Annotated in this window: 107 protein-coding genes and 1 pseudogene (2 of these 108 cut by a window edge); 43 read left to right on the top strand and 65 right to left on the bottom strand. The window is 63.9% G+C overall.

The features are described 5' to 3' along the window. Both VSR68_RS25885 and VSR68_RS25880 read right to left on the bottom strand, forming a co-directional pair. On the bottom strand, positions 1-158 hold the 5' end (the start) of the coding sequence (locus VSR68_RS25885) for a nuclear transport factor 2 family protein (protein ID WP_087734154.1). The gene continues 226 nt to the left of window position 1, outside the view; the window shows 158 of its 384 coding nt (coding positions 1-158); the start codon lies at positions 156-158; its stop codon lies off the left edge, out of view. A 44-nt stretch (positions 159-202) separates the two neighbouring features. Beyond that, complete coding sequence (locus VSR68_RS25880) at positions 203-766, bottom strand: acyloxyacyl hydrolase (RefSeq protein WP_342942558.1); 564 nt, start codon at positions 764-766, stop codon at positions 203-205. Between the two features lie 353 nt (positions 767-1,119). Here VSR68_RS25880 and rpoH point away from each other — a divergent pair, with 353 nt between their 5' ends. The 5 genes and pseudogenes from rpoH to cydX all read left to right on the top strand — a co-directional run. After that, positions 1,120-2,055 (top strand): RNA polymerase sigma factor RpoH, encoded by a 936-nt coding sequence (gene rpoH, locus VSR68_RS25875; RefSeq protein ID WP_342942557.1) that lies wholly within the window; start codon positions 1,120-1,122, stop codon positions 2,053-2,055. A 316-nt stretch (positions 2,056-2,371) separates the two neighbouring features. After that, a complete protein-coding gene (gene cydP / locus VSR68_RS25870) occupies positions 2,372-2,632 on the top strand; it encodes a cytochrome oxidase putative small subunit CydP (RefSeq protein ID WP_342942556.1) in 261 nt (86 codons plus the stop codon). Further along, on the top strand, positions 2,622-4,211 hold the full coding sequence (locus VSR68_RS25865) for a cytochrome ubiquinol oxidase subunit I (RefSeq protein ID WP_342942555.1): 1,590 nt from the start codon (positions 2,622-2,624) through the stop codon (positions 4,209-4,211). Before cydP ends, VSR68_RS25865 begins: the two co-directional genes overlap by 11 nt. A gap of 37 nt (positions 4,212-4,248) precedes the next feature. Continuing rightward, a complete protein-coding gene (cydB, locus tag VSR68_RS25860) occupies positions 4,249-5,385 on the top strand; it encodes a cytochrome d ubiquinol oxidase subunit II (RefSeq protein ID WP_342942554.1) in 1,137 nt (378 codons plus the stop codon). 27 nt (positions 5,386-5,412) lie between these two features. Continuing rightward, positions 5,413-5,520: pseudogene (gene cydX, locus VSR68_RS25855) on the top strand (cytochrome bd-I oxidase subunit CydX); the annotation flags it as partial. A gap of 96 nt (positions 5,521-5,616) precedes the next feature. Here cydX and nagE read toward each other — a convergent pair. From nagE to VSR68_RS25830, 5 genes are all read right to left on the bottom strand, one after another. Then, on the bottom strand, positions 5,617-7,407 hold the full coding sequence (nagE, locus tag VSR68_RS25850) for an N-acetylglucosamine-specific PTS transporter subunit IIBC (RefSeq protein ID WP_342942552.1): 1,791 nt from the start codon (positions 7,405-7,407) through the stop codon (positions 5,617-5,619). 108 nt (positions 7,408-7,515) lie between these two features. Further along, positions 7,516-10,110 carry a phosphoenolpyruvate--protein phosphotransferase gene (ptsP, locus tag VSR68_RS25845; protein ID WP_342942551.1) on the bottom strand — a complete coding sequence of 865 codons (2,595 nt, stop codon included), beginning with the start codon at positions 10,108-10,110 and terminating at the stop codon, positions 7,516-7,518. Between the two features lie 13 nt (positions 10,111-10,123). Next, a complete protein-coding gene (locus VSR68_RS25840; RefSeq protein WP_342942613.1) occupies positions 10,124-11,131 on the bottom strand; it encodes an SIS domain-containing protein in 1,008 nt (335 codons plus the stop codon). Next, positions 11,124-12,227, bottom strand: coding sequence for an N-acetylglucosamine-6-phosphate deacetylase (nagA, locus tag VSR68_RS25835; RefSeq protein ID WP_342942550.1), 1,104 nt, complete (start codon positions 12,225-12,227; stop codon positions 11,124-11,126). The genes VSR68_RS25840 and nagA overlap by 8 nt, the downstream gene beginning before the upstream one ends. A gap of 114 nt (positions 12,228-12,341) precedes the next feature. Beyond that, the gene (locus VSR68_RS25830; protein ID WP_342942549.1) at positions 12,342-13,076 is read right to left on the bottom strand and encodes a GntR family transcriptional regulator; all 735 of its coding nucleotides are present in this window, start codon (positions 13,074-13,076) and stop codon (positions 12,342-12,344) included. 367 nt (positions 13,077-13,443) lie between these two features. Between VSR68_RS25830 and VSR68_RS25825 the strand changes: the two genes are divergently transcribed. Beyond that, positions 13,444-14,367, top strand: a complete 924-nt coding sequence (locus VSR68_RS25825) for a bifunctional helix-turn-helix transcriptional regulator/GNAT family N-acetyltransferase (RefSeq protein WP_342942548.1) — start codon at positions 13,444-13,446, stop codon at positions 14,365-14,367. A gap of 89 nt (positions 14,368-14,456) precedes the next feature. On the opposite strand, the gene VSR68_RS25820 is transcribed toward VSR68_RS25825, so the two are convergent. The 7 genes from VSR68_RS25820 to VSR68_RS25790 form a co-directional block, all read right to left on the bottom strand. After that, entirely contained in the window at positions 14,457-15,269 is an 813-nt protein-coding gene (locus VSR68_RS25820; protein ID WP_342942547.1) for a MetQ/NlpA family lipoprotein, read from the bottom strand. 291 nt (positions 15,270-15,560) lie between these two features. Next, positions 15,561-17,333, bottom strand: a complete 1,773-nt coding sequence (locus tag VSR68_RS25815) for a methyl-accepting chemotaxis protein (RefSeq protein WP_342942546.1) — start codon at positions 17,331-17,333, stop codon at positions 15,561-15,563. Positions 17,334-17,595: 262 nt separating this feature from the next. After that, complete coding sequence (locus VSR68_RS25810; RefSeq protein ID WP_342942545.1) at positions 17,596-18,213, bottom strand: SCO family protein; 618 nt, start codon at positions 18,211-18,213, stop codon at positions 17,596-17,598. A gap of 4 nt (positions 18,214-18,217) precedes the next feature. Then, positions 18,218-19,123 (bottom strand): heme o synthase, encoded by a 906-nt coding sequence (cyoE, locus tag VSR68_RS25805; protein ID WP_342942544.1) that lies wholly within the window; start codon positions 19,121-19,123, stop codon positions 18,218-18,220. A gap of 5 nt (positions 19,124-19,128) precedes the next feature. Continuing rightward, positions 19,129-20,238 (bottom strand): COX15/CtaA family protein, encoded by a 1,110-nt coding sequence (locus VSR68_RS25800; RefSeq protein WP_342942543.1) that lies wholly within the window; start codon positions 20,236-20,238, stop codon positions 19,129-19,131. 51 nt (positions 20,239-20,289) lie between these two features. Further along, on the bottom strand, positions 20,290-20,952 hold the full coding sequence (locus VSR68_RS25795) for a cytochrome C oxidase subunit I (RefSeq protein WP_342942542.1): 663 nt from the start codon (positions 20,950-20,952) through the stop codon (positions 20,290-20,292). A gap of 70 nt (positions 20,953-21,022) precedes the next feature. After that, positions 21,023-21,784, bottom strand: coding sequence for an SURF1 family protein (locus VSR68_RS25790; RefSeq protein WP_342942541.1), 762 nt, complete (start codon positions 21,782-21,784; stop codon positions 21,023-21,025). 87 nt (positions 21,785-21,871) lie between these two features. Between VSR68_RS25790 and VSR68_RS25785 the strand changes: the two genes are divergently transcribed. Then, positions 21,872-22,081 (top strand): twin transmembrane helix small protein, encoded by a 210-nt coding sequence (locus tag VSR68_RS25785; protein ID WP_087734172.1) that lies wholly within the window; start codon positions 21,872-21,874, stop codon positions 22,079-22,081. A gap of 364 nt (positions 22,082-22,445) precedes the next feature. Here VSR68_RS25785 and VSR68_RS25780 read toward each other — a convergent pair whose 3' ends face one another. The 8 genes from VSR68_RS25780 to VSR68_RS25745 all read right to left on the bottom strand — a co-directional run bounded on the left by VSR68_RS25780 (position 22,446) and on the right by VSR68_RS25745 (position 29,726). After that, positions 22,446-23,303 carry a cytochrome c oxidase subunit 3 gene (locus VSR68_RS25780; RefSeq protein WP_342942540.1) on the bottom strand — a complete coding sequence of 286 codons (858 nt, stop codon included), beginning with the start codon at positions 23,301-23,303 and terminating at the stop codon, positions 22,446-22,448. Positions 23,304-23,465: 162 nt separating this feature from the next. Further along, positions 23,466-23,675 carry a DUF2970 domain-containing protein gene (locus VSR68_RS25775; RefSeq protein ID WP_342942612.1) on the bottom strand — a complete coding sequence of 70 codons (210 nt, stop codon included), beginning with the start codon at positions 23,673-23,675 and terminating at the stop codon, positions 23,466-23,468. Positions 23,676-23,712: 37 nt separating this feature from the next. Next, entirely contained in the window at positions 23,713-24,324 is a 612-nt protein-coding gene (locus VSR68_RS25770) for a cytochrome c oxidase assembly protein (RefSeq protein ID WP_152761440.1), read from the bottom strand. A 51-nt stretch (positions 24,325-24,375) separates the two neighbouring features. After that, positions 24,376-24,510, bottom strand: a complete 135-nt coding sequence (locus tag VSR68_RS25765) for a cytochrome oxidase small assembly protein (RefSeq protein ID WP_342932346.1) — start codon at positions 24,508-24,510, stop codon at positions 24,376-24,378. Positions 24,511-24,611: 101 nt separating this feature from the next. Then, positions 24,612-26,225 carry a cytochrome c oxidase subunit I gene (ctaD, locus tag VSR68_RS25760; protein ID WP_087734176.1) on the bottom strand — a complete coding sequence of 538 codons (1,614 nt, stop codon included), beginning with the start codon at positions 26,223-26,225 and terminating at the stop codon, positions 24,612-24,614. Positions 26,226-26,270: 45 nt separating this feature from the next. After that, positions 26,271-27,944, bottom strand: coding sequence for a cytochrome c oxidase subunit II (gene coxB / locus VSR68_RS25755; protein WP_342942539.1), 1,674 nt, complete (start codon positions 27,942-27,944; stop codon positions 26,271-26,273). A 74-nt stretch (positions 27,945-28,018) separates the two neighbouring features. After that, on the bottom strand, positions 28,019-28,492 hold the full coding sequence (locus VSR68_RS25750; RefSeq protein ID WP_342942538.1) for a DUF2244 domain-containing protein: 474 nt from the start codon (positions 28,490-28,492) through the stop codon (positions 28,019-28,021). A 268-nt stretch (positions 28,493-28,760) separates the two neighbouring features. After that, positions 28,761-29,726, bottom strand: coding sequence for a methyltransferase domain-containing protein (locus VSR68_RS25745; RefSeq protein WP_342942537.1), 966 nt, complete (start codon positions 29,724-29,726; stop codon positions 28,761-28,763). Between the two features lie 83 nt (positions 29,727-29,809). On the opposite strand from VSR68_RS25745, the gene VSR68_RS25740 reads away from it, so the two are divergent. Together VSR68_RS25740 and trmL are read left to right on the top strand one after the other, a co-directional pair. Beyond that, the gene (locus VSR68_RS25740) at positions 29,810-30,616 is read left to right on the top strand and encodes a ComF family protein (RefSeq protein ID WP_342942536.1); all 807 of its coding nucleotides are present in this window, start codon (positions 29,810-29,812) and stop codon (positions 30,614-30,616) included. Between the two features lie 18 nt (positions 30,617-30,634). Then, complete coding sequence (trmL, locus tag VSR68_RS25735; protein ID WP_342942535.1) at positions 30,635-31,105, top strand: tRNA (uridine(34)/cytosine(34)/5-carboxymethylaminomethyluridine(34)-2'-O)-methyltransferase TrmL; 471 nt, start codon at positions 30,635-30,637, stop codon at positions 31,103-31,105. On the opposite strand, the gene VSR68_RS25730 is transcribed toward trmL, so the two are convergent. The 5 genes from VSR68_RS25730 to VSR68_RS25710 form a co-directional block, all read right to left on the bottom strand. Next, positions 31,078-31,629, bottom strand: a complete 552-nt coding sequence (locus VSR68_RS25730) for an O-acetyl-ADP-ribose deacetylase (protein ID WP_342942534.1) — start codon at positions 31,627-31,629, stop codon at positions 31,078-31,080. The two genes, trmL and VSR68_RS25730, sit on opposite strands and share 28 nt — an antisense overlap. Positions 31,630-31,790: 161 nt before the next feature. Beyond that, positions 31,791-32,789 (bottom strand): NAD(P)H-dependent glycerol-3-phosphate dehydrogenase, encoded by a 999-nt coding sequence (locus VSR68_RS25725; RefSeq protein ID WP_342942533.1) that lies wholly within the window; start codon positions 32,787-32,789, stop codon positions 31,791-31,793. Positions 32,790-32,810: 21 nt separating this feature from the next. Further along, positions 32,811-33,281, bottom strand: a complete 471-nt coding sequence (secB, locus tag VSR68_RS25720; protein WP_342932337.1) for a protein-export chaperone SecB — start codon at positions 33,279-33,281, stop codon at positions 32,811-32,813. A 212-nt stretch (positions 33,282-33,493) separates the two neighbouring features. Next, complete coding sequence (grxC, locus tag VSR68_RS25715) at positions 33,494-33,757, bottom strand: glutaredoxin 3 (protein ID WP_342942532.1); 264 nt, start codon at positions 33,755-33,757, stop codon at positions 33,494-33,496. Continuing rightward, positions 33,754-34,179, bottom strand: a complete 426-nt coding sequence (locus VSR68_RS25710; protein ID WP_342942531.1) for a rhodanese-like domain-containing protein — start codon at positions 34,177-34,179, stop codon at positions 33,754-33,756. The genes grxC and VSR68_RS25710 overlap by 4 nt, the downstream gene beginning before the upstream one ends. A gap of 151 nt (positions 34,180-34,330) precedes the next feature. Between VSR68_RS25710 and gpmA the strand changes: the two genes are divergently transcribed. The 3 genes from gpmA (at position 34,331) to VSR68_RS25695 (ending at position 38,020) form a co-directional block, all read left to right on the top strand. Next, positions 34,331-35,077, top strand: a complete 747-nt coding sequence (gene gpmA / locus VSR68_RS25705) for a 2,3-diphosphoglycerate-dependent phosphoglycerate mutase (RefSeq protein WP_342942530.1) — start codon at positions 34,331-34,333, stop codon at positions 35,075-35,077. A gap of 448 nt (positions 35,078-35,525) precedes the next feature. After that, a complete protein-coding gene (locus VSR68_RS25700) occupies positions 35,526-37,118 on the top strand; it encodes a S41 family peptidase (protein ID WP_342942529.1) in 1,593 nt (530 codons plus the stop codon). A gap of 134 nt (positions 37,119-37,252) precedes the next feature. After that, a complete protein-coding gene (locus VSR68_RS25695; RefSeq protein WP_342942528.1) occupies positions 37,253-38,020 on the top strand; it encodes a molybdopterin-synthase adenylyltransferase MoeB in 768 nt (255 codons plus the stop codon). Positions 38,021-38,098: 78 nt separating this feature from the next. On the opposite strand, the gene ptsP (VSR68_RS25690) is transcribed toward VSR68_RS25695, so the two are convergent. The 7 genes from ptsP (VSR68_RS25690) to VSR68_RS25660 all read right to left on the bottom strand — a co-directional run bounded on the left by ptsP (VSR68_RS25690) (position 38,099) and on the right by VSR68_RS25660 (position 45,943). Continuing rightward, complete coding sequence (ptsP, locus tag VSR68_RS25690) at positions 38,099-39,838, bottom strand: phosphoenolpyruvate--protein phosphotransferase (protein ID WP_342942527.1); 1,740 nt, start codon at positions 39,836-39,838, stop codon at positions 38,099-38,101. Between the two features lie 342 nt (positions 39,839-40,180). After that, positions 40,181-40,450, bottom strand: a complete 270-nt coding sequence (locus VSR68_RS25685; RefSeq protein WP_087734327.1) for an HPr family phosphocarrier protein — start codon at positions 40,448-40,450, stop codon at positions 40,181-40,183. A 93-nt stretch (positions 40,451-40,543) separates the two neighbouring features. After that, positions 40,544-41,056 carry a PTS sugar transporter subunit IIA gene (locus VSR68_RS25680; protein WP_342942526.1) on the bottom strand — a complete coding sequence of 171 codons (513 nt, stop codon included), beginning with the start codon at positions 41,054-41,056 and terminating at the stop codon, positions 40,544-40,546. Between the two features lie 285 nt (positions 41,057-41,341). Continuing rightward, positions 41,342-42,298, bottom strand: a complete 957-nt coding sequence (gshB, locus tag VSR68_RS25675) for a glutathione synthase (RefSeq protein WP_342942525.1) — start codon at positions 42,296-42,298, stop codon at positions 41,342-41,344. A 205-nt stretch (positions 42,299-42,503) separates the two neighbouring features. Continuing rightward, positions 42,504-43,793 carry a glutamate--cysteine ligase gene (gene gshA, locus VSR68_RS25670; protein ID WP_342942524.1) on the bottom strand — a complete coding sequence of 430 codons (1,290 nt, stop codon included), beginning with the start codon at positions 43,791-43,793 and terminating at the stop codon, positions 42,504-42,506. Between the two features lie 282 nt (positions 43,794-44,075). Further along, a complete protein-coding gene (locus tag VSR68_RS25665; protein WP_342942523.1) occupies positions 44,076-45,578 on the bottom strand; it encodes an ammonium transporter in 1,503 nt (500 codons plus the stop codon). A 26-nt stretch (positions 45,579-45,604) separates the two neighbouring features. Beyond that, entirely contained in the window at positions 45,605-45,943 is a 339-nt protein-coding gene (locus VSR68_RS25660) for a P-II family nitrogen regulator (RefSeq protein ID WP_020566534.1), read from the bottom strand. A 413-nt stretch (positions 45,944-46,356) separates the two neighbouring features. Between VSR68_RS25660 and VSR68_RS25655 the strand changes: the two genes are divergently transcribed. Then, on the top strand, positions 46,357-46,611 hold the full coding sequence (locus VSR68_RS25655; RefSeq protein ID WP_087734194.1) for an accessory factor UbiK family protein: 255 nt from the start codon (positions 46,357-46,359) through the stop codon (positions 46,609-46,611). A gap of 100 nt (positions 46,612-46,711) precedes the next feature. Continuing rightward, entirely contained in the window at positions 46,712-48,286 is a 1,575-nt protein-coding gene (locus VSR68_RS25650; protein WP_342942522.1) for a YifB family Mg chelatase-like AAA ATPase, read from the top strand. Between the two features lie 334 nt (positions 48,287-48,620). Here VSR68_RS25650 and VSR68_RS25645 read toward each other — a convergent pair whose 3' ends face one another. Then, a complete protein-coding gene (locus VSR68_RS25645) occupies positions 48,621-49,235 on the bottom strand; it encodes a hypothetical protein (RefSeq protein WP_342942521.1) in 615 nt (204 codons plus the stop codon). Between the two features lie 390 nt (positions 49,236-49,625). On the opposite strand from VSR68_RS25645, the gene VSR68_RS25640 reads away from it, so the two are divergent. Continuing rightward, on the top strand, positions 49,626-50,159 hold the full coding sequence (locus VSR68_RS25640; RefSeq protein ID WP_342942520.1) for a TlpA disulfide reductase family protein: 534 nt from the start codon (positions 49,626-49,628) through the stop codon (positions 50,157-50,159). An 81-nt stretch (positions 50,160-50,240) separates the two neighbouring features. On the opposite strand, the gene VSR68_RS25635 is transcribed toward VSR68_RS25640, so the two are convergent. The 8 genes from VSR68_RS25635 to ugpQ all read right to left on the bottom strand — a co-directional run bounded on the left by VSR68_RS25635 (position 50,241) and on the right by ugpQ (position 60,371). Continuing rightward, positions 50,241-51,596, bottom strand: coding sequence for a sigma-54 dependent transcriptional regulator (locus tag VSR68_RS25635; protein ID WP_342942611.1), 1,356 nt, complete (start codon positions 51,594-51,596; stop codon positions 50,241-50,243). A gap of 40 nt (positions 51,597-51,636) precedes the next feature. After that, positions 51,637-53,769, bottom strand: a complete 2,133-nt coding sequence (locus VSR68_RS25630; RefSeq protein ID WP_342942519.1) for a sensor histidine kinase — start codon at positions 53,767-53,769, stop codon at positions 51,637-51,639. Between the two features lie 3 nt (positions 53,770-53,772). Then, a complete protein-coding gene (locus VSR68_RS25625; protein WP_342942518.1) occupies positions 53,773-55,053 on the bottom strand; it encodes a dicarboxylate/amino acid:cation symporter in 1,281 nt (426 codons plus the stop codon). Positions 55,054-55,435: 382 nt separating this feature from the next. Beyond that, the gene (locus VSR68_RS25620; protein WP_342942517.1) at positions 55,436-56,509 is read right to left on the bottom strand and encodes an ABC transporter ATP-binding protein; all 1,074 of its coding nucleotides are present in this window, start codon (positions 56,507-56,509) and stop codon (positions 55,436-55,438) included. Positions 56,510-56,523: 14 nt separating this feature from the next. Then, positions 56,524-57,357, bottom strand: coding sequence for an ABC transporter permease (locus VSR68_RS25615; RefSeq protein ID WP_342942516.1), 834 nt, complete (start codon positions 57,355-57,357; stop codon positions 56,524-56,526). Continuing rightward, on the bottom strand, positions 57,354-58,295 hold the full coding sequence (locus tag VSR68_RS25610) for an ABC transporter permease subunit (protein WP_342942515.1): 942 nt from the start codon (positions 58,293-58,295) through the stop codon (positions 57,354-57,356). The genes VSR68_RS25615 and VSR68_RS25610 overlap by 4 nt, the downstream gene beginning before the upstream one ends. A 133-nt stretch (positions 58,296-58,428) precedes the next feature. Continuing rightward, complete coding sequence (locus tag VSR68_RS25605; protein WP_342942514.1) at positions 58,429-59,535, bottom strand: ABC transporter substrate-binding protein; 1,107 nt, start codon at positions 59,533-59,535, stop codon at positions 58,429-58,431. A gap of 71 nt (positions 59,536-59,606) precedes the next feature. Further along, positions 59,607-60,371: a glycerophosphodiester phosphodiesterase gene (gene ugpQ, locus VSR68_RS25600; RefSeq protein ID WP_342942513.1), complete on the bottom strand. Its 765-nt coding sequence runs from the start codon at positions 60,369-60,371 to the stop codon at positions 59,607-59,609. Between the two features lie 311 nt (positions 60,372-60,682). Between ugpQ and VSR68_RS25595 the strand changes: the two genes are divergently transcribed. After that, a complete protein-coding gene (locus VSR68_RS25595) occupies positions 60,683-61,456 on the top strand; it encodes a DeoR/GlpR family DNA-binding transcription regulator (protein WP_342942512.1) in 774 nt (257 codons plus the stop codon). A gap of 233 nt (positions 61,457-61,689) precedes the next feature. Next, complete coding sequence (locus tag VSR68_RS25590; protein ID WP_342942511.1) at positions 61,690-63,018, top strand: IS4 family transposase; 1,329 nt, start codon at positions 61,690-61,692, stop codon at positions 63,016-63,018. Positions 63,019-63,077: 59 nt separating this feature from the next. Here the strand turns inward: VSR68_RS25590 and lipA are convergent, their stop codons facing one another. The 3 genes from lipA to VSR68_RS25575 all read right to left on the bottom strand — a co-directional run bounded on the left by lipA (position 63,078) and on the right by VSR68_RS25575 (position 65,251). After that, positions 63,078-64,067 (bottom strand): lipoyl synthase, encoded by a 990-nt coding sequence (gene lipA, locus VSR68_RS25585; RefSeq protein ID WP_342942510.1) that lies wholly within the window; start codon positions 64,065-64,067, stop codon positions 63,078-63,080. A 13-nt stretch (positions 64,068-64,080) separates the two neighbouring features. Next, positions 64,081-64,848, bottom strand: coding sequence for a lipoyl(octanoyl) transferase LipB (lipB, locus tag VSR68_RS25580; protein ID WP_342942509.1), 768 nt, complete (start codon positions 64,846-64,848; stop codon positions 64,081-64,083). Positions 64,849-64,924: 76 nt separating this feature from the next. After that, entirely contained in the window at positions 64,925-65,251 is a 327-nt protein-coding gene (locus tag VSR68_RS25575; protein ID WP_342942508.1) for a DUF2917 domain-containing protein, read from the bottom strand. Between the two features lie 98 nt (positions 65,252-65,349). On the opposite strand from VSR68_RS25575, the gene VSR68_RS25570 reads away from it, so the two are divergent. Next, on the top strand, positions 65,350-66,372 hold the full coding sequence (locus VSR68_RS25570; RefSeq protein ID WP_342942507.1) for a transcriptional regulator GcvA: 1,023 nt from the start codon (positions 65,350-65,352) through the stop codon (positions 66,370-66,372). 28 nt (positions 66,373-66,400) lie between these two features. On the opposite strand, the gene VSR68_RS25565 is transcribed toward VSR68_RS25570, so the two are convergent. The 9 genes from VSR68_RS25565 to VSR68_RS25525 all read right to left on the bottom strand — a co-directional run bounded on the left by VSR68_RS25565 (position 66,401) and on the right by VSR68_RS25525 (position 74,471). Next, positions 66,401-66,670, bottom strand: a complete 270-nt coding sequence (locus tag VSR68_RS25565; protein WP_087734212.1) for a DUF493 family protein — start codon at positions 66,668-66,670, stop codon at positions 66,401-66,403. Positions 66,671-66,760: 90 nt separating this feature from the next. After that, positions 66,761-67,981 (bottom strand): D-alanyl-D-alanine carboxypeptidase family protein, encoded by a 1,221-nt coding sequence (locus tag VSR68_RS25560; protein WP_342942506.1) that lies wholly within the window; start codon positions 67,979-67,981, stop codon positions 66,761-66,763. A 389-nt stretch (positions 67,982-68,370) separates the two neighbouring features. Then, entirely contained in the window at positions 68,371-69,015 is a 645-nt protein-coding gene (locus tag VSR68_RS25555) for an alpha/beta hydrolase (protein WP_342942505.1), read from the bottom strand. Positions 69,016-69,065: 50 nt separating this feature from the next. Continuing rightward, positions 69,066-69,389 carry a ferredoxin gene (locus VSR68_RS25550; protein ID WP_342942504.1) on the bottom strand — a complete coding sequence of 108 codons (324 nt, stop codon included), beginning with the start codon at positions 69,387-69,389 and terminating at the stop codon, positions 69,066-69,068. A gap of 180 nt (positions 69,390-69,569) precedes the next feature. Next, a complete protein-coding gene (locus VSR68_RS25545) occupies positions 69,570-70,730 on the bottom strand; it encodes a VanZ family protein (RefSeq protein WP_342942503.1) in 1,161 nt (386 codons plus the stop codon). Positions 70,731-70,760: 30 nt separating this feature from the next. Continuing rightward, the gene (locus VSR68_RS25540) at positions 70,761-71,387 is read right to left on the bottom strand and encodes an ABC-type transport auxiliary lipoprotein family protein (protein ID WP_342942502.1); all 627 of its coding nucleotides are present in this window, start codon (positions 71,385-71,387) and stop codon (positions 70,761-70,763) included. Positions 71,388-71,405: 18 nt separating this feature from the next. Continuing rightward, entirely contained in the window at positions 71,406-72,368 is a 963-nt protein-coding gene (locus VSR68_RS25535; RefSeq protein ID WP_342942501.1) for an MlaD family protein, read from the bottom strand. A 76-nt stretch (positions 72,369-72,444) separates the two neighbouring features. Next, positions 72,445-73,335, bottom strand: a complete 891-nt coding sequence (locus VSR68_RS25530) for an ABC transporter ATP-binding protein (protein ID WP_342942500.1) — start codon at positions 73,333-73,335, stop codon at positions 72,445-72,447. Then, positions 73,332-74,471: an ABC transporter permease gene (locus tag VSR68_RS25525; RefSeq protein WP_342942499.1), complete on the bottom strand. Its 1,140-nt coding sequence runs from the start codon at positions 74,469-74,471 to the stop codon at positions 73,332-73,334. Before VSR68_RS25525 ends, VSR68_RS25530 begins: the two co-directional genes overlap by 4 nt. 170 nt (positions 74,472-74,641) lie before the next feature. Here VSR68_RS25525 and VSR68_RS25520 point away from each other — a divergent pair, with 170 nt between their 5' ends. The 3 genes from VSR68_RS25520 to VSR68_RS25510 are packed head-to-tail and all read left to right on the top strand — an operon-like array spanning position 74,642 to position 76,704. Then, on the top strand, positions 74,642-75,547 hold the full coding sequence (locus VSR68_RS25520; RefSeq protein WP_342942498.1) for a biotin--[acetyl-CoA-carboxylase] ligase: 906 nt from the start codon (positions 74,642-74,644) through the stop codon (positions 75,545-75,547). Continuing rightward, positions 75,544-76,425, top strand: a complete 882-nt coding sequence (locus VSR68_RS25515; protein WP_342942497.1) for a type III pantothenate kinase — start codon at positions 75,544-75,546, stop codon at positions 76,423-76,425. Before VSR68_RS25520 ends, VSR68_RS25515 begins: the two co-directional genes overlap by 4 nt. A 39-nt stretch (positions 76,426-76,464) precedes the next feature. Beyond that, a complete protein-coding gene (locus VSR68_RS25510) occupies positions 76,465-76,704 on the top strand; it encodes a hypothetical protein (RefSeq protein ID WP_342942496.1) in 240 nt (79 codons plus the stop codon). A 48-nt stretch (positions 76,705-76,752) separates the two neighbouring features. On the opposite strand, the gene rfaE2 is transcribed toward VSR68_RS25510, so the two are convergent. The 6 genes from rfaE2 to VSR68_RS25480 all read right to left on the bottom strand — a co-directional run bounded on the left by rfaE2 (position 76,753) and on the right by VSR68_RS25480 (position 83,537). Continuing rightward, positions 76,753-77,235, bottom strand: a complete 483-nt coding sequence (rfaE2, locus tag VSR68_RS25505) for a D-glycero-beta-D-manno-heptose 1-phosphate adenylyltransferase (protein ID WP_342942495.1) — start codon at positions 77,233-77,235, stop codon at positions 76,753-76,755. A 189-nt stretch (positions 77,236-77,424) separates the two neighbouring features. Then, positions 77,425-78,303, bottom strand: a complete 879-nt coding sequence (locus VSR68_RS25500; protein ID WP_342942494.1) for a ferritin-like domain-containing protein — start codon at positions 78,301-78,303, stop codon at positions 77,425-77,427. A gap of 557 nt (positions 78,304-78,860) precedes the next feature. Continuing rightward, complete coding sequence (locus VSR68_RS25495; protein ID WP_342942493.1) at positions 78,861-79,595, bottom strand: PhaM family polyhydroxyalkanoate granule multifunctional regulatory protein; 735 nt, start codon at positions 79,593-79,595, stop codon at positions 78,861-78,863. Between the two features lie 560 nt (positions 79,596-80,155). Beyond that, on the bottom strand, positions 80,156-81,007 hold the full coding sequence (locus VSR68_RS25490; RefSeq protein WP_342942492.1) for an enoyl-CoA hydratase/isomerase family protein: 852 nt from the start codon (positions 81,005-81,007) through the stop codon (positions 80,156-80,158). Positions 81,008-81,099: 92 nt separating this feature from the next. Next, a complete protein-coding gene (locus VSR68_RS25485) occupies positions 81,100-82,308 on the bottom strand; it encodes an ABC transporter substrate-binding protein (protein ID WP_342942491.1) in 1,209 nt (402 codons plus the stop codon). A gap of 236 nt (positions 82,309-82,544) precedes the next feature. Continuing rightward, positions 82,545-83,537 carry a fumarylacetoacetate hydrolase family protein gene (locus VSR68_RS25480; protein WP_342942490.1) on the bottom strand — a complete coding sequence of 331 codons (993 nt, stop codon included), beginning with the start codon at positions 83,535-83,537 and terminating at the stop codon, positions 82,545-82,547. Positions 83,538-83,700: 163 nt separating this feature from the next. Here VSR68_RS25480 and VSR68_RS25475 point away from each other — a divergent pair, with 163 nt between their 5' ends. The 7 genes from VSR68_RS25475 (at position 83,701) to VSR68_RS25445 (ending at position 91,876) form a co-directional block, all read left to right on the top strand. After that, positions 83,701-84,591 carry an IclR family transcriptional regulator gene (locus VSR68_RS25475; RefSeq protein ID WP_342942489.1) on the top strand — a complete coding sequence of 297 codons (891 nt, stop codon included), beginning with the start codon at positions 83,701-83,703 and terminating at the stop codon, positions 84,589-84,591. 97 nt (positions 84,592-84,688) lie between these two features. Next, complete coding sequence (locus VSR68_RS25470; RefSeq protein ID WP_342942488.1) at positions 84,689-85,915, top strand: DUF3108 domain-containing protein; 1,227 nt, start codon at positions 84,689-84,691, stop codon at positions 85,913-85,915. Positions 85,916-86,137: 222 nt separating this feature from the next. After that, positions 86,138-86,926 carry a 3-oxoadipate enol-lactonase gene (pcaD, locus tag VSR68_RS25465; RefSeq protein WP_342942487.1) on the top strand — a complete coding sequence of 263 codons (789 nt, stop codon included), beginning with the start codon at positions 86,138-86,140 and terminating at the stop codon, positions 86,924-86,926. Between the two features lie 117 nt (positions 86,927-87,043). Next, complete coding sequence (locus VSR68_RS25460) at positions 87,044-87,301, top strand: BTH_I0359 family protein (RefSeq protein WP_087734231.1); 258 nt, start codon at positions 87,044-87,046, stop codon at positions 87,299-87,301. Between the two features lie 326 nt (positions 87,302-87,627). Continuing rightward, a complete protein-coding gene (locus VSR68_RS25455; RefSeq protein WP_342942486.1) occupies positions 87,628-88,701 on the top strand; it encodes a homocysteine S-methyltransferase family protein in 1,074 nt (357 codons plus the stop codon). Between the two features lie 39 nt (positions 88,702-88,740). Further along, positions 88,741-91,488, top strand: coding sequence for a methionine synthase (gene metH, locus VSR68_RS25450; protein WP_342942610.1), 2,748 nt, complete (start codon positions 88,741-88,743; stop codon positions 91,486-91,488). 181 nt (positions 91,489-91,669) lie between these two features. Further along, the gene (locus VSR68_RS25445; protein ID WP_342942485.1) at positions 91,670-91,876 is read left to right on the top strand and encodes an acid-shock protein; all 207 of its coding nucleotides are present in this window, start codon (positions 91,670-91,672) and stop codon (positions 91,874-91,876) included. A gap of 225 nt (positions 91,877-92,101) precedes the next feature. Here the strand turns inward: VSR68_RS25445 and VSR68_RS25440 are convergent, their stop codons facing one another. After that, complete coding sequence (locus VSR68_RS25440) at positions 92,102-92,428, bottom strand: DUF1840 domain-containing protein (RefSeq protein WP_342942609.1); 327 nt, start codon at positions 92,426-92,428, stop codon at positions 92,102-92,104. A gap of 420 nt (positions 92,429-92,848) precedes the next feature. Here VSR68_RS25440 and argS point away from each other — a divergent pair, with 420 nt between their 5' ends. The 6 genes from argS to VSR68_RS25410 all read left to right on the top strand — a co-directional run bounded on the left by argS (position 92,849) and on the right by VSR68_RS25410 (position 99,717). Next, entirely contained in the window at positions 92,849-94,633 is a 1,785-nt protein-coding gene (argS, locus tag VSR68_RS25435; RefSeq protein WP_342942608.1) for an arginine--tRNA ligase, read from the top strand. 90 nt (positions 94,634-94,723) lie between these two features. Beyond that, a complete protein-coding gene (locus VSR68_RS25430; protein ID WP_342942484.1) occupies positions 94,724-95,503 on the top strand; it encodes an SPOR domain-containing protein in 780 nt (259 codons plus the stop codon). A 152-nt stretch (positions 95,504-95,655) separates the two neighbouring features. Beyond that, entirely contained in the window at positions 95,656-96,294 is a 639-nt protein-coding gene (locus VSR68_RS25425) for a thiol:disulfide interchange protein DsbA/DsbL (protein ID WP_342942483.1), read from the top strand. Positions 96,295-96,318: 24 nt separating this feature from the next. Further along, complete coding sequence (locus VSR68_RS25420; protein ID WP_342942482.1) at positions 96,319-97,089, top strand: SDR family oxidoreductase; 771 nt, start codon at positions 96,319-96,321, stop codon at positions 97,087-97,089. 3 nt (positions 97,090-97,092) lie between these two features. Beyond that, the gene (locus tag VSR68_RS25415) at positions 97,093-97,902 is read left to right on the top strand and encodes a helical backbone metal receptor (RefSeq protein WP_342942481.1); all 810 of its coding nucleotides are present in this window, start codon (positions 97,093-97,095) and stop codon (positions 97,900-97,902) included. A gap of 219 nt (positions 97,903-98,121) precedes the next feature. Continuing rightward, positions 98,122-99,717, top strand: a complete 1,596-nt coding sequence (locus VSR68_RS25410; protein ID WP_342942480.1) for an ABC transporter substrate-binding protein — start codon at positions 98,122-98,124, stop codon at positions 99,715-99,717. 145 nt (positions 99,718-99,862) lie between these two features. Here the strand turns inward: VSR68_RS25410 and VSR68_RS25405 are convergent, their stop codons facing one another. Then, complete coding sequence (locus VSR68_RS25405; RefSeq protein ID WP_342942479.1) at positions 99,863-100,936, bottom strand: MBL fold metallo-hydrolase; 1,074 nt, start codon at positions 100,934-100,936, stop codon at positions 99,863-99,865. A 203-nt stretch (positions 100,937-101,139) separates the two neighbouring features. Between VSR68_RS25405 and VSR68_RS25400 the strand changes: the two genes are divergently transcribed. The 8 genes from VSR68_RS25400 (at position 101,140) to VSR68_RS25365 (ending at position 109,812) form a co-directional block, all read left to right on the top strand. After that, the gene (locus tag VSR68_RS25400) at positions 101,140-101,601 is read left to right on the top strand and encodes a MerR family DNA-binding transcriptional regulator (protein ID WP_342942607.1); all 462 of its coding nucleotides are present in this window, start codon (positions 101,140-101,142) and stop codon (positions 101,599-101,601) included. Positions 101,602-101,798: 197 nt separating this feature from the next. Then, entirely contained in the window at positions 101,799-103,622 is a 1,824-nt protein-coding gene (aceK, locus tag VSR68_RS25395) for a bifunctional isocitrate dehydrogenase kinase/phosphatase (RefSeq protein ID WP_342942478.1), read from the top strand. A 58-nt stretch (positions 103,623-103,680) separates the two neighbouring features. Further along, positions 103,681-104,457 carry a carbonate dehydratase gene (gene can, locus VSR68_RS25390; protein WP_342942477.1) on the top strand — a complete coding sequence of 259 codons (777 nt, stop codon included), beginning with the start codon at positions 103,681-103,683 and terminating at the stop codon, positions 104,455-104,457. Continuing rightward, positions 104,450-105,643: an acetyl-CoA C-acetyltransferase gene (locus VSR68_RS25385; protein ID WP_342942476.1), complete on the top strand. Its 1,194-nt coding sequence runs from the start codon at positions 104,450-104,452 to the stop codon at positions 105,641-105,643. Before can ends, VSR68_RS25385 begins: the two co-directional genes overlap by 8 nt. A gap of 50 nt (positions 105,644-105,693) precedes the next feature. Further along, positions 105,694-106,371 carry an SDR family oxidoreductase gene (locus tag VSR68_RS25380; RefSeq protein WP_342942475.1) on the top strand — a complete coding sequence of 226 codons (678 nt, stop codon included), beginning with the start codon at positions 105,694-105,696 and terminating at the stop codon, positions 106,369-106,371. Positions 106,372-106,399: 28 nt separating this feature from the next. Next, on the top strand, positions 106,400-107,530 hold the full coding sequence (locus VSR68_RS25375) for an acyl-CoA dehydrogenase family protein (protein WP_342942474.1): 1,131 nt from the start codon (positions 106,400-106,402) through the stop codon (positions 107,528-107,530). 13 nt (positions 107,531-107,543) lie between these two features. Further along, positions 107,544-107,990, top strand: a complete 447-nt coding sequence (locus VSR68_RS25370; RefSeq protein WP_342942473.1) for a YchJ family protein — start codon at positions 107,544-107,546, stop codon at positions 107,988-107,990. Positions 107,991-108,531: 541 nt separating this feature from the next. Next, on the top strand, positions 108,532-109,812 hold the full coding sequence (locus VSR68_RS25365) for a dienelactone hydrolase family protein (protein ID WP_342942472.1): 1,281 nt from the start codon (positions 108,532-108,534) through the stop codon (positions 109,810-109,812). Positions 109,813-109,871: 59 nt separating this feature from the next. Here VSR68_RS25365 and VSR68_RS25360 read toward each other — a convergent pair whose 3' ends face one another. Continuing rightward, positions 109,872-111,734, bottom strand: a complete 1,863-nt coding sequence (locus VSR68_RS25360; protein ID WP_342942471.1) for an alpha/beta hydrolase family protein — start codon at positions 111,732-111,734, stop codon at positions 109,872-109,874. Between the two features lie 45 nt (positions 111,735-111,779). After that, complete coding sequence (locus tag VSR68_RS25355; protein ID WP_342942470.1) at positions 111,780-112,052, bottom strand: acyl carrier protein; 273 nt, start codon at positions 112,050-112,052, stop codon at positions 111,780-111,782. Positions 112,053-112,994: 942 nt separating this feature from the next. Between VSR68_RS25355 and bioA the strand changes: the two genes are divergently transcribed. Next, on the top strand, positions 112,995-113,447 hold the beginning of the coding sequence (gene bioA, locus VSR68_RS25350) for an adenosylmethionine--8-amino-7-oxononanoate transaminase (RefSeq protein ID WP_342942469.1). Its footprint extends 894 nt past the window's final position; only the first 453 of its 1,347 coding nucleotides appear in the window; it begins with the start codon at positions 112,995-112,997; its stop codon lies beyond the right edge, outside the window.

Raw genomic sequence — 113,447 nt, 5'->3', positions numbered from 1 at the left:
TCGATGAACTGCTGCTTCGACTCGCGCTTGCCGTTCGTGTGGACGTAAATGACGTTGTCGGAGAGCAGCGCGTCGAGCTGCTGCCCGTTGCCTTCGACCATCGCGCGAAAGCGATCGCGCTCCAGCCCGCGAATCGCCTCGATCACTTTTGCCGCCATTGCATTCGCCCCCAGGACGACAGTGCCTGCAACGGCGACCGTCGTCAGAAGTTGTACTGCACGTAAACCTGGTGGAAATTTATACCAGGATTCGGCTCTTTGATACCGCCGTTCGAGACATGCTGAAAACGGTAGCCCAGCTGATACTGCTGATGCGAGCCGAATTGCGCGCCCGCGCCCACCATGTCGGCGAACTGGAACGCGGAGCCCAACGTGAAGGTCGAAGAGATTCGCGGACTGGTCAGCACGCGCACGCCGACGCCCGCCTCGACGAACGGCCGGAACGCTCCCGAGCCCTTGATGAACCGCACGACGGGTGTGACGCCGAATTCGCCGATGTTGTTGTGGACGTTGCCTTCGTCCGTGTGCCACCACGCGGCGTGCGCTTCGCCGATCAACGCGAAGTGCCAGCCGCCGATTTCCCACCACGTCAGATTCGGGTCCCAGACGAAGCCCAGATCGAGCTTGCGCACGTGATGATCGGCGAGGGCGCCCGTGATCTGCACGCCAAACTGGTCCGCCAGAACCGGACCGCACACGCCCAAAAACGCCGCCGCCGCAGCGCACCTAAGTACAAGACCACACCAAGCATTGTTCTTTTCTTCCATCGTGTGTCCACTGAGATTTCAGGATCGAGCGGCAAAAATCGCGCAGCAACATTTTAGAGACAGGAGCAAGTATCGGACCCTTTAAAAACAACCGAAAAGCCGCAAATAAGTGGTTCTGTTTCTGAAAAAATCTTACTGATGGTTGCGATTTTCTGCATCAGGCGATGGATGCTACGCGTTCGGTAGAGAACTAGCAGACGAGGTACAATACTATTGAGATGCGGATTTCGATAGATAGTTGGAACTCCGATGCCCCTATGGGCTCTAAGTATTAGCACTCTGCATACGAGAGTGCTAACATCCATCGTGGTCTGGCTTTGCCGGACTTTTGTCTGAATAAAGGAGTTTGCTACGTGAGCAACACATTGACCCTTCCGAGTACTCTGAGCCCGTCGTCGGCCAAGGCCGGTTCGGCAGGTGCACTGACGCTCTCGCATGCTTCTCTTCTGCCCGGCCATCTGGGCAATATCGACGCCTACATCCAGGCCGTGAACCGGATTCCGATGCTGACGCCGGCAGAAGAGCGCCAGTTCGCCACCGAATACCGCGAGCACAACAACCTCGACTCCGCTCGCCGGCTCGTCCTGTCGCATTTGCGGCTGGTCGTGTCGATCGCGCGCAATTATCTCGGGTATGGTCTGCCGCACTCCGACCTGATCCAGGAAGGCAACATCGGCCTGATGAAGGCCGTGAAGCGCTTCGACCCGGAGCAGAACGTGCGCCTCGTGTCGTATGCGATGCACTGGATCAAGGCTGAGATCCACGAATACATCCTGCGCAACTGGCGCACTGTGAAAGTGGCGACGACCAAGGCGCAACGCAAGCTGTTCTTCAACCTGCGCAGCCACAAGCAAGGGTTGCAGTCGTTCACGCCGGACGAGATCGACGGTCTCGCGAAAGAGCTGAACGTGAAGCGCGAGGAAGTGGCCGAGATGGAAACGCGTCTGTCGGGCGGCGATGTCGCGCTCGAAGGACAGGTCGAGGACGGCGAAGAAGCATTCGCGCCGATCGCATACCTGGCGGATTCACACAACGAGCCGACGGCGGTGCTGGCTGCGCGCCAGCGCGATCGCCTGCAAAGCGACGGGATTGCGAGCGCGCTGGAGTCGCTCGATCCGCGCAGCCGCCGCATCATCGAGGCGCGCTGGCTGCAGGTGGAAGACGACGGCTCGGGCGGCTCGACGCTGCACGAGCTCGCCGACGAATTCGGCGTGTCGGCTGAGCGCATCCGTCAGATCGAAGCAAGCGCGATGAAGAAGATGCGCGCCGCGCTAGCCGAGTACGCGTAACGCCAGCGAATAGTCTGAGAAGCATCGGGCGGCCGAAAGCCGCCTCGAACCCGCACCGAGCCCCGCCTTTCGAAAGAAGGCGGGGCTTTTTCTTTGCATCGTCGAAAGCTGCGTCGCCGCGAACCGTCGGCGAGCGCTCGCCTTGACCTGATGCGGAAGGTGGCCTATTAGTGGTGAAGCACTGCCGGGCTCGCGACGCGATGACGCGCCTCCCGCCGACAGACTATTCCTACAATCGTTATGCATGCGCCAGTGCGGCTGTGTCGGGCGCTGGGTCCTGCCGGAGCATCCGGCGCGATGTCGTTGCCAATCGATCATGGCCATAACGCTCAATCATAGGAATCCTTCACGCCGCGCGCTCAGCAGCCGCATCGTCGCGTGGGCTCGCGGCCCGACCTTCGCACGCGATATCGCTATCGTCCTCGCCATCAAATTCGCGCTTCTGCTCGCGCTCAAGCTCGCGTTCTTCGATCATCCGCAGGCGGAGCACATGTCGCTGCCGCCCGCACAGGTCGCCCAGGCACTGCTTTCCGTGCCCGTCTCGCCTCCGTCACAAGGTGACAGCCATGCCCGCTAGCGATGTCGTCGACCTTTCGCGTTTGCAGTTCGCCGTTACGGCCCTGTATCACTTTCTCTTCGTACCGTTGACGCTCGGACTGTCGTGGCTGCTCGTCATCATGGAGAGCGTCTACGTGATGACGGCCAAGCCGATCTACAAGGACATGACGCAGTTCTGGGGCAAGCTGTTCGGCATCAACTTCGCGATGGGCGTCACGACGGGACTCACGCTCGAATTCCAGTTCGGCACCAACTGGTCGTACTACTCGCACTATGTCGGCGACATCTTCGGCGTGCCGCTTGCCGTCGAAGGACTGATGGCGTTCTTTCTCGAATCGACCTTCGTCGGACTGTTCTTCTTCGGCTGGAACCGGCTGTCCCGCGTCCAGCATCTGATGGTCACGTTTCTCGTCGCGCTCGGATCGAATCTGTCCGCGCTGTGGATTCTCATCGCGAACGGCTGGATGAACAATCCCGTCGGAGCCGAGTTCAACTACGAGACGATGCGCATGGAGCTGTCGAGCTTATTCGCGGTGATCTTCAACCCGGTCGCGCAGGTGAAGTTCGTGCACACGGTATCGGCGGGTTATGTGACGGCGTCGATGTTCGTGCTCGGCCTGTCGTCGTGGTATCTGCTCAAGCGCCGCGACGCCGAATTCGCGTTGCGCTCGTTCGCGATCGCGGCGGGCTTCGGCCTCGCGTCGACGCTATGCGTGATCGTGCTCGGCGACGAATCGGGCTACACGACGGGCGAAGTCCAGCAGATGAAACTCGCCGCGATCGAATCGGAATGGGAAACCGCGCCGCCGCCCGCGCCGTTCACGATTTTCGGCATCCCGAATCAGCAGGAAGAGCGCACCGACTACGCACTGCGTGTGCCCTACGCGCTCGGCATCATCGCGACGCGTTCGCTCGATGAACCCGTCGTCGGGCTCAAGGAGCTGATGGCGCGCAACGAAGCGCACATCAGGAACGGCATGATCGCGTACGGCGCGCTGCAAAAGATCAAGCAGGGCGACACGAGCGACGAAACGCGCGCATCGTTCGACGCGCACAAGCAGGACCTCGGCTACGGCCTGATGCTCAAGCAGTTCACGCGGAACGTCACCGACGCCTCCGCCGATCAGATCAGGCAGGCCGCGAAGAAAACGGTCCCGCCCGTTCTGCCCGTGTTCTGGTCGTTCCGGCTGATGGTCGGCCTCGGCCTGCTGTTCCTCGCGACATTCGTGCTCGCGTTCTTCTTCTGCGCGCAGCGCACGCTGCTGCGCGACAACCGCCGCTGGTTCCTGCGCTGGGCCGTGTGGGCGATTCCGCTGCCGTGGCTGGCGGCGGAATTCGGCTGGATCGTCGCGGAACTGGGACGCCAGCCGTGGACCATCGCGGGCATTCTGCCGACGTCGCTGTCCGCGTCAAGTCTGACGGCGAGCGATCTGTATCTGAGCCTCGCCGGCTTCGTCGTGTTCTACACCGCGCTCTTCATCATCGAGATCACGCTGATGTTCAAGTATGCGCGGCTCGGTCCGTCGTCGTTGCACACGGGCCGCTATCACCACGAGCGGACCGAGACGGCCACGGTCGGCGCGAACACGGCCGCATGAGCGGCATCGAGACACTTGCATCAAGGGATACCACGCCATGGATTACGCAACGCTCAAACTGATCTGGTGGGCGCTCATCGGCGTACTGCTGATCGGCTTCGCGCTCACCGATGGCTTCGACATGGGCGCCGGCATGCTGCTGCCGTTCATCGGCAAGACGGACGCGGAACGGCGCATCGTCGTGAACACCGTCGGCGCGACGTGGGAAGGCAACCAGGTCTGGCTCATCACGGCTGGCGGCGCGATGTTCGCCGCGTGGCCGCTCGTCTACGCGGCGTCGTTCTCGGGCTTCTACTTCGCGATGCTGCTCGTGCTGTTCGCGCTGTTCTTCCGCCCTGTCGGCTTCGACTACCGTGGCAAGCGCGACGATCCGCGCTGGCGCAGCGCGTGGGACTGGGCGTTGTTCGCGGGCGGGTTCGTGCCCGCGCTGGTGTTCGGCGTCGCGTTCGGCAACCTGCTGCAAGGCGTGCCGTTCGCCTTCGATCAGGAACTGCGCGTCACCTATCACGGCAGTTTCTTCGAACTGCTCAACCCGTTCGCGCTGCTGTGCGGACTGTTGAGCGCGTCGATGCTCGCGGCGCACGGCGCGGCGTTCGTGAAGATGAAAGCGGATGACATCGTCGCGCGACGCGCGTCCGTCGCGTTGCGCATCGCGTCGCTCACTGCTGTCGCGCTGTTCCTGATCGCGGGCGTGCTGGTCGCGACGCTGATCGGCGGCTATCAGATCATCGATCCCGCCCCGCTCGATACCGTCGCGAATCCGCTGCTGAAAAACGTGATCGGCGCGCCGGGCCTGTGGCTCACGAACTACTCGCTGTATCCGTGGATGACCGCCGCGCCTTTGGCCGGCATTATCGGCGGCGTGCTCGCGCTGGTGCTCGCGAACTCGCGCTTCGAGCGCATGGCGTTTCTGTCGACGTCGCTGATGGTGATCGGCGTGATCCTGACGGCGGGCTTCTCGATGTTTCCGTTCATCATGCCGTCGTCGCTGGATGGCCGCAGCAGCCTCACCGTCTGGGATTCGACATCGAGCCAGATGACGCTGCAGATCATGCTCATCGCCGTCATCGTGTTCCTGCCCGTCGTGCTCATCTACACGAGCTGGGTGTATCGCGTGATGCGCGGCAAAGTGACAGCCGAAGCAATCGAGCAAAACCATCACTCGATGTACTGACGCACGACTCGCCAGGAGGCGCAGACCATGTGGTACTTCAGCTGGATTCTCGGGATTGGCCTCGCGCTCGCATTCGGGATCATCAACGTGATGTGGCTCGAAGCGAATCATGCTGTCGATGGTGACGCGAATGGGCGTTGATTCGGCGGGAGAGGCCTGCAGTAAACGCAAATCGGCGCCCCAAGGGGCGCCGATTTTTTGCCGCGAGACGCGCTCAGACTGCGATGAGCCTCAAGCCGTAGCCGTCAAACGCGTCGACAGTTGCTGCGCGTAACGCTGCGCCGAATCGCCGACGACGATATGGAACGTGTCCGTCGACACCCACGCGACGTTCAGCGTATCGAGGCGCTGGCGATCGACAGCCGACGGATCGCGCACGACGATGCGCAGGCGCGTCGCCGCCACTGCTTCGAGCGAGACGATATTCGTCGCGCCGCCGAACACAGCGAGCCAGCGCAGCGGGTCCGGATCGAGCGGACCGTTGCCCGCCGCAGAGGAAGCATTGCCACCCGCCGCAGCCGTAGCCATGTTGCCCACCGAAGGCGCCGACGATGCAACCGACGAAGCAGCCGAAATGACAGCCGCCGTCGCATCGCCGCTCGCAATCGTCGCGCGGATTTCATCGGCGATGATGTCCGCTTCCGGCCCGATGATGACCTGCACCGCGCCCGCGCCGCGCTTCAACACACCGCGCGCGCCGATCGACTTCAGCTCGCTCTCCGACACCTTGTCCGAATCGACGACCGACAGACGCAGACGTGTCGTGCACGCGTCGACCACCGACAGATTCGCCGCGCCGCCCAGCGCAGCGATATAGCGCTGCGCGCGCGTCGACGACTTTGCCGCTGCGCCTTCGACAGGCGCCACATAACCACCCGACGCGTACGACTCGGTGGCGGCATCGGCCGTTTCCGGCTCGCGGCCCGGCGTCGCCATGTTGAACTTGCGGATGAAGAAGCGGAACAGACCGTAGTAGACGACGGCATAGGCAAGGCCGATGGGAATCGCTTCCCAGCCCTTCGTAGACAGGCCGTAGTTCAGCACGTAGTCGATCGCGCCCGCCGAGAACGTGAAGCCCAGCTTGATGCCGAGCGCCGAGCAGACCGCGAGCGACAGGCCCGTCAGCACCGCGTGGATCGCATAGAGCACGGGCGCGAGGAACATGAAGCTGAATTCGATCGGCTCGGTCACGCCCGTCAGGAACGACGTCAGCGCCATCGAGAACAGCAGGCCGCCGACCACCGCGCGGCGCTCCTTCGGCGCTTCGTGGAACATCGCGAGACACGCAGCCGGCAGACCGAACATCATGATCGGGAAGAAGCCCGTCATGAACGTGCCCGCCGTCGGGTCGCCCGCGAAGAAGCGGTGCAGGTCGCCCGTCACGGCCGCGCCGCCCGGCGGCGTGAACGTGCCGAACACAAACCATGCGAGCGAGTTCAGGATGTGATGCAAGCCCGTGACGAGCAGCAGACGGTTCAGCAGACCGAACACGAATGCGCCGATTGCGCCTGCCGTCGTCAGCCAGTGGCCGGCGGCGTCGATTGCGCCCTGCACGGGCGCCCACGCGTATCCGAAGACGATGCCTAGCACCAGACACGCGACCCCGGTGACGATCGGCACGAAGCGCTTGCCGCCGAAGAACGCGAGGTAGTCGGGCAGCTTGATGTCCTTGTACCGGTTGTACAGCATCCCCGCGACGATGCCGGCGATGATCCCCGACAGCACGCCCATGTTGAGCTTGTCGTTGATGTCCTTCATCACGGCGACTTCGATCAGATAGCCGATCGCGCCCGCCAGCGCCGCAACGCCGTTATTGTCCTTCGCGAAGCCGACAGCGACGCCGATCGCGAACAGAAGCGGCAGGTTGTCGAAGATCGCGCCGCCGGCGTCGGCGATCATCTTGATGTTGAACACATCGGGCTGACCGAGGCGCAACAGCAGGCCGGCCACGGGCAGTACCGCGATCGGCAGCATCAGTGCGCGGCCAAGGCGCTGAATCTTCAGAAACGGATTCCCATCCATTGATACCTCCACTCCTTTGTCTCGTGTAATAGAGTCGTTGCTTTATTTGCAGGTTGAAATGTCGAGCCGACGGGCTCTGTCCGAAGTCGAATGGCGCTTGCCGCGCGATCAGTCTTGCGGCCAGAGTTCGCGGCTCAGGGCTCTTACCGCTTGTGCCGATTCGAGCGCCAGAGCGTCCTGGGCGCGCTGACGGCACAGCTGATAATCGAGTTTGCGCACACGCGCCTTGATGCCCGGCACGGACACGGGATCGACGGACAGCTCGGTCACGCCGAGGCCGACGAGCAGCGGCACCGCGAGCGGATCGCCGGCAAGCGCGCCGCACACGCCGACCCACTTGCCATGCTTCTCCGCGCCCTGCACGGCCGCCGAAACGAGCCGCAGCACAGCCGGGTGCAGCCCGTCCGCCTGCGCGGCGAGATCGGCCTGGCAGCGGTCCATCGCGAGCGTGTATTGCGTGAGATCGTTCGTGCCGATCGACAGAAAATCCGCGTGCTTCGACAGCTGGTCGGACAGCAACGCGGCCGACGGCACTTCGATCATCACGCCGACTTCGATCTTGTCGGTGCGGCCGCTTTCGGCGGCGAGCTCGTCGATCCGCTTGCGCAGACGCACGAGCTCACCGACGTCCGTCACCATCGGAAACATGATGCGCACCTTGCCCGCCGGCTGAACGGCGAGCAGGCCGCGCAGCTGGTCTTCGAGCAGATCGGGGCGCACCTGCGCGAGACGGATGCCGCGCAGGCCGAGCGCCGGATTCGGCTCGGGCGGCAGCGTCAGATAATCGACTTCCTTGTCCGCGCCGACGTCGAGCGTGCGAATGATGGCCGTGCGGCCTTGCAGCGCATCGACAATCGACTGATAGCTCTGACGATGCTCGTCGACGGTCGGCGCCGCCTGACGATGGATGAACAGCAGTTCCGTGCGCAGCAGGCCGACGGCATCCGCGCCGTTTTCGACAGCGGCCGTCGCGTCGTCGAGCGTCGCGATGTTGGCGGCCACTTCGATCGCGCGGCCGTCGCTCGTCGCGGCCGCTTGCTGCGACGTCCGGCGATTCGCTTCGCGCACGCCGGCAAGACGCTGGCGCTCGGTGCGCGCGCGTTCGATATCGAGCGCGCTCGGCGCGTACTCGAGACGGCCCGCCGTCGCATCGACCACGACCTGCGTGCCGTCGGCGATCGAATGCAGCGCGTCGCCCAGCGCGACGATCGCGGGAATGCCAGCCTGACGCGCGATGATCGCCGCGTGCGACGTCGCGCCGCCGCGCGCCATCACGAGCGCCGTGACGCGCGTGCGATCCAGCGACGACAGGTCCGACGGCGTGAATTCATCCGCGCTCAGCACGGCCTCGTCGGGCAGCGAGCGCGCAGCCGCGTTCGAGTAGCCGAGCGCGCGCAGCACGCGCTTTTCGATGTCGCGCAAGTCGGCGGCACGTTCGGCGAGCAGCGCATCGTCGACTTTCGACAGCACGTCGATCTGCGCGCGAATGGTCTCGCGCCAAGCGAAGCCCGCGCTCTTGCCGAGGCTGATCAGATCGCGCGCCGCGTCGATCAACGTCGGGTCTTCGAGCAGCACGCGATGCACCGCGAAAATGCCCGCCTCGCCATGCGCGCCGCGTTGCGAAGCGTCGCGCACGGTCGTGTTCAGTTCGGCATCGACGGCGGCGAGCGCCCTGTCGAGCAGACGGCTTTCGGCGGCGGGCGTGTTGCCCGTTGTCTCGGGCGGATCGATGTCGGCGTCGTCCCAGCGCACCAGCTTGCCCACGGCGATGCCGGGCGCCGCACACACGCCCGCGAGCGTGTTCGGCATAAGCGGCGCGCCGCTTGCAGCAGGCACGGGCGCGGCCGCGACGGGCACGGGCGACATCTCGCGCGCCGGTTTTTCTTCCGCTTCGCCGTGCGCCTCGCGCGTCAGTTCGCGTACGACGGCCTCGACGGCCGTCGCAGCCTGCGCGCCGATGCCGACGATCTCGACCGTCGCGCCCTGCCCCGCGCCCAGCCCCAGCAAACCGACGACGCTTTCGATCGCCGCCTTCTTGCCCTCGAAGCGCACTTCGACGCGCGCGTCGAGACCGCGTGCCGCTTCACGCGCACGCGCCGCCGGACGCGCATGCAGGCCACCCGCATGCGTGAGCACGATCGATTGACGCGCTTCTTCGCTGACGCTCGACGCCTCGCGCGATGCCGCGACGGCATGGCCGTCTCGCGCACGCAGCGTCAGCAGCGGCGATTCGCCGGCCTTCAGCGTGCCGCTTTCGGCGCGCTCGACGATTTCGAACGCATCGGAATTGGCAATCGCAATCACCGACACGAGGCTCGGCGCATTGCGCGCGACCGTATCCTGGTCGAACTCGATCAGCACGTCGCCCTTGCGCACTTTCGCGCCCTGTTCGACCATCGGCGCGAAACCCTTGCCGTTCAGCTCGACGGTGTCGATGCCGATATGCAGCAGCACTTCGGCGCCTTCTTCCGTCGTGATCGTGACGGCATGACCCGTGCGCGCCAGGTGCATCACGACGCCGTCGCACGGCGCGACCAGCTTGCCTTCGAGTGGATCAATGCCGATTCCATCGCCGAACATGCCGCCTGAAAACACAGGATCGGGCACGCTCGCGAGCGGGACGACGGGCCCCGTCATCGGCGCTAGCAGCACAATTGGGCCTTCGGAATGGCTCTTCAAAACGGACTCCTCAGCACGTCGCATCTGCATCTCTCGATCAGTGAGTTTCGGTGACTTTCATCAGATGGCGCGGCGCATCGGGATTGCGTCCGCGAGCGGCGGCAAGGCCGGCAGCCATCACGTAGAAAGAAAGGATTGCGGCAATCGGATCGAGCGCGGCATGCTCCGTCGATACGAGCGGCAATGCGGCTTCGGGCACGTCGCCGGGCGCGGCGAGCAGCACGCGCGCGCCGCGCGCCTGCATGTCGCGCGCGAGTTGCAGCAGACCCGCCTGTTCAGGTCCGCGCGGCGCGAACACGAGCAGCGGATAGTCGCGGTCGATCAGTTCCATCGGACCGTGACGCACTTCGGCGCTCGAAAACGCCTCGGCCTGAATGCCCGACGTTTCCTTCAGCTTCAGCGCCGCTTCCTGCGCAATCGCGAGGCCGAGGCCGCGGCCGATCACGATCATCCGTTCGACGTCGCGCAGTTCTTCGACAGCCTTCGACCAGTCGAGCGCGCCCGCCCGCGCGAGCGCATCGGGCAGCGACTTCAGCGCGCCGAGCAGCGCTTCGTCCTTTTGCCAGTGCGCGACGAGTTGCGCGGAGACGGACAGCATCGCGATATAGCTCTTCGTGGCCGCGACGCTCAGTTCGGGACCGGCGACGAGGGGCAGATAGAACTCGCATGCCGCTTCGAGCGGCGAGCCGGGCACATTGACGGCGGCCACGGTCAGCGCGCCCGCGTCGCGCAACGCCTGCATCGTGCCGACCAGATCGGGGCTCTTGCCCGATTGCGAAAAGCCGAGCGCAAGCTGACCGCGCACTTTCAGCGGCGCCTGCTGGAGCGTCGCGACCGACATCGGCAGCGACGCGACGGGCAGTCCGATGCGGCTCATCGTCAGCGATGCGAAGTAACTCGCCGCGTGATCCGAGCTGCCGCGCGCGACCGTCAGCGCGACATGGCGCGGCTCTTGCGCGAGCCGTGCAGCGAGCGCTTCGACGCGCGACGTATCGTTGAGTTGCGCGGCGACCACGTCGGCGGACGCCAGCGCTTCCTTAAGCATATTCGACAATCGATTCTCCTTCGACGTAGGTCGCCGTCAGCGTCAGTTCACGGTCGAACACGACGACATCGGCCCACGCGCCACGCGTGAGACGGCCGCGGTCTTCGAGGCCGAGGTAGTCGGCGGCGTAACGCGACATGCGGTTTGAAACGTCGGCCATCGGCAGGCCGAGCGATACGAGGTTGCGCAGCGCCTGATCCATCGTCAGCGTGCTGCCTGCGAGCGTGCCGTCGGCGAGGCGTACGCCGCCGAGACACTTCGTGACGTGCTGGCTGCCGAGGCGGTACTCGCCGTCGGGCATGCCCGTCGCCGACGTGCTGTCCGTCACCACGTAGAGGCGCGGAATCGCGCGCATCGCGGCGCGGATCGCGCCCGGATGAACGTGCAGCAGATCGGGGATGATTTCCGCGTACTCGGCGTGCGCCAGCGCCGCGCCGACCATGCCCGGATTGCGGTGATGCAGCGGCGACATCGCGTTGAACAGGTGCGTGAAGCTGCGCGCGCCGTGCTTCATCGCGGCGACGGCGTCGTCGTAGGTGCCGAGCGAGTGGCCGAGCTGCACGCGCACGCCGCGCGCGGCGATCTCCGAGATGATGTCCATGTGGCCGGAAATTTCCGGCGCGATCGTGACAACGCGGATCGGCGCGATCGACAGATACTTCAGCACTTCGTCGAGCACCGCCGACACGGCCGCGTCAGGCTGCGCGCCGAGCTTGCCAGGATTGATGTACGGGCCTTCGAGATGCACGCCGAGCACGCGCGAGCCGCCCGGCACGCGGTTGCGCGCGACGTCGCCGAGGTCCGCCACGACGCTCATCAGCTCGTCGCGCGGCGCGGTCATCGTCGTCGCGAGCAGGCTCGTTGTGCCGTAGCGCGCGTGCGTGCGGGTGATCGCCTCGATCGCGTTGCCCGCTTCCATCACGTCGGCGCCGCCGCCGCCATGCACGTGCAGATCGATGAAGCCGGGCAGGATGTACGGCGCGTCGTTCGTCGACGGATCGACGGCGTCGCCCTTGATCGCCGTGATGCGGCCGTTCTCGAATTCGATCGTGCCGTGGATCCAGCCTTCGGGAGTGAGTATGTTTCCGGTCAGCATGAGTCTCTCTGATGTTGCGTTATCCAGTGCGTGACTGATTCGTGCCGCGTGGGTTTCGTGCGTCCTGCTGTTTTGCATGTCGTGCATCAAGCCCGCTTCCTTTGCATGCGCAGATCACAACCGCAGTTCGGCGACGAAGTCGTAGTAGTCGTCCAGGCAATAGGTGTCCGTGAGTTCGATTGCGCGCTGGTCGGCGCTGTAGCCGACGCGCGTAATCAGCAGAAGCGCGCAGCCTGGATCGATATTCATCAACGACGCGATTTCGCTCGACGCGTTGACGGCGCGAAAGTGCTGCAGCGCGCGGACGACGGGCGCGCCGCGCTGCTCGAGATAGCTGTAGAGCGAGCCGCCGATCGCCTGCGGCTCGGGCACGATCGAAATGGGCAGCGACGAATGCTCGACGGCCATCACGATGCCGTCGGCGCGCCGCAGACGGCGCAGGCTCGCGACGGAAGCGCCCGGCGACAGGCCCAGATGCACGATCTCTTCGCGAGTCGCCGTGCGGATCTCGCGCTCGAGCCAGACGGAGTCCGGCCGGAAGCCGCGCTGCTCCATCTTCTTCGTGAAGCCCGTGAGGCGCGACAGCGGATCTTCGACGCGCGGCGTGATGAAGCTGCCGGCGCCGCGCGCCCGCCGGATCAGCCCCTGCTCGACCAGCAGCGCAATCGCCTTGCGCGCGGTGATGCGCGACACGCCGATCGCGTCGGACAACGTGCGCTCCGATGGCAGCGCTTCACCCGCCGACCATACGCCGCAATGGATCGCCGTCGCCAGATTGCGGGCGAGTTGCAGGTACAGCGGGGTGACGTTGTGGACGTCGGGTGTCAGGGCGGACCAGCGGGTTTCCATAGGGCTCGGTCGGGATCGTGAGGAAGGTGGCCTACGAAGTCGGAGCCCATTATATAACCACAATAATACCAGTCAACGAGCTGGTATCTAGCTGGTCTATCTCGACCAAGCCCTTGTCGCAAAAGGCGATCAGCGAATTAAGCGGATTTCCACTGACACCGATCTGGCATTAGGGCATACCCGTATTTGAGACCAGTTGTCGGATTGGTCTCCGTGAATCGTCTGTCAACTTGCGTGCGCTAAGCCGCAAATGTCATACCTCTTAATTAACAATCTGGTGCAAACTTCGGAATTCGGGCGCTATCACCCGATCGACAGACACACAGCGCGGTGAACGAATGACAGCCAAATACGGGGAACGGACACGGTGAACGATCCCGCTACAGCCCGGGCGCAAGCCGTCCGCCATTTCAATCGCTTTTACACGCAGCATATCGGCGTGTTGCACGAGCATTTGCAGAAAAGCCCGTTTTCGCTGACGGAAGTGCGCGTGATGCACGAGCTTTCGCGCGGCCCGCATCAGACGGCTGCCGCGCTCGCGCGCAATCTCGGCATCGACAGCGGCTATCTGAGCCGTCTGCTTGCGAGCTTCGAACGGCGCAACCTGATTTCGCGCCGCCCGTCAGAGGTCGACGCGCGCCAGTCGCTGGTCTCGCTCACCGAAGAAGGCCTCGCCGCCTGGCGTCCACTCGATGCCGCCGCCGTCGACGAAGTCTCCGCCGTGCTGGCCCGGATCGCGCCGCAATCGCAGGATCAACTGGTCGGCGCGATGAAGCTGATCGAGCGGCTGCTCGACGAGCGGCCACGGCGCAGCATCGTCACGCTGCGCGCGCCGCGAGCGGGCGATTACGGCTTGCTGATCTCGCGACAGGCGCAGCTGTTCGCGGCCAGCCACGGCTGGGATCACACGTTCGAGGCGCTGATCGCGCAGCAGATCGGACAATTCGCGCAGCGCCACGATGCACGGCGCGAGAACTGCTGGGTCGCCGAACAGGACGGCCTGATCGTCGGGTCGGCGCTGGTCGCGGCTGCGTCGGATGCGCACGCACAGGTGTGCATGCTGTATGTCGAGCCCGACGTGCGGCGGCTCGGCATCGGCACGCAGCTGATCGACGAATCTTTGCGCTTTGCGAAGCGCACCGGTTATCGCGCGCTATGCATCGAAAGCGAAAGCACGCTCGACGATGCGCGCCGCCTCTTCATTCAGACTGGCTTCTCGCTCGCATCGGCGACGCCTGAGCGGCGCTTCGGGCGCGATCTCGTGATCGAACGATGGGAGCGCGCGCTGTAAGTTCACGCGTGCCGGCCTTTTCCTGGAGCAAAAAAAAGCGCCGCGGTTGCCCGTGGCGCTTTGCACATCGACAGGTCGATCGACGCCGCTTAGAACGACGGCACGACTGATCCCTTGAACTCGGTCTTGATGAACTGGCGCACGTCTTCCGACTGGTAAGCGGCGACCAGCTTCTTCACCCACGGCTGATCCTTGTCCTTCGTGCGCACGGCGATGAGGTTCGCGTACGGGCTGTGCACGTCTTCGAGCGCGATCGCGTCCTTCGTCGGCTGCAGGCCCGCAGCCAGCGCGAAGTTCGTGTTGATGGCGGCAGCGTCGACGTCGGCGAGCGAGCGCGGCAATTGCGCGGCATCGAGTTCGACGAGCTTCACCTTCTTCGGATTGTCGGCGACGTCGAGCGGCGTCGCGTTGTTGCCGTTCGTGCCCGCGCCCGCCTTCAGCTTGAGCACGCCTTGCGTTTGCAACAGCAGCAGCGCGCGGTTTTCATTCGACGGATCGTTCGGCACTGCGACCTTCGCGCCCTGCGGCAGATCCTTCACAGACTTCAGCTTCTTCGAATAGATGCCGAGCGGCGAGATGTACGTCAGGCCGACGTTGACGATCTTGTAGCCGCGCTGCTTGATCTGGCTGTCGAGATACGGCTGGTGCTGGAAGCTGTTCGCGTCGAGATCGCCGGCGTCGAGCGCGGCGTTCGGCCGCACGTAATCGTTGAACTCGATGACCTTGACGTTCAGGCCTTCGCGCTTCGCGACCTTCTGCACAACCGACCAGATTTGCGCGTCGGGACCGCTGATCGTGCCGACCTTGATGACCTTGTCGTCGGCGCGCGCGCCGAAGCTGGTGACGAGTGCCGCCGAAGCGAGCGCTGCGGAAAAAACCTTGATGAGTGTTCTGCGCTGCATGTGATTCTCTCTTGACTGCTTGTTTCAGATTCGTGTCCGACGGCGGGCGAACGGGTGTTGCCCACGGTCCGTCGAGCCTGAAATGGTCTCACAGGCGTGCAGCGATGTGAAATACAGGGATCGCATATGGGTATGCGCATGAAGCGGGCCGGGCCGCGCGCGGAGATTCCGCTTCGTGACCGGAGCGCGCGAAGGCATATTCGCGAAGAACCGCAGTAGCGCGATCGTCGATCGCAAGCACTGCCGCCACAGTTCGGCAACGATGATTGCGATCGACGGATGCGCAACTGGTCAGAACGTCGTCCAGTCGTCGTCGGAGGACTGGACCTTCGCCGGACGCGGCGGCTCGGCGGACTTTGCAGCGGGCTTCGCAACGGGCTTCGTCGCGACGCGGGCCGCCGCGTCCGGCGTCGCTTTCGCCGCGGGAGCCGCCGGCGCGGACGGCGCCTTCGCGACGGCAGGCGCAGCCTTCTTTGCCACCGATGCAACCGTGTTCGATGCAACGGCTGCTTCGCCGCCGTTCACGCGGAACATGCCGATCGCCTGTCGCAAGCGCGCCGCCTGATCCTGCAACGACGAGGCGGCGGCGGCAGCCTGCTCGACGAGCGCGGCGTTCTGCTGCGTCACTTCGTCCATCTGCGTGACCGCGCGGCCCACTTGCGAAATGCCGCTGCTCTGCTCTTCGGATGCCGCTGCGATTTCGCCCATGATGTCGGTCACGCGACGCACGGCCTGCACGATGTCGCCCATCGTCGTGCCCGCCTGTTCGACGAGCGTATAGCCGTTGTTGACGCGCTCGACGGATGCGCCGATCAGTTGCTTGATCTCCTTCGCGGCCGTCGCCGAACGTTGCGCGAGGCTGCGCACTTCGCCCGCGACGACTGCGAAGCCGCGCCCCTGCTCGCCCGCGCGCGCCGCTTCGACGGCCGCGTTCAGCGCGAGAATGTTCGTCTGGAACGCGATCCCTTCGATCACGCCGATGATTTCCGAAATCTGACGCGAGCTGTCGTTGATCTCCGTCATCGTGCTGATCACGCGATTGACGACCTCGTTGCCCTTCGTCGCGATCTCCGATGCGTTATTCGCGAGCCCGCTCGCCTGGCGCGCGTTGTCGGCGTTCTGCTTGACGGTCGCCGTCAGCTCTTCCATGCTCGCCGCCGTTTCCTGCAGCGAGGCCGCCTGCTGCTCGGTGCGCTGCGACAGGTCGCCGTTGCCCGCCGCGATCTGCTGCGTCGCCGTCGCGATCGATTCCGCCGACTGCCGGATCTCGCCGATCGCGCGCTGCAAGCGGCTTTGCATCTCGTTCATCGCGGCCATCATGCTGGACGAATCGTCGGTACGCACGGGCACGAGGTGCGTGAGGTCGCCTGTCGCGATACGCGACGCGAGCCGCGCCGCGTCCTGCGGCTCGCCGCCGAGGCTGGCGCGCACGTTGCGGATGATGAGCAGCATCGCGAGCGAAATCACCGCGCCGATCACCAGCACGACGATGAAGTGCTCGACGAGGTTCGCGTAGTAGGCAGTGTCGATGTCGCGCACGAACACGCCGCTCGTGATGTTCCAGTCCCACGGCGCGAAATGCACGACATAGCTGATCTTCGGCACGGCCTCTTCGCTGTGCGGCAGGCGTCCGCGATAGGCGGCGAAGCCGTTGCCCGTCGCCTTCGCCGCATCGACGATCGTCACGTACAGCAGCTTGCCGTCCGGGTCCTTGAAGTCGCCGACCTGCTTGCCGACCATCTGCGGCAATGTCGGATGCATCAGCACGACGGGCTTCGAATCCATCACGAAGAGGTAGCCGGACTCGCCGTAGCGCATCGTCGAGAGCCGCGCGAGCGCGTCGCGCTGCGCGTCGGCCTCGCTCATCTTGCCGGCCTGCGCGAGCGCGTAATAACCGCTGACGACGCCTTGCGCCGCTTCGACGAGATTCACCATGCCGGCCTTGCGCTCGGCGAGCATCGTCGAGCGCGTTTCGACCGCGCTCCACAAGCTGACGCCCAGCAAACCCAGCCATACGAGCGCAAGCGACAGCAACAGCTTGCGGTTCAGACTCATCCTGCTCATTTGTGTTGGTCTCTTTGGTGTGGTCACTACTTCGGCATATCGTTCGCGCGCGGTTTTGGATGCGCCGCAATCGCAAACGATTGCCTTTCTGGATAACGGCAGCCTGGTGCACCGACTTGAGATGGCTTGTGAAGGACATAACGCGCCGCGTCAACGGACGAGACCGGCGCAGAATGAAAAAAGGCCGCACGTCACCGTGCAGCCTTTCATTGTCGAAACCCGAAATGCGGTTTGCGCCGCTGGTCGGTCCGGTCCAGTAGCCTCAGCCTAGCAGCAGCTTGAGATCGTGAACCCACGGCGAGGCGCCCTGACCGTCCCGCGCGAAGAGGCGTAGCTTGCCATCGGTATCGAATACGTAGCTGGCGGCCGTGTGGTCCATCGTGTAGCTGTCGGGCGTCTTGCCCGGCACTTTCGCGTAATAGACGCGGAAATCCTTCGTCACCTTCTCAAGTTGCTGCTGATTGGCAGGGCGCAGGCCGACGAACGTCGGATTGAACGCGGGCACGTATTGCGCCATCAGGTCAGGCGTGTCGCGCTCGGGATCGACGGTGACGAACAGCACCTGCACGCGCTTCGCGTCTTCGGGGCCCAACTGCTGAAGCGCCTGCGAGAGCTCGGCCATCGTCGTCGGGCAGACGTCCGGGCAGTGCGTATAACCGAAGAACAGCACGACGACCTTGCCCTTGTAGTCGGCAAGCGAGTGCATCTTGCCGCTCGCGTCGGGCAGCGAAAAGTCGGCGCCGAACTGCTTGTTACCCGTGATGTCGACGTTCGTGAACGCGGGCTGTTCTTTCCCGCATCCCGAGATCAGCGCCGCGCCGCCGAGCGCGCACGCGACGAGTGCAACGCGCGCCACGCGCGCGAACCGTTTGGTGAGCATGGTGTTACGCGCCGATCAAGGCACGCGCATAGTGGTCGATCAACAGCGCCGCGAAGAGCAGCGACAGATAAACGATCGAATAACGGAAGGTCTTACGCGCGAGGGCGTCGGAATATTCCCGATAGATCTTCCACGCATACGCGAGGAACACCGCGCCCAACAGAACCGCTGATGCGAGATACACGATTCCGCTCATGCCCGAAATAAACGGCATCAGCGTGACGGCGAACAGAATGACCGTGTACAGGAAGATATGCAGACGCGTGTACTTTTCGCCGTGGGTGTTCGGCAGCATCGGCAGGCCGGCGTTCTCGTAGTCCTTGCGGCGATACAGCGCAAGCGACCAGAAATGCGGCGGCGTCCACACGAAGATGATCAGCACCAGAATCCATGCGTCGCCGGGCACGTGGCCCGTCACGGCTGCCCAGCCGAGCGCCGGCGGCATCGCACCCGACGCGCCGCCGATCACGATGTTTTGCGGCGTGGCGGGCTTCAGCAGCAGCGTGTAGATGATTGCATAGCCGACGAAGGTGGCGATGGTCAGCCACATCGTGAGCGCATTGGTGAAGGTGTAGAGCGTCCACATGCCGAGGCCGCCGAGAATCGCGGAGAACAGCAGAATTTGCGTGGTGGTGATTTCGCCGCGCGCCGACGGACGCCACGCGGTGCGGCGCATCTTGGCGTCGACTTTCTGTTCGACGAGACAGTTGATCGCAAATGCGGCGCCCGCCAGCAACCAGATGCCGACGGCCCCGCCGATCAGCACCGTCCACGGCACCATGCCGGGCGTCGCCAGGAACATGCCGATGACCGCGCAGAAAACGGCGAGCTGCGTCACGCGCGGCTTCGTCAGCGCAATGTATTGGGAAATCCGGCTACCGGGCGAATGGGGGAGAGTTGTGCTGTCCATGAAGATCACGCTGGCGCGGCATCGCGCGCGGGAAAGACGGCGCGGCCGGGACGGCTATAAGCGATTCGAAAGTTTAGCATAACGAGCAGGAGCAGCAGGATTGCGGCTCCGCCGTTATGGGCGACGGCAACGGGCAACGGCCATTGCAAAACGATGTTCGACAGGCCCGTGACGAACTGAATTGCGATCACGAGCAGCACGCCGTTTGCGGGCCGCCGCAGCGACTCGAAACGGCGCATTTTCAGCGCGAACCAGAGCAGATACGCGACGACGACGAATGCAAACGTGCGGTGCGTCCAGTGGATCGCGACGAGCGCATCCTGCGTGATCACGTCGCCGTCGCCCGTCATGCCGAGCGCGCGCCACAGATGGAAGCCGTGTCCGAAGTCCATCGGCGGAATCCATTGGCCGTTGCAGGTCGGGAAGTCGGTGCAGGCGAGCACCGCGTAATTCGTGCTGACCCAGCCGCCGAGCGCGATCTGCACGATCAGCAGCGCAAGGCCGAACAGCGCCGCGGTGCGCCAGCGCGCGGTTTCAGGCTCGTATGCGGGCAGCGGCGTCTGACGCGCGGCGAACCAGCCAAGCGTGCCGAGCAGCGCGAGTCCGAGAAGCAGGTGCGTCGTCACGATCACAGGTTGCAGCTTCATCGTCACGGTCCACGCGCCGAACGCGCCTTGCACGCAGATCAGCAGCAGCAGCGACGTCGGCCACCACGGCGACACATGCAGCGGACGGCGCCGGATACGCGCAACCCAGGCGATGATCGTCTGCGCGACGATCAACACGCCGATCGCCATCGCGAAGTAGCGGTGGATCATCTCGATCCACGCTTTGGTCATGCTGACGGGGCCCGACGGCATGGCCTGAAACGCAGCGCTGATGGCCGCGTGCGCGATGAACGGCGACGATGTGCCGTAGCAGCCCGGCCAGTCGGGACACCCGAGGCCCGAATCGGTCAGGCGCGTGAAGCCGCCGAACATCACGAGGTCGAGCGTCAGGAACGTCGTGACCCAGACCAGCTTGCGGAACTTGTTGTCGTCGACTTTCACCCACACGTACGACAAGGGCAGCAGCGCTATGCACAGCCCGATCAGTCCCAGTTGCAATACGAACATCTATCTTTCCTTCTTCCGCCACACAACGCGATTCAATGTGCCCGGGGCACTTTAGCCGATACCCGAATACTTCAGCAGTTTCGTGACGTCGCCCTTGATCTTGCTCGGGTCGGGGTCTTTCGGGAAACGCATCATCAGATTGCCGTTCGGATCGACCATGTAGATGTGGTCGTTGATCCGCGTGCCGTCGTCGACGGGCAGCCAGGCAGTCACGTCCTTCGGATCGGCGATCAGCATCTCGGTGTCCTTGTATGCGTTATCGACGACGTCGGGCACCTTTCCGGCATCCGTGCGCAGAAACACGTTGACGATGCGCTCGCGCTCGGCCCCCTGCGTCGCGCGCACCTGGCGCATGAAATACAGCTTCGTCACGCAAGCCTTGTCGCACGCACTGCTGTCGACGGAAACCATCAGCCAGTGGCCGCGCAGCGACGCGAGTTTCATCGGCTTGCCGTCTTCGCCCGTCACGACCAGCGATTCGGGGATGGGACGCTGCGGCTCGACCAGCTTGCCGTAGCTCGTCGTGCCGCCCGTGGGCTTGATGACGTAGTACGCAAAGTAGGCGCCGATCGCCGGCGCCGCGCAGACGAACGCGATCAGCAGCATCATCCAGCGGCCGCGCTGCCATGAGCCCTTGCCGGCCGGCTGGCGACGCGGCGCGCCCTGCGATGGCTTCTGTCTTGCTTGCTGGGAGCGGGGGTTCTGCGTCGACACTACTGATCCTCTTTCAATGATGGTGCTGTTGGCGGCGCCTTTGGATGTCGCCCGAAACGCCCGTCAAGCGTCATGCGTGCGGCGCCTTTTCGTTGTTGGCGTTGCCCTCGGGGTTCGCGTTCTGCGCGAGCTTTTCGTGTTTCGCGGCGCGTCGGGCCGCATACAGCCCGAATGCGACGGCGGCTGCGGCCATGGTCCACCACTGGAACATATAGCCGTAGTTGCGATCGACGCCCGACGTCGGCGCGGGCCAGTTGCGCACGAGCCCGTCGCCATCGTCGCTGATCTGCTGGATCACGAAAGGCTGGAGCGCCAAGCCCGTTTCGGAGGCATACGACGCGACGTCGAGGTTCTGACGAATCGTCTGACGCGCGGCCGAACCGCCCTCGCCGAGCTCGAATGCGCGCGTCGCGTCGGCGCGCGCGATCCCTTCGATTTCGACCTCGCCCTTCGGCGTGCCGTACGGCGCGATCGTCGTGCGCTCGTTCATGTTGCGCGGCAGCCAGCCGCGATTGACGAGCACATAGCCACCGTCGCGCAGTTTAAAAGGCATCACGACGTAAAAGCCCGGCTGATCGTTATACGGGCGATTATCGAGGTACACCACTTGCTGCGGCATGAACTGTCCGACGGCCCGCACGCGATGGAACTCGATCTGCTTCAACGCAATCGGCGCGGCGCCGATGTTCTGCGCGGGCGCGTTCTCGAACTGCGTGATTTGCGCCTCCAGCGCTTCCTTCTGATGCGCGCGATCACGCTGCCAGAAGCCGAGCCGCACGGTCACGGCGACGACGATCAGAATCAGCAGCGTGGGGATCAGACGAATCTTCATCGTGCAATTTCGGCGGACAGACGAACCATTGCTCGCGGTGCGATAATGAGTTTGTTGCCTTCGCTTTCCTGAATTTCAGTTGCTTCCATGCACATTCTCGTTCCCATCGCTTTCGCTCTGATCATCGCCAGCATGGTGTCTGCGCTGTATTTCATGATGCACGACCGCGGCAGGACGAAGCGCATGGTGTGGTCGCTGGCGACGCGTGTCGGTCTGTCGATTTCGCTGTTCCTGTTCATCCTGTTCGCGCACTGGATGGGCTGGATTCAATCGACTGGCATTCCATACGGCCGCTGACGCCCCCTGTCGCTCATCGACGACGCGCTTTTCGTGAACGCCGCAACGCGTCCATGACACGCGGGTCACATCGCTCGCGCTACGCGCGTGTCGACGTGTGCCGTCTCAATTTGACGGCGAAGTATGCCACTTATTTTCGCGACGATCCGGCAACACAGCCTTTCGCGATCCGCGAAATTCTCACTCTAGCAAACAAAACGCCGCCCCGACGGAGTCGAGGGCGGCGCTTCTGATACCTTCGTATGACTGCTTTCACTGCCGCGCGCTCGACACGCGAGCCGCGTCAGCTGAGCGATGCTTGCGGTGCTTTCTTGCGTCGATATGACGCACGGCGCGCAGGCCTCCGAAGCTCGGAAAACAACGCTTACAGCCAGTACACGACGACGTACAGACCCAGCCATACGACGTCGACGAAGTGCCAGTACCACGCCGCGCCTTCGAATGCGAAGTGATGGTCCGCCGTGAAATGGCCGCGGATCAACCGGATCATCACCACCGTCAGCATCGTGCCGCCGAGGAACACGTGGAAGCCGTGGAAGCCCGTCAGCAGGAAGAACGTCGAGCCGTACACGCCCGACGCGAGCGTCAGGTTCAGTTCGTTGTACGCGTGGAAGTACTCGAAGCCCTGCATGAACAGGAACGTGACACCCAGCACGACCGTCGCGGCGAGCCATGCGATGGCCTTCGAGCGATGGTTCTCGCGCAGCGCGTGGTGCGAGACCGTCAGCGTCGCGCCCGATGACAGCAGCAGCGCCGTGTTGATGGTCGGCACGGGCCACGGCGTCATCGACTTGAAGTGCGACACCAGATCAGCCGGGCCGATGTTCGGCCACACCGCTGAGAAATCCGGCCAGATCAGCTTGTAGTCGAGGCTGCCGAGCTGATGCATCGCGATCGCGCGCGCGTAGAACAGCGCACCGAAGAACGCGCCGAAGAACATGACTTCCGAGAAGATGAACCAGCTCATGCTCCATCGGAACGACGTGTCGACGCGCTTGCCGTACATGCCGCCTTCCGATTCGGAGATGGCGTCGCCGAACCAGTGATACAGCACGAAGAGCAGCCACAGCAGACCAATCAGCGCCGTGATGGGCGCCCACGGCTCGCCGTTCACCCACGACGCAAACGATCCGAGCAGGATCAGCAGCCCAATCGCCGCGCTGATCGGATGCCGCGACGGATGCGGTATGAAATAGTACGGGCTATCGTTTTGACCGCTCATTCTTGATTCTCCACTTCAGTCCAGTTGTTCCGCTTGGTCCGGTTGGCTCCGCAGCCGCCCGCGCCGCTCTCCGGCTCTCTCTGCAACATCCAGCGGCGCGCTGCGCCACCCTCTCCATTCCGTCCGGGCGTCGAAACGACCGCCCTTGTTCCACCGCCTCGCCTAGCCGACCACCGCGCGCACGATCAGGATCAACACCCCGATAAAGACCGCCGCGCCGATCAGCGCCGCGATGATCACATGCAGCGGGTTGAGCTGCGCTGCGTCCGCTTCCAGATCGCGCCGTTTGCGCACGCCCAAAAACGACCACATCACGGCTTTCATCGACTGGCCAAAACTGCTCTTCCTGCCGCCGCCACCGCTATCGTTCATATCCTCGCCTTCTTTGGGCAAGCGCTTCTGTTACGTGTCATGCGGGGTTCGACGCCTTCGCGTTGTCAGCCGCCTGACCTTCCGTGCCGCGCGGCGCCGCCGCCGGCGTGTTCAATTCGAAGAACGTGTACGACAGCGTGATCGTCTTCACGTCCTTCGGCAATTTCGGATCGACGAGGAACACCACCGGCATCCGCTTCGATTCGTTCGCCTTCAAGGTCTGCTGCGTAAAGCAAAAGCACTCGATCTTCCTGAAGTACTCGGTGGCCTGCTTCGGCGCGTAGCTCGGGATGGCCTGAGCCTGAATCGTGCGCCCCTGCTGGTTCGTCACGTCGTACATCACCGTCGTCACTTCGCCCGGATGCACGTCGATGCTGTTCTGCTCCGGCTTGAAACCGAGCGGGCCGCGCGCGTTCGCATCGAACTCGATCGAAATCGTGCGGCTCATGTCGACCTGCGTGTTCTTCGCCTCGCGCGCCGTTGCATCCCGCTGCACGAGATTGTTGATGCCCGTGACTTCGCAGATCGCGCGATACATCGGTATCAGCGCAAACCCGAAGCCGAACATCAGAAACGCGACGACGACGAGCTTGAACAGCATCGAACGGTTAAAAGAACGATCGGCCCCAGCGGGCGGTTGCGTCGACATCGAACTTCCTCAACAGATCGCTTGCACGGGTGATCGACTCGTCACGACAGGTCAGGAGAACCAGACCTGCTTGACGATGGCACCCAGAAAAAAGACGGCGACGATAACAAGCAGAATCAGACCGAGTCGCAGATTGCCAGCGCGAATTTCTTCGGGCGTACGTCTTTTTTGTGGATTCCGGGTCATGCTGAACTTCTCGAACCTTCGTTGCTGCGCAGTGTTTCGGTTCAGTGTTCCGCTCCGGCGCTGCGTTTGCCGGAGCGGAGCTTCGAAGACTGCCCGATCGATTATTCGACCGTCGGCGGGTTTTCGAACGTGTGGAACGGTGCCGGGCTCGGCACGGTCCATTCGAGACCCGTTGCGCCGTCCCACGGCTTGTCCGATGCTTTTTCGAGTTCGCCGCCGCCGCGATAAGCGGGCAGCGCGACCGCGAACAGGAAGTACACCTGTGCGAGGCCGAAGCCGAACGCGCCGATCGTGATGACCTGGTTCCAGTCGGCGAACTGCGCCGGATAGTCGGCGTAGCGACGCGGCATGCCGGCGAGACCGACGAAGTGCATCGGCAGGAACGCGAGGTTGAAGAAGATCAGCGATGCCCAGAAGTGGATCTTGCCGCGCGTCTCGTTGTACATCCAGCCTGTCCACTTCGGCGACCAGTAGTACCAGCCGGCAAAGAGCCCGAACAGCGACCCCGCCACCAGCACGTAGTGGAAGTGCGCGACCACGAAGTACGTGCCGTGATACTGGATGTCGAGCGGCGCCATCGCGAGCATCAGCCCCGTCAGGCCGCCGAACGTGAACACGAACAGGAAGCCGACCGCGAACAGCATCGGCGTTTCGAACGTCAGCGAACCGCGCCACATCGTCGCGACCCAGTTGAACACCTTCACGCCCGTCGGCACTGCGATCAGCATCGTCGCGTACATGAAGAACAGCTGGCCCGTGACGGGCATGCCCGTCGCGAACATGTGGTGCGCCCAGACCATGAACGACAGGATCGCGATCGAAGCCGTCGCGTACACCATCGAGCTATAGCCGAACAGCGGCTTGCGCGCGAACGCCGGGATCACCTGCGACACGATCCCGAACGCCGGCAAGATCATGATGTACACCTCGGGGTGCCCGAAGAACCAGAAGATGTGCTGGTACATCACCGGGTCGCCGCCGCCTGCCGCGTTGAAGAACGACGTGCCGAAGTGGCGGTCGAACAGCACCATCGTGATCGCGCCCGCGAGCACCGGCATCACGGCGATCAGCAGGTACGCGGTGATCAGCCACGTCCACACGAACATCGGCATCTTCATCAGCGTGAGGCCGGGTGCGCGCATGTTCAGGATCGTGACGACGATGTTGATGCCGCCCATGATCGACGACGCGCCCATGATGTGGACCGCGAAGATCGCGAAGTCCATGCCCGGGCCCATCTGCGTGGACAGCGGCGCGTACAGCGTCCAGCCGGCGGCCGTCGCGCCGCCAGGCGTGAAGAACGAACCGACCAGCAGCACGGCAGCGACGGGCAGCAGCCAGAAGCTGAAGTTGTTCATCCGCGCGAAGGCCATGTCCGATGCGCCGATCTGCAGCGGAACCATCCAGTTTGCGAAGCCGACGAAGGCCGGCATGATTGCGCCGAACACCATGATGAGGCCGTGCATGGTGGTCAGCTGGTTGAAGAACTCGGGACGCATGATCTGCAGACCCGGCTCGAACAGTTCGGCACGGATTGCCAGCGCCATCACGCCCCCTGACAGGAACATGATGAACGAGAAAATCAGATACAGCGTACCGATGTCCTTGTGGTTGGTCGCGAACAACCAGCGACGCCAGCCGTGCGGCGTCGCATGCGCGTGATCGCCGTGGACGTGCTCGTGCCCCGCGGTTACATCGTGTCCGATGCTAGACATGACAATCTCCTAAATCGAATGCTGCTTTTCTCTGACTGTGACACGTCAGGCCGCTGGGCTGATCTCGACCCGGCGCGCTTCCTTCGCGTCCGCACCGCCCGTGATCGTCTCCGGCTTCTTCAAAATAATATGGTCTTCGGCGATGCCTGCTGCCTTGAGCGCATCGCGCACGGCTTCGGCGCGCGCCTTCGCGAGCTGCGCGTTCTTGTCGGCGGAACCCGTTGCGTCCGTGTAGCCCGACAGCGTGAACTTCGCATCGGGATGCGCCTTCGCATACGCGGCGGCTGCATCGACAGCGGCCTTCGCGTCGGCGGGCAGCGTGCTCTTGTTCGTTTCGAAGTAGATCGTGGCGGGCAGTGACGCTTGCGGTGCCGATGCCGCTGCATTGTCCGAAGCGCCCGATGCCGCCGCGGGAGCCGATGCGCCCGCTTCGCCGCTTGCCGCTGCCGCGCCGCTTGCGCCTTCCGCGCCGCTCGCAGCCGTTGCATCCGACGCGGCGGCCGCCGCTGCGCCCGCCAGGTGATCGCCGCCCGACGGCAGACGTCCGTTGCGCGCATCCGCGACCTGCTTCGGCTGCAGGATATCGCCCGTGTGGTTGCCCCACGAATTGCGCTCGAACGTGATGACCGAGGCGATCTCGACGTCGTTCAGCGTCGGCGCCCAGGACGGCATCGCGTTCTTGCCCTTCAGCACGATGCTCACGTGTTCGGCGAGCGGGCCGTTCGCGACCTTGCTGCCGTCAAGCGCCGGGAACGCGCCGCCGCCCTTGCCCGTCGGCTGGTGGCAAACCGCGCAGTTCGACGCGTACACTTTGGCGCCGCGCTCCGTCAGTTCGGCGAGCGTATAGGTCTTGTTCGGATCGTCCTGGCCCGCGGCCATTTTCTTCTTCTCGTCGTCGACCCACTTCGCGTAGTCGTCATCGGACAGCACGTTCACGACGACGGGCATGTACGCGTGCTCCTTGCCGCAGAGTTCCGTACAGAAGCCGCGATATGTGCCGACCTTCTCCGCCTTGAACCACGTGTCGCGCACGAAGCCGGGAATCGCGTCCTGCTTCACGCCGAACGCCGGCACATACCACGAGTGAACGACGTCGTTCGCGGTGGTGATGATGCGGATCTTCTTGTTGACAGGCACGACGAGCGGGTGATCGACTTCCTGCAGATAGGTATCCGTGATCGGCTGCTGGCCGTTGACTTCGCTACGCGGCGTGGTCAGCGTCGACAGGAAGCTGATGCCTTCGCCGGGACCCTTCACGTAGTCGTAGCCCCACTTCCACTGGTAGCCCGTGACCTTGACGGTCAGGTCGGCATTGGAAGTGTCCTTCATCGCGACGACGGTCCGCGTGGCAGGCAGCGCCATCAGGACGACGATGATGAACGGGACGACCGTCCAGATGATTTCGACGGTGGTGCTTTCGTGGAAATTGGCGGCCGTGTGACCCTTCGACTTGCGGTGCGCGAAGATCGAATAGAACATCACGCCGAACACGCCGACGAAGATGATCGTACAGAGGATCAGCATCAGCGTATGGAGGCTGTAGAGCTCCTCAGCGATTCTGGTCACTGGCGGCTGGAGATTGATCTCGTTGACGCTGGGGCCGCCTGGACTGTCACCGACTGCAAGGGCGGCGCCGGCGAAGAGCAGCCCGCTACACGCCAGCACGCCCGTGAGGGCTCGCTTGATTGTTTTCATAGCTTCCTTACCCAAAATTTCCATTCAAACCCTCGACCCCGCTGGAAGGCTGCCCCTCGTCTGGAATGGCGCGTGATTCAGTGCGCAACTTTTGACGCCTAACACTGCCTGAGCCACAGACGCAGTTCGTCGGCGAATTGCGCGCGCCGATATTGCGCAAGATGCTGCCCGATCGTGACCGTCTCGCCCCGCGACACCAGCTTGATGTAATCGCGCGGCGTCGCTGCCGGTTCGACCCGCACCCAGCGCGGATTGAATTCGAACTGCGTGAGATGCTCGGCGCTGACCTGTTCGATCACGAGCCGGTTGGGAAACAGCCGGATGCGTTCGTAATCGACGGCATGGCGCGCATAGACCGCAAATGCAGCGCCGACAGCGAGCAACTCGATACCCGTGAACGGCAACACCAGCCACACGCCGCACAGGACCAGCAGGAATGCTATCAACAGCGAGAATGCCGCGAGCGAGACATAGAAGAACACGAATTGCCGCGGCGACACCGAACAATTGCGCTTCATCGTCCAGTCCTTGAGGACGGGTTCCGACTCAGCAAGCAGATCGGTTGCATTCATCGCTGCCTCCCGCGAACCGCCAGTCATCGCATACCGCCAATGCCATTCACGCCCAGCAACTACGGCTACCCGAACCGCAAACGCCCCGGGCCTGTCGCTCCAATTGTGGGAACATTGAGCGACAAACTGACGCATTATAGGGCCGATCTATAGCATCCACAAGCAACGCTCTATCGGCCGCCAAGCCATGCTGCACAAGCCTCTGCGCCGTTTTGACGCAGTTTTTGAGGTGGTAATCCCAGACATAACAGATGTCGTCTTTACCGCCTCAACGATTCTTCTGCCGACCTCGCCCTATGTCTTCGATTCGCACGATTCCATGCCCTTCGGGAGTTGTCCGGGGCACGGCCTTCCATGCGTGTCCGTAGATCACCTCGAAGGTCAGGGGGATCGTGCCATCGGCGCGACGGCGCGCTTCGAGCGCGGCGAGCAGCGCCTTGTGCATGCGCCTCGACGCGACGCCCGGCAACCCTTCGCGCTGCAACGGATAAGCGCCCCAACGGCGCACATCGGCGAGCAGCGACTCAGGTGACTTGTAGGTGATGGTCAGCGTCTCCTGGTCCATCACGGGAATTTCAAAGCCACTTTCGACAAGCATATCGCCCAGATCGTGCATGTCTACGAAGTCGATTACATGTTTGTGCGTATTGACGCCGTGCGCGGCTTCGATCTCTGCATAGGCGCCGCGCAGTTCTTTCAGCGTGTCGGGTCCGAGCGTGCTGAACATCAACAGGCCGTTGACCTTCAGCACGCGCTGCCATTCAGGGAATACGAGATCGGGCCGCGAATGCCAATGCAGCGCGAGGTTCGACCAGATGAATTCGAATGCGCCCGATACGAAAGGCAGCGCGGAGAAATCGGCTTGAGCGAAGCGCGGACCGCGTGAGCCAAGCGCCTTGCCGAGCGACGCGGGCAAAAAGCGCCGCCAGCTGGTGTCGGTGGCGTCGTGCGTGACGGCGCGCGCGAGCATCGCTTGCGAGAGATCGGCGCCGAACACGGGCGCTTCGGGAAAGCGCTGGCGCAGCGCAGGAAGATCGTCGCCGGCGCCGCAGCCCGCATCGAGCACCTGTGCCGGCTTCACCTTGATGTAATCGAGCCGTTCGCGCATGCGCTGCGCGATCTCGCGCGGCAGGAACGCGACGTCGTCGAACGTGGCGGCCCGGCGGTCGAAAATCTTTCGAATGCGGCGCGAATCATAGGCCGGACGGCCAGTTTCGGTGACAGACACGGTCATTGAAGTCGTACGGACGAAGAGTGCGAAGTATACTCGCTCGATTCCGTCCCTTCAGTGTCAGCGGCCTTCGGAGGCGTGTCGATATGCCGAATCGGGCTTTCCGGTGGTCGCGCCCGGGCGCTTTGCATGACAGGTTTCGCGAACGGTTCGTCCGCGTCGCGCAACGTTCGATCTCGACACTGCCCGCGCTCGCGCGACTCGCGTTGCCGAATCTCTGCGCGTTATGCGGCAATATGTCGCATCGAACGCTGTGCAGTTTTTGCGACGAATCATGGTGGAACGAAGCGCGGCTGCGCTGCACGATCTGCGCGGTTCCGCTGAGCGGCTTTCGGCGCGCGAGCATCACTCGATATCGCTGCGGCAACTGCATCGCGACACCGCCTGCATTCGACGCGACGCTGACGGTCGCCGACTATCGCGCGCCGCTGGACGCGCTCGCAGTCGGGCTGAAGTTTCGCGCGCGGCTCGCGCTCGCGCATGAGTTCGCGCGGCGCCTTGCGTGGTCCGCGGCCGACGCGCTCGACGAACGCGACCGCCCCGACGTCGTTGCGCCCGTTCCGCTTTCGGCGCGGCGGCTCATCGAGCGCGGCTACAACCAGGCGTGGGAAATCGCGCGGCCCTGTGCGAAATCGATGGGCGTTCGCAGCGATGTGGCGCTCGTGCGGCGCGTGATCGACACCGCGCCGCAATCGAAGCTCGATCGTGAGGCGCGCAGGCAGAATGTCGGCCGGGCGTTCGAGGTCGTGAAGCCGGTCGAGGACCTGCACGTCGCCATCGTCGACGATGTGATGACGACGGGCGCCACGCTCGATGCGCTGGCTCGCACACTGAAGGCAGCAGGCGCGCGCCGCGTGACCAATCTGGTCGCGCTTCGGACGCCGAAAAACTAGTTTCCAGTTCACCCGCTTATGTTCAACGTCGTTCTCGTCGAGCCTGAAATTCCGCCGAACACCGGCAACGTGATCCGCCTGTGCGCGAACACGGGCGCGCGCCTGCATCTGATCGAGCCGCTCGGCTTTCCGCTCGATGACGCGAAGATGCGCCGCGCCGGTCTCGACTATCACGAATACGCGCAGATGCATGTGCATCGCAATTGGGATGCGCTGATCGAAAGCGAGTCGCCTGACCTTGCGCGCATGTTCGCCTTCACGACGCGCGGCTCGAGTCCCTTTCATTCGCGCGCGTTCAAGCCAGGAGACTGGTTCGTGTTCGGCGCGGAAACGCGCGGCCTGCCGGACTCCGTACTGAACCGCTTTCCGAACCAGCAGCGCGTGCGTCTGCCGATGCGCCCCGGCAATCGCAGCCTGAATCTGTCGAATACCGTGGCCGTGGTCGTGTTCGAGGCGTGGCGTCAGGCGGGATTCGAGGGCGGCGCCTGAAGGCGTCGTTCGAATTCGGTCCGGTACCGCGAGAACATCGTTTCGTCGAAACATGCAAAGACGATGCATTCGACGAGCGGCGCCTGGGGCAACATGTCGATCGTTGCTTGAACGGCGATGCGCACGGCGTCGTCGGCGGGAAAGCGATAGACGCCGCAGCTGATCGCGGGAAACGCGATGCTCTTCGCGCTCGCGTCGCGCGCGAGTTCGAGCGAGCGCCGGTAGCACGAAGCCAGCAGCTCTGCTTCGCCGCGCTCGCCGCCGTGCCACACGGGGCCGACCGCGTGAATCACATGACGCGCCTTCAACCGGTAGCCGCCCGTTATCTTCGCGTCGCCCGTCACGCAGCCGCCTAGCCGCTCGCATTCGCGCAGCAGATCGGGGCCCGCCGCGCGGTGAATCGCGCCATCCACGCCACCGCCGCCCAGCAGTGACGTGTTCGCCGCGTTGACGATCGCGTCGACGTCGAGCGTCGTGATATCGACGACGCGTGTCTCGAGCGTGCAACTGCCAATGGTGAGCATGGGAAGACCTCCAGATCCGATACAGCATCGATAGGAGGTGGACAGCAAAAGAAGCGAGCCGTTCGGCGCGAAGCCTTACCGGCTGCGTAAAACACTTTCAGGCGATTTGCAGAGATGAGGCTTCCGCACGCCGACCAGCAGGCAGTGGACGCGCCGCGTTCCTACTCGGCCTTGGCGTCGCGACGCAGCAGCGCGCTGACGGCATCGCGCGGCGCCACGCCGTTGAAGAGAACATCGCAGACGGCCGACGTGATCGGCATGTCGATACCGTTGGCCTGCGCGATCCCGAGCACGCTGCGGGCGCAGCGCACGCCTTCGGCGACATGCCCGAGCGCGTTGAGAATATCGTCGAGCGAGCGGCCGCTTGCGAGCTGCATGCCGACCGTGCGGTTGCGCGACAGATCGCCCGTCGCCGTCAGGATCAGGTCGCCGACGCCGGTGAGGCCCGTGAACGTCTCAGCGCGGCCACCGAGCGCCGTGCCCAGCCGCGACATTTCGGCGAGCCCGCGCGTGATGAGTGCCGCGCGCGCATTCAGACCGAGCCCGAGGCCATCGCCGATGCCGGTCGCGATCGCGAGCACGTTCTTCACCGCGCCGCCGACTTCGACGCCGATCACGTCGTCGCCGCTATAGATGCGCATCGCGCCGTGATGGAACGCCGCGACGGTCCGCTCTCGGCACGCCGCCGACGCGCTCGCCACCGTCAATGCGACGGGCAGCCCCTTCCCGACCTCGCGTGCGAAGCTCGGCCCGGACAGCGTGCCATTGCTCGTGTGCCCGCTCAACTCCTGCGCGACGACCTGATTCGGCAGCAGTTGCGTATCCGCTTCGAAGCCCTTGCAGAGCCACACGATATGCGCCGGCACCTTGCCGGAGTCGCGCATCGTGCGCAGCATCGCGCGCAAGCCCGCGACGGGCGTCGCGATCACGCACAGTGCGTCATCGGCGAGCGCGTGATCCAGTGCGCGATCGAGATTCGCTTCGAAGCGAAGCGTGGGCGGCAGCTTGACGCCCGCCAGATAGCGAGCGTTTTCGTGCGACGTGGAGAGTTCGGCGATGAGCGCGGCATCGCGCGCCCAGAGCACCGTATCGTGGCGCGCGGCCAGGTGGCCGGCGAGTGCGGTGCCCCATGCACCGGCGCCGAGAACGGCGACCTTCATACCCGGCACCGGCTGCATGCGTCAGTGCTTGGCGGTGCTCTGCGCGCCGCCTTCCTGCGCAGCGATCTGCGCGATGCGCTGCTCGTACAGCGCCTGGAAGTTGATTTCGGCGAGATGGATCGGCGGGAAGCCTGCGCGGGTGATCGCATCGGCGATGTTCGAGCGCAGATACGGGAACAGGATGGTCGGGCATGCAATGCCGACGAGGGGATCGATCTGCTCGGTCGGGATGTTGCGAATGTCGAAAATGCCAGCCTGCTTCGCTTCGATCAGGAACGCGACCTTGTCGCTGACCTTCGCTGTCACCGTGCCCGTGACGAGAATTTCGAACACCGTGTCCGCGAGACGCTCGGCCTTCACGTCGACTTCGACTTCGACCGACGGCATTTCCTGCTCGAGGAAAATAGCCGGCGAGTTCGGCTGTTCGAGCGACATGTCTTTCAGGTAGATGCGCTGGATATTGAAGAACGGCTGGTTGTTCTCGTCGGACATGGTTCTCTACTCCCTAAATTTCGTTGCGGCGGACGGTTGCCGCCAGATCTCGTTGTGCTGCGGGCCGCCCCGAGGGACGGCCTCAAACCAGCCGGTGCAGACGTTGCAGCCGTATGCCCGGCCTTCTGTTGTTCGCGACCGCGTGCCGCGATGGACGCGGCGCGCGAGACGCGCAATTGGCGCCTCGAAGCTGCCTCGTTGCAGCTGCCTGGTTACGCGGCAGCTTCGAGCAGCGACGTCAGACCGCCCGCGCGATCGAGCGCGGACAGATCGTCATAACCGCCGACGTGCGTCTCGCCGATGTACACCTGCGGCACCGTGCGACGGCCCGTGCGCGTCATCATTTCCTGACGGCGCGCCGGGTCCTTGTCGATCAGCACCTTCTCGATGTGATCGACGCCGCGCGACTTTAGTAGACGTTCGGCCATCTGGCAATACGGGCACACCTGCGTGCTGTACATGATCACTTTGTTCACTTCGCAACTCCTTGTTTGACGACCGGCATGCCCGCTTGCTGCCAGGCGTCGACGCCGCCTTCCAGCACGTGCACCTCAGCGTAGCCTGCGTCGCGCACGATGCGTGCCGCCTTGTTCGACTGCTGTCCGTTCTGGCAAACGAGCAGCACCGGGTTGCTCTTATTCTTCACGAGTTGGCCGACTTTCGCTTGCAGCTCGCCAAACTCGACGTGACGCGCCGACGGCAGGTGTCCCTTCGCGTAATCCGCCGCGGGACGCAGGTCGACGACGACGGCATTACGCCGGTTGATCAGCTGCGTGGCGGCAGCCGCCGAGAGGCCGCCGCGTCCACGGCGCGAGATCGTCGGCCACAGGAGCAACGCCCCGGAGATGAGGGCGACTGCGATCAGTACAAGGTTCGTGTAATCGGTGAAAAACTTCACGGAAGATCCGCCGGAAAAAAGGAAGAAATCGGGTTAAATCGGAAAGGGCAATCCGACCATTATAAAATAACCGTTTGACGCGATGGCGACCGCCAGCCGCTGGCTGCGGTACCGCCCCGATTACCGCTTCCTTACTACCGACCGGCACGACATGTACAAACTCGTTCTCATCCGCCACGGCGAATCGACGTGGAACAAGGAAAACCGCTTCACCGGCTGGGTCGACGTCGACCTGACCGAACAGGGCAACCTCGAAGCGCAGCAGGCAGGCGCGCTGCTCAAAGACTCGGGCTACACGTTCGACATTGCGTACACCTCGGTGCTCAAGCGCGCAATCCGCACGCTGTGGCACGTCCAGGACAAGATGGACCTGATGTACCTGCCCGTCGTGCACTCGTGGCGCCTCAATGAACGCCACTATGGCGCGCTGTCGGGCCTGAACAAGGCCGAAACGGCGGCGAAGTTCGGCGATGACCAGGTGCTGGTCTGGCGCCGCAGCTACGACACGCCGCCTCCCGCGCTCGAGCCGACCGACGAGCGCACGTCGTACGATGATCCGCGCTACGCGAAGGTGCCGCGCGAGGAACTGCCGCTCACCGAGTGCCTGAAGGACACGGTGGCGCGCGTGATGCCCATCTGGAACGAATCGATCGCGCCCGCGATCAAATCGGGTCGCAAGGTGCTGATCGCCGCGCACGGTAACTCGATCCGCGCGCTGGTCAAGTATCTGGACAAGATTTCCGACTCGGACATCGTCGGCCTGAACATTCCGAACGGCGTGCCCCTCGTCTATGAACTGGACGAAGACCTGAAGCCGATCAAGCACTACTACCTCGGCGATCAGGAAGCGATCGCGAAGGCGCAAGCCGCTGTCGCCAAACAGGGTAAGGCGGGCTGATACGGCCGTCGCCACGGCTCGCCGCGACTCACGGCGAGCCGTGTTTTTCATGGTTTTCAGCGCTTTCGCGTGATTTCCGCTCTTTCCCGCGTTCGCGCGCTTTGTGATTCGCGGCGGCTCTTTCCTGACGGCAATGCCATGTGCTGGCCATGTTCCTGCCATCTCGATGCCGCATGATGAAGCCGTCGCAGACAGCGCTCCGGCAATCGATACCGGTGCGCACGCAACGGTATCGGCAAAATATGGCGCGCGTCAGGCCGCTTTTGGCCCCGCGGACGTCCGCCAGCGCACATTGCATCCCGCCCGTGCCAGCGATCCTTAGAACCTGGCTGAGCAATCGCTGTCGAATCCCCATCAACCCTCAGGTACAGGCCGTGCGAGCGTCACGTTATACTTGTCCGTCCTTTTCCTTTGACGCTGCCACCCGCATCCGACCGCAACATACTCTATGCGAAAGAACCTGAAAAACATCGGCCTTATCGCCGCGGGCCTCGCTACCGGCGTTTTTGCAACCCTGCAACTGAGCGCCTCGGCCCAGCAACCCGCGTCCGCGCCGTTGCCGCTCGACCAGTTGAGGCTCTTCGCCGAAGTCTTTGGGCAGATCAAGCATGAGTACGTGGAGCCGGTCGACGACAAGAAGCTGCTGACATCCGCGATCAAAGGCATGGTGTCGAGCCTCGATCCGCACTCGTCGTATCTCGACAAGACCGATTACGAAGAACTGCAGGAGCAGACCAAGGGCCGCTTCGCGGGCCTCGGCATCGAGATCTCGCAGGAAGACGGCCTGATCAAGGTCATCTCGCCGATCGAGGACACGCCCGCGTTCCGCGCCGGCATCCGTCCGGGCGACCTGATCACCCGCATCAACGACAAGCCCGTGCGCGGCATGACGCTGGATAAAGCCGTCAAGCAGATGCGCGGCGACCCCGGCACCAAGGTCACGCTCACCATCTTCCGCAAGACCGACGACCGCACGTTCCCGCTTACGGTCACGCGCGCGGTCATCCGGGTCCAGAGCGTGAAGTCGAAGATTCTCGCGCCGGGCTACGCATACGTGCGCATCACGAGCTTCCAGGAACGCACGACGCCTGACCTCGCCGCGAAGCTGCAGGACATCGCGCGCCAGCAGCCGAACCTCAAGGGCCTGATCCTCGATCTGCGCAACAACGGCGGCGGCCTGCTGCAAAGTGCCGTCGGCGTTGCGGGCGCATTCCTGCCGCCGGATTCCGTCGTCGTGTCGACGAACGGCCAGATTCCGGATTCGAAGCAGATCTACCGCGACACGTTCGACAACTATCGCCTGCCTTCCTTCGACGGCGATCCGCTGAAGAATCTGCCGCCCGTCTTCAAGACCGTGCCGATGATCGTGCTGACCAACGCCTACTCGGCGTCGGCGTCGGAAATCGTCGCGGGCGCGCTGCAGGATCAGCATCGCGCGCTGATCGTCGGCAAGACGACGTTCGGCAAGGGCTCGGTGCAGACCGTTCGCCCGATGACGGCAGACACGGCACTGCGTCTGACCACGGCGTACTACTACACGCCGAGCGGCCGCTCGATCCAGAACAAGGGCATCCGGCCCGACATCGCCGTCGACCAGTACGCGGACGGCGATCCCGATGACGCACTCGTCACGCGCGAAGTCGACTACTCGAATCACCTTGCGAACACGCAAGACCCGAACGAGAAGAAGGAACAGGAACAGCGCGAGCAGGAGCGCATGGACCAGCTGCGTCAGCTCGAAGAGCAGAACGACAAGAAGACGCCGGAACAGCGCGCGAAGGATCGCGATCGCAAGCCGATCGAGTTCGGTTCCACTGACGACTTCATGCTGCAGCAAGGCCTGAACAAGCTCGAAGGCAAGCAGGTGGTCGAATCGAAGTCGCTGATGGAGCGGCGCCTCGCGCAGAACAAGCCGGCGCAATCGGCTTCGGCGCCCGTCGCCGTGAAGCCCGCGCTGCCCGCCACGCCGACGGCGACGACCCCGGCAGCGCCCGGTTCGGCTACAGCGCCGGCTTCGCAACCTGCTACGCCGAGCAAGTAAGCGCTACGGCATCCCCGGTGTCTTCGCGGCCCGCGCCGCGAAGACACCTTCCTCCGCGCGATTAAAATAACGAGAACCGCGCCGCCTCCCGTCTCGAGCCAGCGCGACACATACGACACACGCCGCGCCCCGCCATGAACGACGATCAACTTCTGCGCTATTCCCGTCACATCCTCGTCGACGAACTCGGCATCGAGGCTCAGCAGCGCTTTCTCGACGCGCATGCGATCGTGGTCGGCGCAGGTGGCCTCGGCTCGCCGGCGGCGATGTACCTGGCGGCGTCGGGCGTCGGCAAGCTGACGCTCGTCGATGCCGATACCGTCGATCTCACCAATCTGCAGCGGCAGATCCTGCACGTCACGAAGTCGGTGGGACGGCTAAAGGTCGAATCGGGACGCGACACGATTGCGCAACTGAATCCGGATGTCGAAGTGAACGCGGTGGCCGAACGCGTCGACGATGCGTGGCTCGATCGCACCGTGCCGCAAGCGACTGTCGTGCTCGACTGCACGGACAACTTCGCGACGCGCCACGCGATCAACCGCGCGTGCGTCGCGCACGGCGTGCCGCTCGTATCGGGCGCGGCGCTGCGTTTCGACGGCCAGATCAGCACATTCGATTTCCGCAACGACGACTCGCCGTGCTACGCGTGCGTGTTTCCCGAGGATCAACCGTTCGAGGAAGTCGCGTGCTCGACGATGGGCGTGTTTGCGCCGACAGTCGGCATCATCGGCGCGATGCAGGCGGCGGAAGCGCTGCGCGTGATTGCGAGTGTCGGCGAGCCGCTGGTCGGGCGCCTGATGATGCTCGATTCGCTGCGGATGGAGTGGAACACGATGCGCATCGCACGCCAGCCGGATTGCCCCGTGTGCGGCGAGCACCATCGATCCCATCAATCATAAGAAAGAGCCGCTTCAACGACTCGTTTCATTCCGGGCGCTCGACGATGCCGAAGCGCCCGAACGAACAAACACTACACGTCAGGCCCGCGCGACCCGCTCCAGCGCCGACTGCACCTCTTCCGGCTCGAACGCCGCGAGCACATCGGCGACGGGCTTTTCCAGCGTTTTCAGATGCGCGCGCAGGATCTCCTGCTTCACGAGCAGCAACTGGCTCGGATGCATCGAAAATTCCGTCAGCCCCATGCCGAGCAGCAGACGTGTCAGCGACGGATCGCCAGCCATTTCCCCGCAGATCGACACCGGCACGCCCACCCGCTTCGCCTCGCGCAGCGTGAACGCGATCAGATGCAGCACGGCGGGATGCAGCGGATCGTACAGATGCGCGACCGCGTTGTCGGCGCGATCGATTGCGAGCGTGTACTGGATCAGATCGTTCGTCCCGATCGACAGGAAATCGAGCCGCTTCAGGAACAGCGGCAACGCGATCGCCGCAGCGGGAATCTCGATCATCGCGCCGACGCGCACGTTCGGGTCGTAGGCGAGGCCTGCATCGTCGAGCTGGCGCTTGGCTTCCTGGATCAGATCGAGCGTCTGATCGATCTCGCGCGCGTGCGCGAGCATCGGAATCAGAATCTTCACCGAGCCATACGCCGACGCGCGCAGGATCGCGCGCAACTGCGTCAGGAACATATGCGGCTCGGACAGGCTCCAGCGGATCGCGCGAAGGCCGAGCGCCGGGTTGGGCGCGGTTTCGTACTCGTCGCCGATCGAATCGAGCGGCTTGTCCGCGCCGACGTCGATTGTGCGGATCGTCACGGGCATGCCGTTCATCAGCTCGACCGCGCGCCGGTACGCGGTGAACTGCTCTTCCTCTTCCGGCATCCCGTGCTTCTGGTTCATGAAGAGGAACTCGGTACGGAACAGGCCGATGCCCGTCGCGCCCGCGTCGAGCGCCGACTGCGCGTCCTCCGGCAACTCGATGTTCGCGCACAGCTCGATGCGCGTGCCGCACACCGTCTGCGTCGGCGAGAACTTCAGCCGTTGCAGCTTGCGCGCCTCGAGCGCCTTCTCGCTTTGCCGGTACGAATATTCTTCGAGCACGATCGGCGCCGGATCGACGATCACGATGCCATGGTCGCCGTCGACGATGATCAGATCGTCCTGGCGGATCAGCGCGCTCGCGTGCTGCACGCCGACCGTCGCGGGAATGCCGAGGCTGCGCGCGACGATCGCCGTATGCGACGTGCGGCCGCCCAGGTCCGTGACGAAGCCCTGGAAGGTCTGCGTCTTGAACTGCATCATGTCGGCGGGCGCGATGTCGTGCGCGACCACGATCATTTCGTCGCAGCGGCCGTGGATGCTGACGAGCGAGACCGTCGCACCGGCGAGCGCCTTCAGCACGCGCTCGACCACCTGTTCGATATCGGCTTTGCGCTCGCGCAGATACTCGTCTTCCACTTCGTCGAAGTGGCGCGTCAGACGTTCGAGCTGTTCCGTCAACGCCCATTCGACGTTGTAGCGGCGCGTGCGGATGAGGTCGATGGTTTCCTGAACGAGCATCGCATCGTTCAGGATCATTGAATGTACGTCGAGAAACGCGCCCATTTCGGTGGGCGCGTCGGCGGCCAGATCGGCGCGCAGTTCGTCGAGCTCCTGATGCACGACCTGCTGGGCCGCGCGAAAGCGCTCCACCTCGTCCTCGATCTGGGTGGGCTCGATCAGATAGTGGTCGACGTCCAGCGCAGCCGGGGCGATCAGATACGCCCGCCCGATGGCGATACCGCGTGACACGGGAATTCCATGCAGCGTGAATGACACGCGCACCTCCTCTAGTTGTGTAATGCCGCGGCAGACCGCTGCAGTGCTCTCAGACCCCGTGGATCATTATAAATTCCGCAGCGCGCGACAGTGCTGTGCAGCGCAGCATCTTGAGGCGCGCGCCTTCGAGCGATTTGCTGTCGCGCGGCTTGTCGTGCGCTTACGCCCGACATACGTCGGCGGAACATCGGTATTCGGAGAACGCGCGGCGGCGAGAAGATCCAGCAAGCAAGCTAGCAGCGAGCCGCATTCGACGGACAAACGCGACCGTCAAAAAGAAAACGCCGCGACATCGCGCGGCGTCTCTTCCAGAACGAAAGCGGGAGCGGATTTTTAAGTTTCTTATTGGCCTTCGCCGAATTTATCGGCGATCAGTTTAAGCAGCGCATCCATCGCTTCTTTCTCGTCCTCGCCTTCCGTCTCGATCAACACCGTACTGCCGATGCCCGCTGCCAACATCATCACGCCCATGATGCTCTTCGCGTTGATGCGCCGGCCGTTGCGGCTCATCCAGATTTCCGCCTGGAAGTTGGCGGCAAGTTGCGTCAGCTTCGCCGACGCGCGAGCGTGCAGCCCCAGCTTGTTCACGATGGTCGTTTCTTGTTGCAGCATGTGTTGATCCAATGCGCTGGTGTTGAAGTTATCGAGGTAAGCGGCAAACACGCCGCACGCGGCGCGCTTGCCGTGTCGCAGATTATGCGGCGCTCACGCGTCGTTTGAATCGCAGCCGGACCCGTTGCCGGCCTTGCAGGTTTCGGCCAGCGCCTTGTCCGGCGGCAGTGCGGGAATGCAATCAGCGGTGCTCGCGACGGGAACGGCAGGCGGCGGCGTCGCCGGTCCGACGGCTTGAATGCCTTTGGTCGCGCCCGCCAGTGCCTTGTCGACGAGCACGTCGAGCGGCGTCGCGCGATAGCAGACGGCGCGCACCAGCATCGGCAGATTCACGCCGGCCAGCACGCGCACGTCGGGAAGGGACGCGAGCCGGCCTGCAATGTTCGCCGGCGTCGCGCCGAACATGTCGGTCAACACAAGCGTGCCGTTTTCTTCCTTGAGTCTGTCGATCTCCGCATAAGCGGATGAAACGACCTGTACGGGATCGCAATCCGGCGACACGTCGATGACGCCGATGCGGGCGGGCAAGCCGCCGTAAATGTGCGCGACACACTCGCGTAGCGCCGTGGCGAAGGGAGCGTGCGCAATGATCAGAATGCCTGCCATGTCAGCCTTGCTGCAGAAAACCGCCCGGAAATCGCTGCCCTGCTTCCCGTGCGCTGCGCGTCAGATGAAAAGCCGGACGCGGCAAGCGGGAAACGAGGCCCATCGAACTCGCCCGAGATCGGCCGCCAAGGGGCCGGATCACGCTGCCCCTCACGGGCCGCTATCAGGCGAGCGGGCATTGTAACAGCCTCATTTTCGCGCTTTCGGCCATTTCACGCCTGGCTGGCCGACAGCGCGAACCTTCATTGCCTTCATGGCAAAACATGGCGGCGCACGCGCGCCGCTTCAACCGACGGCCTTCTCTAGCGCATCGATGAACATTGCCGCGACGTCGAACCCCGTCTGATCCATGATCTCGCGGAAGCACGTCGGACTCGTGACATTCACTTCCGTCAGCCAGTCGCCGATCGCATCCAGCCCGACCAGCAACAGCCCGCGCGCCTCCAGCACCGGCCCGAGCGCTTCGGCGATCTCCCGATCGCGCGCCGTCAGCGGCTGCGCGACGCCCAGACCGCCCGCCGCGAGATTGCCGCGCACCTCGCTGCCCTGCGGAATGCGCGCAAGCGAATACGGCACCGGCTCGCCGCCGATCAGCAGAATGCGCTTGTCGCCTGTCCTGATCTCGGGGATGAACTTCTGCGCCATCACGGAACGCGCGCCGTCGTGGCTCAGCATCTCGACGATCGAGCCGAGGTTCATGCCGTCCGCCTTCACGCGAAACACGCCCATGCCGCCCATCCCGTCGAGCGGCTTCAGGATCACGTCGCCGTGCTCCGCATGGAACGCGCGCAAACGGGCCGGATCACGCGTAACGAGCGTCGGCGCAACGAACTGCGGAAACTCGCCGATCGCCATCTTTTCCGAATGGTCGCGAATTGCCTGCGGCTTGTTGAAGATGCGCGCGCCCGCGCGTTCCGCGAGTTCGAGCAGCCACGTCGACGTCACGTATTCCATGTCGAACGGCGGGTCCTTGCGCATCAGCACGGCGCCGAAGCCCGCCAGCGCGCGCGCCTCGACGGGCTGCGCCTCGTACCAGACGTCGCGATGGCCGTCCGACTGATCGCCGACGATCTCAAAGCGGTACACGTTCGCCTCGACGCCGGAGCCCGTCCACGCCAGATGCTGCGGCTCGCATGCGTAGAGCGTGTGGCCGCGCTTTGCGGCCTCGGCCATCATCGCGTAGGTCGAGTCCTTGTAGATCTTGAAGCGGGAAAGCGGGTCGGCGATGAAGAGAATATCCATGGAGTTCCTGATGCGCCCTCGCGGGCCGCGCGTTGTTTGCTATAGCGTACGGCAAACGCGCCGATGCCGTGCGTCTGCGTGCCCGTCCGGCGGAATTCGATTCCGCGGGGGCAACAGCCTACCGTGAGTACGCGTGACGTGCTTGCCGCGCGCCCGTTCGCGTCACGTTCGCGCGCCTTGCGGAAAGCAACGGGCGCGCCCGCCGTCAGACCTGGATCGCCTCGGGATCGGTCTTTTCCAGCTCCACCGATGCCGCCAGCAGCCCCAGCCGCCCGACCACGCCATACATGTAGAAGCGGTTCGGCGGCGCGGCGCCCGGCTTCGCATGCGCATCAGGAAGCGCCGTGTGCTCGAAGCCGAGCGGCACGAAGTGCATGCCCGGTGCGTTCAGGTTCTGGTCGCGGTCGCGGCTGCCGTGCACGCGATAGAAGCCGCCCACCACGTACCGGTCGATCATGTACACGACGGGCTCGGCCACTTCCTCGCCGATGCGCTCGAACGTATAGACGCCTTCCTGCACGATCATGTCGTGTACTTCGAGCCCTTCCTTCGTGGTCGCCATCTTGGTGCGCTCGCGCTTCGTGAGCGCAGCCACTTCCGACGCGTCGTGCACCGTCATCACGCCCATGCCGTAGGTGCCCGCGTCCGACTTGATGACGACATACGGCTTTTCCGAAATACCGTACTCGCGGTACTTCTTCGCGATCTTCTTCAGCACGCCGTCGATCGCGTCGGTGAGCGCTTCCTCACCCGTGCGCGCCTCGAAATCGACGCCTTCGACATGCGCGAAGTACGGATTGATCATCCACGGATCGATCTCGACCATCTTCGCGAACTTCTTCGCGACGTCGTCGTAGCAGGAGAAGTGCGTCGACTTGCGGCGCACGGCCCAGCCGGCGTGCAAAGGCGGCAGCACATACTGCTCGTGCAGGTTTTCGAGAACCGGCGGAATGCCGCCCGACAGGTCGTTGTTCAGCAGGATCGAGCACGGATCGAAATTCTTCAGCCCGATGCGGCGCGCCGAGCGCTCCAGCGGCTCCAGCACGATCTTCTGGCCGTCCGACAGCGAAATGGTGACGGGACCGACGATGTTTTCGTCCAGCGTGCCGAAGCGGACGTTCAAGCCGGCCTGACGCATGATCGTCGCGAGCCGCGCGACGTTTTCCAGGTAAAACGCATTGCGCGTGTGACGCTCGGGGATGACGAGCAGATTCTTCGCGTCCGGGCAGATCTTTTCGATCGACGCCATCGCCGCCTGCACGGCAAGCGGCAGCGTTTCCTGCGGCAGGTTGTTGAACGCGCCCGGAAAGAGGTTCGTGTCGACGGGCGCGAGCTTGAAGCCGGCGTTACGCAGATCGACCGAGCAATAGAACGGCGGCGTGTGCTCCTGCCATTCGAGGCGGAACCAGCGTTCGATGGCGGGCGTCGCGTCGAGGATCTTCCGCTCGAGATCGAGCAGCGGACCGTTTAACGCCGTAACTAAATGCGGAACCATTGATCACTCGCAAACTGGAGAAAAAAGATTGTAGAGCAATTGCCCTGCCCATTTGGGGACGCTTTCTCCATTCGCAAGTTGTGGGTGGATGCATTCTCCCTATATCAACGATAGCCGGAAAATCTGCTGTTTGTGAGACAAGATTGCGGCGCCGTCTGCCGGGCTGGTTGGCGCCCGTCGCGCGGCTGCCGTGCGACCGGGACGAACTGCCGCAGCATGAAAAAAGCCCGCCGTGAAGGCGGGCCCAACTTTCGCAAATTCCGTTGCCGGAAGACGCTTGCCTTACTCGACGTGTTCGCCGTGCAGGATCACGTCCAGACCTTCGCGCTCTTCTTCTTCCGTCACGCGCAGGCCGATCGTCACGTCGATGATCTTCAGCAGAATGAAGCTGATCACGCCGCTGTAGACGAGCGTCGTCAGAACGCCCTTCAGCTGGAGGATGACGCTGCCGTCGAAGCCGCCGATGTCCTTGACGGCGAACACGCCCGTCAGGATCGCGCCGACGATACCGCCGATGCAGTGCACGCCGAATGCGTCGAGCGAGTCGTCGTAGCCCATCTTGTGCTTGAGCCACGTGGCCGACCAGAAGCAGACCACGCCCGCGATCAGGCCGATGGCGAGCGCGCCGCCCACGCCGACGAAGCCCGACGCCGGCGTGATCGCCACCAGACCCGCCACCGCGCCCGACACGATGCCGAGCACCGACGGCTTACCCTTCGCGATCCACTCGGCGAACATCCAGCCGAGCGCTGCCATCGCCGTTGCAACCTGCGTCGTCAGCATCGCGAAACCGGCACGGCCGTCCGCCGCCACTGCCGAACCCGCGTTGAAGCCGAACCAGCCCACCCACAGCATCGAGCCGCCGATCATCGTCAGCACGAGGTTGTGCGGCGCCATCGAGTCCTTGCCGTAGCCCGTGCGCTTGCCGAGCACGAGACAGCAGATCAGGCCCGCGACACCCGCGTTGATGTGCACCACCGTGCCGCCCGCGAAGTCGAGGATGCCCGCGCTCGCCAGCCAGCCCGTCGGTTCCCAGACCATGTGAGCGATCGGCGAGTAGACGATGATCGACCACAGCGTCATGAAGATCAGCATCGCGGAAAACTTCATGCGGTCCGCGAATGCGCCCGTGATCAGCGCCGGCGTGATGATCGCGAACGTCATCTGGTAGACGAAATAGACGGATTCCGGAATGGTCGGCGCGAGGTGGCTGACGGTGAGCGTCGTCGCCTTGTCGCCCTTGATGTACGCCATGCCGTGCAGCATCACGCGCGAGAAGCCGCCGAGGAACGAGCCGCCCGGCGTGAACGCGAGGCTGTAGCCGAGGACCGTCCAGATCACCGTCACGAGACAGGTGATCGCGAAGCTCTGCATGACGGTCGCGAGCACATTCTTCTTGCGGACCATGCCGGCGTAGAAGAGCGCGAGACCGGGGATCGTCATGAACAGCACGAGTGCCGTCGAGGTCAGCATCCAGGCGGTATCGCCGGAATTGAGCTTCGACGAATCGACCGAGAACGGTGCCGTCGGCGCAGCGGGCGCTGCTTCCGAAGCCGCAGCCGCTGCCGATGCGTCAGCGGGAGCGCTGGCGGCAGGCGCCGCTGAGGCGTCCGCTGCGGGCGCGCTCGCGGCGGGTGCCGCAGCATCCGACGAAGCCGGCGCGCTCGCCGTCGTGTCCGGGGCGGAAGCCGCGGCAGGCGCCGACGCGTCGTCCGCGAGGGCAGCGCCGATGCCGACCGACAGCAGCGAGCCGGCCATCAGCAGGGACATCAATAATTTACGCATCTTCAGTTTCCTCTTGTCGCTGTTTTTTACAGTGCGTCCGCGCCGGTCTCGCCGGTACGAATACGAATCACCTGTTCGATCGGCGTGACGAAGATCTTCCCGTCGCCGATCTTGCCCGTCCGCGCCGCCCGCTCGATGGCTTCGATCGCCTGGTCGACGATGTCGTCCGACACGGCCGCTTCGATCTTCACCTTCGGCAGAAAGTCGACGACGTATTCCGCTCCCCGATACAACTCCGTGTGGCCCTTCTGACGTCCGAACCCTTTCACTTCTGTCACCGTGATGCCCGAGACGCCGATGGCCGACAGGGCTTCGCGCGCCTCATCGAGCTTGAACGGCTTGATGATTGCGGTAATGAGTTTCATGAAATCCTCGCTGTAGTGACTCAACCCGTTGCGTGACTTGCATTCGCCTTGCGCCGTGCTTTCGGTCTCGGCCCCCGGAACCGCAGCATCGGCGCATCTCCAGACGGCGTCCCGCCGGTGCGCGGGGCAGTAACAGCAACGTCCATGCCATGTTTGTGGCAAACTCCCGCCGGGCCTTATGGCACAAGGGTTTGCGCGTTTACTTGTCCGGATGGCCAGTTCCGCTCGCGACCGGTAGCGCGCCCTCGGGATCGTTGCTAGAGTGTTTGCAGGCTTGGGCCACGGGCGTGCGCACCAAAGCCGTCCACGCCGGAACGTGGCGGCTGTGTGCCTGCACCAGAAACGGTCATTCAGTGTTACGAGGCACGCACGTAACGACACATGCACATTTTTTGTGCAATAAGGGGAATGAAATGAAGCAACCAAACGACGTCTTCAACGACTTTCAGGCACGCGTGAGCGAGCTGTTCAAGAACTCGCCGGCCAAAGATGTCGAACGCAATGTGCGCGCGATGCTGTCTCAGGGCTTCTCGAAGCTCGATCTGGTGACGCGCGAAGAATTCGATACGCAGACGCAGGTGCTCGTGCGCACCCGCGCGCGTCTGGAAGAGCTAGAGCGGCGCGTCGCCGAACTCGAGCAGAAGCTGCCCGTGACGCAATCTTCCTGAGCACGCCCATCTGATCTGCACATCACAGGCAAGCGGCCCGTGACGTCGTCAGCGCTTTAAGGTGAACGCGCCCGCGAGGCGCGTCTGGACGGGAGAAAACATGTCGCTTGCCGTGGTGCGCAGTCGCGCGCCGGCCGCTGGCCGTGCGCCTGAAGTTACCGTCGAGGTTCATCTCGCCAACGGACTTCCTTCTTTTTCCATTGTCGGCCTGCCCGATGTCGAAGTACGCGAGAGCCGCGAACGCGTGCGCGCGGCGCTGCTCAATTGCGGGCTGGATTTTCCCGTCCGACGCATCACCGTCAATCTCGCGCCCGCTGATCTTCCAAAGGAATCCGGACGTTTCGACCTGCCGATTGCGCTCGGCATCCTGGCGGCGAGCGGGCAGATTCCCGCTGAATCGCTCGCGCATCGGGAGTTTGCGGGCGAATTGTCGCTGACAGGCGCGCTTCGGCCGATGCGCGGCGCGTTCGCGATGGCCTGCGGCACGGCGCGCGGTCATCTGTCGTCGGCCGACGCTTCCGCCGACGCGCAATTCGAGCGGGACGACGACCGCACGCCCGAGCTGTATCTCCCGCTTGCCAGCGCGAAGGAGGCGGCGCTCGTGCCTGGCGTGGCTGTCTATGGCGCGGCGGATTTGCCGTCGCTTTGCGCGCACCTCGCTGGTGAAGCCGATGCGCGCCTGTCGCCCGTCGCAGCGCCCACGCTGCTCAGCGACACAGCCGCAACGCCAGCCGACATGGCCGACGTCATCGGCCAGCGCGGCGCCCGGCGCGCGCTCGAAGTGGCGGCAGCAGGCGGACATCACATGCTGATGATCGGTCCGCCCGGCGCCGGCAAGTCGATGCTCGCCGCGCGCCTGCCGAGCCTGTTGCCGCCCATGACCGACGACGAAGCGCTCACGTCCGCCGCCCTGCTCTCCGCCAGCGCCGCCGGGTTCACGCCCGCGCAGTGGCGTCAGCGGCCGTTTCGTGCGCCACATCATTCGTCGAGCGCGGCGGCGCTGGTCGGTGGACGCAATCCGCCGCAACCGGGCGAAATCACGCTCGCGCATCTGGGGGTGCTCTTCCTCGACGAGCTGCCCGAATTCGACAGACATGTGCTCGAAACCCTGCGCGAGCCGCTCGAAAACGGCCGCATCACGATTTCCCGCGCGGCGCTCCAAGCAGACTTTCCCGCAGCGTGCCAGTTGATCGCCGCGATGAATCCCTGTCCGTGTGGCTGGCGCGGCGATCCGGGCGGCCGCTGCCGATGCACCCACGAGGTCGCCGCGCGCTATTTGCGCAAGCTGTCGGGGCCGCTGCTTGATCGCATCGATATCCAGATCGAGATTCCGGCGCTCTCGCCCGCCGAACTGTCCGCGCGCTCGATGACGCAAGGCGAGGTGAGCGCATCGATTGCGCAACGAGTGGAGGCGGCGCGCGAACGACAGCTTCGGCGGCAAGCGAAGATGAACCGCGAGTTGACCGGCCGCGAAGTGGATGAGGTCTGCCGGCCCGACAGCGACGGCGAGCGGCTCTTGCGTGAAGCGGGCGAGCGTTTCGGCTGGTCAGCGCGCGCTTACTACCGCGTGCTCAAGGTCGCGAGAACGATCGCGGATCTCGCGGGCAACGACGTCCCGAATGCCGCGCAGATATCCGAAGCGGTGCAATATCGCCGGGCGTTCAGCACTCAGTAAAAGCTGCGGAAGACAAAAAAGCGCATGTCAAGACTTGACTTATGCACATTTTCCGCCCTCTGATAGATTTGGATACATCTGAAAGGCTGTTGTGAGGCACGACGATGATGTCGTTGATTTTATTGGATTTTTCAAAATGCCAAGATTCAGGGCAAACTGACAACCTGCCCGTCCGATGGGCATTTGCGGCCTACCGCACAGAGTTACCAACAAAGTTATCCACAGATCCTGTGAGTAACCGAAAAAGTCCCATGTAAACGCGAGATTAGCGGTCTTTTCTGCGAAGGAACTTTCACTTGATCGGGTGTTCGTCGGCCATCTATCCGGCCCCAAATCAGTAAAGTTTGAACGATTCGAAGAATTGTTCGACCTGTTCCGGCGGCGGTTCCTTGCTCGCGATCACGGCCGCCTGATACACATGTCGCCCCTTGGCGACGAGCCGCGCGTGCATCGTCCGCGTTTCCTGTTTCGGGCCCGCCTTCCCGCTGAACGTCATTTCGAGCCCTTGCACCTGCCCGCCCGCGGCAAGCGGAATCGTTGCCACGTGCGCATTCGGCGCGGTTCCGAGGTTGCGTGCGAGTCCCGAGCGCAGATAGTCGAGCGCCATGCGCTGCACCTGCGGATCGTCGCTGGGCAGCATCACCGTGCCGACGGCGAACACGGCGTCGCCGGCCTCGGCGATTTGCATCGCCATTTTCATCGGCGTGCCGTCGATGTCGATCTGCCGTTCGTCCGACGTCGGTTTGGCGGGCAAATCGACCGTGTAGCCGTTGTCGTTGTTCATGATCGTGCGCCAGTCGTAGGTCGGCGAGCAGGCGGCAAGCAGCCAGCCGGCCGCCAGCACGGCGGCAACCGCCGCCAGCGGCGAACCGAATGCAGATGACGTATCGGACGGATGGGCGGAACGAACGAAGTGGCGGGCAGATGCGCGGAGAATGGAACGGAGCATGACGCGGCAAACGGCGATTACATGACGGAAAGCACCATTATCCGCTGTCGACCAGAGTTAGCGCTTTAGCGCTTACTCTGGTCCCATGCAACGCGGTCGACCAGAGTTAGCGCTTTAGCGCTTACTCTGGTCCCATGCAACGCGGTCGACCAGAGTTAGCGCTTTAGCGCTTACTCTGCTCCCATGCAAGGCGGTCGACCAGAGTTGACGCCTCAGCGCCCTACTCCGCCTGATACAACCCCGTTATCCCCCCATTAACTACGCCGCGTCAGCCGCACCACAGGATTGCCGCTACAATATGAGACAAAATCCCGCCACCCGTATCCGCACCGTACCGGCGCCATCAGGTGTTATCCGGCGTGCCTTCCGCGCGTTTCCGAGGTCCCGTTCATGAGCCAAACCATCCAAAGCAACGTCTCCCGGCGCTCGAGCCCGGTTCGGTATATCGCCGCGGCTGTCGTTGCAGGCGCGATCGCCGTCGCGGGCTATTTCGCGTTCGGCAGCCAGCAGCATGTGCCCGACGCGACGTTCACGTTGCTGTCCGGCCAGAAAGTGTCGACCGCCGATCTCAAAGGCAAGGTCTATCTCGTCAACTTCTGGGCGACGAGCTGCGACACCTGCATGAAGGAAATGCCGCAGATGATCCAGACGTATAACCGCTTCAAGGACAAGGGCCTCGAATTCGTCGCCGTCGCGATGAGCTACGACGCGCCGATGTACGTGACCAACTACACGGAAACGCGCCGCCTGCCGTTCAAGGTCGCGATGGACGACGGCTCGGCTGCGAAGCAGTTCGGCAACGTGCAACTGACGCCGACCACGTTCGTCATCGACCGCAACGGCAAGGTGCTGAAGCGCTACGTCGGCGAGCCGCAGTTCGCGGAACTCGATCAACTGCTGCAAAAGGCGCTGGGCACGACCTGATCGCCCGAATCCTTCTCCTCTCGACGGCGGACGTCGCGCTGAATCATCGCAGCGCACCCGCCGTCAGCAGCACCTCCCGCTTCACCGCTCCCCTTCGCCACGCACAGTCAGGCCGTAACGCTTGATCTTCTCGTAGAGCGTCGCCTTGCCGACCTGCAGCCTGTCCGCCGCCACCGCAACGGCGCCGCCCGTCTGCTCCAGCGCCTCGGCGATGACCGCGCGCTCGAACTGCTCGACGCGCTCCTTCAACGGCTGCGTAACCGACGTCAGGGCATCGTCGTCGGCCGTCGCCGTATCGTCGCCGACGCCCAGCACGAAGCGATCCGCCGCATTGCGCAATTCGCGCACGTTGCCCGGCCATTCGCGCTGCATCAGGTTCGTGCGCTGCCGGTCGGTGAGAATCGGCGCGGGCCGTTGATAACGCACGGCGGCGTCGAGCAGAAAATGCTCGAAGAGCGGCACGATGTCCTCGCGCCGCTCCGACAGCGGCGGCAGCGCAATCGTCACCACGTTGAGCCGATACAGCAGATCGCGCCGGAACGTGCCCGCCGCGACGTGCCCGGTCATGTCGCCCTTCGCGGCCGCGACGATGCGGCAATCGACACGTATCGGCTGGTTCGAGCCGAGCCGTTCCAGCACGCCGTCCTGCAGCACGCGCAGCAGCTTGACCTGCAACGCGAGCGGCATGCTTTCGATTTCGTCGAGAAACAGCGTGCCGCCCGACGCGTGCTCCAGCTTGCCGATGCGCCGCTTCGCCGCGCCCGTGAACGCGCCCGGCTCGTAGCCGAACATCTCCGATTCGAACATCGGCTCGGGCAGCGCGCCGCAGTTCACCGCGAGAAACGGCTTGTCGCGACGCGGCGACAACTCGTGCAGACTGCGCGCGATCAGCTCCTTGCCCGCGCCCGTATCGCCGTTGATCAGCACGGAGGCGTCCGTCGGCGCGACGTTCGCGATCAGCTTGCGCACCTGCTCGATGGCGGGACTGCGTCCGATGATGCGCGGCGCCAGCGTGCCCTGCTCCGCCAGTTCGCGGCGCAGCGCGAGATTTTCGAGCACCAGCGTGCGGCGCTCCAGCGCGCGGCGCACGGTTTCGATGAGCCGCTCCGACGCGAACGGCTTTTCGATGAAGTCATACGCGCCGTCGCGCATCGCCTGCACTGCCATCGAAATATCGCCGTGCCCTGTGACGAGAATCACGGGCACATCGGGCGCGCGCTCGCGGCATTGCGCGAGCAGGTCGAGGCCGCTTGCGCCAGGCAAGCGGATATCGCTGACGATCACGCCCAAAAACTCCGCGTTGATCAGCCGCGCCGCCGATTCCACCGACGCATGCCCCACCACCTCGAATCCCGCCAGTTGCAGGCTTTGCACGCTCGCACGCCGCACGAGTTCGTCGTCTTCGATATAGAGGACCTGCACGCCCTTGTTCACCATGTTCCCTGCCAATCTAACCATGCGTTGAGTCTGCGCCGAATCACGAGCCCGTCGTGACGGAGTCCGCGATGTCCGTTGCCTGCGCGCCCGCGCGGCGCAACGTCAGCACGAACGCGGCGCCGCCTTGTGCGTTGTTGCGCGCGACGAGCGAGCCGCCGCAATCGCGCGCGATCGACGAGCAGATCGCAAGCCCCAGTCCCAGCCCCTGACCCATTTCCTTCGTTGTGAAGAAAGGCTCGAAGAGCTGCGGCAGCACGTCGTCGGGAATACCGGGACCATTGTCGCTCACGGTGATCGTGAGCACTGCCTGAGCCGTTTCGACGTCGATCGCAATGCGCGGCGCAGGCGTGCCCGCCACGGCGTCGAGCGCATTGCCGAGCAGATTGATCAGCACCTGTTCGAGCCGCAAGTCGTCGCAATGCGCGACCAGTTTCGGATCGTCGCTCCCGACATCGAGCCGCACGGGCGCCGCGCCCTCGTCGATCAACGATATGTCGACCGTCACGCCCTGCAAGCGTTTCTGCAACAGCGTCAGCACGTTGCGCAGCGCCCGCGCGACGCCCGCGCGCGCGTTGCGCGGCCGCGCGCGCCCGACGAAGAGCTTCAGCTGATTCGTGATCTTGCCCATGCGCTCGGTGAGCGCGGCGATCGCTTCGAGGTTGTCTTTCGCCGATGCATGATCGCCGCGTTCGAGAAACACGCGCGTGTTGTCGGAGAAGCCGCGCAACGCGGCGAGCGGCTGATTCAGCTCATGCGTGATACCCGCCGCCATCTGGCCGAGCGCCGCGAGCTTGCTCGCCTGAATCAGCTCGTCGTGCGCGGCGCGCAACTCCTGTTCCGCGCGTGTGCGCTCGCTCACTTCCTTCTTCAATTGCTCGTTCGCCTGCGACAGATCGGCGGTGCGCTCGGCCACGCGCTGATTCAGCTCGGCGTAGGCCTTCTGCAACAGCGCGCGGCTGCGCATCACTTCGCGCACGCGCGCGCGGCGCATGCGCCAGTAGAACAGCAACAGGCACAGTGACACATAGCCGAAGCCCGTCACGATCGTCGCGTAACGCGCGTCTGCATTGACGGGATCGACGGGCGCCATCGTGATGAGCCGCCAGTCCGGCTCGCCGAGCGCGCGCGTCGACGCGAGAAAACGCGGCGCGTAGCGTCCGCCGCCGATGCGCACGATCTGCGCGCCGCCTTCGAGCGTGCGCACGACCGTCATCGGCAGCGGCGCGATCGGCTGGCGCGCGTACTGGCGCGTGTCGTAGATCGACGCGATCACATCGCTCGAAAGCGGCTTGACGGTGTGATACTTCCACGCCGGCACCGACGACAGAAAGATCACGCCGTGATCGTCGGTGACGATCAACGGCTCGGACGCGTCCGCACCCTGAAACCATTCGAGATTCAGCTTGACGACCGCCACGCCGACGATCTTGTTATCGCGCCGCACCGGTTGCGAAATGTAGTAGCCCGGATCGAGCGACGTCGTGCCGATGCCGAAGAAGCGCCCGACTTTGCCCTTCTCGGCCTCGACGAAATACGGCCTGAACAGATACTCCTGGCCGATGAAGCTGTCGCGCTCATTCCAGTTGCTCGCCGCGACACAGCGGCCGGTCGCCGTGATGATGTACGCGACGTTCGCGCGGGCGCGGCGATTGAGGTCTTCGAGATATTGATTGGCGCGCGCGACGTTGTCCGCGTCGGGAGTCACGAGCACGTCTTGAACAAGGGGATGCTCGCCGAGCAGATAAGGAAGCGATTCGTAGCGCTCGAGCGTGCTTCTGAGCGCGTTCGTCGTGCGATCGGCGCGCACGGCGGCGTTGCGCCGCAGCGTATCGATGCCGCGCTGCCACGTGACGGTCCACGTGAGCCCGCAGGCTGCCACGAGCCCGGCGACGAGCGCGAACAGGATCAGCAGGCGGCGCGTCACGATGGCGGAAGTCGTTCGATGGGGATCGCCTATTGTGGCATATCGCGCCGCATCGTCGTGTAGGTCGCGTAGGTCGCGTGCATCGCGTTCGTCGGGCTGGTCGAGCGCGTCGAGCCCATCGCACGCATCGAAGCCGTCGGGCGCCTCGGCGCCCGCAAGACCATCGGATGCATCAGGCGGCGATCCATCGGACGCCGCCGCATCCGTTGCGAGCGGCGCCGCGCCATGCTGCCGCGGCGCCGCCTTCATGGCTCAGACCTCGGCCGTTTCGTTGACCGACACATCCCGGCGCAACGCGGCGCGCAGCTTCGAGCGGTCCAGTTCCTTTTCCCATGCCGACACCACAACCGTCGCCACGCCGTTGCCGACGATGTTCGTCAGCGCGCGGCATTCGCTCATGAAGCGGTCGATGCCGAGAATCAGCACCATGCCCGACAGCGGAATCGTCGGCACGACGGCGAGCGTTGCGGCGAGCGTGATGAAGCCTGCGCCCGTCACGCCGCTTGCGCCCTTCGACGTCAGCATCGTCACCGCGAGCAGCGTCAGTTGCTGGCCCCACGTGAGGTCGGTGTTGGTCGCCTGCGCGATGAACAGCACCGCCATCGTCATGTAGATGTTGGTGCCATCGAGGTTGAACGAATAGCCCGTCGGCACGACGAGACCCACCACCGAGCGCGAGCAGCCGAGCTTTTCGAGCTTCAGCATCAGTTGCGGCAGTGCCGCTTCCGATGAGCTCGTGCCCAGCACGATCAGCATTTCTTCCTTGATGTACGCGACGAAGCGCAGGATGTTGAAGCCCACCATCCGCGCGATGATGCCGAGCACGACGACCACGAACACGATCGACGTCAGATAGAACGTGCCGATCAGCTTCAGCATCGGCAGCAGCGAGCCGATGCCGTACTTGCCGATCGTGAACGCCATCGCGCCGAACGCACCGATCGGCGCGAGCTTCGTGATGATGCCGACCATGCCGAACAGGATGCTCGACAGGCTTTCGATGAAACTCGTCACCGGTTTGCCGCGCTCGCCGATGTGCGCGAGCACCGCGCCGAACAGCAGCGCGACCAGCAGGATCTGCAGGATTTCACCTTGCGAGAACGCCGACACGAGCGTGTCCGGAATGATGTGCATCAGGAAGTCGACCGTCGTCTGGCCGTGCGCCTTCGCTGCATACGACGCGACTTCCTTGCCGTTGAGCGAAGCGGGATCGACGTTGAAGCCGACGCCCGGCCGCAGCAGGTGCGTCGCGGCCAGGCCGAGAATCAGCGCGAACGTCGAGACGATTTCGAAGTACAGCAGCGCCTTGCCGCCCACGCGCCCGACCTTCTTCATGTCTTCCATGCCGGCGATACCCGTCACGACGGTACAGAAGATGATCGGCCCGATCACCATCTTGATCAGCTTGATGAAGCCATCGCCGAGCGGCTTCATGTCGGTGGCGAGCGACGGATAGAAGTGCCCCAGCGCAATGCCGATGATGATCGCGACGATCACCTGCACGTAGAGGACTTTATAAAAAGGTTTCTTCACGATGTGTTCCTGCAATGGAGTAAAGCCGGGGTGGACCGAAGGCCCGTCACGTAGCGCATGAGGTACGTCAGACGTGCGTCATGCGCGGTGAACAAGCCCGCGACAAGACGACGAAATCAGAGGGACCAGTACAGGAACTCAGGCATCGTTGTCTCCTATCGACCAGAGTTGGCGCGGTGGCGCCTTTGCTCTGCTTTGTAGTGGTGGGGCCATTGCGGCCGCACGTTTTCTTCGCAAGGTCGATGCCAGCGTTTGTTTGCCGCCTATCCCATTGATTTAAAACGTAATTTCAAGACGAACATGCGACGGACCTTCCGGGTTTCCGGAAATCCGGAATGCGGTCGTCCGGATTCCCGAACGCTCTTGTCCCGCAAGCCCAGGGCTAACCCTGAACCCCTTCTTCGAGCACGAGCAGGTTCTCGTGCGAGAAACCGAGCGCAACAGGCTGGCCGCGTTCGGGCAAACGGCGGTTCGGATCGTTGAAGATGTCGAGCGAGATCACCTCGTCCTTCACGCGCGTCCGGATGCGCACGATCGCGCCGAGAAAGCTCACTTCTTCGACCGTCGCCGTCAGCGTATTGCGGCCTGCGGCAGGCGCTTCGAGCACGATCGCCTCGGGACGCAGCGCGAGCATGCGCTTCTTGCCGGCATCGTCGGCGGGCAGTGTTTGCGTCGTGCGCAGCTCCTGGCCGTCGACGGCCATGCGCCCCGTCGACGGATCGATCACATGCCCAGACAGAATGTTCAACGTGCCGACGAACGACGCGACGAAACGCGTGCGCGGATAGTTGTAGATCTCGAGCGGCGTGCCGATCTGCTCGACGCGCCCTTCGTTCATCACGACGATGCGGTCGGAAATCGACAGCGCCTCTTCTTGGTCGTGCGTGACGAAGATCGACGTGATGCCGAGCTCGCGTTGCAGCGCGCGAATGTCCTGCCGTAGCGAAATGCGGATCTTCGCGTCGAGCGCCGAGAGCGGCTCGTCGAGCAACAGCACTTGCGGCTTGCCTGCGAGCGCGCGCGCCAGCGCGACGCGTTGCTGCTGCCCGCCCGACAGTTGCCACGGATAACGCTCGCCGAGATGCGGCAGCTTGATCAGTTGCAGCATCTCGTCGACGCGCTGTTTGATTTCGCTCTGCGGACGATGCGCGACCTTGAGCCCGAAGCCGATGTTCTCGGCGACCGTCATGTTCGGAAAGAGCGCATACGCCTGAAACACCATGCCGACCTTGCGCTGCCGTGTGCGCAGATGCGTGACGTCGCGGCCGTCGAGGCGGATCGTGCCGCGCGTCGGCGACTCGAAGCCGGCGATCATGCGCAGCACCGTCGTCTTGCCGCAGCCCGACGGCCCGAGAAACGTGATGAATTCGCCGCGCTCGATCTGCATGTCGAAGTGATGCAGCGCCGTGTTTGCGCCGAATGTCTTGTGCAGACTGTCGATTTCAAGAAACGCCATGACGGTGCCTCGATTTAGGGCTTGTGCGCAGCGAGCGTGCGCACGGAGCCGAACACCTGGATCAGCCCCATCGACGCCCACGTGACGGCAAACGCGATGATTGCGAGCGCGGACGGCTCGTAGGCGCGGTTTGCGCCGATCAGTTGCAGATACGGACCGAACGCCGGACGGTCCAGCAAACTCGCAATCGTGAACTCGCCGATCACCACCGCAAAGGTGAGAAACGCGCCGGACAGAATGCCCGAGCGGATGTTCGGAAAGATCACCTTGAAGAGAATGGTCGGCCAGTTCGCGCCGAGGCATTCGGCAGCTTCCGTCAGCGAACGGATGTCGACGGCGCGCAGCCCGGCATCGACCGCGCGATACATGTACGGCAGCGACAGCGTCACGTAGCCGAACACGAGCAGCAGATCGGTCGCGCGTTCGTTCGACGTCAGCGGCAGAATCGAGCTGCTGTTGTAGATGCGGAGATAGCCGAACACGATCACGATCGCGGGCACGACGAGCGGCAGCAGCGTGATGAACTCGACGATGCCGCGTAGCTTCGGCAGACGCAACTGCACCCAATAGGCCGTCGGCACGACGAGCAGCACGCCGACGACGATCGTCAGCAACGCCATCAGAATCGAATAGCCGAACGACGCCTGAAAATGCGAATCGGAAAGCACAACTTGGTAAGCATCGAAGCTGTATGTGCCGCGCCGCATGCGCAAACTGAATTCGAAAGTCGCGAGCAGCGGAATCAGAAAGTACAGCGACCCGACGATCATCGCGGTCCACGCGCCCACGCGCGATTGCGTGTTCGGTTGCGCGTGCGACTGCGCGTTCGATTGAGATTGCGTGCTCATCTGCGCCCCCTTTCGACGCGCGAGCGCAGCCAGATATAGCCGCCGTTCGACAGCCCCGTCACGAGGATCATGCCGAGCGCGAGCGCATAGCCGAGGTTCTGGTTGTGCAGCACGTCGCCGCGAATCTGCGCGTAGAGCAAGATCGTCACGATGTTCAGCGAACTGCCCGTCAACGCATACGCCGTCGCAACCGCGCCGAACGAGTTCGCGAACAGCAGCAGCGTCGCGCCCAGCACGCTCGGCCACAGCACGGGCAACGCCACGTAGCGCCAGTACTGATACGCGGTGCCGCCGAGGCAATCGCACGCTTCGCGCCACTCGCGCTTGAGGCCGTCGAGCGCGGGCGTGATGATCAGAACCATCAACGGGATCTGGAAATACAGGTAAGTGATCGTCAGGCCCCAGAAGCTGAGAATGCTGAAGCCCGTCGAGTAGAGATTGATGCCCGTGTATTTCTTCAGCAGCACCGTGACGAGGCCGACGCGCCCCAAAGTGCAGATGAACGCGAACGCGAGCGGCACGCCCGCGAAATTCGATGCGACGCCCGAGAACGTGAGCAGCGTCGGACGAATCCAGCCCGGCAGCCGGCCATGCACGGCTGCCCATGCGAGCAGCGAGCCGAGCACCGCGCCGCCGAACGCCGATGCCGCGCTCACCTTGAAGCTGATCCAGTACGCGTCGAGCGTGCCCTCCTGGAACAGATCGCGCATGTTGGCGAGCGTGAAGTGGCCTTGCGCGTCCTGAAACGCGCCGACCATCAGGAAGCCCGTCGGCAGGATCAGGAACAGCAATGCGAAGACGAAGAACGGCATCACGCCGATCCACGTCCATAGCGGCGACGACCGGCCCGGGCCGTCGACCTTCGGCGCGGGCGCCGGCACGGACGGAACCATCAGGTCCGCCCGGCCGCCTGGCCCGGCTTCCGATGAAGCGCTCATCAACTCACCCTCGCTCACCCTCGAACAGACACGCGTGCCCTGCGTCGCGTGACATCATCTCTGACCGGGCAGGCGATGCGGGCGGCGCAGCGCGGCCCGCATCGCAACTCGCATTCCAACATCACGCCGGCGCTTACTTGACGTTCGCGCCGACGACCTGGTCCCACTGCTTCGTCACGACGTCCTTCGTTGCGTCCTGTTGCTGCAAGGTCGGGAACACCGCGCCCTTGTACGCAGAGGCGGGCGGCAGCTTGTCGAGCAGCGCCTGCGGCACCTTCTTCTGCGAGACCAGTTCGTTGTAGCGGATGGGATGGCAGTAGCCCGTCAGCCAGCCGATCTGGCCTTCGTCCGAATACAGGTATTCCATCCACAGCTTGGCCGCGTTCGGATGCGGTGCGTATGCGCTGATCGCCTGCACGTAGACGCCGGCGACGACACCCGTCTTCGGCACGACCACGTGTACCTTCGGGTTGCCCTTCAGCGTGTCGCGGTCGGCGAGCGCGTTGTAGTCCCAGCGCACGATGATGGGCGTCGTGCCTTGCGCGAGCGAAGCCGCCTTGCCGATCACGGGCACGAAGTTGCCGCTCTTGTTGAGATCGGCGAAGTACTTGAGGCCCGCCTGCCCCGCCTTGCTCGCGTCGCCCTTCGCGACGGAGAGGCCCGCTGCGTACACGCCCTGGATCGCCTGGTTCGCCGAGCGCGGATCGCCCGCGAGCGACACGGCGTTCTTGTAGTCGGCCTTTTGCAGATCGCTCCAGTCGGCCGGAACCTTGTCGATCATGTCCGCGTTCACTTCGAACGCGAGCACGCCGTAGTAGTCGCCGTACCAGTAGCCTTCGGCATCTTTCGAATCGTCCGGAATCGACTTCCACGTCGACACCTTGTACGGCTGCAACAGGCCTTGCGCCTTCGCGGCAGGACCGAACGAAAGGCCGACGTCGATCACGTCGGGCGCCTGCGGGCCCTTGTTGCCCTTGTTCGCCTTGATGGCTTCGATCTCGTCGCCGGAGCCCGCATCCGGATTCAGCTCGTTGATCTTGATGCCGTACTTCTTCTGGAATGCCGCGATCATCGGGCCGTAGCCGCACCAGTCGTGCGGCAGCGCGATCACCGTGAGTTGCCCTTCCTGCTTTGCGGCGGCAACGAGCGCATCGGAAGGTGCCGCTACCGCATTGCTCGCGGCCGTCACGCCGGCCAGCGCGGACATCGAGAGCAAACAACGTAACGTGGTCGGTTTCATGGTCTTCTCATCCTCTGCCGAAAATTGCTACGTTAGGAAAACGGGTTATCGACGTCTGTGTCTCTGCACACTTAGCTGACGACGTCCTCGCCGATCATATCGAGGCGATCGGTACAAATCATGTCGACGCCCCACTTCGCGAGTTCGCGTGCGCGCGCCGGATCGTTCACCGTGTACGCGAGCACGCGCAGCCCGGCATCGCGCATCGCGCGGACGTTCTGTTGAGTGAGATGCCGGTGATTCGCATGCAGCGATACGCACGCGAGTTCGCGCACGATGCGCAGCCAGTCGCGGGGCAGTGCGTCGAACAGCATGCCGCGCGGCAGCGATGGCGTCGCATCGCGCGCGGCTTTGAGCGCGTCGAAGGAAAACGAAGAGAGAAGCGGCTTTCGTGCGCGCCACAAGTCCTTCGCGGCGAGCGCGACGAGACGCCCCGTGATCTCGTCGCGGCCTGGACACGGTTTGATTTCGATGTTGGCAGCGATCGCTTCGCGCTCGCAGCGCGCCGCCACTTGCGCGAGCGTGGGCAAACGCTCGTCCTTGAAGCGCGCATCGAACCACGCGCCCGCATCGAGCGATGCGAGCTGTTGCCACGTGTGTTGCGCGGCGGGACCGCGACCATTGGTCGTGCGGTTGAGATCGTCGTCGTGCAGCAGAAAGACCTGGTTGTCGGACGAGAGCTTCGCGTCGAACTCGATCATCCTGTAGCCGAAACGGATGCATGCGTCAAAGCCTGCAAGGGTGTTCTCCGGCGCCAGCTTGCCGCCGATTCGATGTGCGACGAGCCGTGGATAAGGCCAGTCTGCGGATAGTGCCTGATCGATCCCGTTGCTCATCGTGCGTGCCTTCACAATGATCTGATGGAACTGCGGCCTGCGTGGTGTGCCCGTCGACTGTGACGGTGTATCTTATTCTGAGGATCGCGAATGTTTGGCTTGTTTCAAGTCGGCCGCAAAGGCCTCAGAATGCGAAGGCTAAATTCAAATACCCAAACTTGCAAGCTCCCAAAAAAGTACAACTCAAAAGTACACACGTATTGCGTCGTCACGCGCTTTGACATCGCTCCGACACAATGAATTGATAGTCATCCCGTGCATACAAACGCGACGGCCGCACAACGTTGAACAACAGGCGAGGAAGATCACGCATGTGGCAGGAAGATCGTCATCAGAGAATACGCGCGCTGCTGTCCACACTCAATCGCGTATCGACGGAGCGCATCATGGCGGACCTCGGCGTATCGCGAGAAACGGTGCGGCGCGACCTGCTCGATCTCGAAGCGCTCGGTGAACTTCGGCGCGTGCACGGCGGCGCGATCAAGCCCGCCGACGAAGCGCCCATCGCCGAGCGCGCGCAGACGCACGTGAAATCGAAGAAAGCCATCGCGAAGGCCGCGACGAGTGTCGTTGCAAGCGGACAGACGCTCTTCATCGACGCAGGCACGACGACCGCAGCGCTCGCCGATGAACTGGCGAAGCTCGCGAACCTTACCGTCATCACCAATTCGATCGATGTCGCGATGAAGATGCGCGGCGCGCCCGAGCAGCGCGAATCGTGGGCGAACGAGGTCATTCTGCTGGGCGGTTCGATCAGCGACCGCGCGTTGTCCACAGCAGGCGATACGACCATTCTCGACATCCAGCGTTATCGCGCGGACATTGCGTTGCTGTCACCCGTCGGCGTGGACCCGAAGCATGGCGCAAGCAACTACGACCGAGCGGAAACGGAAGTCGCGCGCGCGATGGTCGGCAACGCGGACAGCGTCGTGATACTCGCGGACTACAGCAAGATCGGTCAGCGCAGCCGCATCGCGTATTGCGCACCTGAAAAAATCGATCTGCTGATTACCAATCGGAAAGCGGCAGACGTCGCGGCATTCGCACAACTCAAACGCAAAGTGGGCAAGGTGATTCTTGCGTGACTTTGCAGTTGGTCCGGTCCGGTCTCGTCTTGCGTAACTTTGCGTTGTTGTATTTTTGTGCGTTTTAAAGATCGCACATTTTCATGGGTTGGTGCGCGCAGCGTTATGAACCAAACCAAACAAAAAGCCCGCATTCGCGGTAATGCCGTTCAGTTAAGCACTGAACGGCATTTTTGTTTTTGTTCCGGGAAGATGTTGTAAACGAGGCGCCGAGCTGTTAACTTTTCGGCGCGATGCTCTCCAGTCACCTGACCTTCCTGCTCGATGCGCAACAGCCGGCCGACCTCAGCCGGCTGGCTGAGCATCTGCCCTACGAATGGATCGAACGGGCGGTGCAGGCTACGGGGGCGGCGAGTATTCGGCGCCGGCGCTTGCCTGCTGAGCAGGTGGTGTGGTTAGTCATCGCGCTGGCGATGTACCGGCACTGGTCGATTAGCGAGGTGCTCGATAGTCTCGATCTGGCCTTGCCCAACGAGGCCGCGCCATTTGTCAGCAAGAGTGCGGTGGTGCAGGCACGCCAACGCATCGGCGAGGCACCGATGGCCTGGCTGTTTGAGCAGACGGCGCGGGCGTGGACGACTCAGGACGCGGCTCACCATGCGTTCAAGGGGTTAAGTCTGTGGGCGATGGACGGCACCACGCTGCGCACGCCCGACAGTGCGGCCAACCGTGAGCACTTTGGCGCGCAGGGCTATGCGAGTGGCAAGGTGGCCAGCTATCCACAGGTGCGTGCGGTAACGCTGACTGCGATCCCGACGCATCTGGTGGCCGACATCAACTTTGGCTGCTACGACACCAACGAAATGGTGTACGCCAAGAGCCTGCTGCCGCAGATACCAGACGATTCGCTGACGGTGTTCGACAAGGGCTTTCTGGCCACCGAGATCCTGTGCGGCCTGACGATGAACGGACGTAATCGCCACTTTCTGATTCCCGCCAAGTCCAATACCTGCTGGGAAGTGATCGCCGGTACGGCAGACGATGCAATGGTGCGCATGCGCGTCTCGCAGCAGGCGCGCAAGAAGTGTCCGGCCTTGCCCGAATTCTGGAATGCGCGAGCGATCCGGGCCATCGACGCGCGCGGACGCGAACGCGTGCTGTTGACTTCGCTCGGGGATCGCCGACGCTTTAAACCCGCCGATATCGTTGCTTGCTACGAGCGCCGCTGGCGAATCGAAACCAGTTACGGGGAGCTCAAGCAATCGATGCTGGGTTCAGAGTTGACCTTGCGCAGTCGTACCGTCGAAGGGGTTTATCAGGAGATCTGGGGCGCGTTGATCGCCTACAACCTGATCCGCCGTGAGATCGCCAGCGCCGCATGGGAAGCGAAACTCGCGCCGACCGATATCAGCTTCGTGCGAGCGCTCCATACGATCCAGCACGAAATGATGTGGGCCGCCCTCACGCCGGCCTACGCAAAATTGCCTGCATGCCTTCAGCGTCTGCGGGACCGGCTCAAGTCTCTTCCCAATGAAAAGCGACCCGGCCGCGCATGCGACCGGGTCGTCAAATCCCGCCCCAAACGTTACACCGTCCGATACCTTAACAAGGACATTAACTGAACGGCATTACCGCATTCGCGGGCTTTTTTGCTTCAACCGACTGCTACTACAGCATGCGCTCAAACCACGCCAGCATCGTGCGCCTGCACATCGGCGTGATAGCTCGAGCGCACCATCGCGCCGACAGCCGCATGCGTGAAGCCCATCTTGTACGCTTCTTCCTCGTACATCTTGAACGTGTCGGGATGCACATACGCGCGCACGGGCAGATGATGCTCCGACGGCTGCAGATATTGGCCGATCGTCAGCATGTCGACGTTGTGCTCGCGCAGATCGCGCATCACCTGCAGGATTTCTTCTTCCGTTTCGCCGAGACCGACCATCAGGCCCGACTTGGTTGCGACGTCCGGATGCAGCGCCTTGAAGTCCTTCAGCAGTTTCAGCGAATGCGCGTAGTCCGAACCCGGACGCGCTTCCTTGTACAGACGCGGCACCGTTTCGAGGTTGTGGTTCATCACATCGGGCGGTGCGGCGTTCAGGATGCCGATAGCGCGATCGAGACGGCCGCGGAAATCCGGCGTCAGGATTTCAATGCGCGTTTCCGGCGACAGCTCGCGCGTCTTCTGGATGCATTCGACGAAGTGCGCCGCGCCGCCGTCACGCAGATCGTCGCGGTCCACGCTCGTGATCACCACGTACTTCAGCTTCAGCGCGGCGATCGTGCGCGCGAGGTTGCCCGGCTCTTCGTGATCGAGCGGATCCGGACGGCCGTGGCCGACGTCGCAGAACGGGCAACGGCGCGTGCACTTGTCGCCCATGATCATGAACGTCGCAGTGCCCTTGCCGAAGCATTCGCCGATGTTCGGACAGCTCGCTTCCTCGCACACCGTGTGCAGATTGTGCTCGCGCAGAATCTGCTTGATCTCGTAGAAACGCGAATTGCCCGTCGCCGCCTTTACGCGGATCCAGTCGGGCTTCTTGAGTTTTTCGATCGGAACGATCTTGATCGGAATGCGCGCAGTCTTGGCTTGTGCCTTCTGCTTCGCGGTAGCGTCGTAAGGCGCCGGAGCGGCGTTCGAAGCTGCGGGATTCGCGGTAACGTCAGTCATTCGTTCGTTCCAGTCAGGCGGCGATGGCGCCCGCCTGCGGTTGGTCGACGGCTGCGGGACGGCCGTCGATGTTGGCGATGAGGCTTGCTGCCAGAGTCCGGGCTACGTCGTCCCAGCCGGCTGCGACGCCGAGCGTCGCCATGTCGACTGTTTCCAGCCCCGCGTAACCGCACGGATTGATGGCGAGAAACGGCTGCAGGTCCATTTTCACGTTGAGACTCACGCCGTGATAGCTGCAACCGTTGCGGATCTTCAGGCCCAGCGCGGCGATCTTCGCGCCGACGTGCAGCCCTGCTTCCGGCTGCTCTGGCGCAACGTAGATACCCGGCGCGCCGGCCTTGCGTTCCCCCGCGAGATTATACGCCGCGAGGGTGTCGATCACGCCCTGCTCGATCCGCGTCACCAGTTCGCGCACCATCAGCTTGCGGCGGCGCAAATCCAGCAGCAGATACGCGACCACCTGGCCGGGACCGTGATACGTGATCTGCCCGCCGCGATCGACCTTGACGAGCGGAATGCCGCTGTCGGCAGCGAGCAGATGCGCGGGGTCGCCGGCCTGGCCGAGCGTGAAAACGGGAGGATGTTCGACGAGCCAGATTTCGTCTGAGGTTTCGGGCGTGCGGGCGTCGGTGAACGCGCGCATTGCGTCGAAGCTGGCCTGATAGTCCTCCGAGCCGCGCCAGCGCACCGTCACCGGCTGCGCGCAACGGGCTTGCGCAGCGGCGTCAGGCTGATTGGAACTCGGAGAGACGGGGGACGATGAAACCGGCGTGGCACACATGATTTCGGGAGTTTACCGAAAACCTGCGCGCCTCGCCGGCCCGGAGGACAATGAGCGGTATCGCAGAGCGGCGCGCTCAGACGGTACGCCATCCCGAACGAAGCCACGCGCCGAAGCGTTCGCTGACGCGTGCAAACCAGTTGAGCGCCTTCTCGTCGGGACGCGTCGGCACGAGGAAGGCCACGCGCGCCTGCGTGCCCCGCTCGACCGACAGCCACAGCCGCTCGCCGCGCCGCAGACGCAGCGTCTTGCCCGGTTCGAGCCAGTAATCTTCGACATCGTCGCTGCGCGTCACCCATACCGCGGCGCCCGAGACGGCCAGCCGCGTGCTGCGCGTGACTTTCATCGGAACGGTTTCGCCGGCTACGATTTCAAACGTGATGCTAGAGGAAATTTCTCGCATGATGGCCTCGCCAAAAATCGCTTCATGGCTACAATCGTAGGCGTGGCAAGGGTTTACGCCAAACGATCATTTTTCACGGCTTTGTGAGAAAAATTGCGATGGATCTTCGTCAATTGCCGGCACTGAACGCGGTCAAGGCCTTCGAGGCCGCCGCCCGTCACGAGAGCTTCTCGCGCGCCGCCGACGAGCTTTTCGTCACGCACGGCGCGGTGAGCCATCAGATCCGCGCACTCGAGGAAGAACTGGGCGTGAAGCTCTTCGTTCGCGACGGCAAGCGCGTGCGGCTCACCGATGTCGGCCGCCGCTATGCCGCGCAGGTGCGCACCGCGCTGGTGTCGCTCGCGGAAGCCACGCGCGAGATTCGCGCCGGAGACCGCGACCGCCGGCTCGTCGTGTCGATGCTGTCGTCGTTCGCGGCGCGCTGGGTGACGCCGCGCATCGGCAGCTTCATCGAGGCGAATCCGCAATGGGATCTCGAACTGCTGTCGACCAACGCGCTCACCGATTTCGGCCGCGACGACGTCGATGCGGCGATCCGCTTCGGCTACGGCAACTATCCTGGGCTGCACACGGAACTGCTGCTCGAAGAGGTGTTTTTCCCCGCCTGCTCACCGACTTTCAACGGCGGCAATCTGCCGAAAACGCCCGCCGATCTCGCCAACGTGACGCTGCTGCGCTCGGACGACGAGCTCTGGCGTCCGTGGTTCGACGCGGCCGGGCTCACCGACTGGCCCGAGCCGAAGCGCGGCGTGCTGTATCAGGATTCGTCGAATCTGCTGCAGGCGGCCATCGACGGCCAGGGCGTCGCGCTGACGCGCCGGTCGCTCGCGATGCACGAAGTCGCGGCGGGGCGGCTCGTGCGGCTTTTCGACATCGTCGCTCCGAGCCCGTGGCAGTACTTCTTCATCTGTCCGCCGCAGATGTTGCAGACGACGCGCGTCAAGGCGTTCCACGACTGGGTGTTCGACGAAGTGGCGCGCTTCAGGAAGCTCTTCGAAAAGGTGTGCACCGAAAACGCGATGCGCTCGGCAATACAGGGGACACCGGGAAACAAAGGGACGCAGACCGCACCGGACGCATTGCACGTCCAGCTTCCAGCAGCGGCGCAGACGGAGCGCTAGCGCGCTGCCGCCTGTGCTTCAAGACGCTTTACAGCACGACCTTCACCATCGGATGCCCGGTCAGCGCCCGATAGATGTCGTCGAGATGCTCGCGGTTCAGCGCGCGCACCGTCACCGTCAGACCGGTATAGTTACCGCCGCTCGACGGCCGCACTTCGATACGCGTCGCGTCGAAACCGCCGTCGAACTGGCGGATCACCTCGACGATCGTCGTCTGGAAATCCGGGTGCGACTTGCCCATCACCTTGATGGGGAAATCGCAGGGAAAATCTATCAATGATTCGTTCACGGGACTCATCCTCGACTCCTTCACTCACCGCACGCAATCACTCACATATGATTGCGCGCGGAAAAAAAGCAAGCCGCAGATCCTGTTCTTGTTGCCGGCTTACTTCTTCTTGTTGAACATCAGCATCATCGAATCCCACACGCGTCCGACGATGCCCGCCTGCGGCACAGCCTGCAGCGCGACCAGCGGAACCTGCGCGAGCGTCTTGCCGTCGGCGACGAACTTCACGCTGCCCACCTGCTGGCCTTCCGTGATCGGCGCGATCAGCGGATCGGCGTGCTCGACCTGCGGCTTGACCTTGTCGCCCATGCCCTTCGGCAGCGTGATGTACTGATCGGACTTCACGCCGAGCTTCACCGTATCCTGCGAGCCCTTGTAGACACGCGGCGTCTCGATGACCTGGCTGGCCTTGTACAGACGCACCGCGTCGTACGCGGAGTAGCCGTAGTTCAGCATCTTCAGGCTGTCCTGCACGCGGTCGTGCTCCTTCTGCTCACCCATCATCACCGTGACGAGACGGCGCGACGCATCGGGCACGCCCGCCAGCGGACGCTTCGCGGTCGCGATCAGGCAGTAGCCGGCCGCCTGCGTGTGGCCCGTCTTCAGGCCGTCGACGGTCGGGTCGATCCAAAGCAGACGGTTGCGGTTCGGCTGCTTGATCTTGTTATACGTGAATTCCTTGACCGAGAAGATGTTGTAGTAATCCGGGTAATCGCGGATCAGGCGCGCGGACAGGATCGCGAGGTCGCCCGCCGTCGTGTAGTGCTGCGCATCGGGCATGCCGTTCACGTCCGAGAAGTGCGTGTGCGTCATGCCGAGCTTCTGCGCTTCCGCGTTCATCATGTTGACGAACTGCGATTCGCTGCCGCCCACCAGTTCCGCCAGCGCGATCGCCGCGTCGTTGCCCGACTGCACGATCATCCCGTAGACGAGGTCGTGAACGGTGACGGGCTTGTTCGCCTCGATGAACATGCGCGATTCATCCGTCTTCACGCGGCGCACCGCTTCGCTCGGATTGATCGTCTGATCCATCGTGATCTTCTTCGAGCCCAGCGCCTCGAACACCAGATACGCGGTCATCAGCTTGGTCAGCGACGCCGGCTCGACGCGCTCATCCGGATTGCCCGACGCGAGCACCTGGTTGCTGGTTGCATCGACGAGCACCCACGAGCGCGCGTTTACGCCCGGCGGCGGCACCTGAGCGAACGCGCTGCTCGCGACGAGCGCAGCGGGCAGAACGAGCCCCAAAGCCAGCTTGCTGGCGACGGTTTGCGGAATGAAGGAAGCGAGGCTGGAATGGCCGGGGTTCGAAAAGCGCATAGGATCGGTTCGGGCAGAAGTATGTTCTGGGTGCGCAAGGACGCGCAGTTCGGATGTTCGCGTGATGCCGGATTCGCAGGCGCCGCCGCGCGCAAACGGTGCGGCGTCGATTTGACTGCTCGTCAGACTATCGGTTCGCGGTCGGTTCGCGCAGCGCGCCTCGCATCTCGCGCCGAATCCGCCGTCCAGACTCACGGAGAGGCGATTCGATCCACCAGACGGGCAACGCTGCGCCCAAAAAAAGAGCGCTCATTATACAAGCGGCTGCCTGACAATTAGCCTTGAGTTTGTGGCGTCGCAACGAGTTTTTCCCGCAATTGCGCGGGCTTTATGACGACGAAGGGCGGCACGCGGCCGCCCTTGTTTTGTCATGCGCGAGCGCGCGCGAATCAGCGCCACGCGTCGACGATGATGCGCTTGAGGATATGCAGCTTGCGATGCAGGAAATGCTCGGCGCCCGGAATCACGATGACGGGCAGTTCCTGCGGACGCGCCCAGTCGAAAACGGACTGGATCGGCACGGTATCGTCGGTTTCGCCATGGATGACGATCGTGTTTTCCGGCACGGGCGCGACGTCCCAGCGGCTCGCCGCCGTGCCGACGAACACCATCCGCTCGATTTCCTTGCCCTCTTCGCGCAGCCGCGCGGCGACGTGCGACAACACGAACGTGCCGAACGAAAAGCCCGCGAGCACGAGCGGCAGATCGGCCTGGCCTGGCTGCGCGCGCATATGGTCGAGCACGGCGAGCAGATCGTCGCGTTCGCCGATGCCGGCGTCATGCGTGCCTTGCGTTTCACCTACGCCGCGAAAATTCGAGCGGTACGTCACGTAGTTCAGCTGGACCAGCGTGCGCGCGATCGTCTGCGCGACCTTGTTGTCCATCGAGCCGCCGAAGAGCGGATGCGGATGCGCGACGAGCGCGATGCCGCGCGGCGCGGCGTTCGCATCGCGCGTTGCGTCGGGTGCGTCGAGCGCTACTTCGATCTTGCCCACCGGGCCGTCGATCAAAAACTTCTTCGTTTGTGCATTCATCTTGTGGTGTCGCTGGTGTCGCTGTTGTCGCTATCGGGGCGCGGCTGGCATCAACGGTCGATCAGCAGACGCTCGACGATCTTGCCGTTCACGAGATGCGAATCGACGATCTCGTCAATATCGGATTGATCGACGTAGGTGTACCAGACGCCTTCCGGATACACGACGATGGTCGGCCCTTCCTCGCAGCGATCGAGGCAGCCGGACTTGTTGATGCGCACCTGGCCGGGACCGGCGAGGCCGAGCTGCTTCACGCGTTTTTTCGCGTACTCCTGCATTTCCTGCGCGTTGCAGTTCGCGCAACACGGACGCGACGCGCCCGGCTCGCGCTGGTTCAGACAGAAAAAGACGTGATACTTGAAGAAAGAATTCATGGCGACAGGCGAGTGAAATCCGTTGACGGCGCGCCGCGCGCGGATCGTACAGCGCGCTGGGCAGCATGAGATGAGGTTCCGTCGATTATAACGACGGGGCTCGAACACCGCAGATCGCACGGCGATATCCACGCCGATGTCTATCCGCGCACCACTGCGATCCACGATGCGGTGCGCGGGTCACGCCCTCGACCCGCGCCTTCTCGTCAGCAATGCGTGTTCCGCCGACAGCCCGACCCACACGAGCACCGCATACGGCCACATCCACGCGAGCCAGCGCGCGAGTCCGTTGAAGTGCAGATAGCGCCCTTGCCGCCAGTCCGCGAGCACGACATCGAAATACGGGTTGACGGGCAGCAGATTGACGAACACCAGCGAAACGGCAAGCGCCATCACCGCGAGCGCCGCACGCGAACCGCGCGGCAGTTTCAGCGCCAGCAGCATCGCGACGAAACCGCTGGCGAGGCCGATCAGCGCGCCCGGCGTCGCCCAGTTGAATGCGAGGCCCGACTGCGATTGCAGGAACGTCGCGCCCGCCTTGACGACGAGCGCCGCCACGACGAACGCGATCAGGAGCCGCGCGCGCGGCGCCCGCTCGCGCATCGGCAGCGACGCGAGCGCGCCTGCCGCCAGCAGATTGAGCGCGGTGATGCTGGCTTCCCACGCATCGTCGGGCAGCCACGACGCGACGAACGCGGGCCACGCCTGCACGTGCCATGCAGCGGGCGTCCATGCGAGCAGCGCGTCCTGCATCGTCGAATCGAAGCGCAGCCACAGATCGCGCGGCCACGCGCCGAGGCCGAACAGCAGCGGCGACGGATACATCGTCGCGAATGGCCACAGGGCCACGAGCCCGATCACAGCCGTGCGATCGCGCTCGAACCACAGAAAACGCATGCGGCGCAGCATCCCGCGATCGAGCAACGCGCCCGTCAGCGGCGACATCAGCGTCGCGCCGAGCAGCGCGCCGAGCGCATTCGCGGCCAGATCGAGATTCGACGCGACGCGCGTCGGCAGCCAGGTCTGCACCGCCTCCATCACGCCCGACAGCAGCGTGCCGAGCCCGAACGCAATGGCCACGGCAAGCGCGCCACGCCAGCGCGGATAGACGGCGAGCACTACGAGCGCGCCGAACGGCATGTAGCCGAGCACGTTCGTCACGACATCGAAGGCCGTCAGGTACTGCGGAAAAGGATCGAAGAGATAGTCGAGCGGACCGATGCCGAGCGAGCGCCAGCCCATGAACGGATACCACGATCCGTAGACGATCAGTGCCGCATAGAGCGCGAGCGCCTGCCTCGCAAACGCCGACGGCCGGCGCTGCCACGGCTTGTCAGCCATCCGGCGCTCCCATGACCGCGCGTCCGTCCGTCATTGCTGCGCGACGAGCGCCTGCACGCCGAGCCACGCGGAAATCTGCGCGACGAGATCGTCGGTGGCGGCTGCGAGCGCGCGCGCGCCGCCCGCGGCGTCAGCCGAACTCGACGGCGCGCGCGCGAGGAACGTGCGCTGCCCGACCACCTTGCCGTCGACGAAGAGTGTCGTGCGCGCCGTGACGGAGCCGTGGCTTTCCGACTGGCCGTCGAAGTCCTGTTCGAACTGGTCGAGGTCCACCTTGAGCACGGGAGCGTGCCCGCCGTCACCGCCCGTGAGCACCGTGCCGCGCGACGACAGCGCATTGCGCAGCCGCTGCGTCAGCAGTTGCGCGGGCGGCATCGTCCAGTGGCTCGTCGCATACGAGGCCGTCTGCTGCGAGTCCGCATACGAGAGCCGATAAACGAGCTTGTCGGAATCGAGCGTCGCGGGCGCCGTGACATCGAGCACCTTGATCGCCGGCATCGTGCCCGTGCTGCCCGGCAGCGGCGCCGGGCCGAGGTCGTAGCGGATATCGGCGAGCGCGGCCGGATTGCCCGCGCAACCGGCGAGCACGCCGAGCGCGAGCAGCACGGCTGCGAGCGCGGCGCGCGTGATGAAGAGTGGGTGATTCGAACGTGACATTGCTTATTCCTTTGAAATTCATTGTGCCGCGCGCGACGCAGGCCACACGAAGCCCGGCTCGCCCGGGCCGGGCGCGGCATGCGGCGCGCCGAACAGCACGCTGTTCGGCGTGCTGCTGAACGTATCGGCGGCGCGGTCGACCGAGCGCACGGCCGAGCGCACGTCTTCCGCCAGCGAGTTGACGCGCGGCAGCGTGTCGTAGCCGACGCGCGCCGACACGTCCTGCAGCGTCGCATTCATCGCCGTCAGCGCATCGCCCGCCTGCTGCGCGGCCGTGCCGACCTTGTTCAGCGTGACGTTGAGCGGACCGTCGGCGCGATTAAGGCTCGTGATCATCCGGTTCGTCGATACGAGCGTCTGGTCCAGCTGGTTCAACGTGCCCGGCAGCTTGCCCGCTGCCGGTCCCATTTGCGCCGTGAGCGTCGCGACGCCATCGGCCGCATGTTGCAGGCTCGCCGCTGTCGCCATCAGCTGGGCGCGCATTTCCGGCGAAAGCAGCTCGTCGACGTCGCGCACGGTCTTTTCCAGTTCGCGCAGCAGCACGTCGCCGCGCGACTGCAACTGGTCGAGCAGGCCCGGACGCATCGGCATCTGCGCGACGTTCTTCGGCGACGACGCGAGCGGCGTCGTGTCGTGTCCCGTGTCGTCGAGCTGAATGAACGCGAGGCCCGTGACGCCCTGCAGGCCGAGACTGCCGAACGTCGAATGCGTGATCGGCGCGTTCTTGTCGACGAGGATGCGGATCAGGATCTGTCCCGGATGCGCGCGATCGAATTTGATCGACTGCACCTTGCCGACGTCGAGGCCGCGATATCGTACCGCAGCATCCGGGTACAAACCTGTGACATTGGTCCGCGCGATCAGATCGAACGGGATGCGCACCGAGCGGTCGACGTTGAAGAAAAACGCCGCCACGCCGATCGTAATCGCCATCACGACTGTGAAGAGCCCGGCCCAGAAGGCGTGTGATTTGTTTTCCATGGTCAGGTTCCCTGGTTCGCAGCGGGTTGGCGGCCGGCTACGCGGGCGCTTTCACGGCCGCGTGTGATTGCCGGACTCACAGCGCAGTGCGCAGCGGAAGCGCTTCCGCCGCAGGCTCCAGCGCCTCGTGCGGCAGCTTCGCGCGCCGCTCCGGCGACAGCCCCTGCAACGCGAGCCGCCCGCGCAGCCCGAGAAAATACTCGCGGATGAACGGGTGATCGAAGCCCGCCACTTCCTCGACGGGCGCCGCCACGACGACCTTGCGGTCCGCGATCACGGCGACGCGCGTCGACAGCGCGACCATCGTATCGAGATCGTGCGTCACCATCACCACGGTCAGGCCGAGCGCGCGATGCAATGCGCTGATCAGCTCGACGAACTCGTCGGATGCCTGCGGATCGAGACCCGCCGTCGGCTCGTCGAGGAACAGCAGCTCGGGTTCGAGCGCGATGGCGCGCGCGATGCCCACGCGCTTGACCATCCCGCCCGACAGCGCCGCCGGCATCTTCGATGCGTGCTTGCACGGCAGCCCGACCATTTCGAGCTTGAGCATCACGATGTCGCGCAGCAGGTCTTCCGGCACCTTGCCGAGCTCGCGCAACGGCTGCGCGATGTTGTCGAATACCGACAGCGACGAGAACAGCGCGCCGTGCTGGAACAGCATGCCCGAGCGCACGCGCATCAGCGCCGCTTCTTCGTCGTCGAGCTGGGCGATGTCTTCGCCGAACACCTTGATCGTGCCCGACGTCGGCTTTTCGAGGCCGAGAACCTGGCGCATCAGCGTCGTCTTGCCCGAGCCCGAGCCGCCGACGATCGACACGATCTCGCCGCGCCGCACGTCGAAGTCCAGATGCTGATGGACGATGTTGCGGCCGTAGCGCTTCGTGAGATTGCGCACCTCGATCACGGTTTCCGCGATCTGCGGCAGCGGCTGGTCCCGTACGGCGGAGGTAAGCGGCGCGATCATGACAGCCCCACGTTCTGAAAGAGAATCGCGAACACGGCGTCGGCGAGGATGACGACCGTGATCGACGTGACAACGGATGTCGTCGTGCCCTCGCCGAGACTCTGCGAATTGGCCTTGATGCGAAAGCCGAAGTGACAGCCGACGATCGCGATCAGCATGCCGAACACCACGCCCTTGCCGAGCCCGATCCACAGGTTCGCGACAGGCACGACGCCCGGCAGCGCGCGCGCAAAGTACGACATGTCGATCTGCAACACGAGCTTCGCGGCCAGCGCGCCGCCCGTCAACGAAACGATGTTGGTCCACATCACGAGCAGCGGCATCGCGAGCGACAGCGCGAGCACGCGCGGCAAGATCAGACGCAAGCCGTGCGGAATGCCCATCACGCGCATTGCGTCGAGTTCTTCCGTCACGCGCATCACGCCGATCTGCGCGGTGATCGCCGAGCCGGAGCGGCCTGCCACCAGGATCGCCGACAGCACGGGGCCGAGCTCGCGCAGCACCGACATCCCCAGAATGTTCACGATGTACTGGTTCGCGCCGAAAAGCCGCAGCTGCTGCGCGGACAGATAGCTGAGCACGATGCCGATCAGGAACGCGACGAGCGCGGTGATCGGCAGCGCCTGCGTGCCCGCGCTGTAGACGTTCGCCGAAAACTCCTTCCACGGCGCGAGCTTCGGATTGCGCGCGATCGACAGCAGATCGAGGATCACGCGCCCGAACATCGCGATGCCGCCATACAGATGCTCGAAGAACGCGAAGATGCCCAAGCCGAGCTGCGTGAACGGATCGAAGCGACGCACGGGCTCGGGGTTCTCACGCGCGGTGTCGAGCAGCGCGATGCGCTCGAAGATATCGCGCTGCGTATCGTTGAGCGCGACGAGATCGGCGGGCAGCCTGTAGCCCCACACGCGCCACAGCGCCTGGCCGCCGACATGATCCATCCGCTCCACTTGCGACAGATCCCATTGCGCGACATGCGCGCGGCTGGCGATCAGTTCGCGCAGACGCGGCAACGCCCTTTCGTGGACGCGGTCACGCGCGAGCGCAAGCGCAGTCCACTGACCGGACAGGCGCACGATCTTGCCCTGGCTGCCTGCCGCGACTTCCAGTCCGGGAGGAGTGTCGTAGTTCAAGGATCGCTGGAATGTGGTTATCGGATTAACGGGCATTGTAGCGAAGCCACCGCTATTGGGCCCTGGTGGTATGCCTCGTTACGGCGCGAGTTCTGGCGGGGCAGCATGAGGAGAGCGGAATGGGTCACGACCCGATCACGATGACAGTCTCAGTGGCTAAAATACGGTGCATGAATACCCCTAACTCATCCAGCGCCCCGGGCGACTGGCGAATCGACCGGCAGCGCGCCGTCGCCCTGTTCGGACCGGCCGCGCATGACTGGCCCATCGAGATCGTCGAAGAGACGGGCTCGACCAACGCCGACCTGATGGCGCGCGTGAAAGCGCTGCCACGCAAACCGGGCGCGCTCGCGCGGCCCGTCGTGCGGGTCGCCTATCTGCAGACGGCGGGGCGCGGCCGCCGTGGCCGCACCTGGTATGCGGAACCGGGCAACGCGCTGCTGTTCTCGGTCGCGTGCGTGCTGCCGCGGCCGCTCGAAGGACTCGCGGGGCTGAGCCTCGCTGTGGGCGTGGCGCTCGTCGACGGCTTGCGTTCGCTGCCCGTCGCGGGCCCCGGTCAGATCGCGCTGAAGTGGCCGAACGACGTGCTGCTCGAAGGCGACAAGCTCGCCGGCATCCTGATCGAAACGGCGTGGAGCACGCCGGACGCGAGCGCCGTCGTGATCGGTATCGGCACGAACGTGAAGGGCGCCGACGAACTCGCCGCGAAAGTGGGCGCGCTCAACGCGGACGTGCCCGCGCAGGCACGCGGCGCAGCGCCCACGGCCCTCTCTCGCGCGCTGCCGAACGCAAATCTCACCGATACCCTCGCCGCCGAGCTCAACGCGCTCGAGCCGGCATTGCAGCGCTTCGGCGCGGAAGGCTTCGCGCCGTTCCGGCAGCGCTGGAACGGCTGTCACGCCTACGCGGGGCGCGATGTCGTGCTGTTCGAGCAGGGCGTCGAGACCGGACGCGGCGTCGCGGCAGGCGTCGACGATCTCGGGCAACTGCTGCTCGATACCCCGTCCGGCAGGCAGGCGATCGCGACGGGCGACGTGTCGCTTCGTCTCGCGGACGAAGGCAGCGGCGCCGCATGAGTGGCGCACCGTATCTGCTAATCGACGCCGGCAATAGCCGGGTCAAGTGGGCGCTCGTTCAGGCCGATGGTACACAGACGCACTCAGGCGCGTTCGCGCATGGCGGCCAGCTGGTCAAGGGCACCGGTGATCCCTTGCAGTCAAGGCATGAGCCGGACTGGTCGACACTGCCTGCGCCGGGTTCTGCATGGTTATCGAACGTCGCTGGCGACGCCGTCGCGCGCCGCATCGACGCATTCATCGACCGATGCTGGCCCGCTCTGCCGCGCACGACGATCCGCTCGGCTGCGCGGCAGTGTGGCGTCACGAATCGCTACACGACGCCGTCGCAACTCGGCAGCGACCGCTGGGCGGGCATGATCGGCGCACGCGCGGCATTTCCGGGCGAACCGCTGCTGATCGCGACGTTCGGCACCGCGACGACACTGGAAGCATTGAACGCCGATGGCGTGTTCGTCGGCGGATTGATCGCGCCGGGCTGGTCGCTGATGATGCGCTCGCTCGGCGAGCATACGGCGCAACTGCCGACGCTCGACGCAATCGCCGCGCGCGGCCTGCTCGCCGACGATGGCGACGGCGACGCCGCAAGCACAGGTGAGCATGCGAATCGCGCTGCGTGGTTCGCGGTCGATACGCCGCGCTCGTTGTCGTCGGGATGCGCGTTGGCGCAGATCGGCTTCGTCGAGCGGATGTGGCGCGATCTGCAGGATGAATGGAAGGCGCCCGTGCGGCTCGTCGTCAGCGGCGGCGCAGCGGGCGAACTCGCGCAGGCGCTGGGCGTGCCGCACACGCGTCACGATTCGCTCGTGCTCGCGGGACTGGCGCTGATCGCGGCGGAAGCTTCGGCGGATTCGCCGCCGGACGCTCGCCCGGCCTGAGCACCGAACACAGGACAAACAATGGTGGAGACATCAACGATGCTGCGCTGGCTAATCGCCCTGCTCCTGCTCGCCAACATCCTCGCGTTCATCACGATGCGCGGGCTGTTCGGCCCGTCGCCCGCGGCGGGGCCTCGCGAACCGAATCATCTGGGCCGGCAGGTGCGTCCCGACCAGTTGCGTGTGTATCCGATGTCGGCCGCCGACGCGACGGATCTCGCTGTCGTCGGTGGACCCGCGCCCATTACGCCCGTCGCCACGTCGACGCTGAACCAGTAAGAGCGGCTTGGTCGACAACGCGCGGGCCGGACCGTCACCGCGTCGTCATTAGCCCTGCGCGCGCACTTTCTTCAGCAGCGCCGTCGTCGAACGGTCGTGTTCGAACGGAATCGCCAGCGCCTTGCCGCCCCAGCCGCGCACGAGCGCGGATTCCGGCAGCTTGTCCATGTCGTAGTCGCCGCCTTTGACCAGCACGTCGGGGCGCAAAGCGTCGATCAGCGCGACGGGCGTCTGCTCCTCGAAACGCACCACCCAGTCGACGCTTTCCAGCGCGGCCAGCAGCGCCATCCGGTCGGCTTCGTTGTTGATCGGGCGGTCGCCGCCCTTGCCGAGCATGCGCACCGACGCATCGCTGTTCACGCCGACGATCAGCGTCGCGCCGAGCGCCTTCGCGTCCGCGAGATAGGTGACGTGCCCGCGATGCAAGATATCGAAGACGCCGTTTGTGAACACCACCGGGCTTGGCAGCGAAGGGCGAAGTTGCGCGAGGGCATCGCGCGTCATGAGCTTGCGTTCAAAAGTAGCGGCCATGTGAGAAGTCGTTTAGCGGATGTGCGTCGAGTGTATTTGAATCGCCCCTTGCAGTTGCAGAAGAGCTGCACGGCGGCGACGCATGGATTCAAAGCCAGAAAGAAAAACGGCCCGGCGGGTTTTCACCTGCCGGGCCGTGGCGTTCCTGTGCCGCGCGCCGTGCGTTCAGCCGACGGCGCGCCGCCTCTGTCAGGCCAGTTGCTGATGCGCAGCCACCGGCTGTTCAGCCTGCAGGCGCGTCACTACTTCCTTGCGATAGCGGTTCAGTTCCTGAGCGGTGCCGAACGAGCGCTCGAACAGGATCGACAGGTTGTGCAGAATGCGTTCGACCACCTTCTTTTCCCAGCCGTCGTCGAAACGGATCTGCTCGTCGAGCCAGCGCTCGAGCCACTCCGGATCAGGCAGACGCGATTGCACGGTGTCGCGCGGGAACAGCGACTGATTGACGTGCAGGTTCGTCGGGTGCAGCGGCTTTTCCGTGCGACGCGCGGAAGCCATCAGCACGCCGATCTTCGCGAACGACGCGCGCGCGACATCGCCGAAATTCGTCAGCGCCTTTTTCATGTAGCGCAGATACGCGCCGCCATGACGTGCTTCGTCGCGCGAAATGGTTTCGTAGATGTGCTTGATGACGGGCTCGGTATGCCATTCAGCCGCGCGGCGATACCAGTGATTCAGGCGGATTTCGCCGCAGAAGTGCAGCATCAGCGTTTCGAGCGGCGGCGCCGGATCGAACTCGAAGCGGACCGCGTGCAGTTCTTCTTCCGTGGGCACCAGCTCGGGCTTGAAGCGGCGCAGATATTCCATCAGCACCAGCGAGTGCTTCTGCTCTTCGAAGAACCACACGCTCATGAATGCGGAGAAGTCGCTGTCATGGTGATTGTCGCGCAGGAACATTTCTGTGGCGGGCAGCGCCGACCATTCGGTGATCGCGTTCATCTTGATGGTCGCCGCCTGCTCGTCGGTGAGCAGCGACGCGTCGAATTTGTCCCAGGGAATGTCCTTCTCCATGTCCCATCGAACGGACTCGAGCGATTTGTAAAGTTCCGGATAAAGCATGGTGTTCATGATCCCACCCCTGTTCTGCGCAAGGCGACGTCTGTTATCTGTTGCTACTTTGCTGCGGATGAACGGAAATTCCGACGCGTCGGGAACTTTCGCCGTCATCAGCGCAGCATTCAATTTTACGCGGTAATCGACTGCCAAGATGCACGCTTTGGCAAAAGAACTACTGCGGCTCGTGATGCGCACGCGAATTTCATGCCTCGAATGCGCGGCCAACCGTGGGTGAGGGAGAACCTGTGCCTGAGGTCGTGCCAGCTTGGGGCCTGGACGGCAGCATGGGGTCCGCGATGGACGCTCCGGCACCGTATCGGCACCGGCATGGGCGGCGAATCTGTCGTTGATGCGACCTTGTTCGCGCGCTCCCGCAGGCCAGAAAAAGCTTACACGATGATAGCACGCGGGGCTGCACGGCCCTGTTTTCGGGCCGTTAGGACACACTTTGAATTGACGTAAAGCAACGTCGGCGCACGCTATCCACACGAATTCAACTGGATGTGCTAGCGCGAGCACGCGTTTTTATAGCGGCCGTATCGCTTCATCGCGATACGGCCGCCGGTACGTCATTCGGACGCCGACGAAGTTTTCTTCGCAGCCGATCCGCCCGTCGCGCGCTTCGCAGCCGGGCGTTTCGCGGCGGGACGCGACGCGTCGTCGGCGGATTTCGCTTGCGCTGCGGCGTCGGCTTCGGACTCGGGCGCATCGTCCGGATCGAGATCGCTCGGTTCGATTCCCGCGCCCGCTTCCGATGCGCCCGTCGCCGTCGTCGCAGCCGGCTGCGCCATCGCGAACTGTGCGATCTGGTTGAACTGCGCCTGCAGCAGATTCCACCAGCCCGACGCGTCGAATGCGGGCGGCGGCGTCGACTCGCCGGCTTCCTGCGCGCTTGCGGCAGGCTGCGGCTCCGGCTGCTTCGGCGGCGCGTCGGCTACGGGCTGCGTCATCGCCTGCTGCGCAAACGCGCCGAACGCGCGCAGCGTCGTGAGCGTCGCGCGCTGTACCTCGAGCGCCTGAATCGCCGATTGCAGCATGTTCAGGTTGAGCTTGAGCCATTGCTCGACGGCGCGCATGTCGGTGATGCGCTTGTCGAGTTCCTCGACGTTCGTGAGCGGCGCCATCATGTCGGACATCATCGACAGCGACGGCACGATGCCCTGCGCCGCGCCCGGATGCGTGCCCGGAAACGCAGCGCCGAACGGCGTGAGACGCATCATGCCCCACATGCGGTCGAGCATTTCTGCGGGCGGGAAACCGGGGAAGCCGGGAAACGGTGGTGTCGAGCCGGGTGTGTCGGTCATTGCGGTTCTCCTTGATTTCCTGAGTTCGGTTCCAGCGTGCGGCATCGGCATGCTGTTCGATCATACCGCGCGCCGTTTGCGGCTGGCCTCGCGAATTGCTTGCCGGTTGGGTGCCGGGATGCGTGCCTCGTTGGATGCCTCGTTGGGTACCTGGTTGTGTGCCTCGTTAGGTGCCTCGTTAGGTGCCTCGTTAGGTGCCTCGTTAGGTGCCTCGTTAGGTGCCTCGTTAGGTGCCTCGTTAGGTGCCTCGTTGGGTGCCTCGTTGGGTGCCTCGTTGGGTGCCTCGTTGGGTGCCTCGTTGGGTGCCTCGTTGGGTGCCTCGTTGTGTGGCTCGTTGGGTGCCTCGTTAGGTGCCTCGTTGGGTGCCTCGTTGGGTGCCTCGTTAGGTGCCGGATTGCGCGCCGGGTTGCGCGCCGGATTAGCGCGCTTATCGTGCGCTTCTCCCGATGACGGTTTTGCGTTCCCCTAAAGCCGCACTCGCCGATTCGTGGCCGAAAGGAACGCACCCGCGCCTGCATCACCGACGATCAACAGGCGACGCAGCCGCCGCCGCGCCATCGTTAGAACGGCTCCTTGCCCGAAAAATCCGGCGTGCGCCGTTCGCGCAGCGATGCCATGCCCTCTCGCACGTCCGGTCCCGCGAAACCCATGAATTCCAATGCCAGCGATGTGTCGAACGCGGGCCCCGCCGAGCGCAGCCAGTTGTTCAACGCGTACTTGGTCCAGCGGATCGCCGTCTGCGAACCATTCGCGAGCTTGCGCGCGACTTCGAATGTCTTCGGCAGCAGATCGTTGTCGTCGACGGCAAGTGAGACGAGTCCGATCCGCTCGGCCTCTTCGCCGCTCACCGGCTCGCACAGCATCAGGTAGTACTTCGCCTTCGCCATCCCGCACAGGAGCGGCCACACGATCGCCGCGTGGTCGCCTGCCGCGACGCCGAGACGCGTGTGCCCGTCGATGATGCGCGCCGATTTCGTCGCAATCGAAATATCGGCGAGCAGTCCCGCGACGAGCCCCGCGCCGACTGCCGGTCCGTGCATCGCCGACACGATCGGCTTGCTGCAATTGATCACGTTGTAGACGAGGTCGCGCGCTTCGCGCCATACGCGCGTGCGCACATCGAAGTCATTGGCCATGTCCTCGACGAGGCCCAGATCGCCGCCCGCCGAAAAGCCCTTGCCCTCGCCGCGAATCACCACGACGCGCGTCTCCGGATCGCGGTCGACATCGCGCCAGATGTCGGCGAGCTCGCGATGCATGTTCGCGTCCGCCGTCGCGAGATTGCTCTTGTTCGTGCCCTCGCCGCTCATCACGATTTCAAGGATGCCGTGCGCGTGGCGCCGCACGCGCAGCGACTTGTAGTGCGCGTAAAACGCGGGTTCGACCGTTTGCGATTCCGATTCGTGAGACATGGCTGGCATCCGTAAGAGCGACGCGTCGGCGTCGGAACACACTTCACGCACGCGGCGCAGCCGACGCTGCGCCACGCGAACACACCGCGTTTCTAGCGCGGCTGATACTCCCACTTCGCGCTGCGAATCTCGACCATCACGCGCGCGCGCTGATCGAGGCCCAGGTGATCCGTCGTGCTCATATTGACGACGCCGTTCGTATCGGCGAGACCGCGCGTCGCTTCGAGCGCATCGCGCAACGCGCGGCGGAACTCGACCGTGCCGGGCGCGGCCGATTTCAGCGCAACGGGAATCGCGTTATTCAGCAGCATGCTCGCGTCCCACGCATACGAGCCGAACGCCGACACGCTGCCCGGTCCGCGCAGTTTCTCGAAGCGTGCGATGTAATCGAGCGCGAGACGCTTCGAAGCATAGTCCGCGGGAAGCTGCGATGCGACCAGCACAGGACTCGCGGGCAGGAACGTGCCGTTGCAATCGGCGCCGCACACGCGCAGGAAGTCGTTATTGCCGACGCCGTGGTTGTGATAGATCTTGCCCTTGTAGCCGCGCGAAATCAGCGTCTTCGGCGGCAGCGCGGCCGGCGTGCCCGCCGCGCCCACGACGACGGCATCCGGGTTCGCCGCCATGATCTTGAGGATCTGGCCGGTGACGCTGGGGTCGGTGCGGTTGAAGCGCTCGTTGGCCACCACGCTGATGTGATGGATCTGCGCGAACTTCGCGACTTCCGCGTAGAACGTCTCGCCGAGCGCATCTGCCTGGCCGATGTACGCGAGCGTCTTCACGCCGTGCTGGCTCGCGTGCTCGGTGATCGCGGACGCCATCATCGCGTCCGTTTGCGGCGTCTTGAACATCCAGTGCCGCTTCGCATCGACGGGCTCGATGATCTTGGCCGACGACGCCAATGAAAGCGCAGGCGTTTCACCTTCGGCGATCACGTCGATCATTGCGAGCGAGTTCGGCGTGATCGACGAGCCGATGATGGCATCGACATGATTTTCGGAGATCAGCTTCTTCGTGTCCTGCACGGCTTGCGTGGTATCGGATGCATCGTCGAGCACGATGTACTCTACTTTCTGGCCGGCGACCTCTTTCGGAAAGAGCGTCGAGGTATCGCGCGCGGGAATGCCGAGCGATGCGGCCGGCCCCGTCAGCGACAGCACGAGGCCGATCTTCACTTGCGCGAGCGCGAGTCCCGGCAAAAAAGAAAGCGTCGCGCCGAGCACCGTGCGCCGGCCTGTCACGCGAGAGTGGGTAAAGCGCTCGCGCAAAGTTGAAAATGCAAACGTCCCGTATCGCGGCATGCGTTGTCTCCATAGCTCATGGTTTTTGTGCGTCCTGCGCTGCTGCGTGGCTTGCGCGGTTCCGCTACCTGAACAGCGCGGGCTGCGAGGCTCGATGCCCTCGCGCGAGCGTCAGTGTAGCGGCGCGCGCGGCGCGATCGGCATCGGGCGAAACCCTTTCGGTTCGCTCGATGCAATGCGCCGCCAACTTCACGCGTGCATGACGCGTCGATGAAACGTCATGCGCGATGCCCGTCTCACTGCGCGCCGTCGAGCGGCGCAACGGCCTGATCGATCGAACCGAAAATCGACTTGCCCGCTTCGTCGAACATCTCGATCTTCACCGTGTCGCCGAACTTCATGAACTCGGTTTGCGCCGCGCCGTGCTCGATCGTTTCGAGGCAACGCTTCTCGGCGATGCAGCAGTAGCCGCGCTTCGAGTCCTTGTTCGAGACCGTGCCCGAGCCGACGATCGAGCCCGCGCGCAAGTTGCGCGTCTTCGCCGCATGCGCGATCAGCTGGCCGAAGTTGAACACCATGTCGGTGCCCGCGTCCGGCTGGCCGACCTTCCTGCCGTTCCAGTGAACGATCATCGGACGATGCACGCGGCCTTCGCGCCATGCATCGCCGAGTTCGTCGAGCGTCACGGCAACGGGCGCGAACGACGTCGCCGGCTTGCTCTGGAAGAAGCCGAATCCCTTCGCCAGTTCGGCGGGAATCAGGTTGCGCAGCGACACGTCGTTGACGAGCGTCACGAGCCGGATGCTCTTCAACGCCTGCTCGGGCTTCGTGCCCATCGGCACATCGCCCGTGACGACTGCCACTTCCGCCTCGAAGTCGATGCCGAACGATTCCGACGCGCACACGATGTCGTCCTTCGGCCCGATGAAGTCGTCGCTGCCGCCCTGGTACATCAACGGATCGGTCCAGAACTCGGGTGGCATTTCCGCGCCGCGCGCGCGGCGCACGAGCTCGACGTGGTTCACATACGCGGAGCCGTCGGCCCACTGGAACGCGCGCGGCAACGGCGCCATGCATTCCTTCGCGTCGAACGAAAACGTGTTGCGCGCGCGGCCCTGGTTCAGCTCGTCGTAGAGGTCGCGCAGTTGCGGCGCGTAGAAGGTCCAGTCGTCGAGGATGCGCTGCATCGTTGGCGCGATGGTGTCGGCGATGGCGGCCGTATGCAGGTCGCGCGAAACCACGATCAGTTGACCGTCGCGCGTGCCGTCCTTCAGCGTGGCAAGTTTCATGGCGGGAAAGCGTGTGGATGACGATAAGAGGAATGTATTCTACGATGGTGAATCGGCGCGGCCCAAGCGGACGCCTCACGCGGGCTTTTGCACATGGCGACGCGCGCCGGTTTGCGTCGTTTGCCCGCAGCCGTTTTCACGTTCACTGCTCGACCTGTTGCCTATGCCACCGACTGCCCGTTCAACTTCGATCCGCCAGGAAGCCGAATCCGCCGAACCGCTCGACTCCGTCGACGACGATGCCGTCGATCAGCACGAAGGCGGCGAGGAAAAGCTGCGCTCGGGCATCCAGTCGATCGAAGTGGGCTTCCGTCTGCTCGACGTGCTCACGCACGAACCGCGCGCGATGATGCTGCGCGATCTCGCGCAGCGCGCAGGGATGAGCCCGGCGAAAGCGCACCGCTATCTGGTGAGTTTCCAGCGCCTGGGTGTCGTCGCGCAGGACCCGCTGACGGGCCGTTACGAACTCGGCGGCTTCGCGTTGCAACTGGGGCTCGCGCGGCTCGCGCGCGTCGACGGCGTGAAGCTCGCGCGCGTTGCCCTCGCCGAACTGCGCGACCAGCTCGACATGACGGTGGGCATCGCCGTGTGGGGCAATCAGGGGCCGACCGTCGTGCACTGGATGGAGTCGAGTTATCCCGCGAAGGCATCGCTGAAACTCGGCGATGTGATGCCGATGCTCAGTTCCGCGACGGGGCTGCTGTTCGCCGCCTATCTGCCGCGCGGCAAGACAGCCGCGATGATCGAACGCGAGCTCGCGCACACGCAGCGTTGGGCGACGGCCAACACACCGACCACGCCGGAGGACGTCGAGCGCGTGCTCGAAGACGTGCGCGCGCATAGCGCGGCACGCGTCGAAGGCATGTTGCTGCCGACCATACATGCGTTCTGCACGCCCGTGTTCGATTCGAACGGCGATCTCGCGCTCGGACTGATCGCGCTGGGTCACGAAGGCGCATTCGACATCGCGTGGGGCGGCGCAGTCGATACCGCTTTGCGCGAGTGTGCGCAAAAGCTGTCATACGAACTCGGATATAGTCCGACGCCTCGATAGGGTTTCGACAATACGACAAACCGCACGATGAACGGGTGACGGCGGCGCCCGGTCGAAACGTCTTTAACCGTGTTCCGCGTTCAACATACTGCTTCCGATGTCGTCTCCATTCGCTGTCCGCACCGTTTCGTCGCACGCGCAACTCGCCGCGGCGCAGCGCCGTTCGTCGCGGCTGCGTTGGACGAGCGTGCTGGCGGTTGTGGCCAGCGCGCACCTGATCGCCGCGCTGTGGTTCGAACGGCATCACGACACGTTCAAGCCGGTTGCGCCGGAGCACGTTCCCGTGCAGGTTGCGCTGCTCAAGCCCGAGCGCATCGAAACGCAGGCTGCGGGCTCTCCGCCGCCCGCCGTCGCGAAGGCCGCTCCGCCCAAACATGGTGCGCAGCCGCCGCGTGAGCATGTGCTGACGGCGACGCGTCCGAAGCCGTCGAAACTGCCCGCGACGAACGAAGCCGCCAGCGCGCCTGTCGTCGCTTCGGCCGCTTCGGATTCTGCTGCGGCCTCCGCTGCGGCAGCCCTGGCCGCCGCGAATCCTGGACCCGGCATCGGCCAGGGCAGCGCACCACACTCGACGCCAGGCGTGAAGTTTTCCGTGCCGCCATCGGGCGATCTGCAATACGACACGTTCTATAACGGCGTGCGCAATCAGCCCGGCACGATTCACTGGACAAGCGATGGCCACTCGTACGATATGGTCGTTTCGGTGCCTCTACCGTTTGTCGGCACATTCAGCTATTCGAGCCACGGACACGTCGATGCGTTCGGTCTCGCCCCCGATCAGTACGTCGAAAAGCGCGGCCGTCGCGGCGAAGACGTGACGACGTTCCATCGCGATACGAAGCAGATCGGCTTTACGCGCACACCGGCTACATTAACGCTGCCCGACGGCGCGCAGGACCGCTTCAGCATGGTGATGCAACTGGCCAGTCTGGTGCGCGGCGACCCGGACGCCTATCAGCCAGGCGTCACGCGGCAGTTCTACGTGACGGACAACGATAGCGGCGAGATCTGGCCTATCGAGACGATAGGCGACGAAACCGTGCGCACCGGGCAAGGAACGGTCGATGCACGGCATTTCATGCGGCTGCCGCGCCGCGAAAACGATCGCCGGCGCATCGACGTGTGGCTCGCGCCGTCGCTCGGCTGGCTGCCGGCGCGCCTCGTGCAGACGGAACCGAACGGCACGCAGATCGAACTCGTGTGGCGCGGCAAGCTCGCTCCGCCGGATGTCAACGACACCTCTTCGTCTTCTTCGGACGACACCTCTTCGGGCAGCGCCCAACCCTCCGTCACCGATCCAGGCGCCGGGCCCGAAAAGCCCTGATGCAAGCAGGCTCTTGGCGATGCGGGATACTTAACGATCGAGGCCGTACTCGTCTTCAGAAACTTCTGTCGCGTGCATGAATCGCAGGACGAGCAGCGCTCATCACGCGAACGGTTCATGCGCATCCCATGATGCGAATAGAACGATCCGGCGAACGACCCGGATCGCATGAACGGTTTGATTCACTCGTTCTTTCATTGCGACAACACTTTTGGAGTCCGCATGCAAATCAATGTGAATGGCATCGATACGCGCTACATCCTGAGCAATGAAGGCGGAGGCCCCTCGCTCACATTCATTCATCAGCTAGGCGGCGATCTGTCGATATGGGATCAGCTCGCAGGCTATTTCCGCGACGACTACACGGTCTTGCGCTACGACGTGCGCGGTCACGGTCAAACGGCCGTATCGGACAGGCAGTGCAGCGTTGTGGATCTGTCGCGGGATCTGCGCGCGCTGCTGGATGCGCTTGGCGTAAAGAAGACGCATCTTGTCGGCATGTCGATGGGCGGCATGATTGCGCAACAGTTCGCACTCGACAACCCGGACCGCGTAGAGACGCTGACGCTCACGGATACGCACGCCGCCACGCCATCCGACAGCCGCGCGCTTTGGGAACAGCGCGCGGCGATGGTGCGCAACGAAGGTGTCGGCGCGCTCGCGCAAGCGACGATGGAACGCTGGCTGACGGCCGGCTTTCGCGACGCGCACCCCGAAGTCGTCGAACAGATTCGCGAGGTATTCGAGAACACTTCGTCTGAAGGTTATGCGCATGCGTGCCTTGCACTGCGCGATTTCGACGTGAGCAGTAGACTGAAGGAGATCGCCTTTCCCACTCTCACAGTGGCTGGACGCCACGATGCAGGCACGCCACCTGCTGCTACACAGGCAATAGCGGATGCCATCCGGGGAGCGAGATTCGAACTGCTAGACGCGGCTCACCTCGCGCCAATAGAGCAATCGCAACGTTTTACGGCTTTGCTTGAATCGTTTCTGCAGAAACTGGTCTAAGAAACAGGTCCGGGATCTTCAACGCGTCAGGCCGGACCCACCCCTTGAATTCCAAACCATGGGCTCCATCTACGGTGCAACACTGGCCCGGAGCCATCGGAAATAAGGAGTGTCGCCATGCAAATGATCTACAACAGCCCCAACTATTGTGTCGTCGAGTTCCCGCCGCAGGACGGGCATATCGCGATGAGGTCCGGTGGGTATGAGATCGTCGACAAGAACACGCAGCGCGAGATTTACATCGACGGCGTGATGGCAGCCAGTTTTCGCGAGCACGTGCAAAAGCTCATCGAAGACGAACCGACGCTAGACGAAGTGGACGAATTTCTCGGTCAATTCGACAGCCTGATGAATCAGCCGGTCATTCTTCACTGACCCGTCGGCGCCAACGACGCCAACTCCAGGCGACACGTCCCCAATCGACCCCGCCCGGCTTGCCCGGCGGGGTTTTTCGTTTTTGCGCTTTTTCGTTTTTGTCCGCGTAGCTCACGTCTCGCGGCGCGCCGCGCCAGGCAAGGCGAGCGCGCCGCGCAAACAGCGAAAGATATACTGCCCGTGCTCCATTGCCAGCAACCGGCGGGCCTTGCGCGCAAGCACGGGCCGCAAAGCCGCGTCGCGCGGCGAGTTTGCGGCCATCCGGCTACAATATTGAGTTTCCTGAAAAAGTCGGCAGAGCCAGCCGGCACGAGCGCGATCAGACCATGAACCAGCCCGCCAAGTCAGCCCCATCAGCCGCCAACGCCGGCGCCGCGTACACGCGCGGCGCGGCCCTGCCCGCGTTGCTCGAATCGCGCATCCTGATTCTGGACGGCGCGATGGGCACGATGATCCAGCGCTACAAGCTCGACGAAGCCGCCTATCGCGGCGAGCGCTTCAAGGACTATGCGCGCGACATCAAGGGCAACAACGAGTTGCTGTCGATCACGCAGCCGCAGATCATCAGCGAGATTCACGAGCAATATCTCGCGGCGGGCGCCGACATCATCGAGACGAACACGTTCGGCGCAACGACTGTCGCGCAGGCCGACTACGGAATGGAAGAACTCGCCGTCGAGATGAACCGCGAATCGGCGAAGCTCGCGCGCGCCGCATGCGACAAGTATTCGACGCCCGACAAGCCGCGCTTCGTCGCCGGCGCGATCGGGCCGACGCCGAAGACGGCGAGCATTTCGCCCGACGTCAACGATCCGGGCGCACGCAACGTCAGTTTCGACGAACTGCGCGCCGCGTACTACGACCAGGCGAAAGCGCTGATGGAAGGCGGCGCTGACCTGTTCCTGGTCGAAACGATCTTCGATACGCTGAACGCAAAGGCCGCGCTTTTCGCGCTCGACGAATTGTTCGACGACACCGGCGAGCGCCTGCCCATCATGATCTCGGGCACGGTGACGGACGCATCGGGCCGCATTCTGTCGGGACAGACGGTCGAAGCGTTCTGGAATTCGCTGCGCCACGCGAAGCCGCTCACGTTCGGCCTGAACTGCGCATTGGGCGCGGCGCTGATGCGCCCGTACATCGCGGAGCTGGCGAAGCTTTGCGACACCTATGTGTCGTGCTATCCGAACGCCGGCCTGCCGAATCCGATGAGCGACACCGGCTTCGACGAACTGCCCGCCGATACGTCGGGCCTCCTGAAGGAATTCGCGCAAGCGGGTCTCGTGAACATCGCGGGCGGCTGCTGCGGCACGACGCCGGAGCATATCGCCGCGATCGCGAAGGCGCTGAACGAAGTGAAGCCGCGCAAGTGGCCGAGCCAGTATCGCGACGCAGTCTGAAGCACATCGACGCCGCACGGACGGCCGCCCGCAGAACCCATTGAAGCAACGACGAAACACGCACAGACCATGACCGATCACACGATGCGCCTCTCCGGCCTCGAGCCGTTCAACGTCACTTCGGGGACGCTCTTCATCAACGTCGGCGAACGCACCAACGTGACGGGCTCGAAGGCATTCGCGCGGATGATCCTGAACGGCCAGTTCGACGAAGCGCTGGCCGTCGCGCGCCAGCAGGTCGAAAACGGCGCGCAGGTGATCGACGTGAACATGGACGAAGCGATGCTCGATTCGAAAGCGGCGATGGTGCGCTTCATGAATCTGATCGCGTCGGAGCCGGACATCGCGCGCGTGCCGGTCATGATCGACTCGTCGAAGTGGGAGGTGATCGAAGCGGGCCTGAAATGCGTGCAAGGCAAGGCGATCGTCAACTCGATCTCGCTGAAGGAAGGCGAAGAGAGCTTTCGCCATCAGGCGAAGCTGATTCGCCGTTACGGCGCGGCGACCGTCGTGATGGCATTCGATGAACAGGGCCAGGCCGACACGTTCGAGCGCAAGACGCAAATCTGCAAGCGCTCTTACAACATTCTCGTCAACGAAGTGGGCTTTGCGCCCGAAGACATCATCTTCGATCCGAACATCTTCGCGATCGCAACGGGCATCGAAGAGCACAACAACTACGCCGTCGACTTCATCGAAGCGACGCGCTGGATCAAGCAGAACCTGCCGTATGCGAAGGTGAGCGGCGGCGTGTCGAACGTGTCGTTCTCGTTCCGCGGCAACGACCCGGTGCGCGAGGCGATTCACACCGTGTTCCTCTACCACGCGATTCAGGCGGGCATGGACATGGGCATCGTCAACGCGGGCCAGCTGGGCGTGTACGCGGACCTCGACGCCGAATTGCGCGAGCGTGTCGAAGACGTGGTGCTGAACCGCCGCGAAGACGCAACCGACCGGATGCTCGAAATCGCCGACAAGTTCAAGACGGGCGCAGCGAAGAAAGAAGAGAACCTCGAGTGGCGCAACCAGGGCGTCGAGCAGCGTCTCGCGCATGCGCTCGTGCACGGCATCACGAACTTCATCGTCGAAGACACGGAAGAGGCGCGCGTCAAGATCATGCAAGGCGGCGGCCGCCCGATCAACGTGATCGAAGGCCCGCTGATGGACGGCATGAACATCGTCGGCGACCTGTTCGGCCAGGGCAAGATGTTCCTGCCACAAGTCGTGAAGTCGGCGCGCGTGATGAAGCAGGCCGTCGCGCATCTGATTCCGTTCATCGAAGAAGAAAAGCGTCTGCTCGCCGAAGCGGGCGGCGATGTGCGCGCGAAAGGCAAGATCGTCGTCGCGACCGTGAAGGGCGACGTGCACGATATCGGCAAGAACATCGTCTCCGTCGTGCTTCAGTGCAACAACTTCGAAGTGGTCAACATGGGCGTGATGGTCCCGTGCAACGAGATTCTCGCGAAGGCGAAAGTCGAAGGCGCGGACATCATCGGTCTGTCGGGCCTGATCACGCCGTCGCTCGAAGAGATGGCCTACGTTGCATCGGAAATGCAGCGCGACGACTACTTCCGCGTGAAAAAGATTCCGCTGCTGATCGGCGGCGCGACGACTTCGCGCGTGCACACCGCCGTGAAGATCGCGCCGAATTACGAAGGCCCTGTCGTGTACGTGCCGGATGCATCGCGGTCGGTGTCGGTGGCGTCAAACCTGCTGTCCGACGAAGGCGCAACGAAGTATCTCGACGAGCTGAAGGCCGACTACGACCGCATCCGCAATCAGCATGCGAACAAGAAAGCCCAGCCGCTCGTCACGCTCGCGCAAGCGCGCGCGAACAAGACGAAGGTCGACTGGAGCGCGTATCAACCGGTGAAGCCGAAGTTCATCGGCCGGCGCGTGTTCAAGAACTTCGATCTGAACGAACTCGCGAACTACATCGACTGGGGCCCGTTCTTCCAGACGTGGGATCTCGCCGGTCCGTATCCCGCGATTCTCAACGACGAGATCGTCGGCGAATCGGCACGGCGCGTTTTCTCGGACGCGAAGTCAATGCTCGCGCGCCTGATGCAGGGCCGCTGGCTGACGGCGAACGGCGTGATCGCTCTGCTGCCCGCGAATACGGTCAATGACGACGACATCGAAATCTACACGGACGAATCGCGCAGCGAAGTCGCGCTGACGTGGCGCAACCTGCGCCAGCAAAGCGTGCGTCCCGTCGTGGACGGCGTGATGCGGCCGAACCGGTCGCTCGCCGACTTCATCGCGCCGAAGGATTCGGGCATCGCCGACTACATCGGCATGTTCGCGGTCACGGCGGGTCTGGGCGTCGACGCGAAGGAAAAGCAGTTCGAGCAGGATCACGACGACTACAGCGCGATCATGCTGAAGGCGCTCGCCGATCGCTTCGCGGAAGCGTTCGCCGAAGCGATGCATGCTCGCGTGCGCCGCGACCTGTGGGGCTATGCGCAAGACGAGAGTCTCTCGAACGACGATCTGATCGGCGAGAAGTATCGCGGCATCCGTCCCGCGCCAGGCTATCCGGCCTGCCCGGATCACCTCGTCAAGCGCGACATGTTCGCCGCGCTGCAAGCCGGCGAGATCGGCATGAGCGTCACCGAATCGCTCGCGATGCTGCCTGCCGCGAGCGTTTCCGGCTTCTATCTCGCGCATCCCGACAGCACGTATTTCTCGGTCGGCAAGATCGGCCAGGATCAGTTGGAGGACTACGCGCGGCGCATGTCGCTGTCGAAGGCGGACGCACAGCGCGCGCTCGCGCCGCTGCTTTGAGCGGAAGCGGCGGACGGCAGGACTATATCGCTGGCCAGAGGCTGAATATTTTCAGTTGAAAGGCCCAGCGAATATTTTCGGCTTTGTAGACTGAAAACGCTTCATCCTGCCGAACCTGCCAGACGCGAGCGCAATAACGCGTCGGCTCAACGACCTGCAACCGTCAACGGAGAGAAATCGTATGAAGAAGCTGACGCTGATGTTGACCGCGTTATCGCTCGCCGCCGTCGCGCCGCTCGCCGAGGCGCAGCCTCAGGCTCCGGGCGGATCGAGCGCGGTGAGTTCGTATTCGCCGCCCACCGTCACTCACGTGAAGAAGCCTAAGAAGAACAAGATGAAAAAGGGCGCGTCCGCTCCCGCGACCGCGCCGGAAGGCGCAAGCCAGTAACGCGCGAGCGCGGCGTCACAGCAAAACAACGAAAAAAGCCCATCGCGAGATGGGCTTTTTCATGGCCGGAAGCGGCAGATGTGCACTCGGCCCGGAATCGATTCCATGTATGCGCCGCCTTGTCCACGACGGGGCGCAAGACAGCGTGCACTACACACTACACCGAGCGGAAACACACGACGAAGCCGCCTCTGCGCGGCGCTCACCGGCGCGGCCGAACGCCGCTCAGATTCCCCAGACGATGTCCGTATTTTCCTTCTGCGCCGCGCGCAGCATGTCGAGGAACGGAAACGCGCGTTGTGCGAGACCGATCGGAATCTCGTGCGTGTCGTGGCCTTCCTCCCCTTCGTGGAAGTGGCCTTCATGCTCGGCGAGTTCCTGCTTGTCGGTCACGATTGCAGCTTCGAGCTTCGAGATCGCAACGCCGAGTTCGTCGTGATTGATTACACCGCGTTGGCCGAGCCGCTTGCCGATGATTCCCAGCAGATATTGGGCGAGATTCTCCAACATCACCACATCGGGGGCGGAGCGGCACTTGAAAGTAATCAGCATGACTGTTCCCTTTTCATTATGTTGGCTTCTCCCACAGCCGGCCGCATGATGCTCGTCACGGCCAGCCGCACGGGTTCCGTCGGCGCGCCGGCTGCTTGCTCGGGTGTTGCCGGTGGCCACGGCCCCTGCTGGGCATCTCATTGGACATATTAGCACCTGCTAAAATCCGGCTTGACGGAAAAAGCTCGCCGCCGTGCGTCCGGGCACGCTGTATACGTTGTGCCGCTTCGCCGCAGCGCGTGTCCGGCTATCGGCACGGCGCGCGCCGTGAGCGATCGCCGCCCTGCCGCGCCGATGCAGCGTCACGCTCCCGGCGCGCATCCGGCGCTCAAGCGCTTTCCACGCCGTCGACGGCCCGGCTCCGCGCCGTTCGCGGCGCTGCCCGCTTCATCGGACTGCCTCACTGGACTCGCAACAAGCATGCTGCCTGCACACAAACAAACTCTCGAAACCCTGTTGACCGACGTCGTCAAGCAGGTCGCCCGGGCCACTCAAGGTGAATCCGAAGCCGCGTTCGTCACGCCGGCCATCACGCTCGAACGACCGAAAGTCGCCGCGCACGGCGACATCGCGTGCAACGTCGCGATGCAGATCGCCAAGCCGCTGCGCAGCAACCCGCGCCAGCTCGCGCAACAGATCGTCGATGCACTGCTCGCGCATCCGCAGGCCAAGGGCCTCGTCGATAGCGCGGAAGTGGCCGGTCCGGGCTTCATCAACCTGCGCCTGTCGGCGGCTTCGAAGCAGGCCGTGATCGCCGCGATCTTCGAACAGCGCGACGCCTTCGGCCGCTCGACGCGCGACGCGGGCAAGCGCGTGCTGGTCGAGTTCGTGTCGGCCAATCCGACGGGCCCGCTGCACGTCGGACACGGCCGCCAGGCCGCGCTCGGCGACGCGATGTCGAACGTGCTCGCGTCGCAGGGCTATGCCGTGCATCGCGAGTTCTACTACAACGACGCGGGCGTGCAGATCGGCAACCTCGCGATCTCGACGCAGGCGCGCGCCCGGGGCCTCAAACCCGGCGACGCGGGCTGGCCCGAAAGCGCGTACAACGGCGAATACATCGCCGACATCGCGCGCGACTACCTGAACGGCGAAACCGTGTCGGCGAGCGACGGCGAGCCCGTCAAGGGCGCGGGCGACGTCGAGGATCTCGACGCGATCCGCCGTTTTGCCGTCGCCTATCTGCGTCACGAGCAGGACATGGACCTGCAGGCGTTCGGCGTGAAGTTCGACCAGTACTACCTCGAATCGTCGCTGTACAAGGAAGGCCGCGTCGAGAACACGGTGAAGGAGCTGATCGACGCCGGCATGACCTACGAGCAGGACAGCGCGCTGTGGCTGCGCACCACCGACGAGGGCGACGACAAGGACCGCGTGATGCGCAAGTCCGACGGCACGTACACGTACTTCGTGCCCGACGTCGCCTATCACGAGACGAAGTGGCAGCGCGGCTTCACGAAGGTCATCAACATCCAGGGCTCGGATCACCACGGCACGATCGCGCGCGTGCGCGCCGGTCTGCAGGGGCTCGGCATCGGCATTCCGAAGGGCTATCCCGACTACGTGCTGCACAAGATGGTCACGGTGATGCGCGATGGCCAGGAAGTGAAGATCTCGAAGCGCGCGGGCAGTTATGTGACGGTGCGCGATCTGATCGAATGGTCAGGCGGCGCGCTGCCGGGTCAGGAAGCGGCGCCCGATCTGCTCGACGAAGAGACCATCCGCCGCGGACGCGACGCGGTGCGCTTCTTCCTGATCTCGCGCAAGGCCGATACGGAGTTCGTGTTCGACGTCGATCTCGCGCTCAAGCAGAACGACGAGAACCCGGTGTACTACGTGCAGTACGCGCACGCGCGCATCTGCTCGGTGATCAGCGAATGGAAGTCGCGCTACGCAGCGGATGAAGCCCTGCTGCCGTTCGTCGATCTGTCGCCGCTCGACAGCGAGCGCGCAATGGCGCTGCTGCAAAAGCTCGCCGAATTCCCCGACATGCTGACGCACGCCGCCGACGAACTCGCGCCGCACGCGGTCGCGTTCTATCTGCGCGATCTCGCCGGCGAATTTCACTCGTTCTACAATGCCGAACGCGTTCTCGTCGACGAAGAAGCGCCGCGCAATGCGCGCATCGCGCTGCTCGCAGCGACGCGCCAGGTGCTGGCGAACGGCCTCGCGGTGATCGGTGTGTCGGCACCCGCCAAAATGTAATCTCCACGCGCTTTAATTAAGACGTCAGGCGGATGGCCGTCGCTATAATCGACGGTCATTCCAGATTTCCTTTTGCAGGTGAAACAGACGATGGCAAAACCACGCCGCACAACGAAGCAATCGAAACAGACCGGGGGCACTTTTCTCGGTATCGTGCTGGGCCTGATCGTCGGCCTGGCCATCGCGGTGGTGGTGGCGCTCTACATCACGCGCGCGCCCACGCCGTTCGTCGCGAAGGTCGCGCCGCCCGCCGCATCCGATAGCGGCGCAAGCCAGCCTCAGTACGACCCGAACCGTCCGCTGCAAGGCAAGAGCCCCGGCCAGCCGGTGCCGCAAGCCGCGCAGCCCGCGCCGCCCAACACGGCGCCCGGCCAGACCACGAACCAGTCGCAGACTTCGGGCATGCTCGAAGAGCCGCAGATCGTCGAAGTGCCGCCGTCGAACAACGGCGTCGCCGTCCCGCCGAAGCCCGCCGAGGACAACGGCGCGAACAACAGCAACACGATGGCGATGAACCAGCCGCGCAAGCCGCCGCAAGCGACCAGCGCGCCGGGCATCGCGAACAACGCACCGAATCAGCCGAAGGCCGGCTCGACACCGAACGGCACGCCGCCCTCCGCCGCCGACGTGAACACGGGCTATCTGCTGCAGGTCGGCGCATACAAGACGGCCGCCGATGCCGAACAGCAACGCGCGCGGCTCGCGTTTCAGGGCTTCGAATCGAAGGTCACGCAGCGCGATGCGGGCGGTGTGACGTACTATCGCGTTCGAATCGGCCCGTTCTCGAAGTTCGAAGAGATGAACACCACGCGTCAGCGCCTGTCCGACGCAGGCGTCGACACCGCCGTCATCCGCTTCACCAAGCAGTGATTCACGCGCAGTAACGGGTTGTCATGCGCCGCCGCTGAACCTTCAGCGCGCGGCGCGAGTCTCATGTGCGGCAGACGCCTGCCGTCGAACCGTTGCGGTCGCGGCGCGCCAAAGCCCGCCACCGTTACTTCCCCTGATTGGGTTCACAAGACATGAAAAAACTGCTGAGCATTCTTTTCCTCTCTCTCGGCCTCGTCGCGAGCGCGGCGCAAGCAACGCCCGCCGCGCCCGTCGCCGGCAAGGACTACACGGTGCTGTCCACGCCGCAGCCCGTCGAGGAGCCCGCCGGCAAGATCGAAGTGATCGAGTTCATGTGGTACGGCTGCCCGCACTGCAACGAATTCGATCCGTACCTGGAATCGTGGGTCAAGAAGCAGGGCCCGGACGTCGTGTTCAAGCGCGTGCCCGTCGCCTTCCGCGACGATTTCATTCCGCACTCGAAGCTCTATCACGCGGTCGACGCGCTCGGCCTCGCGAACCAGCTCACGCCGACCATCTTCCACGAGATCCACGTCAACAAGAACTACCTGCTGACGCCGGAAGATCAGGCCAAATTCCTCGCGAAGAACGGTGTCGATTCGAAGAAGTTCATGGACGCATATAACTCGTTCTCGACCCAGAGCGCGGTCCAGCGTGACAAGAAGCTGATCGAAGACTTCCGGATCGACGGCGTGCCGACGCTGGCCGTGCAGGGCAAGTACGAAACGGGCCCCGCGCAGACGAACAGCCTGCCCGGCACGCTCCAGGTGCTCGACTACCTGGTCGGCCAGGTTCGCGCGAAGAAGATGTAATTCCATTCACGCACGACGGCCGGCATGAGTTCACCGCTGAAGGTTTTCATCACCGGCGCGTCGAGTGGCATAGGCGAAGCGCTCGCCGCCGAATATGCGCGGCGCGGCGCGATTCTCGGCCTCGTTGCCCGTCGCGGCGACGCTCTCGCCCACTTCCAGCAGTCCCATCCCCAGAACGCGATTTCCGTGTATTCCGTCGACGTGCGGAACGCGGACGCGCTCGCTCGTGCCGCGCAGCAGTTCATCGCGGAACACGGCTGCCCCGACATCGTGATCGCGAACGCGGGCATCAGTCATGGCGCCGTGACGGGCCACGGCGATTTGCAGGCGTTTCGCGACGTGATGGACGTGAACTACTTCGGCATGGTCGCGACGTTCGAGCCGTTCGCTTCGGCGATGATCGCCGCGCGCAAGGGCACGCTCGTCGGCATCGCCAGCGTCGCGGGCGTGCGCGGGCTGCCGGGCTCGGGCGCGTACAGCGCGTCGAAGTCGGCGGCGACGAAGTATCTGGAAGCGCTGCGCGTCGAGATGCGGCCGCTCGGCGTGTCGGTGGTCACGATCGCGCCCGGCTATATCCGCACGCCGATGACCGAGCGCAATCCGTACCCGATGCCCTTCCTGATGGACGCGGACCGCTTCGCCGAAAAGGTCGCCGATGCGATCGCGCGGAAAACGCGCTTCGCGATCTTCCCGTGGCAGATGCGCTTCGCGGCGATGCTGCTGCATGTGCTGCCGCGCTGGCTCTACGACGCCGTCTTCGAAAAGGCCCCGCGCAAGCCGCGCGCCGCCCGCTGAATCATGATCGCGCGTGTCGATGCAGCCGGTATCGAGCACGCGCAAGCGGGTAGCGGCGCGCGCATCGTGTCGCTGGTGCCGAGCATCACCGAACTTCTCTTTGCATTGCAGCTCGACGCGCAGATCGTCGGTCGAACGGGCTTTTGCGTGCACCCGCGCGACAAGGTGCGCAAGGTGCCGAAAGTCGGCGGCACGAAGGCGGTGAAAATCGATGCCGTGCGCGCACTGCAACCCACGCATGCAATCGTCAATATCGACGAGAACGAGCGCGAAACCGTCGAACGGCTGCGCGAGTTCGTGCCGCATATCGTCGTCACGCATCCGCTTGCGCCGACCGATAATCTCGCGCTGTACGCGCTGCTCGGCGCGATTTTCGACCGTGAGAACGAAGCGCAACAGTTGGCCTGCGCGCTTCAGACGCAACTCGATGCAGCCGCTTCGCGCACGTGGCCACAGCAAAACGTGCTGTACGCGATCTGGCGCGAGCCGTGGATGACGGTCGCGCGCGACACCTATATCTCGGCGATGCTGCGTCTCGTGAACTGGCAAACGTTGCCGGCCGTGCAAGGCGGCGACAAAGGCGCCGCCCGTTATCCGTCGTTCGATTTAGACGCCGCGTGGCTCGATGATGTCGATCGCGTGCTGCTGCCGAGCGAGCCATATCGCTTCACACAGCAGCATTGCGATGCGCTCGAGCAGCATGCGCGCCTCAAAGACAAACGTATCGAGCTGATCGATGGCGAGATGGTGTCGTGGTACGGCTCGCGCGCAATCGACGGCATCGCGTATCTTTTGCGCTACGCCAGCCGCTAGCGTGAACGCGCAACCATATCGATATGCAGATTCAATTGTTGTCGCTGCCGTAAGCGTTCGATAAGCTTGCGCAGAGCCGGCGGAATGTGACGCACTGCGCCGGCGCCGAATCCGTATCAGAATGAAAATGCGTGAAGCACCTGCCCGGAGCGCGCGCAGTGCACGACAGAATGCACGACGCCGCCCCGCCACGAAGAATTCGAAATTCCGGGAGATCTTATGCGTTTCAAGCTGCTCGCCGCCACGACGCTGACGGCCCTCGCCATCGCACCTGCGCTGACCATCGCAAAACCGCTTACCGTTTGCACCGAATCGAGTCCTGACGGCTTCGACGTCGTTCAGTACAACTCGCTCGTCACGACCAACGCATCGGCGGATGTGATTTTCAACTCGCTCGTGTCGTATGACGAAGCGGCGAAGAAAGTCGCGCCGTCGCTCGCCGACAAGTGGGACGTGAGCGCCGACGGCCTCACGTACACGTTCCATCTGCATCCGAACGTGCAGTTCCAGACCACCGACTACTTCAAGCCGACGCGTCCGCTGAATGCCGACGACGTCGTCTTCACGTTCGACCGCATGCTCGACGACAACAACCCGTGGCACAAGGTGGCGGGCGCGAGCGGCTTTCCGCATGCGCAGTCGATGGGGCTCGTGAAGCTGATCAAGTCGGTATCGAAGGTCGACGACAACACGGTGAAGTTCGAGCTGAACGAGCCGAACGCAACGTTCGTGTCGATCCTGACGATGGGTTTCGCGTCGATCTATCCGGCCGAATACGCGGACCAGTTATTGAAGGCCGGCAAGCAGGCCGATCTGAACGCAAAGCCGATCGGCACGGGTCCGTTCGTGTTGAAGAGCTATACGAAGGACTCGATCATCCGCTATGACGTGAACCCGTCGTACTGGGGCCCGAAGCCGAAGATCGACCGGCTGATCTACGCGATCACGCCCGATGCCGCCGTGCGCGCGCAAAAGGTGAAGGCCGGCGAATGCCAGATCGCGCTGTCGCCGAAACCGCAGGATGTCGCGGACGCGAAGAAGGACAAGTCGCTCGCTATCGTCGAAACGCCCGCGTTCATGACCGCGTTCGTCGCGCTCAACACGCAGAAAAAGCCGCTCGATAACCAGAAGGTGCGCGCCGCCCTCAACATGGCATTCGATCGCACGTCGTATCTGAAGGCCGTCTTCGACAACACGGCGACGCCCGCGAACAATCCGTATCCGCCGAATACGTGGAGCTACGACAAGGCGGTGAAGCCGTGGCCATACGACACCAACAAGGCCAAGAAGCTGCTCGCCGAGGCGGGCTATCCGGACGGCTTTTCGACGACGATCTGGGTGCGTCCGACCGGCAGCGTGCTGAATCCGAATCCGAAGGCGGGCGCCGAAATGCTACAGGCCGACTTCGCGAAGATCGGCGTGAAGGCGGAGGTGAAGGTGATCGAATGGGGCGAGCTGATCAAGCAGGCCAAGCAGGGACAGCACGACACGCTGTTCATGGGCTGGGCCGGCGACAACGGCGACCCGGACAACTATCTGTCGCCGCTCTTCAGTTGCAATGCGGTGAAGTCGGGGATCAACTTCGCGCGCTACTGCGACCCGGAACTCGACAAGCTGATCGAGCAAGGCAAGCAAACCGCCGATCAGAGCAAACGCACGAAAGCGTATCAGGCCGCGCAGCAGATCATCCACGATGAGGCGCTGTGGATTCCGCTCGGCTATCCGACGGCAACCGCCATCACGCGGACGAACGTACACGGATATCACGTCAGTCCGTTTGGTCGGCAGAATTTTGCGGCGGTGATGGTGCAGTAGTCACCGTCGTTCACGAAATGGTCTGCATTGGGCGGCCCGAGCGCAATCGCGTTCGGGCCGTTTTTCATTCGGTGGTGGCCGCTCGGTGTGCGCTCACGCAAGCGCGCAAGCGCTAAAGGCGCGTGCGACAAGCCAACGCTTGCTTCTATCGCATCTCGAACCGGATCACCCCATCCGCGCCCTGCACGCGTTTCATTTCCCCGTCGAGCCACAACAGATGCAGGTGCGCGAGCGCTTCGCCCATCGCAAACGTCATCTGATGGATATCGAGTTCGCGTTTGAACATGATGGGGACGATATCCGCCGCGCTGCACGGCTTCTGCGCGCAAGCGGTGCGCACTTCCGCAAGGCGTGCCGCGTGATGGTCGCGCAGTTGAAGGACGCGCGTATGCAGCCCGCGAAACGGCTTGCCGTGCGACGGCAGCACTAGCGTGTCGGCGGCCATCGTTTCATAGCGGCCGAGCGAACCGAGATACAACGCAAGCGGATTGCCTTCCGGCTCGATATCGAACACCGATACGTTCGTCGAAATGCGCGGCAACACCATATCGCCGGAAATCAGCACGCGGTCCGCTTCGGCGTGCAACGCGCAATGCTCCGGCGAATGACCGAAGCCCGTCACGACGCGCCATGTACGACCGCCGATCGTCAGCGTATCGCCCTCTCGCATGCGCCGGTATTGGCGCGGCACCGACGGCACCAGATTCGAGTAGTAGCTCTTGCGATTGCGCAGCTTGTCCAGCGACGCCTCGTCCGTCAGCCCATGCCGCGCGAAATGCCGCGCCGCGCCCTCGCCGCCCGCGTTCGAGCCGTCGCCTGCCGCCATCACGCGGCCGAGCATGTATTCGCCGAGCGTGATCCACAGACGCACGTTCCAGCGCTTCTTGTCGCCGCCTTCGCACAGCCAGTCCGCAAGACCGAGGTGATCCGGATGACAGTGCGTGACGATCACGCGCAACACGGGAAGACCTTCGAGCATCGAATCGAACAGCGTCTCCCAGTTCGCGCGGATTTCGTCCGACGCGATCCCGCAATCGATGATCGTCCAGCCCTTCTGTCCGTCGATCTCGTCGCGCAGCAGCCAGAGATTGATGTGATCGAGCGCGAACGGCAGCGGCATGCGCAGCCAGTAGACACCGGGCGCGACCTCCTGCGTCGTGCCGGCGGCGGGCATCCTGTCGGCGAACGGGTATTCGAGTTGGTGTTCGAGAGCATTCATCGCGGGGCTTTCCTCCGTCGGCGGCGCGACGCATCGGTGAATCGCAAACCGTGTGCGTCTTGCAGCGCGGGTTGCGCTTTGTTCAGGTTGACGATAACGTAAACGTCGATTCTAACGTTCAATCCGTTTTTGTGCCCGGCCGCGCGAAACGCCGGCCAGGTGGGACAGGCCGGACACGCGAACGATTCGATGAACACCCGATGATGAACACGCAATACACGACGCAATACACGATCACCGAACTGGCCCGCGAATTCGACGTGACGCCGCGCGCGATCCGTTTCTACGAGGATCAGGGTTTACTCTCGCCGAGCCGCGAAGGATCGAGCGGACTGCGCCGCGTGTACTCGGGCCGCGACCGCACGCGGCTCAGGCTCACGCTGCGCGGCAAGCGGCTGGGCTTCACGCTGTCGGAAATCCGCGCGCTGCTGGATCTGTACGATTCGCCGACGGACACCGTTCCCCAGCTCGAAGCGTTTCTCGCGACGGTGGTCAGGCATCGCGAAGTACTCGAACGTCAGCGCGAAGACCTGAACGCGACGCTCGAAGACCTCGCGCAATACGAAGCGCAAGCGCGCGTGCTGCTCGAAAGCGGCATGCGCGGCAACGGCTATGACGAAGCGGAAAAACTCGCGCACGAGGACGCATCGAAAGAAAAAACCTGAGCAGGAGATCGGGCGACATACACGATAGTTGGCGCGGCTTTAAGTGAAGATGTACCGAACGCCCTGCAACACGCTTCAAAAGACGATGCGGCGGCGGCGCGCCGGAAGACCTGAAGCGGCCTGAAGGCGTCTCGCAGGCTCACCCGGGCGATACAATCGCGGGTGTCTTCACGACATTGAACGAATGCACGGTCGACATGAATCACTTTCCCAAACTGCTGTCGTCACAGATCGGCTTCGACGTCGCGGAGACGCTGCTCGAGGGCTTCGACCGGCATTACCACGTCTTCCGTGAAGCCGCGACCTGCGCGAAAGACCTGTTCGAAGCCGGCGACTGGCATGGCCTGCAAAAGCTGGCGCGAGATCGCATCGCGTCGTATGACGATCGCGTGCGCGAATGCATCGAAAAGCTCGAAGACGAATACGATGCGGAGAACATCGACGACGACGTATGGCAGCAGATCAAGCTGCACTACATCGGCCTCTTGACGACGCACCGCCAGCCCGAATGCGCGGAGACGTTTTTCAACTCGGTGTGCTGTCACATCCTGCACCGCTCGTACTTCAACAACGATTTCATCTTCGTGCGGCCCGCGATCTCGACGGAGTACATCGAGAACGACGAGCCCGCCGCGAAGCCGACGTATCGCGCGTATTACCCGGGCAAGGACGGGCTCGCCGTCACGCTGGAGCGCATCGTCACGAACTTCCAGCTGAACCTGCCGTTCGAGAATCTCACGCGAGATGTCGAGTGCGTGATCCAGTCGTTCCGCGACAGCTTCGGCACCTTCAACAACGAAGCACCGAATTTCCAGATTCACGTGCTGTCGTCGCTATTCTTCAGGAACAAGGCGGCGTACATCATCGGCCGCGTGATAAACGGTGACGCGATGGTGCCGTTCGCACTGCCGATCCATCACGTGAAGCCTGGCCTGCTCGCAGTCGATGCGCTGCTCTGCCGGCGCGATCAGTTGCTGATCATCTTCAGCTTTTCGCATTCGTACTTCCTCGTCGATATGGAAGTGCCGTCCGCGTATATCGAGTTTCTCGGCAGCATCCTGCAAGGCAAGCCGAGGGCGGAAATCTATACGTCGGTGGGTTTGCAGAAGCAGGGCAAGAATCTCTTCTATCGCGATCTGCTTCGGCATCTGAAGCATTCGAGCGATCTGTTCATCGTCGCGCCCGGCATCAAGGGCATGGTGATGCTCGTGTTCACGCTGCCGTCGTTCCCGTATGTGTTCAAGGTCATCAAGGACTCGTTTCCGCCGCCCAAGGACACGACGCGCGAAAAGGTGCAGAACAAGTATCAGCTGGTGAAGCGCCACGACCGGTTGGGACGCATGGCCGATACGCTCGAATATTCGAGCGTCGCGTTGCCGCTGTCGCGCCTCGATGACGCGCTCATTCGCGAGCTGGAAAAGGAAGCGCCGTCGATGCTCGAATACGAAGGTGAGAATCTCGTCATCAGGCATCTGTATATCGAGCGCCGCATGGTGCCGCTCAACATCTTCCTGCAACACGGCACCGACGCCGACATCGAACACGGCATCAAGGAATACGGCGACGCAGTGAAGGAACTGATGCAGGCGAACATCTTCCCCGGCGACATGCTGTACAAGAACTTCGGCGTGACGCGTCACGGGCGCGTCGTGTTCTACGACTACGACGAGATCGAATATCTCACCGACTGCAACGTGCGCGCCGTGCCGCCGCCGCGCCACGAGGAAGACGAGATGTCGGGCGAGCCATGGTACACGGTCGGACAGCACGACATTTTCCCGGAGACATACGGCACGTTTCTGCTCGGCGATCCGCGCGTGCGCGAATCGTTCATGAAGCATCACGCGGATTTCTTCGATCCGTCGCTGTGGCAAAAGAACAAGGACTCGATTCTCAAGGGCGAATTGCCCGACTTCTATCCCTACGACCGCGGCCTGCGCTTTTCCGTCCGCTATCCGGAACGGTTCGCTGCGGATCGCGCCGCCGATACGGATCTGGCGCCCGCCGTGCGCGTCGCATGAACGCGCGCGTCGCCCGCCATCGGATAAACAGACACAAGCTATTTACGTCGAAACGATCATGAACACGAACACGCCTTCCGCCTCTCATCCTCTCGCGCATCTGTTCCAGAACAACGATGCGTGGGTCGCGCACAAGCTCGAAGAGGACCCTGAATTCTTCTCGCGGCTCGCGCATCAGCAGGCGCCCGAATATCTGTGGATCGGCTGCGCGGATTCGCGCGTGCCCGCCAACGAAATCATCGGCTTGCCGCCGGGCGAAGTATTCGTCCACCGCAATATCGCGAACGTCGTCGTGCATACGGACCTGAACTGTCTGTCGGTGATCCAGTTCGCCGTCGATCTGCTGAAGGTCAAGCACATCATGGTCGTCGGCCACTATGGCTGCTCGGGCGTAGGCGCGGCGCTGCTCGGACGGCGCGTCGGTCTCGCCGACAACTGGCTGCATCACGTGCAGGACGTGCGCACGAAGCACGCGGCGCTGCTCGAAGAATGGCCGATGGGCGAAGCGCGGCATCGGCGTCTCGTCGAACTGAACACGATCGAGCAGGTCGTCAACGTGTGCCGCACGACGATCATCAACGATGCCTGGGCGCGCGGCCAGGACCTCACCGTTCACGGCTGGGTGTATGGCGTTCATGACGGCCGCGTGCGCGATCTCGAGATGACGGTGAAAGATCCGGCATCGCTCGACGGAATCTATACGAATTGCGTTGCGGCCGTATCGGCGAGCCGCGCGCACACGGCAGACAACGACATGGTCGCCGCCGATGCCGCGAAGCTCGGCGGTGTGGCCGCTGTCGTCCACGGAGTCATCAAGGAGCTGAAACATGAGTGAGACAAACCACGATCCGATCGTCATCGTTTCCGTCGCGCGCACGCCGATGGCGGCGTTCCAGGGCGAGTTCACCTCGCTGACGGCGCCGCAGCTCGGCGCCGTCGCGATCAAGGCAGCCGTCGAGCGTGCGGGCCTCAAGCCTCAGCAGATCGACGAAGCCGTGATGGGCTGCGTGCTGCCCGCCGGCCAGGGCCAGGCGCCCGCGCGTCAGGCCGCGCTCGGCGCGGGCCTGCCGCTGTCGACGGGCTCGACGACCGTCAACAAGATGTGCGGCTCCGGCATGCGCGCCGCGATGTTCGCGCACGACATGCTGACGGCCGGTTCCGTCGACGTGATCGTCGCGGGCGGCATGGAGAGCATGACGAACGCACCGTATCTGCTGCCGAAGGCACGCAACGGAATGCGCATGGGCCACGGCCAGGTGCTCGACCACATGTTCCTCGACGGCCTCGAAGACGCCTATGACAAGGGCCGTCTGATGGGCACGTTCGCCGAGGAATGCGCGGCGTCGTTCGACTTCACGCGCGAGGCGCAGGACAAGTTCGCCATCGAATCGCTGACGCGCGCGAAACGCGCGAACGAAGACGGTTCGTTCGCGTGGGAAATCGCGCCCGTCACCATCGAAGGCAAGAAAGGCAGCGTGAGCGTCGAGCGCGACGAGCAGCCGTTCAAGGCGAATCTCGACAAGATCTCGACGCTCAAACCCGCGTTCAGCAAGACGGGCACGGTGACGGCCGCGAACTCGTCGTCGATCAGCGACGGCGCGGCGGCGCTCGTGATGATGCGCGAATCGACGGCGAAGAAGCTCGGCGTGACGCCGCTCGCGCGCGTCGTCGGCCACTCGACGTTCGCGCAGGAGCCGGCGAAGTTCACGACTGCGCCCGTCGGCGCGATCCGCAAGCTGTTCGACAAGAACGGCTGGAAGGCGGCAGACGTCGATCTGTACGAGATCAACGAGGCGTTCGCCGTCGTCACGATGGCCGCGATGAAAGAGCACGGCCTGCCGCACGACAAGGTGAACGTGAACGGCGGCGCCTGTGCGCTCGGCCACCCGATCGGCGCATCGGGCGCGCGCATTCTCGTCACGCTGATCGGCGCGCTGAAGAAGCGCGGGTTGAAGCGCGGCGTCGCGAGCCTGTGCATCGGCGGCGGCGAAGCGACGGCGATGGGCATCGAGCTCGTCTAACCCTTGTTCCAACGACAGCGCGCGGCTATCCGCGCGCAAGAGGACACTTCATGAAGACCGTGTTGATCGTAGGCGCGTCGCGCGGCATCGGCCGCGAGTTCGTGAAGCAATACCGGCACGACGGCTGGCGCGTGCTCGCCACCGCGCGCGACGACGAATCGCTCGGCGAACTCGTCGCGCTCGGCGCCGAAGCGTTTTCACTCGACGTGACCGATCCCGAGGAAATCGCCGCGCTCGGCTGGAAGCTGGATGGCGAGCGGCTCGATACGGCCGTGATCGTGTCGGGCGTGTACGGACCGCATACGGAAGGCGTCGAGACGGTCAGCGCGGAGGACTTCGACTTCGTGATGGCGACCAACGTGCGCGGTCCGATGCAGCTGATCCCCGTTCTGCTCCCGCTCGTCGAGGACGCGCGCGGCGTGCTCGCCGTGCTGTCGAGCCGCATGGGCAGCATCAACGAGACGACGGGCACGACGGGCTGGCTGTATCGCGCGAGCAAGGCGGCGCTGAACGACGTGCTGAAGGTGACGTCCGTGCAGACGCGCACGGCCACCTGCGTCTCGCTGCATCCGGGCTGGGTGCGCACGGACATGGGCGGCGCCAGCGCCGCCGTCGATCCGGCGCACAGCGTGAAAGGCATGCGCGAAGTGCTCGCGCAGGCGGCAAGCACGCCGCATCTCTTTCATGGCCGCTTCTTCCAGTACGACGGCACCGCGCTCGAATGGTGAGCATCACACTAACCGGGGAGACAGCCGCATGCTGCTCGATCAGGACCATCTGATGATCCGCGACGCGGTTCGCACCTTCGTGCGCGAAGCCGTGACGCCAAACGCCGCGCAATGGGACCGCGAACGCACGTTTCCCGCCGACGTGCATCGCCAGCTTGCGGAGCTCGGCGCGTATGGCGTGCTCGTGCCCGAAGAGTACGGCGGCGCCGGTCTCGACGCGCTCGCGCTTGCCGTGATACTCGAAGAAATCGCGGCGGGCGACGGCGGCACATCGACGGCAATCTCCGTCAACAACTGCCCCGTGTGCAGCATTCTGCTGACGTATGGCAACGAAGCGCAAAAACGCGACTGGCTCACGCCGCTCGCGCGCGGCGAGATGCTCGGCGCGTTCTGCCTCACCGAGCCGCAGGCGGGCTCGGATGCGTCCGCGTTGCGCACTACGGCCACGCGCGACGGCGACTTCTACGTGCTCAACGGCGTCAAGCAGTTCATCACGAGCGGCAAGAACGGCAACGTCGCGATCGTGATGGCCGTCACCGACAGGAGCGCTGGCAAGCGCGGCATCAGCGCGTTCATCGTGCCGACGGATACGCCGGGCTACGTCGTCGCGCGCGTCGAAGACAAGCTCGGCCAGCATTCGTCGGACACCGCACAGATCGTCTTCGACAACTGCCGCGTGCCTGCTGCGAATCTGATCGGCGCGGAGGGCGAAGGGTATCGGATCGCGTTGTCGGGTCTGGAGGGCGGGCGCATCGGCATCGCAGCGCAGAGCGTCGGCATGGCGCGCGCGGCGCTCGAAGCGGCCCTCGCATATGCAAAGGAGCGCGAGAGCTTCGGCCAGCCGCTGTTCGCGCATCAGGCCGTGCAGTTCCGTCTCGCCGACATGGCGACGCAACTCGAAGCGGCGCGCCAGTTGATCTGGCACGCCGCGTCGCTGAAGGATGCGGGCCAGCCCTGTCTGACGGAAGCGGCCATGGCGAAGCTGTTCGCATCGGAAGCGGCGGAGCGGATCTGTTCGGCTGCGTTGCAGATTCACGGCGGCTACGGCTATCTGAACGATTTCCCCGTCGAGCGCATTTACCGCGACGTGCGCGTGTGCCAGATCTACGAAGGCACCAGCGACATTCAAAAGATCCTGATCGCGCGCGGACTGAACTGAACACCGCTTTCTTATGACTGCATCAGCGAAGCAACGCCCTGTCGATTGCCCTTGCGGCGGCGCCGCGCCGGATCGACGCGAAACCGGCAAGCCGCAGCGTTTCGCCGACTGCTGCGGCCGCTACATCGACGGCGGCGCCGCTGCGCCGACCGCGCTCGAACTGATGCGCTCGCGGTATAGCGCCTATGTGCTCGGCGAGTCCCAATATTTGCGCGACACGTGGGCGGCGCAAGCCTGCCCCGCCGATCTCGACGTCGACGCCGATGCGCCCGACGCGCCGCGCTGGCTCGGTTTGCAGATCAAGCGCTACACACCGCTCGACGATACGCACGCCGAAGTAGAGTTCGTCGCGCGCTACAAGGTGGGCGGACGGGCGCATCGGCTGCATGAATCGAGCCGTTTCGTCAGAGGTGAAGATGGGCGCTGGCGCTATGTCGATGGCGATGTGAGCGATCGCTGACATCAAGGTTTTCATATAACGGCGCGACGGCGTCCTAAGTGACTGTTCACATCACTCAAAAAGGGGCGGATTCCACAACAAAATCAAGGTGTTGGATCGACACCACGTCCCTCAAAAACGCTTCCTGTCCGAATCGCCCGGCGGCCCGCGCAGAGCCGTTGCGCGCGCATCGGAAACACTCCGAATTAGTTCCGCAAGGGGTTTGTACTGAATTGCACAAATATAAATTGTCGTGCCAGTATGAGTCCCACAGATGTTGCAGCGCTTCGTAGCGAGGTGGCGGACCACCGCTCCCGCAGGATGTCCAGATGCACCGCCGGCCGATCGTTCGGTATGGCAAGCGATCAGGGACATCGCGAGGCGCTCACCCGACGCGTGGGGTCGCGTCTACCGGCTTCGGTTCATCCAAATGCGGTCTGGGCAGTCTGCCTGCGCGAGGAGCGCAGCGTACACGGCGTTTTTGGCCTTAATTTTGCTTGTAACCGTAGTGCAATCAGCCCGTAAGGGAAGCTTCAGGCGTTTTTGATAGTAGGTGTTGCGGATGGCGTTCAGCAAAGTTCTGACAGTTTGTGCGATGTCGGCGGCCTTCATGGCCTGCGCTGTTTCGTTCGCGTACGCCGATCCGCTCGCGGAAACCGATGGCCCGCTGAGCCGCGCAAACGTGCAGCGCCTTGCGCTCGACGACGGCTATCTGCCCATCGTCAAGCTGAACGAGCAGATCATCCGCATCCCCGTCGGCGCCGACGGCAACGTCACCCTCGAAACGACAATCTACAAACCGGACGGCCCCGGCCCGTTCCCGATGGTCGTCTTCAATCACGGCAAGATTCACGGCGATCCGCGCATGCAGACGCGCAGCGATCCGATGTCGCTCGCGCGTGAATTCGTGCGCCGCGGCTACGTCGTCGTCGCGCCGAACCGCCAGGGTTTCGCCGATTCGGGCGGCACATACGTGCAGGACGGTTGCGACGTGACGCGCAACGGTCTGAGCCAGGCCGCCGACGTCGCCGCGACTGTCGACTACATGTCGAAGCAGAACTACGTCGACGCGCAGCACATCATCGTGGCGGGCACGTCGCACGGCGGTCTCGCGACGATCGCCTACGGCATGGACGCCGCGCCCGGCGTGCGTGCGCTGATCAATTTCTCCGGCGGCCTGCGCCAGGACGCCTGCACCGACTGGCAAGGCAATCTGGCGCGCGCATTCGGCACGTACGGCGAGAAGACGCATGTGCCGTCGCTGTGGTTGTACGGCGACAACGATTCGATCTGGCCGTCGTCGCTGGTTTCGCGGATGTACACCGCTTACACCGAACATACGCACGCGTCGGGCGTCAGCGCGAAGATGGTCGATTTCGGCTCGTACAAGAACGACGCGCATCGTCTCGTCGGCGATCGCGACGGCGTGCACATCTGGTGGCCGTCCGTCGAGGCGTTCCTCGCGCGCGTCGGCATGCCGACGGGCGTTCAGTATCGCGTCGCCGAGCCGACGCAGCCGAAAGCCACGCACTTCGCGTCGATCGATTCCGTCGACGCCGTGCCTTACGTCGACGAAGGCGGCCGCGCCGGATATCGCAACTTCCTGCACCAGTATCCGAGCCGTGCGTTTGCAGTGTCGAATTCGGGCGCGTGGTCGTGGGCGGAAGGCGGCGACGATCCGATGTCGGTCGCGGTCTCGAACTGCCAGAAGCAGAGTTCGGACCCGTGCCATCTCTACGCGGTGAACGACAACGTCGTCTGGAAAGACCCGTCGACTCAAACGGCCGACGCGGACGAGTCCGCACCCAAGGACGGCGGCAAGCCGGCTCTCGCCAGCCGTTGATTCCGTTGCGGGGCGCGCCGCGACGATGCATCTCTCCGCGCATCGCGCGCCACCGTCGATCATCCGACCTGCTCCGTTCTCCCGATGCGCGCCGTCATGGCGTCCAACGTGCGCGTCTCCCCTTGCAGCGGCATAGGCATCGGCGCCAGAATCCGCTCGCGCAGGAATTGCTCGAAGAGGTTCATCGTCGCGTCGCGCGCGGCAGTGGAAAAGAGCGCGTGATCGAGCCTGTCGATGATCGTCACGCTGGTTCGCGCGAGCTTCGTCAGCTCGCTGCCGCGCGGGCCGAAATGCAGCGCAAGCTCGTCGAGCCCCGCATCCATCGCACCGTACACGAGCGCCGTCCGCACGTCCTTGCGCGCGAGCCCGGCGGCCAGACGGCGCACTTCGCCCGCCTGCGTCCGTAGCCCGAACACGCGCTCGAGCGGCGCAGCGAGCGCTACGGCAAGCCGCTGACCGATGCGGCTCGCGACGTGGCTCGCAATGTGGCTCGCGATCGTCCCCGCGTCGCTCTTGCCCGTCAAAAGCCGCCGCCATTTCGCAATGCTGCGCAACGAGCGCGAGTACGCGCGCATCGGCGTGTGGCGTACGCGCGAATCCGAGCGCGTCTTCGGCCACAGAAAATACGGCAGATTCACGCCCACGCAGCCGACGACATTCGGATGCGCAAGGGCCGTCTGCAGCGAAACATAAGCTCCCGTACACACGCCGAACACCACGACGCGCGAATGACCCTGCGCGACGAGCCAATCGACGGCTGCGAGCGTGTCGTCGACGGCGTGATGCGCGTAGATCTCGTCGAACGTCAGTGAAGGATCGCGCACACGACTGTCGCCCAGCCCGCCGATATCGATGCTCAACGCAGGCACGCCCTGGCTCGCGAGACGCCGCGCGAGCAGCACCGAAAGCCGTCCATCGCCGACGTGATGCACGCCGCCCGTGTTGAGCAGCAGCACGGCGGGCGCATCGTCGGCCGCGCGACGTGGACGGCATGACACGCCGAACAATCCGTCGCCGAAAACCACGGGCACGCTATGGCCGTCGGCAAATGGAAGTTGCAAAGGCGCGCGCGCCGGCAGCACATTGCTCGGAGCCGGAGACAGCCGCGCGCCAGGAGACTGCGCGCCGAGCCACGTCAGCACGCTGTCGAACGCGTCGCGCGGCGTCGTGCTGAAGCGCGGATCGACGAGCAGCCGGTTATACGACGCGAACGTCTGCACGTCGACGTGCGCGCCCAACTGGCGATAGTGCGCGGCCAGCCGCTCGACGCGTGGATTGTCGTACACGTCCTGCAACAGGATGCGCGGCGCGGGCGCGCGTTCGCCGCCCAGTGCGAGGTCCAGCACGCGCAGCCGTTCGAGCGTATCGCCGTACAGGCGAAAGCCGTAGGCGCCGATCGAGCCGTCGTCGGACTCGCGCACGCTGTCCATGCCGTCGGGCGTCGTCAGCCAGGTCTGATGCTGCAGTTCGAGTTCGCGGATATACGCGCGTCCCGATATGACGGGCGCGATCATCACGATCTGCTCGACGCCACCGATGCGCTGCGCCGCCAGCGCGGCCAGCGCCGCGCCCAGCCGCAGTCCGCACAGCACCAGCCGCTGCACGCCCGTCGCCGCGCGCAATCGCGCCGCGGCCGCTTCGATGCTCGCGAGCCACGCGCCCATGCGGTCGGGGTCCTGCTCCACGCCGATTGAATCGCCGGTGCCGGGATAATCGAAGCGCAACGCCGGCATTCCGCACAGCGCGAGCGCTTCGGCAAGCTCACGCCAGCCGCGATGCGCGCACAGCGCGTCATAGCCGAACGGACTGCACAGCACCACGCCGACGCGCGCCGTCTGACGGGCGCGCGCGTCGGCGGGTTCGTGCAGCCAGCCGAAACACCCGTCGAACACCACGGGCTGCATGGTATGCGGGCGCATCATCGCGGACGTGCCGTCCGACGCGAGCGCGAAAGGGGAACGTCTGCGTCAGCGCCCATGAACGGCCGCCTGCTCGCGCGAGGTTTTCGGCAACAGGCGGCCGAGTTCGTCGGCCAGCGAGCCGATGCTCTGGAACAGCTCGCGCGAGATCGCTTGCGCGGGTATCTGAACGTCGAACACCTCTTCGACTTCCAGCATCAAGCGCACGGCTCCCATCGACGACAACCCCGCTTCGTAAAGGTCGTCACCATCGCCGAGCGTTTCGACGGACACATCGAGGCATCCCGTTCGCGCAAGGATGCGGCGCAAAGTTTTCTTCATCGGTGCTCCCAATATTGCGACATCGTCTGCACGCACGATGCGTCGAGGCATCGGCGAGTATTTCGAGCGGAACTGCTCCCCCGTGGTCGTCGGCGGCAAGATCACCACTGCGTATCGGTCGCACAACGGCTCGTTGCGCGCACGAGGCTTCGATCGCAGCATTGCGAACCATTAGCCTGCTTACGACGACGTAAGCAAAATGATAGGTATCGCTTCCAGCCGTTTATGTACGCTATCCCTCGCAAGAATTCAGGTGCTGATTAACTTCACACGATATTCGTCGGCACGCGCACGAACGCCGTGGCGCTTCGATCCACAAAACCGCCGACAGGACAAAAGCAGCCGGTGATCAGGATTCCCAATGCTGTTCGGCGCCGAACGCAATCGGCGCCAAATGTCCGACGCGAAAGCCGCACATAAACCCGTTCGCCGAGCTTTATCTCGCGCCGACCACAGAGCCGTTAACGTGCGCGCCTTCGCCCGTATTCCGTAGCACCGGCAAAAAATGCATGGATGCAGCCCGGATTTTTTCGCGGGAGCCCCATGACTTTGCCGTCGTTATCTACGGTGATCTGCGCGTTTCCTAACGGAACGGCTGCGAGCCGTCGCGAACCACCGAAAAGCGCGCGCAGACCCTTGAAAACACGGTGTTTTCCGATAGTGCATCGCAGCGGATATCGCGCTAATCTCACTCCCGTTGTCGCAAGGAAGCGCACCCCTGAGGCACCGCGAACAGGTTGCCGCGCGTCGCGGCGACAGCACATCCGGCGTAGCCAGGACGCCCACGATCGTCGAGCGCCGACGATGCCGCGGCAAGTTCCCGTCGCCGGATTCAAGGCGGACGTTCACCGTCCCGATTCGCCAGCAGCATTTGCATGACCGACACGCGAGACGCGCCGCGCCCGACGCCCGCGCCTTGCCCGGTTCATGGTCGGAGTTGTTTTGAATACACAAGTAACGGAAGACTGGGTCGCCCGCAGCCTGCGCGCCGTATGGCATCCCTGCACGCAGATGAAACATCACGAGCGCTATCCGCTCGTGCCCGTTTCGCGTGGCGCCGGCGCGTGGCTCTACGATCGCGCGGGCCATCGCTATCTCGACGCGATCAGTTCGTGGTGGGTCAACCTGTTCGGCCACGCGAATCCGCGCATCAACGCCGCGCTGAAAAATCAGCTCGACACGCTCGAGCACGCGATGCTCGCCGGTTGCACGCACGAGCCCGCCATCGAGCTGGCGGAACGTCTCGGCGCGCTGACGCGGAACACGCTCGGTCACGCGTTCTTCGCGTCCGATGGCGCGTCGGCTGTCGAAATCGCGCTCAAGATGAGCTTCCATTCGTGGCGCAATCGCGGTCACGACTACAAGCGCGAGTTCGTCTGCGTCGCGAACAGCTAT

This window comes from Paraburkholderia phymatum, from assembly GCF_038900715.1.
Lineage (GTDB): Bacteria > Pseudomonadota > Gammaproteobacteria > Burkholderiales > Burkholderiaceae > Paraburkholderia > Paraburkholderia phymatum_A.
Note: the sequence above shows the minus strand (reverse complement) of the source record. Positions and strands in the feature narration are given on the sequence as shown.

Excerpts from the sequence above, each read along its gene's own strand:
- VSR68_RS25880 (WP_342942558.1), bottom strand. The coding sequence starts at position 766 with ATGGAAGAAAAGAACAATGCTTGGTGTGGTCTTGTACTTAGGTGCGCT.
- cydP (WP_342942556.1), top strand. The coding sequence starts at position 2,372 with ATGGCCATAACGCTCAATCATAGGAATCCTTCACGCCGCGCGCTCAGC.
- VSR68_RS25865 (WP_342942555.1), top strand. The coding sequence starts at position 2,622 with ATGCCCGCTAGCGATGTCGTCGACCTTTCGCGTTTGCAGTTCGCCGTT.
- cydB (WP_342942554.1), top strand. The coding sequence starts at position 4,249 with ATGGATTACGCAACGCTCAAACTGATCTGGTGGGCGCTCATCGGCGTA.
- nagE (WP_342942552.1), bottom strand. The coding sequence starts at position 7,407 with ATGGATGGGAATCCGTTTCTGAAGATTCAGCGCCTTGGCCGCGCACTG.
- ptsP (WP_342942551.1), bottom strand. The coding sequence starts at position 10,110 with ATGCGACGTGCTGAGGAGTCCGTTTTGAAGAGCCATTCCGAAGGCCCA.
- VSR68_RS25840 (WP_342942613.1), bottom strand. The coding sequence starts at position 11,131 with ATGCTTAAGGAAGCGCTGGCGTCCGCCGACGTGGTCGCCGCGCAACTC.
- nagA (WP_342942550.1), bottom strand. The coding sequence starts at position 12,227 with ATGCTGACCGGAAACATACTCACTCCCGAAGGCTGGATCCACGGCACG.
- VSR68_RS25830 (WP_342942549.1), bottom strand. The coding sequence starts at position 13,076 with ATGGAAACCCGCTGGTCCGCCCTGACACCCGACGTCCACAACGTCACC.
- VSR68_RS25820 (WP_342942547.1), bottom strand. The coding sequence starts at position 15,269 with ATGCAGCGCAGAACACTCATCAAGGTTTTTTCCGCAGCGCTCGCTTCG.
- VSR68_RS25815 (WP_342942546.1), bottom strand. The coding sequence starts at position 17,333 with ATGAGCAGGATGAGTCTGAACCGCAAGCTGTTGCTGTCGCTTGCGCTC.
- VSR68_RS25810 (WP_342942545.1), bottom strand. The coding sequence starts at position 18,213 with ATGCTCACCAAACGGTTCGCGCGCGTGGCGCGCGTTGCACTCGTCGCG.
- cyoE (WP_342942544.1), bottom strand. The coding sequence starts at position 19,123 with ATGGACAGCACAACTCTCCCCCATTCGCCCGGTAGCCGGATTTCCCAA.
- VSR68_RS25800 (WP_342942543.1), bottom strand. The coding sequence starts at position 20,238 with ATGTTCGTATTGCAACTGGGACTGATCGGGCTGTGCATAGCGCTGCTG.
- VSR68_RS25790 (WP_342942541.1), bottom strand. The coding sequence starts at position 21,784 with ATGAAGATTCGTCTGATCCCCACGCTGCTGATTCTGATCGTCGTCGCC.
- VSR68_RS25785 (WP_087734172.1), top strand. The coding sequence starts at position 21,872 with ATGCACATTCTCGTTCCCATCGCTTTCGCTCTGATCATCGCCAGCATG.
- VSR68_RS25780 (WP_342942540.1), bottom strand. The coding sequence starts at position 23,303 with ATGAGCGGTCAAAACGATAGCCCGTACTATTTCATACCGCATCCGTCG.
- VSR68_RS25775 (WP_342942612.1), bottom strand. The coding sequence starts at position 23,675 with ATGAACGATAGCGGTGGCGGCGGCAGGAAGAGCAGTTTTGGCCAGTCG.
- VSR68_RS25770 (WP_152761440.1), bottom strand. The coding sequence starts at position 24,324 with ATGTCGACGCAACCGCCCGCTGGGGCCGATCGTTCTTTTAACCGTTCG.
- VSR68_RS25765 (WP_342932346.1), bottom strand. The coding sequence starts at position 24,510 with ATGACCCGGAATCCACAAAAAAGACGTACGCCCGAAGAAATTCGCGCT.
- ctaD (WP_087734176.1), bottom strand. The coding sequence starts at position 26,225 with ATGTCTAGCATCGGACACGATGTAACCGCGGGGCACGAGCACGTCCAC.
- coxB (WP_342942539.1), bottom strand. The coding sequence starts at position 27,944 with ATGGAAATTTTGGGTAAGGAAGCTATGAAAACAATCAAGCGAGCCCTC.
- VSR68_RS25750 (WP_342942538.1), bottom strand. The coding sequence starts at position 28,492 with ATGAATGCAACCGATCTGCTTGCTGAGTCGGAACCCGTCCTCAAGGAC.
- VSR68_RS25745 (WP_342942537.1), bottom strand. The coding sequence starts at position 29,726 with ATGACCGTGTCTGTCACCGAAACTGGCCGTCCGGCCTATGATTCGCGC.
- VSR68_RS25740 (WP_342942536.1), top strand. The coding sequence starts at position 29,810 with ATGCCGAATCGGGCTTTCCGGTGGTCGCGCCCGGGCGCTTTGCATGAC.
- trmL (WP_342942535.1), top strand. The coding sequence starts at position 30,635 with ATGTTCAACGTCGTTCTCGTCGAGCCTGAAATTCCGCCGAACACCGGC.
- VSR68_RS25730 (WP_342942534.1), bottom strand. The coding sequence starts at position 31,629 with ATGCTCACCATTGGCAGTTGCACGCTCGAGACACGCGTCGTCGATATC.
- VSR68_RS25725 (WP_342942533.1), bottom strand. The coding sequence starts at position 32,789 with ATGAAGGTCGCCGTTCTCGGCGCCGGTGCATGGGGCACCGCACTCGCC.
- secB (WP_342932337.1), bottom strand. The coding sequence starts at position 33,281 with ATGTCCGACGAGAACAACCAGCCGTTCTTCAATATCCAGCGCATCTAC.
- gpmA (WP_342942530.1), top strand. The coding sequence starts at position 34,331 with ATGTACAAACTCGTTCTCATCCGCCACGGCGAATCGACGTGGAACAAG.
- VSR68_RS25700 (WP_342942529.1), top strand. The coding sequence starts at position 35,526 with ATGCGAAAGAACCTGAAAAACATCGGCCTTATCGCCGCGGGCCTCGCT.
- VSR68_RS25695 (WP_342942528.1), top strand. The coding sequence starts at position 37,253 with ATGAACGACGATCAACTTCTGCGCTATTCCCGTCACATCCTCGTCGAC.
- VSR68_RS25685 (WP_087734327.1), bottom strand. The coding sequence starts at position 40,450 with ATGCTGCAACAAGAAACGACCATCGTGAACAAGCTGGGGCTGCACGCT.
- VSR68_RS25680 (WP_342942526.1), bottom strand. The coding sequence starts at position 41,056 with ATGGCAGGCATTCTGATCATTGCGCACGCTCCCTTCGCCACGGCGCTA.
- gshB (WP_342942525.1), bottom strand. The coding sequence starts at position 42,298 with ATGGATATTCTCTTCATCGCCGACCCGCTTTCCCGCTTCAAGATCTAC.
- gshA (WP_342942524.1), bottom strand. The coding sequence starts at position 43,793 with ATGGTTCCGCATTTAGTTACGGCGTTAAACGGTCCGCTGCTCGATCTC.
- VSR68_RS25665 (WP_342942523.1), bottom strand. The coding sequence starts at position 45,578 with ATGCGTAAATTATTGATGTCCCTGCTGATGGCCGGCTCGCTGCTGTCG.
- VSR68_RS25660 (WP_020566534.1), bottom strand. The coding sequence starts at position 45,943 with ATGAAACTCATTACCGCAATCATCAAGCCGTTCAAGCTCGATGAGGCG.
- VSR68_RS25655 (WP_087734194.1), top strand. The coding sequence starts at position 46,357 with ATGAAGCAACCAAACGACGTCTTCAACGACTTTCAGGCACGCGTGAGC.
- VSR68_RS25650 (WP_342942522.1), top strand. The coding sequence starts at position 46,712 with ATGTCGCTTGCCGTGGTGCGCAGTCGCGCGCCGGCCGCTGGCCGTGCG.
- VSR68_RS25645 (WP_342942521.1), bottom strand. The coding sequence starts at position 49,235 with ATGCTCCGTTCCATTCTCCGCGCATCTGCCCGCCACTTCGTTCGTTCC.
- VSR68_RS25640 (WP_342942520.1), top strand. The coding sequence starts at position 49,626 with ATGAGCCAAACCATCCAAAGCAACGTCTCCCGGCGCTCGAGCCCGGTT.
- VSR68_RS25635 (WP_342942611.1), bottom strand. The coding sequence starts at position 51,596 with ATGGTGAACAAGGGCGTGCAGGTCCTCTATATCGAAGACGACGAACTC.
- VSR68_RS25630 (WP_342942519.1), bottom strand. The coding sequence starts at position 53,769 with ATGAAGGCGGCGCCGCGGCAGCATGGCGCGGCGCCGCTCGCAACGGAT.
- VSR68_RS25620 (WP_342942517.1), bottom strand. The coding sequence starts at position 56,509 with ATGGCGTTTCTTGAAATCGACAGTCTGCACAAGACATTCGGCGCAAAC.
- VSR68_RS25615 (WP_342942516.1), bottom strand. The coding sequence starts at position 57,357 with ATGAGCACGCAATCTCAATCGAACGCGCAGTCGCACGCGCAACCGAAC.
- VSR68_RS25610 (WP_342942515.1), bottom strand. The coding sequence starts at position 58,295 with ATGAGCGCTTCATCGGAAGCCGGGCCAGGCGGCCGGGCGGACCTGATG.
- VSR68_RS25605 (WP_342942514.1), bottom strand. The coding sequence starts at position 59,535 with ATGAAACCGACCACGTTACGTTGTTTGCTCTCGATGTCCGCGCTGGCC.
- ugpQ (WP_342942513.1), bottom strand. The coding sequence starts at position 60,371 with ATGAGCAACGGGATCGATCAGGCACTATCCGCAGACTGGCCTTATCCA.
- VSR68_RS25595 (WP_342942512.1), top strand. The coding sequence starts at position 60,683 with ATGTGGCAGGAAGATCGTCATCAGAGAATACGCGCGCTGCTGTCCACA.
- VSR68_RS25590 (WP_342942511.1), top strand. The coding sequence starts at position 61,690 with ATGCTCTCCAGTCACCTGACCTTCCTGCTCGATGCGCAACAGCCGGCC.
- lipA (WP_342942510.1), bottom strand. The coding sequence starts at position 64,067 with ATGACTGACGTTACCGCGAATCCCGCAGCTTCGAACGCCGCTCCGGCG.
- lipB (WP_342942509.1), bottom strand. The coding sequence starts at position 64,848 with ATGTGTGCCACGCCGGTTTCATCGTCCCCCGTCTCTCCGAGTTCCAAT.
- VSR68_RS25575 (WP_342942508.1), bottom strand. The coding sequence starts at position 65,251 with ATGCGAGAAATTTCCTCTAGCATCACGTTTGAAATCGTAGCCGGCGAA.
- VSR68_RS25570 (WP_342942507.1), top strand. The coding sequence starts at position 65,350 with ATGGATCTTCGTCAATTGCCGGCACTGAACGCGGTCAAGGCCTTCGAG.
- VSR68_RS25565 (WP_087734212.1), bottom strand. The coding sequence starts at position 66,670 with ATGAGTCCCGTGAACGAATCATTGATAGATTTTCCCTGCGATTTCCCC.
- VSR68_RS25560 (WP_342942506.1), bottom strand. The coding sequence starts at position 67,981 with ATGCGCTTTTCGAACCCCGGCCATTCCAGCCTCGCTTCCTTCATTCCG.
- VSR68_RS25555 (WP_342942505.1), bottom strand. The coding sequence starts at position 69,015 with ATGAATGCACAAACGAAGAAGTTTTTGATCGACGGCCCGGTGGGCAAG.
- VSR68_RS25550 (WP_342942504.1), bottom strand. The coding sequence starts at position 69,389 with ATGAATTCTTTCTTCAAGTATCACGTCTTTTTCTGTCTGAACCAGCGC.
- VSR68_RS25545 (WP_342942503.1), bottom strand. The coding sequence starts at position 70,730 with ATGGCTGACAAGCCGTGGCAGCGCCGGCCGTCGGCGTTTGCGAGGCAG.
- VSR68_RS25540 (WP_342942502.1), bottom strand. The coding sequence starts at position 71,387 with ATGTCACGTTCGAATCACCCACTCTTCATCACGCGCGCCGCGCTCGCA.
- VSR68_RS25535 (WP_342942501.1), bottom strand. The coding sequence starts at position 72,368 with ATGGAAAACAAATCACACGCCTTCTGGGCCGGGCTCTTCACAGTCGTG.
- VSR68_RS25530 (WP_342942500.1), bottom strand. The coding sequence starts at position 73,335 with ATGATCGCGCCGCTTACCTCCGCCGTACGGGACCAGCCGCTGCCGCAG.
- VSR68_RS25520 (WP_342942498.1), top strand. The coding sequence starts at position 74,642 with ATGAATACCCCTAACTCATCCAGCGCCCCGGGCGACTGGCGAATCGAC.
- VSR68_RS25515 (WP_342942497.1), top strand. The coding sequence starts at position 75,544 with ATGAGTGGCGCACCGTATCTGCTAATCGACGCCGGCAATAGCCGGGTC.
- VSR68_RS25510 (WP_342942496.1), top strand. The coding sequence starts at position 76,465 with ATGCTGCGCTGGCTAATCGCCCTGCTCCTGCTCGCCAACATCCTCGCG.
- rfaE2 (WP_342942495.1), bottom strand. The coding sequence starts at position 77,235 with ATGGCCGCTACTTTTGAACGCAAGCTCATGACGCGCGATGCCCTCGCG.
- VSR68_RS25500 (WP_342942494.1), bottom strand. The coding sequence starts at position 78,303 with ATGAACACCATGCTTTATCCGGAACTTTACAAATCGCTCGAGTCCGTT.
- VSR68_RS25495 (WP_342942493.1), bottom strand. The coding sequence starts at position 79,595 with ATGACCGACACACCCGGCTCGACACCACCGTTTCCCGGCTTCCCCGGT.
- VSR68_RS25490 (WP_342942492.1), bottom strand. The coding sequence starts at position 81,007 with ATGTCTCACGAATCGGAATCGCAAACGGTCGAACCCGCGTTTTACGCG.
- VSR68_RS25485 (WP_342942491.1), bottom strand. The coding sequence starts at position 82,308 with ATGCCGCGATACGGGACGTTTGCATTTTCAACTTTGCGCGAGCGCTTT.
- VSR68_RS25480 (WP_342942490.1), bottom strand. The coding sequence starts at position 83,537 with ATGAAACTTGCCACGCTGAAGGACGGCACGCGCGACGGTCAACTGATC.
- VSR68_RS25475 (WP_342942489.1), top strand. The coding sequence starts at position 83,701 with ATGCCACCGACTGCCCGTTCAACTTCGATCCGCCAGGAAGCCGAATCC.
- VSR68_RS25470 (WP_342942488.1), top strand. The coding sequence starts at position 84,689 with ATGTCGTCTCCATTCGCTGTCCGCACCGTTTCGTCGCACGCGCAACTC.
- pcaD (WP_342942487.1), top strand. The coding sequence starts at position 86,138 with ATGCAAATCAATGTGAATGGCATCGATACGCGCTACATCCTGAGCAAT.
- VSR68_RS25460 (WP_087734231.1), top strand. The coding sequence starts at position 87,044 with ATGCAAATGATCTACAACAGCCCCAACTATTGTGTCGTCGAGTTCCCG.
- VSR68_RS25455 (WP_342942486.1), top strand. The coding sequence starts at position 87,628 with ATGAACCAGCCCGCCAAGTCAGCCCCATCAGCCGCCAACGCCGGCGCC.
- VSR68_RS25445 (WP_342942485.1), top strand. The coding sequence starts at position 91,670 with ATGAAGAAGCTGACGCTGATGTTGACCGCGTTATCGCTCGCCGCCGTC.
- VSR68_RS25440 (WP_342942609.1), bottom strand. The coding sequence starts at position 92,428 with ATGCTGATTACTTTCAAGTGCCGCTCCGCCCCCGATGTGGTGATGTTG.
- argS (WP_342942608.1), top strand. The coding sequence starts at position 92,849 with ATGCTGCCTGCACACAAACAAACTCTCGAAACCCTGTTGACCGACGTC.
- VSR68_RS25430 (WP_342942484.1), top strand. The coding sequence starts at position 94,724 with ATGGCAAAACCACGCCGCACAACGAAGCAATCGAAACAGACCGGGGGC.
- VSR68_RS25425 (WP_342942483.1), top strand. The coding sequence starts at position 95,656 with ATGAAAAAACTGCTGAGCATTCTTTTCCTCTCTCTCGGCCTCGTCGCG.
- VSR68_RS25420 (WP_342942482.1), top strand. The coding sequence starts at position 96,319 with ATGAGTTCACCGCTGAAGGTTTTCATCACCGGCGCGTCGAGTGGCATA.
- VSR68_RS25415 (WP_342942481.1), top strand. The coding sequence starts at position 97,093 with ATGATCGCGCGTGTCGATGCAGCCGGTATCGAGCACGCGCAAGCGGGT.
- VSR68_RS25410 (WP_342942480.1), top strand. The coding sequence starts at position 98,122 with ATGCGTTTCAAGCTGCTCGCCGCCACGACGCTGACGGCCCTCGCCATC.
- VSR68_RS25405 (WP_342942479.1), bottom strand. The coding sequence starts at position 100,936 with ATGAATGCTCTCGAACACCAACTCGAATACCCGTTCGCCGACAGGATG.
- VSR68_RS25400 (WP_342942607.1), top strand. The coding sequence starts at position 101,140 with ATGAACACGCAATACACGACGCAATACACGATCACCGAACTGGCCCGC.
- aceK (WP_342942478.1), top strand. The coding sequence starts at position 101,799 with ATGAATCACTTTCCCAAACTGCTGTCGTCACAGATCGGCTTCGACGTC.
- can (WP_342942477.1), top strand. The coding sequence starts at position 103,681 with ATGAACACGAACACGCCTTCCGCCTCTCATCCTCTCGCGCATCTGTTC.
- VSR68_RS25385 (WP_342942476.1), top strand. The coding sequence starts at position 104,450 with ATGAGTGAGACAAACCACGATCCGATCGTCATCGTTTCCGTCGCGCGC.
- VSR68_RS25380 (WP_342942475.1), top strand. The coding sequence starts at position 105,694 with ATGAAGACCGTGTTGATCGTAGGCGCGTCGCGCGGCATCGGCCGCGAG.
- VSR68_RS25375 (WP_342942474.1), top strand. The coding sequence starts at position 106,400 with ATGCTGCTCGATCAGGACCATCTGATGATCCGCGACGCGGTTCGCACC.
- VSR68_RS25370 (WP_342942473.1), top strand. The coding sequence starts at position 107,544 with ATGACTGCATCAGCGAAGCAACGCCCTGTCGATTGCCCTTGCGGCGGC.
- VSR68_RS25365 (WP_342942472.1), top strand. The coding sequence starts at position 108,532 with ATGGCGTTCAGCAAAGTTCTGACAGTTTGTGCGATGTCGGCGGCCTTC.
- VSR68_RS25360 (WP_342942471.1), bottom strand. The coding sequence starts at position 111,734 with ATGATGCGCCCGCATACCATGCAGCCCGTGGTGTTCGACGGGTGTTTC.
- VSR68_RS25355 (WP_342942470.1), bottom strand. The coding sequence starts at position 112,052 with ATGAAGAAAACTTTGCGCCGCATCCTTGCGCGAACGGGATGCCTCGAT.